Here is an 82,860-nt window from a genome sequence, read left to right on the forward strand (position 1 = left end):
CTTGGAGCAAATTATGGCAGATAAAAAACTTATTGATGCAAACCTATCTGTTGGCTTTGTCGCAAAACGCAGTGGCGTAAAAGTTTCAACCTTGCATTTTTATGAGTCGAAGGGGCTTATTCGCAGCTGGCGAAATAATGGTAATCAGCGCCGCTATAAACCCGATGTATTGCGCCGAATTGCTGTAATTAAAGCTGCACAAACTATGGGCATAACCCTTGAAAACATTAAACAAACATTAAGCACCCTACCTGATCAGCGTACACCCACTAAACAAGATTGGGCAGCTCTTTCAAAGGTATGGCAAACTCAACTAGATGAACGAATTCAATACATGCAGCGTTTACGCGAGCGCGTTAACGGTTGTATTGGCTGCGGCTGTTTATCAATGGCAAAATGCCCTATCTACAACAAAGACGACTATTTAGGTGAAGAGCACAGCGGCGCTGTGCTTTTAGAAAGAGATTAAAGTTTATAAATTAAACAGCTGTGAAATACTAAGTAAAAATAATAAAAGGAATTTAATAATGGATATAGGAAATAAAAATACCCCAAAGATAACCACCGCATTTAAAACCGTTGATAATAAAGAGCTAAAAAGTATTGGCTTTTGGCTAAACCAATTATTCCTCGTTTTTTCAACTATTTTTGGGGTTTATCTTGCAGCCCAAAGTGGTTTAGAGCAAGCTTTAAAATTCGACTCATTCAGTAAAATGGAAGATAATTATTATCTTAGAACCTCTCTATATGATGAAGTTAAAGATAATGCTGAACATCTCAAAAAATTTGCTAACTTACTAGCAAAAAGCCCGCCTAAGTCCGAACTTGAATATAACAAGCCAACAATCGAAAAGTATATTTGGCAGACCATGCAATATTCCCCCACAACTTTAGAAACGCCTAGTGAGTTCTTAACTGAAATTCGTCGTTTTTATAACAAAAGTCAATTTATAATTGATGCAGCAATCAGTAGAAAAATGTCGGCTAAACATGCTTCAGAGCTGTTAAATGAAGAGGTCGATATCATAAATAACAAGACGCTACCAAACTTAAAAAGCAGTGCATTAAAGCTACAAAATGAGCTGAATAAGAATGGAATACAAATAAGCTCATTAAAAGAAAACTAAAAATAACAAAGTGGGCATGCTATTCAGCATGCCCACTTTGTTATTAATCTAAGCCATTTAAGCCGTCTTTTGCGGCGCGATAAAGAGCACCAAGAGTCGAGTCAAAAGCCCACTTAATAACACTGTATGTTAGTTCTACGGCTTTGCTAACAACTTTGCCAGCAAAGACCAACATATGACCAATGAGGCCTAGTGTTTGTGCAGCAAATGATGCTGATGCTTTCGCTATTTTATCTAAAGTTCGAGCAAGCATGTCGTAAAATGTCAGGCCTGTTCCAATCGCTGCTTGTGCTGCAACAGCACTGTAATAACCAGCGTCTTTTAATAAGGTAACAAGCGCCGCACCTAATTTATCTGCCCAATGTGAATTGAATGATGCTTGATTACGATCTTCAAAATTTAAACGCACAGGTGTATTTAGATAATGATTCGCACGAATAGTCAGGTTACCCCAATCATTACTATTTGCGGTATTGATGTAGCCAGGTGTACCACTGAGTTTGTGGGCAGCACCTTTTAAACCTTGCCCGCTGTCTAAACGAATTTCTTGGCCCTTATAAGGAGCATGAGAAAATGGCCATAACGGCACTTTAGTGACAGGATCGGCACCATGAGTACAACGATAAATCTTATCGATTCTGCCTGTTGCGGCTCTTGAGAAGTTATCTAGACCAACACGAGGAGAACCAAATGTATACAGCTTTACAGGTAACGAATATTCAGCTTTGATCCAATCTGCCGCTAACGTTGCAAGTGCACCACCTAAGCTATGGCCAACTAAATGTACGCATCCTGTTATTTTGTCACGTATATTTGCTGTTACAAACTCTTGCAGGCCCGGCTTCATGGTGTAAAACGTTTTATTAAACCCCGCATGAACCATACTACCGTTTGAACCACCACTTAAACCGAAGTTTGCATCTGTTAAACCATCTCTTAAAGAGGCTGTGCCGCGAATTGTGATAACAGAATCACCTTGAAACTCATTTTTTCCGTGTGCAACTAAACCAAAGCCTGTGCTTAAGCCAAATAAATGAGAGAAAAACCCACCCGACACACCTTGTACAGCACTTGGGTTAATTGAGAAATTAAAATTATTTCGCAAAGATGCATGCAATGAGTGATTAAGTAAATTTGTTGTTTTAATACTTTTTGCTTTATAAGCAAGCTCAGCGAGTTGCACCGCTTGAGTAGGCGTCAAGGTATTCATATAAGTTCCCTTTGTATGAGTCGTTTTAGGTTAAAGTTTACATGATGTATAAATCGCAAAAGTATGGCTTGTATCTTCTTCGATAGGAATATCGTATGTTTGTGGCTCTTTAGAGATATCGCATTTTAAATCAGCAAGTAATCGTTTGAGGGTTTTACTGTTTTCATGAAGTGAAACAAGTGTATACCACAATACTATTCCCTCTGGCGTGCCATTCTCTAAATAAATGTGCTGTACCAATGAGTCATTATCGAACATGTTAGCTGGCTTACTGGTTTTAATTGTTTTTTCTGAAAACGTAAAATAGCCCTGTTCATCAGTTACTGTTTCGTCGATATATTCATCACCGTAAGTAAGTGAACGCATCACTTTGGTATTTGCAACAGGTTTTCCATCATCAAATAACTGCCCTTTTACAGGAGCAGACAAAATAAAATCACTTTTATTAAAGAAACCAAACATATTCGCAAATACCTGTGTTGTAGTGAATAAAAAAAATAACGTAGCAATTAATATAGCTAAATGACTAATCCTTGATGAAAACACACCAAGCCTCCTTGCAATGCAATTTATGGCAACAAAAACCTTATTATGCTGATTTATACATTATTAATTCACGCAGAATAAAAAAACAAAACAGATACAAATAATAACTGATAAATAAACCTACTTGCAAGGTTAAAAAATCAGACTTGAGTACTAAAAAACACTGCATATATAATTTTCACGATAATAGCTAATCCTATTCCCATTGATAATACATATGCATAGAAGAAAGCAATAGCGCCGCCAGAGGGATCATTTACTTTATCAATTGCTATACACATTGAGCAGAAAATAAAAAATATGGCTATATTTATAAACAAGCCAAGAATAAAACTGCCATCAACGAGTGGAGATATACCTATTAACGCAGCCGCAAGTATCAAGAAAGTACCTGATAATGCTGGCTTTAACTGAAAGCGAAACTCGAGTACTTTAAGTAAAAATGTAAAAACCATTAAACCTAAATAGTAAAATGAAGGCCAAAATAGCTGATAAAATGGCTCAACTAACTGATCAGTATCAGCAATTGTTGTCTGAACTTCTGGTGAGTCTGTAAATAATGAAATTAACCAATATATAACGCCAAAAATAAGCAGCCACGACGTCACAAAACGCAAAGTTAGGATGATATCCAATGGCCTTTTGCCCTTTGACTCTAAAGTTTTAGCGAGTGTTAAACCTAATAGTGTGACGCCACTTAACATCCCAACTGCGAACCAAAACTGCTCCATGTAAAAATAAGCAACACTAGGCGTGATACCCAAAAGACCAAAGTTAAATAGCATGACAGTTGAATCTTGCGAGTCTTCATTAAGATCAACTTCTTTTGCAAATAACGCAAAGTAAATAAACAATGGCTGTAACAGCAGCATAAAAATGCACGCATTCATTAATGACATAAACCTTCCTTGTTCTTTGTTTACCTAAACTCTGACTTTTGTAGATTACTGATTAATTCTTTGAAAATAAGGCTTAAGCTTTAAAAGTCCTGACTCAAGTTCAAACTTTTGAATGTTTGGATTGGTGGATTTTAGGCCATTAACTAAATGACTATGGATCATCGTAGCCATCCCCTCAAAGCCCGCTGGCGCACTGGCTAGCAAGTCTTTTAATAAGGGTTGAATAAGAACCTGATGTTCTTCGATTAAGTCCGGTTTGTTATAAACATCGTTAACTAGTTGAGTGAGTGTTTGTTGATGTTGTTGTTCCATACTGTTTCTATAGCGCATTTAATAGCGTTTATAGCTCCTTGCTGTGAGATTAAACTTCTTGATTTATAATAGGTGAATAAAGCCCATGAGTTTTAAATTAGCGTATATGGGCTTCATACAATATGACCTTGTTTAACTAATTCCAATATAAGGAGATACTTTTACTGCTGCTATTACTAACTGATTGAGTTTCTCTAGCATCCAATAAAGTATTTTCTTCACTTTGGAATAGGTAATATCAACCAAAGTAACGCCAGACTTACCAACAAAGTTAAGTATATGGCCTAGCACCCCTTTACAATCTTCTGCATATTTCGAGGACATTTTTGATATTTCAACCAAGCTACGCGCTAAAGCATCATATATAGTCAAAGTACCAGCAACGACACCTTGCGCTAATATGCTAGTTATTTTGCCACTCTCTCGTAAGAGCGTTAATAGTGCGCTCGTGATTTTATCTGCCCAGTGAGCATTAAATGATGCATGATGGCGATTAACATACTTTAAACGTGTCATCGTCAAATTAGATAATGAGCCTCTTTCCATACTTTTATAGTCTGGGTAACGAGATGCGGTATTAATATAACCTGGTGCATTCCCTGCCATTTTGTGAGCAGCCCCCGTTAAAGAAACACAAGTACTAAGCCTATACTCGCTCCCAGCATGTACAAATGGCCAAACAGGTACCATAGGGACAGGATCACTCCTGTGTACTGCACGGTAAATACCATTTAAATTTGTTTCAGTTTGAATCGCAAATGGGTTGCAACCGACTCTAGGAGCACCAAATGTGTATAACTTTACCGGCACCTTAAATTGCGCCTTAATCCAATTAGCAGCCAATGTTGCAATTGCTCCGCCTAAACTATGACCGACACAATGAACTGGTCTGCTACCTAATTTACTGAGTATTTTTGATAATTGTGGTTTAATAGATTCAAAAGTACGATTAAAACCTGCATGTACGGCTTTATAGTTTGGCCCCACCGTCATTCCGCAATGTAAATCTGTTAGTGTGTCAGCAATGCCTGCAGTACCACGGAAAGTAATGACAATTTCATTTTCATAAATACCACCGTTTCTTCCTTCACCAATATACCCAAAGCCACTACTATGATTTAAAACATGCTCCAAACAGGTTCCAGTAACCCCTTTTAGTGATGACTTACTGTTAAAAAGAAACTGCTTTGCCAGAACTATAGGTACATCTAACTTACCTGTAAGACTTTCATAAGCAAATTCGGCAAGGTTAACTGCCAATGTTGGGCTCAACGTTTTCATATTCATCCTTAAATAGAAAAGTTAACTACTAAAAAATTGTGTTCCATCATCCTCAAGTTCAAAAACTTCAAAATCATTTTCCCACCTGCAAATACTTAACCCATCGAATTCCAAACTCGGGTTTTTCTTATTGGGAAAAGTGAATCGCACTTCTTGTGAACTTAAATCTCCATTCAGGGTAAGTAATTTTTCTTCTATCTCTTTGAATGGTTCAATACCAAGTTGTTTTGTGTTCCATAAAACATACGCTTCTTCATTACTTAAAATTGTAATGCGTTGTAATACAACATCGTGAACAAACATATCACCAGGCTTTTTTGACGTTATTAAAATTTCAGGCATTGAAAAATAGCCATTAGCATCTGTTACCGTTTCATCAATTTCAACAACTGAGTGAGCATAAGTTAACTCACGACGTATCCTTGCTCCATTTACCGGCTCTCCATTATTCAAAATACAACCCTTGACCTCAGAGCACATATGAATGTCGTATTTTTTTATCAACCCAAACATACACTTAAACCTCCCTTTAATTTATGACTGAAAGAATTTGTTACCTTCTCGGTATTATAAGTTTTTAGCTAAGATGCTTTATCCCTGAAAATTATATGGTATTACTTTCGATTCTGATTTCTATTGCGGAACACTTCTTGCTCAATTGCTGAACGAGCCTCTTTTATATCCTTAAAAAAATCAAACTGATATTGAACTAAGTTTTGGTATTTTTCACTTTTAATTATATAAAACGCGAGTAACATCAATACGATATTGATAGCAGAAGCTATTTTATAGGTAGCTCCATCAATTAATATAAAAGCAGGCATACAAATAAGTGCTAAAAATAACGCGTAATACTTTAAAATTTTTGCACACGTATAAGAGCCGTGGCTCACTTTAAAGTTTATTAGACAAAACGCTGTACCAACAGAAAACAAAATACCGATAATCCATTCAGGCTCGGCACTAAAATATTGCGTTAAGAAAGTCATTCCAGAAAAAACAGTTCCCAAAAGTAAAAGCACGGTAACAAATAAAAATGACCGCAATAATTCCCAAGGTGGAAATATCGACACTCTATAGTTTTTTGACACTATTTACTAAACTCCTCATAAATTCCAACAGCAAGAGAGTTTACACCCCCTGATAATGCACTTCCGCTAAAGCTAATAGATGCACCTACAGCATCTTTGATTTGCAGCTTTAAAGCTTGTGTAATCTGTAGTCCACTATACCTTTTAGGAAATTGCCCTGTTCTGACCATTCTTTTCAAAATATTATTAGACACTCCAGGATGATTCATCCTAATTATATCCTGCGTTAAACGCTTCCTTTCACTACGAGTAAGCCCTTTTAGTAATACATCTGTACTCTTGTTTGTATTTGCTTTTAATAATTTCACAGCTTTTAATGTTGCAGCCCCCGCAGCTGCTGCACCTGCTAATGAAATCACATCTAACGCCATGGTTACATTTTGATACCATTCTTTAGAGTCGTACAAATCATTTAACTCTGGATTTACGCTTTCGTTATAAGTTCGTACCCCTCCGTTAATACATTGAAGTGAGCTTGCCGTACTTGCTGCTACAGCCAAATAAGTAACTGCTGAACTTGTCCCTCCAGAGAGTGGAATTGCAGCAGCACTTCCAAATACAACGATCCATCCTAACACTGCAGCGCTACAGCTTAAGACTGTGCCAGCAATTTCACCGACTAAACGAGATTCTCGTACATTGTTTTGACTATTTTTAAGATGGCCTGCAAACTCAGCCTGATTCATATTTCTAGGCTGTTCACGAAGTACTACTTTGGTGGGGGCTAAAGACGTGCCACTATAAGGTCTTAACTCTACGACAGTAAAACTTGAATCTATATATACAACCCCGGCACCTGCCAAGCCAGGTATCTTATCGATACTTTTAAAAAGCCGCTCTTGATCCATTTCAAAACTAAGGCGTGCTCTTAACCCCCTTTCTTTGTATCGATGATAGTCACTATTGAACATTATTGAATCCTTTCTTTTCATTTAACTTCTATTAATTCACCCAAATCATTCTACAAATTTTATTTGAAGTATATTCAAGCCTTCTGCTCTAATGGGTATAGTATGGTATTAATTTACTAAAGTATCCCAAGCTTTCATTTTATGGTTAATTCTGAACCAAATGGTACTTTAAGAGTTTCTCGTACATATACATCTTTAGTCACAGGAGTAATTCCAGATAACAAAAAGAAAGTATTTAAATCTAAATAAACGGTCAACTCTCCTTCAACAGCCTCAAATGGGTTATTATATAAATCGCCCGAATTTTTAAAGCCCAATATATCAAAGCAACCTTCGATATCATTTAAATCTAAGTTTAAGTTTCGTAGAAACCCAAAGTGTTCATCACCATCATCACTTGAGGGTAGATGAAATAAGAAAACCCCTTGTTTTGGTACATTATATTTCTCAATACAGTCCTTACATAACCATGAGCAAGTATAATAGTCATCAGTAATTCCTATAACGTAAGGTACTGGCTCAATTTCCATCCTTCTATCAGCCTTCTTTTTTAAATGCCGACACACTTTTATAGGCTTGTTAAAGGGGTCAGGAGCATTGTCATAGCGACTCATTTAATTTTCCTGCTTTTAGATTCAATATTCTAGAATTCAGTTTATAGATTATTAATTTTTAACCCAATTGCATTCCATATGCTAATACCAAACTGCGCTGAAAATTAACCAAACAAGCATAAATATTAACACTGGAGCAACCTTGAAAATGACTTGTGGCAGATAAGTAGATTGATTCCAAGTAACTAGAACCCTATCCTTTTTAGGTAATTCTGACACCACCCTTAGATAAGCAACCATATACACTACAGAAGCGATTAGCCAAAGTAATATACCGGCACTTTTGGCTAACTCAGCAGCGTATAACGAAATAGGGAAAGGTATAAGAAATACGGCAACATATATGAGCGCATAAAGTTCAACTTTACACTTTTGTTCATCATTAAAAAACAAATCATTCCCCTGCATAAGTTAACACTCTTAAAATAGTGAATTTTATCACTATTTTAGCCACATGCCTTTCATCACCTCACGGCAAGCCAAAAAAACAAGCCAATAACTCCCCTCTCAAAAATAAGCGAATTAAAATAAATTTTAAATATGCGACTTTACATATTATTTACAAAACACAAAGACAATAAAAATAAATTAAAATACTTTTCAGCTTTCTCTATAATATTCCACACACTTTTTGATTCCAATTAACTTACTCAATACAAAAATACCAAAATGCAATCAATAATTAGTAAAAAAGTTCAGGAATATTTAGCAGCTATTTTTTTCATCTCTTCTAACAATCCACCTTTTAACATGTAATTAGGTATATCCCACCTTTGAGGTGCTATGTTAGAAATATAGCTTTTCCTATTTCCGTTCCAAATATTCAACCCAGGTAGGTTTTCAGCACAACAATGAATCATTGCATTAATACCAATCGTCTCTCCATCAAACTCAGCCGATATGCTTCGCTCAAAGTTTGAAAACCCCCCTTCACTTTTCTTTTTAAAAAAGCCATTTTCTATTTTATCAATTATCCAAGGCAATGCAGTTAACGGGTATTCAGACTGCGTATATCTTCTTATTTTTTTCATTTTAGAATAGAAGTTAGAGGACACGATTAAATAATCCCCTTTTTTAATAAGTAAGTTTCTTTCATCTTGAAACATCTCATAATTAAGAGCCAAAAGTACTACTTCATCACTCTGCAAATTTTTATGATCAATTAGCCCTAAAGGAGACTTTATTATATCCTTCACTGTATTTATCCTTTAATAGGTGTTAAATGGATTGTCGTTACATTTTTCATTTCTGCAATTGTAGGGGGGTCATTTTCCAATGTTAATGTTTCTACCACACCATGGTCGTTTCCGGCATGTCTGCACTGCGTCATCCCATCACCAGTAAATTCACTATTCGCGCCAAACTCTGTCCTAAGGGCATGCCGTGCTGCAAATTTATCTTCTTTCACCTTATCATCTAGAGATTCTATAAACTCATCTTGATCCTTCGGATTAAACTCATTTAAACCATTTTCCCAATATTCTCTCATATGAGCAGCATACTGCTTTTGATAATCAGAATTTAGAACACTACCTAAAGCATCATGGTGTTTTGGTTCAAGATGTTTCCTCGCTGGTTTTTCTAATTCACTCCACGTGGGCACAAAGGTATTTTCACCAAAACTATTCAAATCTTCACCGCGATCAACTATATGAAGCACATACTCCTTAGATGGGTCACAACCGGTTGCCAATAAATCTGCAATTATCTGTGGGTCGCTGTCAGCATTCTCAAGCATATCAAAACTAGTTGCCCACATTGCGACTAAACCATTTGGTTTTTGGAAGGCTAATTTTGCATCAGCATTATTATTCACTGGTTGAAAACTTACTAGGAATCGTGACTTCCCAACAGAACCATCTTTTGATTTTTTCACTAACTCAGCGTCAGTATATTTTGCTTTGTAGCCATCTTTAATAATATTCTTACGAGCAATATCTAACCTTTCCAAGCACTCTTCGAGAGATTTTGGTTCTGGATTTGAATCGACTTTTTCCTCTTGAACTAACTTTTCAGCAGTACCAAGGTTAATATGGTTAACCATTTCATCTGCTGTATAAGGAGATGCATCTTCTGGGAGTTGGGATAGTTTAATGATTTTTACTTTTAGTTCAGGTGAAATAGCTGAATTAGCATCAAGTGCTGCTTTTACTTTTGCCTGTCCTTCTTTACATAACAACCCAAACGGATCTACCCAATTAACCGGATTCGGCGCATATTGGTAGTGGTTTATGCCGCCTACTAAGCCTATCGGGTCTTGGTTTATAAAGCGTTGTTGTTTGGGGCTGTAATAGCGGTAGCGGTTGTAGTGTAGGCCGCTTTCATCATCAAAATATTGTCCTTGAAAACGTATTGGCTGAGTGAAGCTGTTTTCTTTATTAAAGTCAGTATCGGCTTTTGGTTCTTCATAGCCGTACACATCGGCGTGGTTTTGCCATACAACTTCTGCATTGTTGTTTGTAACAAAACGTGGGGTATTTAGTTGGTCTAGGTGATAGTAGTACAGCTCACCTTGTTTAATCAGTGCGACCGGGTGAAATTGATTGGGTAAGTTGATGTACCAGGTATACTCGCCGTGCTGGTATTCACCTATTAGCTGGTCGTTATCCCAAATATAATCAATCTTGCCATGCTCAGTCTGCTTAGCAATGCGACGACCCAGTGGGTCGTAGTCGTAATGTGTTAGCGTGCCGTTGTTGTTAAAGCTGCTTAATTGGTTGAACGCATTGTATTCACGGTGCGTTTTTATACCTTTGCCCGTTTCGCGTACTTGGTTACCACAGTCATCGTATTCAAAATCGCTATCGCCAAAATGGGTTAACCTGTCAGCATCGACTTGGCTATGTGTAACAGCATCATTAGCTTCTTGTTTATTGACTGCTTCATCATGCTGCACTTGAGTTTGGCTAATCGGGTTACCAAAGCTGTCCCACTGAAATTGCTTGGCTTTTTCTGGCGCTTGTGTACCCGAATTTGCACCAGCTAGATTTTGCTGAACTAATTGGCCAAGGCTATTGTATTCAAACTGTGTATTTTGGCAGCTAATGCCTTGTTCTTCACGCGCAATGAGTTGATTAACCGCATCATATTGATAATCACAGCTATCAAATAATGTGCGCTCTGGATGTGATAGTTGCTGCTGCGTTAAACGCCCAAAAACATCAAACGCCTGATTAAGGGTAACCTGATTACCGAAACCCTGAGTTTTGATATTATTTTGGCTGTCGTAGCCAAGCTCAACGAGTTTTGCTAACTCACCATCCGCTCGCTTTACCTTTATAGCACTTAACTGGCCAAAAATATTGTAGTTATAATAAAGGGTTGTTGAGTCTGGCAAGGTAAGAGACTGTCGTCTGCCATAGTCATCGTAGCTGTATGCAAGTTTATGAGTTTGAGACTGGTTGTGGATTTGCTCAACACTGAGTAGCCGTCCGCCTTTATCAAACGACTGTTTAATCGTTGATTGCTCATTATGAGCACGCGCTATTTTACCCTCTGGCGTATAACTGTAATGGTTAGCGTTATTAACTATGTGTTTATTTGTGGCTAGACTTGCGTGCTGCGAAATAACGCGGCCTAGCTTATCACGCTTAATATTTACATGGCGTTTGTCGCTTTGCGTGACAGCCACTAAACGATTACATGCGTCGTACTTAAATTGCTGCTCAGTACCATCAAAACCCGTGATTTGTGTTGGGTTTTCATTTGCATCGTAATTGATACGATAAATATGGCCGTCACTACGCTCGATTGCGGTTAAATTTCGCTCTTTATCATACGTTAAATGCAGTGCACTGCCATCTGGCTGGATCACGCAGTGGGGCTGGCTTAGTCCCTCAAAATGCTGCTCTGTGGTATCACCATTACCGTTTTGCGAACTAACTAATCGACCAGCATCATCATAAGTAAAAAGCTGCTGTTGTTTGTTATCAGGGTTACTTTGCTCAAACGCGGTTGTTTCAACTAGTTGCCCTTGCTCATTATATTTATATTGAGTAAGCAGACCGGCTTGGTTAATGGTTGCGTTAACACGACCGAGGTTATCGTAGCTGTAACGAATGAGCTCATCATTATGCTGCTTTGCAAGTAGCTCACCTTGTTCATTCCATGTGTATTTTAATACATGACCATTTGGCGTGACATGCTGGGTCAAATTACCTTGTTTGTCGTAACTGTAAAGTGCTATTCGCCCATCTGCTTGGGTTTCACTTTGTAATAACCCTGAGGCACTGTATTGGCGTTTAATCTTCTCGCCATTTGGCAAAATAACAACGACTTGTTGACCAAGTTGGTTATAGCCAAATTGAGTGCGGTTACCATCAGCTTGGGTGACTGATTCAAGTTGGCCGTATTCAGTATAGGTATAAAGCGTTTGATAGCCTAGAGCATCAGTTTGCGCTACTTTTTGTCCAAGCGAATTGTAATCATAGCGTGTGATATTACCATTGGCATCAGTGTGCTCAATCAGCTTACCTTGCTCATTGTGAACAAAGTGCTCTTGGTTGCCGCGTGAATCTATACTGGTTGTTTTATTGCCTTGATACTCGAACTGATAGCAATAGGTATTGTCATCACCCCACTGTTTAATACATTTGGCATCATAACCATATGAGTCCCACTCAAAGTGATGACTAAAACCGCTTGCTCTAGTTCGCTTTATTAGTAAATTTGCAGCGTTATACTCATAACGCTCTTGTTCAGCAAATTGGTTTGTTGCCACCACTAAGTTTGACTGTTCATCATACTCATAACTGGCTAACGGCTGATCTAAAAGAACTAATTTTCCTTGTTCATTAGTACGATAAGCGTGCACCGTTTTGAGCAAACCGTGCTTATTATATTTCAGTACACAACCGCGAACTTTGTTTACTTCAATACGGTGTAAACGCTCCATCGAATCATAATAAAAACGGGTGCTTTGACCTTTTTCATTGATGATTTTTTCGAGCAACCATGCTGATCCACCCGGCATAAACGTCAAGTGTTTATCATCTGGTGTTACTAATACTTGCTTGCCATTTTCTTTATAATGAAGCACCAAGTTACTACTTAACTGATAACTCGATTGCCCCGGCTTCACTTTTTCAAACTTATGAGTCGCACCATGTTCGTCGTGATACTCAAGCCAGTAGGTGCCCTTTTTCTTTGGGCCCACTTTCGGCGGTGGTAGGTAATGCTCGGTTAATTGCACTAAATAATCGTGTCGCCAGCCATTTCCCAGTATTGTTTTTTGATTACAGTGAGACGAACGATACAACCGACGCCACGTTAAAGGCCTATTTGCGGCTAATGAGAAGTCAGTTAAAGGAAGAATTTCTTCGCCTGTTAGCATCGAAACCGGGTCTGAACGGCATTCTTGTTCTGTTATAGGCGTTTCACTTGCGGTTGTGTTACTGGCACTGCCCTTATTGCTAGCAGGAGCTTGTGTTGCTTTTTTGGCATTACCATTACTTGGCACAGCCGAAGATGATGAGCTGCTACTCTGTGATGAGCGAGTATTATCACTGACTTGAATGGTGCTTTTTACTTGCTGCTGGAAGCAAGTAATAGCACCTGAGGTTAAGGCTTTTATCAAAGCCGATGCAGTTTCACGCGCTGTTGCTTGCCTTGGACAATTAATACCAGCAACATTTAACAATTGAATAAGATCTAATCGTTTAGCAGCATCGCCACTTAATACCGCGCCAACCTCTGCTACAAATTTGTAGGCACTATCCGGCGTATTCGTTGCGACAGCAATAAATCCACTGGGGGCTGGCTGTTTAGCTAACACGAGGCAGATGGGATAACGTGTTCCCTGTAACACAACTGCTTTACTATCCATTAGTTGCACATTTCCTTACTTATCCATAAGTATGACGCGACGGCTTGGTACTTGTTGTACTCTTGCGAAATTATTAACGCCTGCCCAAAACGCTCAGCATAAAGTGAGCTATTTGTCAGGCTTGCGAGGTTTACAACCCCTTCTATTGCTCCCATTTTGCCTAATTTATAATTAGGAAGTTGGAACATCGTTTGTTCATTAATTTTTTTACTTAAAACAGGTAAATAACTTACCCAATCATCACTTTCTAGGCCATTACCTGGGGCAAATACTAAATCTATTTTTTGTTCATTTAGCGATAAAATACGTTCAAGCTCTGCATGTATAGGCTGATGTTTTGCTATATCCACAGAAGAACACATGCTCGTAGATTGCAACGCCCAGCCTACCTGAGTAAATTCAACACATGCCTTACAAGCCGCTATACCTAAATATTCAAAGCCGTTATGCTTTGAGGCTTTAAACACACCATCAATTGCTACCACATCAAAAGCACTAAAATTTTGCTCTTTAGCTATTGCAATCGCACTGTGCATACCGTTTGCGCCTTCAAAAATCATCTGTTCGACAGCAATGCCGTAACGCTGCTGAAGGCTATTTATAAATAGTGTTTTATGATCAGTTTGAAAAGGCAGTGCCGGTAATAACCAAATTAACGGTTGCTGCACGTCTGACTCTTTCAATACTGACTTTGCTTTTACAATACAGTCATAAATAAAGGCATCAAATGAATGCCAGTTTTGCACTTGCTCATGACCTGAGCTCCCCTCTAGTACTAATACTTCTGGGGCTACTTCATAAGGTGTATCAAACTGCTGTATTGAAATTTTAAATGCACTCAATGCTAACTCGCTTGACTATTTTGACAGTCATATTTAAGCGCATTTAAAATTGTAATCACCTGCCAACTAAAAAAATCAACACCTTGCAGGCTTGCTACACTGACAGGCCTATTCATCGCAAAGCCATAAACCAGAGTTTGATCATTAAAGTTGATCTTTTGCTCTGGCCAACTCAATGCAAATTGGCGCTGAAAATCAACAGCGGCTTGCTTACAATCGCCAGCCTGAACTTGAGTATCAAATGCAACTAATTCATCGAGCTGACTACCTAAGCAGCGTTTAATACCAGCAACAAGATTCTTGGCCGACCTCACTTCGGTCAACAGTGCAACAGCCATGGGGACATATTTTGTTGCCCCAGTTTGCAATAGCACCGCAATAGCTTGCTCTCGAGTAAACTGCTGGCTCACATAGTTGCAAACAAAATTCATCCTTTGTGGGTCTAGCAATAATAGGTACACAGACATTAACGGTGAATTAATCATCGCAGCCTTTTCAAATGCGTTTACTGTTTCTTGCATTTCAGGCATATCTGGGAGTTGTTTTACAGCACGTTTTATTGCTTTATAAATAATCGCCTTTGTATCTGAATTACCGTACACATTTGCCCAATTCAAAAAGTCGCTATTGGCGGACCCACTTATTGTTAAGCTTTTCTCCAAAAGCTTATTTTTTAAAAGCGTAAACTCATGTCGGTTTAATAACCCCAATAACCTCTGCTTTTGAGAGTTCGACATTAATAGCAGCGCAACCAAGCACGCTTCAGCAATGTCATCTAATAACGTTTCTTGCTGCTTTAACGTCTCAATTTCTTCAATAATGCGTTGCACCATTTCAAACTGTACATTGCTAGCACCCTGATATGCTTGTACTTTTAAAGCTAATTGCTGACGAACTTGGTCGATAAACCCAATGCTATAAAACGCACTTTGCTGCATCACATTTAAATTTGAAAGAGCTGCTTTATGCTCATTTAAAATGAGTGATAACACCTTATCCACCAATTAAAACTGTTGGGTTACCTAAAACAATTTTACCGCCATGAGAAGTACTGTCTCCCATTCGAGCAGCGGGTTTTCCGTTTATTTTGACTGTACCCGAACCGCTATTAATACTATCTGGCGGGCCTATACAAACAAGCATGTCACCTTGTCTTGCTGCAGGCATATTGCCAATCAACACATTAGCCGAACCCACTACAATTGGCCCTCCAACATGAGGAACTGTACCTGTTACTTTTGGACAAACATGCATATGCCCTAACGTTGAAGCGGGTTTTCCCATAATGCCTTCCTTGTTTTTGGCTATTCGTTTAAAGGAATAACTTGTAACTTATTTGTGCACACGAGTTTTGCTAACTCCTGCGCTATTTCGTCGTACGAAAGATCATTTATTATTGAGCTTGTTTGTGTAGCGTATTGGTAAATATGCGACAACACATTGCTACTATTGAGTACAGGGTGAAGGTTTATAAAAAATTGCTCAGCAAAATAACCATCTAGGCCCTTAAAATAATCTATTGGCAAGTTCAAAAACGGATCATCGTGGCGGTTGACACAAAGACATACCAAATGAGGTAAGCCATAACGGCAATAAACGGTAAAGCCATTGCTTGCTGCACCATGAACGAAACCTGATTGAAACGTATTTTGTAATTCCATGCTAGTTCAACTTTATCATGCCAGCAGAAAGGGTTATTGCACTTCCATCAACCTTCACGTTACTGCCTTTAATATTGATATTTGTGCCTTCTATAGAAATATTACCGCTACTACTCATAGTAATTTTTGCCGAACCGGTCTTAATAACAATTTCTTTTCCAGCTTCAATATTAAGTGATTTACCCACTTTCAGCGTGTCATTTTCACCAATATCAACGGTGCGATTCACTTTTACTTTTGCATCATCGTTGTTGCCAACTTCGAGGAAACGATCATTATCAATTTTTTCTTTTTGATCATTTTTTACATACAGCTGCTTATCTTTTTCAGCTTGCATGTAAACAAGTTCACTGCCTTTTTTATCTTCAAAACGAAGTTCATTAAAATTATCTGCTCCACCCTCTTTTGTTGAGCGTGTTTTGATACCGCTTTGTGTTTTATCTGCAGGCAATGCATAAGGAGGCATTAAATCAGCGTTGTATACTGCACCGCTAATGATTGGCTGATCAGGATCGCCATTAATAAAGTCAACTAACACCTCTTGCCCTACACGAGGAAAGAAAAATGCGCCCCATTTTTTACCTGCCCAATTTTGCGCAACCCTGATCCAGCATGAACTTTGCGAGTCTTTTTTACCTTCTCGGTCCCAATCAAACTGCACTTTCACACGCCCGTATTGGTCAACCATAATTTCATCTGCGCTGTCGCCCGTCACTATGGCTGTTTGCACACCATGAATAACAGGCTTTCGCATGCTGTGCGCTGCACGATATGGCACATCTTTTGGCACACATTCAAAGTGGTTGGTAAATACTTCTTGTGCACCAGATTGCTGAGATCCTGACTGATTTGGCACCGTAATAGAGGTTAATAACGAGGTGATAGCAAACGTTTTACCTTCTAGGCGCGGGTCTTCATGCTTTTTAAAGCTAAATAATTTACCCACAGAGAAAGAGCGACAATCACTTCTACCGCTACTTAACTTCATATTACGCTGTAGTGATTCTAGCTGTACGGCTGCTAAACCTGCAGCTCTTGGATGGGTTTCGGCTTCGGCTGTGTATTCGAAAATTTCAGCGACTGACTGAGTCGGTAAATCTGCTTTTTTGTGATCGCCATCAGGGTATCTTGGTGGTTGTTTAAAATCATAGCCAATACGCTTGTAGCTGCCAGGCGCAATACTTAAACCACCTTGCCATTTATTAATGTGTGACTCACTGAGATGACCTGACGTAAACACAACTTTTGCTTCTGCGCACTCTTCGTAGGCCGTTATATCATCTGCGAGCACTAGGGTATGTGCACTGTTACTATGCTCGAAAAAATAAAAAATACCTTCTTGCTGAAATAAGCGTTGAATAAAGTCAAAATCTGACTCTTGGTACTGAACACAATACTCGTACTTTGGATACGTTTTAGTTGTATTATCCTTAAAAGCGACACTATGTTGACCAAACAAATCGGCAAAAATATCTTTTATTGTTTTCTTTTGAAAGATCCGACTGTTTTTGCGGTTTCGCATTGATGCTGCGAAAGGCACAATAGTGGCGTGGTAATCTATATAATTTTTTTGTTCATCAATATCAGCAGTGCGGCTACCATTAGATACTAATTGGCTTACTATGCCATGAAAATAACGCTCACCTGCGCTATCGGCATTTTTTACTTTAATAGAAACAGGTTTTCCCACCAGATCTTCATGCGCTATTTGTGTGCCTATAGTGAACATATTTACTGACATCACAAACAAATCAGACATAGACTCTTGCACCACCAGCCGAGTTAAGTAAAGCGTATCTTTACCTGCAGGGGTGTTAATCTGAATTACATTGTTATCTTGTGTTGCTTTTTGCATTCCATGCTTCCTATTCCTAAAGATCAAAAAAGCTCTGAGTAAAACTCAGAGCTATTAGGTACTGCAAAAAATTACATTTGCTGGCCTTTAACACCGCTGTAACCATAAACAAGTGGTGCAGTGATGTTATTTTTGTCGTCAGTAGGAGTAACAGTCATCATCATTTCTGTGTAGCTGATAGTGATTGTTTCAACTGGACGGTCATTTTGAACAGATACAGAGTAGCTAGAAATCATTGCATCTGTAAGTTCGATTTTCATGATTTCTTCAACTTTATCACCTTGCTTAGTGATGTGGAAAACAGCCGGTAGGCCTTTACCAATTGTCGCTTCTTTGAAAAGGTCTGGAGACGCTTTATCTTGAAGTTTAGTGATAGTTACATCACCTAAGCGAGTTGAGCTAGATTCACGGTCCATTGCTGTACCAGTGTGTGCTGAAATTTCACGACTAACGTTCCAATCTAATGATAAAACTGTGATTAAATCTTTAAAAGACTCAGCAGTAGTTTCGCCTTTAATTGAACCGTATTTTAAATATGTATTTGATTGCATTTGATAATGCTCCTTTTAATTTATAAATAACATCCATTACATTGGATCATTTACTTTTGGTTTCCCAAAATTCCTTTGAAATCATTATCTCTAACTGCGCAACGAAAAGGTCTTCAATATCCTTTCCCTAGACGAAGACAATGTCTCAATGTTCCATCAACTAATGAAGACGGACAAATTATAATCCGACTCCAAAAAAGAAACAAGAAACTAATTTAAATATATTAATTTATATTAACAACAAATGAATCATCATTTAAATCTAATAATATACTATTGATTTCACTACCAGTAACAAGGCTTTCAAGTAAAGATTCAGATAATAACGGCAGGACATTATTTTGCAATAATGCATGAATATTCCTTGCACCCGAACCAGAGTCATTACAATTGTTAACTATATAATCTACAACAAAATCTGAATATAAAAAATCAGATTTGTAATTTTTGTTAACTCTATCTTTTATTTTACTTAATTGAAGTTTTGCAATTTCCGCAAGAGTTTCTTTATTAAGTGGCAAATAAGGAATCACATTAATGCGACCAAGGAATGCAGCTTTAAATACTTCCAGTAAATCACTTTGAATAGCCTTTTGCAGACCCTGAACGCTTGGCGCTGTTTCTTCGTCTTCAAATAAGCTCATTGTTGTATCAGTACCCACATTCGAGGTCATGATGATAATCGTGTTTTTGAAGTCGATATCTCTACCTTCTCCATCTTTTATTGTGCCTTTGTCAAACACTTGGTAAAAGATGTCATGTACGCCTGGGTGCGCTTTTTCAATTTCATCTAGCAAAATAACACTGTATGGCTTACGTCTGATCGCCTCTGTTAATACGCCACCCTCGCCATAGCCTACATAACCAGGAGGTGATCCAAGTAGTAACGATACTTTATGCTCTTCTTTGTATTCTGACATGTTGATGATTGTGATGTTTTCTTCACTGCCATACACTTCATTCGCTAATGCAAGTGCCGTCTCCGTTTTACCAACACCACTAGGACCCGCTAGCATAAAAATTCCATTCGGGCGGCTTTCGTCAGCTAATTGCGCTTTAGATGTCTGTACAACTTTTGCAATTAACTCCAACGCATGATCTTGGCCAACAACACGCTCTTTCATTGTGCTTGCTAAATTAAGAACACTCTTCACATCATCTTCATGCATCTTGCCAACAGGGATACCAGTCCAGTCAGAAATAACTTGCGCAATTAACTCATCATCAACCTGCCAATGCACCATGTTAGAATCATATTTGGCCAAGCTTTCTTTGCATTGTTGAAGCTTTTCAATTTCTGCACTTGGCTGTTCTGTTTCATCATTCAGGCCTGAGATGACTTCTTTTACATCTTTAATAAGTGACATTTCATTTTCGAATTGCGACTTCAATGGTGAAAGCTGCTCTGTAATTTGCTGGCACTTATTTGTTAAACTCTCAAGCACCTCACTGTGATTTAACCCTGTGCGTTGCTCACGAGTTAACATATTGATTTGCGACTCTATTTCTGAGCGTTCATTTTCAAGAGTTTCGATAGAATTAGGAGTTGATGCTTGGCTCATTGCAACGCGAGCGCAGGCTGTATCAAGTAAACCCACCGCTTTATCAGGAAGTTGTCTGCCGGTGATGTAGCGGTGTGATAAATGTACTGCGCTTTCTAGTGCTTGCTCGGAAATGAACACATTATGATGTTTTTCCATAACAGGCACTAAACCACGTAACATCGCAATTGCTTTTTCTGGTGTAGGCTCTTCCACTTTAACGACTTGGAATCGACGAGCGAGTGCAGCGTCTTTTTCAAAGAACTTCTTATATTCAGCCCATGTAGTGGCTGCAATTGTTCTGAGTTCGCCGCGCGCTAGCGCCGGTTTTAATAGGTTTGCAGCATCATTTTGACCGGCTTGACCACCACTACCGATCATTGTGTGTGCTTCATCGATAAATAAAATAACCGGAGTTGGGGTGTTTTTAATTTCCGATATTAAAGACTTTAGCCTATTTTCGAATTCACCTTTCATACCGGCGCCGGCCTGTAATAAAGCGAGATCTAGGGTGTGAATTTTTACATTTTTTAAAACATCAGGAACACTGCCTTGAGCAATTCTTAGCGCTAATCCTTCAACAACAGCGGTTTTACCAACTCCTGCCTCACCAGTTAGAATTGGGTTGTTTTGTCTACGTCGAGTAAGAATATCGACCATTTGTCTAATTTCAAAATCACGCCCCAAAATTGGATCTATTTTTCCTGCTTTTGCTTGGGCTGTTAAATCAACTGTAAATTGATCTAAACTAGGCGTTTTAGAACTTTTAGATACCGATTTTTCAGCTTGGCTCTTTGCCACAGGGCTTTGCTCCTGTGACTTAGCGACCATTTCAGGCCAAGCATGCAATAATTGCCCTGCTTCTACCTTATTAAACTCTTTACTACAACGACTCACTAAACTTGCTAAGGTGTCATCTTTTACCAGCGTGTAAATTAAGTAAGCACTACGAATTTGTGTATCTGTAAAATCAATGCTCGTACTAAGCCACGTTTGCTTGAGCAAACTGGTAACATGCATCGATAAGCTCGGTGATGAGTTACAACCCGTTTTGTGCATTTCTAAAGACTTATTTAAATCATTTTTTAACGAGTCTCTATCAATATCGTAAGCGCTCAAAATAACTCTAAAGTCATCAAGTTGTTGCTCAAGCATCGCTAGTAACCAATGCTCTAATTCAACAGTAAAGTGGCTTCGGCTATTACAAATTGCAACAGCCTGTTCAAGACTCTTTTTGCACTCTGGGCTTAGTTTTTCTACGAGTGTATTTAGCGTCATTGTAGACATAATATTTCCTTGTATTTATTTATCCTTTGAACGAAAGTTCAGAGACTTTGCCATTTTGAGCTGCGTTTTCAGATAGCAGAAAACTATTACAGCCTAATTGACATTGTTCTTTTAATAATTGCTTTGCACCAAGCTTATAAAAGTTTGCTTTTACTATCAGTGAATGCTGGATTTGATTACCAACAAAATCACCCACAATTTGATGGGCTAAATTCCAAAGATCTTGCTTTGGTAGAAGACGGGCTGTTTGGTGCTCATTTTTGGGCTCGATAATAACTTCGATCTTTGTCGAGATATCCCAGATTTGCTTACCTGCTATTGCATCAATACCAAGCCTTGCATGTTGGCCTGCAAACCCTCCACTATTTATGCGTGTTTGCTCAGATTGTTTTAGCGGCAGCCACTGGCCTACAAATTGGTTTATGCTGACATCACAGTCTAAATAGAAAGTTAAAATATTGCGCAAATCTGCCATATTTCGCGTCTTTCGACTGAAAAGACCACTGAAATAAAGCTGATGAGGGGCATTCCCCCCACTCAGAAGTGCCAAAATTTTTGTGTGGTTATCTTGATTACTATTAGCAAAGTTAAGCGCGGGTTTATACTTTTTCCAAGCTCGGTAGTACAACGAAATCAAACGATGATTAAACATATCGTAGAAATCTCTCATTGTACTGTCTTTATAGCGCAATCGTTGCATCACCAGTTCACTATAAAAATGTGGCAATGCTCCTGAACAGCCAGTCATTCCCATAAATGATACTTCCATATCAAATTGGGTAATTCCTTCAACGTTTTTAGCGGGCTTTAAATTAGTAATTGCATTACCCGCAAAGCCAAACTTTTGTGTTGAACTAAACTTAATCAGCTCTAGTTTTGGCTGACAATCATAGCCAACTTTACGATATTGCTGGGCCGCACTCGACAACTGAGACTCGATCACAAACACGGCTTTGTAAAAATCTATTTCTGTCGCGTGCTCGAGCAATTGTGCAATCATAGTAGCACTCCGGAACCTACTCTAGCTGGCCACTGATGATAAACTCGATCTTGTTCTTTTAACTTTAGACTTAAGCGTGTAAAGCTATTAATTGATGCAAATTGCGAGAAGAAACAATCAAGAACTGAAGCAAAAAAGAACACCCCACTACCAGCGTAATCATCATTTGCAAATGTAATTTCAATGTCAGTTCCTGCTGCAAAAGCGACTCGACCGTTTTGCACGACACGCGCGGTTGCAGGTTCAATTTTGACGCTATAGATGTTATCTATCATCCCTTTTGATTGGGGTGTTGCTTTAAAATCATATAGCCTCAATGTTTCTTTTAATTTCTCTGCACTTTGCTCACCACTAAATGAATCAAGAGTCAGATGATTGATCAATTGCCAGCGAGTATTACTGCCAAGCACAGGTCTTACCGCATGAGTTGGTGCAACTAAACACCTGATTTTTTTTATTACATCGCCACGCTTTGGCAATGTAAAACCAAGTTCATCATCACCAAAAGGTAAACTAGCTGGTAGATTACGATTACTGCATTGAGCGCGTGCTGTTACCACCGTATTTCCCTCACTGAGAGCTTGCGCACTATTTTCGAAGCCACCATTTACTAATGATAAATAGGTTTCGGTTCCCGCCTCAGCATAGCCACCAGCCCAAAGTGCTGTTTCTCGTCGAGTATGCCAATAGAGATCTTTATGCTCTTGATATTTAGGGTGTGTTTGCGCATAAAAAGGCGTCACTATCTGTTTATTCCCCTTGTGGTCAAATGCAACCACCTCTTCAAGGCTAATAACTTCAGATATTTCAGAGTCGATATAGCGTGGTGCGAGCTTATACTCATATTCGCTTAGCTCTGGGCGGATCGGTTCAAGTTCTTGTTCATATAAATTTATGATTGGCGTGCAGCCCATCAAGAACATGTCTTTATCTACTTGCTTCTCCAACTCGCTAGACTCAACATCTAAATAAAAATAAAGTGTTGTTGTACTGGCATTGCGAGGGAGTACCGAGCGAATATTTTGTAACTCAAAGAACTTGAACTTTTCAGGGAAAATAAAGTTTTCGACTAATAGCCTATATGCTGATGATGAGCGCATTGAGTAAGGAACAACAGCTTCATGCTCCTCAAATCCAACTGATTTTAAATGAGTTTTCGAAAGGTAATGCACTCCCTCATCGCCATTATCTACAGCTATTCCGATGCAATGTTTAAACAATAGTTCGTATACTTTGAGCGCATAATGCCATTGTCCATGAATATAAATTTTTAGATCATTTAGCTCTGTTTCATGTAATGAAACGCCATCATACTCACCTGTCAGTTGTAACTTAAATATCGCTTTAGCAGGTTCATTAAACTTTGGTTTAGGCGCAATAAAAGGACTGTTATCAAACTGAGCAGCTGTTATCTCTACGGGCCACAAATTGGTATCAAAACAGCTTTGAAATTTACACTGTTTCATTCCTTCTACATTGGTTTCAAGCTCACTCCCGCGAGGAATAATGACTCCTGTCGTTGATAGGTTTTCTGACTCTAACTTTACAATTGATAATGAAGGGATAGGCGCTTGGTAGTCTGGATAGAGCTGGCCTAAAAGCGCATCCGTTAACTCAGGAAAGCTATCATCAAGTTTTTGCCTAATGTTGGCAGTTAAAAATGCAAATGATTCGACTAACCTTGAAACATGAGGATCTTCTATCACTTCGTCTGTAAGTTTTAACCTGCCTGCCACTTTTGGGTATTTTTCTGCAAAGTCTTTCCCAAGGTGGCGCACATACGCTAATTCACGATTGTAATATTTTAATAATTCATCATTCATAGTGAAGACTCATAGATTTTCATACCTAAACTAACTGGCTCAACTTCAGAGTTAAAACTGATATATTCAGGCTCTGGATCGGCATATAACAAGGCATTAATTCTTAGGTTTAATACTCGGTTAAGGGGGAGTTCTTCATCAACTAACACTTCAACTTCAATAAACCTAGGCTCAAATCGTAAAATCGCATCTCGAACTTTTTCACATAACGCTGCTCGCCCCTCATGCGAACTTACAACCATGCTCGAAAAATCAGGCAATCCGTATGATAAACACGATGTTGCAAGCTCACTGTATTGACTTGGCCATGTATGCCACTGGATCCGAGCATTTAGTAACGCCTCGATATCTCGTCTTACGTAACTTTTTAAAAGTGATAAGCTGATACCATCCGTTCGCTGTGGCGAGTCCTGTTCATCTGGCTCGTCATCTATCAAACGATCTAAAATTGATGCTTTGAGCGGCTGTTTGCTTGCAATCATGAAAATTTCACACTCAATTGATGAAAGAACCAAGTTCAGACAATAAGACTGCTTCATCATTTATAAACAGCATTTTCATTCCGCGTCCTAAGTACATTTCTTCACTTAATTCTTGCCATTCAGTCACTTGGCCTAGTTTTTCTATTTCACTCTTTGAGTGTGGGTAAACAACTGGGATATGAGCTGTACCTACAGGTCCATCTTTAATAGTGACCTCAACACGAAGCCAAATTTGCTCAACGATTGACTCTATTGGTTGAACTTCAAATTTTTCGATTTCATCAAAGCGAGCTAAATAAAACTCACCGTTGGTCCCCAAAATTTCCAGAAATGGGTTTAATGAATCATCAATATCTCTGATTGCAGTAAGTTGCTCATTTGCTGAATTAGTTCTGAAAGACTCAACTTTGGCTGCTTTTTCTGTCGCTTCTTTTAAATCTTCTTCACGTAAAGCAATATGCATCTGTAGAAATATCTCATCGAGTTCATCTGCTTCATGAAATAGCTTTGGAGCCGCTTTACCTTCATAAAAATCTTGTCGTGCTTGCTCGGCCCTGATTAAGTGTCTTAAATTAACAGCACCAACTGCTAACTCAGGTGATTTAGTCACCATAAAATCTAATTGTTTATCCGCTTTTTCAAGTTCACCATTAACACACAACAATTCCGTATAAGCGCTGCGGATATCAAAATTCAGTGGATCATCTTTTAGTTTTTGTGCGCAGTACTCTAATGCATCTGCTAATTTTCCATTGCGGATACACTCATGGATCTTTTTCATTTTTATTCCTTTATTTGATGATGAGGACTTAGTTCAGTCACTAATTTGATACTTGATACCATTTGATCAAGCTGAAAATGAGGTTGTAGTTGTAAGACAGAAAAGTAGTGGCCTGGCTTCGATTTATTTTCGGTCACTTTCACTTTCGCATTTGCCAAAGGATACTTACTTCTTATTTGCTCTGAGGCAGAATCCGATGCTGTCGTGTAGTTATTAACCCATGCTTGCAAGCCTTGTTCACAAGCTTGAGCTGTACTATAAGAACCAACCCGATCACGCGCTAGCAGCTTTAAATAGTGAGCAAAACGTGACACACATAAAATATATTGCAGCATAGACGATAAGCGGGCATTTACTGTCGATGCTTCACTATCGTAGTGCTTGGCTTGCTGAGCCGAAGCGTTACTATAAAAAACCAGATGCTCAGTATTAGTCACGGATGAGGCAGGTATAAACCCAAGTTCAGAAAATTGCTTTTCTAATTTACTGGTCACAATCAAATCTATTGGTGGCTTAGCTTCTTTTCTATATACATCGGTTGAAAAGTAATTTTTTGTCAACCCGGTAACGATACCTTTAGATATTTTACCTGGCTCAATGCCTCTGATTTGACCAAACCAACCACTTTCAGCATAAGCACGCACTAAAGTCGACACAAATTGGTACGCGGCGTTTCCCCATAACATATCTGTTTCTGGTGCTGTTATTTTTTCTGTATATAAAAAGTCTAAGTGACGGGTACCGTCGTTTTTATAAGGTGCTCTGACTAAAACATGCGGCAATACAAGACCAACAAAACGCGCATCTTCCATGGCTCTAAAGCTACGCCACTTGGTATATTCGACCTGTTCAAATTGATTATATAAATCGAATTGGTAGCCAAGATCAGTAAAACTGTTTGTACCAAATAAGCTTGCTGACACAGCAGTAATAAATGGCGAAAAGGAGGCTGCGGCTACTTTCGAAATTTCTTTTAAGGTGTCTATATCGTTGTAAATTGTACCCGGTGCATTCCCGTTGGTAATTTCGTAATCACCAATCAATACACCAAAAGGCTCTCCACCTGGACGGTCGAACTCATTTTGATAAATTAATTGAAAGAGGCTACTTTGATCGAAATCGATAGCCTTATTAACATCTCTCGATAATGTATTCCAATCACAATCTAACAGGCGTAACTTTACTTTTTTTTCTTTATCACTGAGTTCTGTTTGTAAAGTTAACCACCACAAATTGCGCCAGCTAGCTTCTAATTGTTGTAACTTTGGGTGGTGTAAAATCTGATCTAATTGCTTTGAAATAAGCGAGTCTATTTTAACAATGGTCAGTTGCAAATATGAACTGATTGACTCTTTATCCCACTGCAGTGGCGAATCAGAAGAGCCTTCAAGCCATAATAACAGTGCTTTAAATGTCTCTTTCTCATTTAGAAAGCGTTCCAATAAAGCACTATTTTCGAAGATATCAGACGCTGTATTATGAGAAAATACAGCGTCAGCTCCTATGAATGAAAACTCTTCACAATTCATTTTGCATCATCCTTAATGCAGGAAGGGTTAACCAATCTCAGGGATTTTGGCAACCAATCTAAGTGATGACGTTAACTCTTCCATTTGTAACCATGGTCTTAACCACGCGACAGCATTATAAGCACCAGGCTGACCAGGAATTTCTTTAACTGAAACTTTTGCATCTGCTAAAGGATAACGTGCTCTGATATCTTGACCACCACCCTCTGTCGCATTTACGTAAGATAAGATCCAACGATTTAACCAAGATTCAACGTCTTCTGCTTCCATAAAGCTACCAATTTTATCACGTGCCATTACTTTTAAATAATGAGCAAAGCGAGAAGTAGCCATAAGGTAAGGCAAGCGTGCTGAAATAGCGGCATTGGCAGTTGCATCAGGCGTTGAGTAAACTTGCGGCTTTTGGCACGATTGTCCACCAAAGAACACAGCGTAATCTGTATTTTTATAATGACACAGTGGTAAGAAACCAAGCTTACTTAACTCAGCTTCACGTCGATCAGTAATACCAATCTCTGTTGGGCATTTAAGATCAGGATCACCATCATCACTCGTGAATATATGGGTAGGTAAACCTTCTACTTTACCGCCGCCTTCAGCACCACGAATAGCAGTACAAAAACCATATTGAGAGAATGCTTTTGTCATGTTCGTCGCCATCGCATAGGCAGCATTACTCCAACAATAATCACCGTTATCAGTACTTACAGAGCGACCGGCAAGCTCATCAACTTCAAACTCTTCATAGTTGAATTCTTCAACAAGTTTAGATGCTGCACCGTAAGGTAAACGAGATAAAAATCTTGGCATCGTGAGTGAAACAAAGCGTGAATCATCGCTGTCTCTAAATGAGCGCCACTTAGTATATTCAAGTGATTCAAATACTTTTTCAAGATCTCTTGGTTTAGTGAGCTCTTCCCAACTATCAAAACCAAAGAGTGAAGGTGATGATGCCGAAATGAACGGACAGAAACCAGCAGCAGCAACATTTGACATTAAGCTGAGTGTTTCAACATCTTCTGGGTGATTAGTAAACTCAAAATCACCAACAATAGTGCCGTAAGGTTCACCGCCTGGTGTACCAAACTCTGACTCATAGATTTTTTTGAATGTTTGACTTTGATCAAACTCAACCGCTTTACTTAAATCTTTATGAAGCTCTTTCTTTTTCATATTTAGTACACGGATTTTTAATGTTGAGCCTGTATCTGAATTCATCACCAAATGATTAAGACCACGCCAAGAACCTTCTAATTTTTGAAAGTCTTCATTGTGCATAATCACACTAAGCTGTTTCGAAATTTTTTGATCGATCAATTGAATAGCTTCATTGAAAGTCACCGTCATGTTTTTATTCCATTGAACAGTGCCTTTTAAAGCTTCTTCAGTTAAAGTTCGAAGTAGCTCTTCAGCACGACTTGCATCGGTTTGTTTCGTTGCGCCAATCGCTTGGGTTAATAACGACGCCGATTCTGTCGTTGCTGCTGTGTCTAATTCTTGTGCTAGTGTTTCGGTGCTCATTTTTCAGACTCCTCTAACTTTAGCTCTTTTGCAATTGAATCTAGACTCGCTGTGTTACTTAACACTTCTTCTAAAACATTTTCTAGTTCTTCTGAGCGGTCAATCTTAGTCATGAGGTCACGAAGTTTATTGCGTGTCTCCATAAGGTTACGCAGTGGTTCAACTTGATTTACTACAGCCGCTGGCTCAAAGTCGTCGATACTTTTGAAGTTAAGATTTACACTAAATTTAGTACCATCATCAGTTAAAGTATTATCAACATCTAACTTAAGAGACGGGCTCATTTTTTTTAAAACATCATTAAAGTTTTCTCTATCGATTTGAATAAAACGACGGTCTTTTAAAGGTTTTAATACTTCTTTATTATGACCCGAAAAATCCCCCATTACCCCAACAACAAAAGGAAGCTCTTTTTTTACAATTGCACCTTCAGTTTCAACATCATAGGTAATGTGTACTCTAGGTTTACGTACACGTTTTAATTTGTCATGGATACTCATTCAAAACTCCTTTTACTCGGTTTCTGTTTCGCTAACTTTGATGCCAGACAGCTTAAAGTATCCGGTCCTAGCATCACTATCGGTTATTAATTCATTTAATAATTCTGGTAGCGATAATTCGCTCCATCGAATAACTTGTTCAATGGTGTAAGACATAGGTGAATGCGGTTCTGTCTTTCTGAAAAACTGTGCTATTTCTTGCAACTTATTTATCGCACTTTCTCGGCTGTTGATTACCGCATCATTGCGATCAGTATTCTCAGCTATAGATGCATCATCATCCACTCGCTCATTGTCTTGTGGTTCTTTTATTGATTTGACTTCAAGAGATTTGAGCTTATCTTTGCCTAAATGCAAAACTGCATTTAAGCATTCCTCGAGTGCTTGCTTAATATTAGAAGTGGGTTGTGACTGTTCAGTAGCAGCATCAAGTGCAATGCTTAATGCACTAAATTCTGTGAGAGCCTCTTCAATGCCGTTTTTTAAATCGAGGAAAAACTCAGCAGGAGTTTCTTGGGCACTTTTTTCTATTAACTCAAAATCAATAGCGCCTTGCGCTATTTTCTTTTCTCTTTTCTCATCATTGAGCCTAGATATGTCGTAAGCTTGCTGATATTCCCAGTAAGTAAATGGTTCATAATTTTGGCTATCTGTTAGAGCGATACTTTTAATAGGGATGATAAGCGCGCCATCACCCGCTACGCCATTTAAACCAACAAGAGCAGAAACTTTATCAGATATTTCATCGCCTTCATCAAGTGATGGATAGAGTAACTCAAAATGATTACTTATAAGCTCATGTGCAACTCGAAAGCCAAATGCCAAACCTTTAAAACCATATACACGACATAATGCTTCAATAAACCAGGCTAAATATTCAATATCTTTACTTTCTGATTTTAATGCTGCGCTGCATTGTTCTAACAATGGCTGCCAGTCACGAGCAAGAGAAGCTATGCCCTCATCATCAACGAGTGCAAGGCGCTCGGCAGCACGTAGCTGATTACGCATATCTTTTAAGGAATAATACGTTGAGGTAGGAGATACATCTGATCTAGGCTCAATGCCCGCGAATGCATCTTCGCTAATTGGAGCTATATATTCATCAAATACAAACATTCCATTGCCTTACAAATTCCTTTTACACCCAAAATAGAGACGACGTAAAATAATACATCTCTTATTTTTAATTTCAAGCCACAAAACCATTAATTAAAATAAAATTACAAAAAATAAAATAATAAAACAAAGCATCATCCATATTATTTTAATAATAGGCTATTTGCTCAATAATAAGGGCACAGTCAAATCATCATTAACTAGTTTTTTATTATTAGATTTATCCGATTCTTCATTTTTCACTAAAATAAAAGTAACATTATCTCTTGCACCACGCACAAGAGTGGAGTGAATTAAAGCCATACCAGAATCAATTATATTTTTAGGACCTAAAGCAATACTAATTTCTGAGTCACTTAACTCACCAGTTAATCCATCAGAACAAAGTAGGAAAATATCATCAGTTAATAAATCACCTTCAACACAATCGACTGATAATTCATTTTGTACCCCTACTGCGCGTGTAATTACATTCGCTAATGGGTGATTTATTGCTTCTTGCTCTGTGAGTAAGCCCTCGTCAATTAAATCATTAATTTGACTGTGGTCTCGAGATAACTGTAACAACCCATTCGCTCTGTAAAGGTATATTCTGCTATCACCTACCCAAATTGCTGAATACTTATTATCTTTGAAAAACAATACGGTAACTGTTGTACCGGCCGTTTTGTTAGCTAAAAAATCACTGCTATATTCAAGCAGTTTTGTATTGGCACTTTTTATTGCCTTGATCAACATCTCGGTTGAAATTGATGACGCAGGTAACTCTTCGACTTCAGCCTTGATAACATCTACCACTAGCTGACTTGCAAAATCGCCAGCTTCATGTCCTCCCATACCGTCTGCAACAACCCAAATGTTATACTTATTAAGTTCAATATAAGCATCTTCGTTAAGTTCTCGAACGACTCCGCGATGAGACACGGCATAACTAATAAAATTTTTATTCACACTTACTTACCTGGGTATAATTCCATTCCCAATGCTGCCAACGTCCATCTAGCATTGCAGCCACCTGATTTACCGGTGGTAAACCTGCCGTCACAAAAACAACAGGTTTAATATTGATAGAGCCGTGAGTCCACCAAACGCTGTAATCACCATACTTATTAAGTAAAAGTGAATGCAATACATCATCTATAGTCCCATCAGCTAATTCATCTCCTTGAAACTCAAATACAACAGCAGATTTATTTTCATCTGGCGAAAGACTTTTACTGAACTTTTTAGCGGGTGAATGACGAACTTTAAGCGTATTCAGTACCTTTTTCTGCCAAACACTCAAGTCCACACTGTCATCAAGTACAGATAACACAGCGTCTTCATAATCAAGCGATAGCTGTTTCGAATTTAACGCCGAAATGGGTGTGCTATCGCTATCGATGAGAACTGTAAAGGGATAATGGCGCCCAACAGCATCAACACTTGGTAAAAGTGTCCCCACTTTTGCGCTTTCTGTGATTAAGTTTTCAGACAATGCAAAGTGCCATACTGGACTTGTTAAATAACGTTCTTGCCACTGAGCACCTAACTGTTCTTTACTTACTGCTATAGCAGCCTGTAACCAATGCTCCCAATACTCTGAAAACTGTTGGCTGATCCCTTCTTGCACAAAGTCCCCCAAAAATGGAACCTTGCCCAAATAGCCAATACCTATAGCCTTGTCGGACATGAAAAACTCTCTATACTTGCGTTCCAAAATGGGTGTCTAATTGAATTTGGTAATAATTCAACGGTTGCATTATTACCTTGCAGCGAAAAGTGCAGCTCTAAGTCACTCTGGGTTTCTGCTCGCTGAGCTTTAAGATCATCCAGCATTCGATAGAGAGACCATTCACCACTGTAGCTGGTATTGATGGTTCTCCCCCCATAAGGTGGTGTAAACACAATTCTAGTTTTGCTTTGAGCAACTTCCCCAGGCCAAACAATACTTTTTACTTTCGGTGGGCCATGTCGATAAATCATTGACTGACCATCAATTTCGATCATGAAGCTGGAAATTGTTTGGTCCAGTTTAATCGGTTTTAAACCAAACTCTATTCGTGGCGTATTACTGTTGCCATCAAAAAACACCTCTCGAATTCTGGCAGCTTGTTCAAACATTCTGAGTGCTGACTCACTAACACCTATGTTCTTTTCAAATCGCCAAGGGCTCTTACTGGTATCAACACTAGGCGCAATATACGTAGTGAAAAAGTTATCTATCGTGCCCTTAGGACCAAAAAAGTCTGAAAAATCTTTAAGATTGATCTCCTTATCTGAATTAGGAACCAACGGATAACGCCCAACGATTGCAGCATTGTACTCACGTAAAACACTGCTTCTCCAAATTTCGTTTAAGTGCTGATTGGCACTTTTTCGAGTAATATTCGACGTATCTTGGCTAATGTCTAATAGCCACTTATTGGCTGGGTAAGGTAGTCCTTTACTTTGAAACTCAAGCTGACTGAGGAATTCCGGTTTATTCTTGCCACTTAACTGATTCTTTACTGATGACTTAAGTAACCCACCTCGATCAAGTTGGTTTAAATATATATTCAACTCTCTTAGATTGGCTTGTATTGTTTCAAGTTGTTCTGGTTCAATATCTAAAATATCACTGAATGCTTCCTCTACTTGGTAGCCTGGAAGTTTAACTTCAAATTTCGGTGTTTCATTAGGCAAGTAACGTTTAAGTCTATTAGCTTTAGTATGCATAGCGACTTCAGCAGCGTTTGCAGCCACTTTACCGGCTGCCTTTTGATTTTCCGAAATAGGCAGTTTAGTTAACTGAACATTTTTTTGAACGGTGATAATTATATTTTTTATCGGCGCTTCAGGTCCTGCCAAAACATTAGTTACTCGAACACCTTCTGTAGGTGAATTGAACTCTTTTAGAGTCAGCTCATTAACAAACGAACGCCAATAATAGATATAATCTTGAAAGTACTTTTGCTCTAATTTCTTTTCAATTTCCGCTTTAGAAATATCGTATGTATTAGCCGCCTCTTCACCGTAAACCCAACTACTTGCCATCAAATTACCAAGCATCTTGCTTTTCTCAACATTGAAAATGCCATGATAGCCATTGTAAGTATAAAGACCTGGGATACTTTTCATTGTGGCTTCAGGGTTTTGAAAGGTAAATTCTCTTGCGCTTTCGTAACTTATAATATCTGTTAATTTTATTGGTGGAATGCTGCTTTCCATAAAATCAGCTTGCAGCCTTTGATAAGCTCTTTCTGCAATTGGTAGTTTTGTTAATTCGGCCCGAGCAAAACGAACAGCTTGATGATCAATTTCTTGCCCAGAAAAACCATGATCCAGTAATGCTCGCGTATGAGCCATAAGATCACTGCGATTAGTTACGTTCACATCCCCAGGAAGAGCTCTTTCGTAATAGGCACTAAACCATGCAAGTAAATCATCTTGGTTGTAATGCTCCGGTTCAAATAGCATCAAATAGCTTCGTAAAGTCTCATATAAATAACTCAAATAATCCGCTTGTTGCTCCATCTCAGATGTTAGCGCATTGAGTAAATATGGTTCTAGGTACGTTTTTAGTGAACGCAAGTAGGCGCTCTTTGAGGCCTCTGTTAGCTCTTCTACTTTACTAAAACCATAAGCCTCAAAATCTTCAGCATTAATTTCATTAACAGGGAAATTCTTTAACTTATTAAAGCGCTGATTCAAAACAAGCAGATTACTTTTATCTACTGTATTTTGATCTAGCACTTGATATTCAGCTAATGCTTGATTTGTTTCATCTATCAAATCACTATTCCATGAAAAGCTCACGTACCAAGAAATACTTAATGCTATTAAAGTGATACATGTCACAGCTAAGCATGACACGCGTAACCACTTACTTTGCTTTTCATGATGTTTGTTGGTACTTGCTAGGTTTTGTTCAGGAAAAATAACGCTCTCTAACAAACGCTTTATAAAGAAGCTTCTAGTTTGGTTTATATAATCTTTTTTCGTTGAATTTTGTTCAGTCAACAAATTAGAAGGAGTCCCTTCTTGCGTTGCACTAGTAAGGTATACACCACGAAATATTGGCAGACTTTCATACGCATTTGGTGTAAATATTTCTTTTAAAAAAGAATAACCTACACTTTGAAGTGCACGAAGTTGCTTTGGAAACTCAAATACCTTAGAGCGGTTTGCTAAATCATGCTCATTAATTAAACGTCGATTTAATAACGAGGTTAAATTTGAAATTAGCCCATGAAATTCCCTGTTAAACACTTCAATTTGATTGTCAGATTCAGCATCAAGCTCAAAAGTAACCCCCCAAACTTGTTCGGTTTCTTCATCACTCAGCTCACTAAAAAACTCTCTAAACCCTTCAATTAAGTCAACTTTTGAAAAAATAACATAAACAGGAAAGGTCATGCCCAGCTGCCCTTGAAGCTCCTGTAGTCGTTGTTTAATCGCGCGAGCATGCAAATTACGCTCAGTTTTAGTTTGATTCATCAGTTCAGAGATACCCATACTGATGATCACCCCATTTACAGGTCGTTTTGGCCTGTATTTTCTAAGTAGTCCTAAAAAACCTTGCCATGCTTTAGAATCATGCAAAGCATGACTGTTTTGCGTGGTGTAACGTCCTGCGGTATCAATAATCACTGCTTTGTTGGTAAACCACCAATCACAATTCCGCGTACCACCCACACCGTGAATTAAGTCTGTGCCTAGCTTCTCCTTTAAAGGAAAATCAAGGCCTGAGTTATTGATAAAGTTTGTCTTACCTGAACCAGGAGGGCCAATCATGATATACCAAGGAAGCTGATAGATATTACGGCCGTTAAAGAGCTTGGCATCCTTCAATAACTCGATCGCCTCAACCATACGAGTCTTTAAGGTTTTAATTTCTTCTTGGACTTCATCTGCAGAATTAGCATCAACCTCTATCAGCTCTTCTGTCATGCTAGTATTTCGCTTGCTTTGATTTCTAAATTCAATCAGTTTAACTACGGTATAAACCAGTAAAATTGCTAAAATAGTGATGGCACGAGCTGCGACACTTTCAAACGGTTTATAATCGGCGATCGCAATCAGTGGACCACCAAACCAAATAAGTAGGAAGAGAGCTATAAAGCCAATTACAATCATTACCTTACGAGAAGTAGCAGCGTACATAGCGCGCTTGCACTTTTGAATAAAACTCATCACAACTCCATTAAAAAAGTAAGTCGATTTCAATTCGGCGGTTTAATGCCTTATCTGAATTCGTATTGCTCACTAAAGGCTCTGCAGAACCTTTTCCTTCTGGCCATAACCTTCCCATTAAGCCAGTATTCTTAGCCATTGAATTTGCTACTTGTGTAGCTCTAGCTAATGATAAATGCCAATTAGAAGGAAACTGACTGGTACTTATTGGGCTATCGTCGGTGTGACCTGTGATTAAGATTTTGCCTTTTGTTCCTTCAAGGCTTAGTGCTAACTTCTCTAAAATGGGTTGGAAAGAGGGCAATAGTGTTGCTTCACCAGAGTTAAACAAACTCTCATTATTAATTGTTATTCTGATTCTGTCTGCTTGCTGCTCAACGCTCACTATACCGCGTTGTATTTCAGTGTGTAATAATTGGGTTAACAAGTCGAGTTGCTTACTTTTGTTACCTTCGACTTGTGAAGATGACAAAGGATGAACTAATTTCAAGTTTTCAGCAGTAGCGTCAACTTGCTCATTGAGACGCATATTGAAAAATAAATAAACCACTAGCGCAATTAAAGCAAGAACCGAAATTACAACCCAAAGAGGAATTTGGTTTCTTAACTCTATCCCTGCTGCAACACGGCTTTTCCAGCTAGGTGTTAAAAATTGACTATGAGGCCCATCAAGCTGATTGAGGATGTGGTAAATTCTATTACGGTAATCTTCTAACTTACTTTCACCGCTTGCAGCAACTCGAAATTTCCCCTTAAAACCTAAATTTAAACAATGGTATTGTAACTCTAGAAAGTTTCGATTCATTTCTGGATGCGCTAGCGCTTCATCCAGCAAAGTAAAAAAGTACTCACCACCAAATGTTTCTTTATGAAAAGTAGATAATAAGCTCTCTTCAGCCCATTCTAACGAACTCCACTTTGCATTTAAGACGGCTTCATCAATAGCTGCACACAAACAATAGCGCGCATTATTAATTACTGTAAGTTCAATTGATTTTGCACGTAGATTCGTCTCAAAGCGCTTGATTGATTCAATAGCACGATGTTTTAAAGCAGCTAAACTGTCAATTTGTGATGACTGATTAATAAAAATGATCAATGAAAAGCTATCATTAGCAGCATCGAGTAATTCATTTTTAAAAATTGATACAGAACTGACACTCGCCTTTTCTGGTGAAGAGTGACTAAACGAGACAACGGTTTTATCACTCGAACCTTTAGATGCTTCTAAATTTGACTTGTCTCGGCTCAAACGTCCTGGACGTGGTTTAATTATTGTTTCATCCATTGAAACGCTTCCTTATTAGCTTCTAATTGCCCAGAGAATTAAGTTTAAATCAGGGTAATTACCTGATAAATGAATAGCGATACCTCCACTGGATTTTAGTTTGCTCCAGTGCTCACTGTTTTTATTTAGCTCAAAATAATGATATCCAGCATGGTAAGGTACTTGACGTGGAGCTGTAGGCAAGCCATTTATTGAGATCCCTGGTAGCTGGTTATTTACTAAATCTCGAATCGACTCTACGCTACCAATTTTAATTTGCGAAGGTAATAACTTTCTTAACTCTTCATGCGGAATGCTCGCTTTAACAGCTAATACAAATTGAGCAGAATCAAGAATTGACTTATCTCTTAATGAACCAAATGAAATACCAAACTTACTTTGTTCTAGCTTAATTTCTGTGGCTGTTTGTTCAATCACTTGGCTTAATGATTGGTAAAGAAAGTTAACAACTTCTGCAAAAACAAACTGTAAGTTTGCATGATCATATTTTGGAAGTTGCGGCACCCGTTTATTTACGGCACTAAATGTTGCAAGTTCGCCAGCAAGCTCAATTAGCCGCGCGTACAGTTCTCGAGGATGAACACGAGAGTGCGTTAATAAGCTTTGAAAAATAGCATCATATTTATTTAATGTTTGTAGCATCAAAAAATCAGCCACTGATGTGCTACCTGCATACCCTTGACATAGCCTGACTGCAATACTTTCTGCACGTTGCTTTATTAAACCTGAGACTTCTCTAACAAGAGCGGTTAACGCCTTATTACTGATAACAAATAAGCTAGGAGGAACATACTTAGAATCAAGTTTAATTGCTCCCTCATTCGTTACTTCCGTGATTCTTGCCAGCGGCAGCAATACATACCCGGATGTATCATCTGACATTAACATCAATTTACTGTGAAGTTTTGCCACTTGGATGACTTCTTGAGCCTGAGAACCTAAGCTATCATCACTTACTGATAAATCTGCAACCCTGTAACGCGTAACTAACTCGTCGTCACTAGCGGAGATATTTATTCCACTTCCTTTTAGGGCTGGAATCGCTAGACACACAATTTCATCATAAGCACTTTTCGCTAACACTAAGGGGTCAGGAAGAAACTCATCACCTGGCATCTGAACTGGGCATAAATCAGGCGAGATAGCCGTCAATTTATCAATAGCAAATTGACCAGTTACAAGTAGCTCACTATCAATTTCAAGCTCTATTACTCCCCACGAATCAGGAACAGTTCCCTCTACAACCCTTCTTATTACACTAGAAAAATGCTTATCTGCTTGCTGAAAGTGCTGAGGTCTTAAGAACATTCCTTCTGTCCATGCGACCCGCGTGTAATCACTCATGTTTATTCCTTTAATCTTTCATATATACAGCTAACGACTCAACATTTACGTCAATGTCATCGTAGCCTGTCGGATCAACCTCTATAACAGCTCGCCAACGGGCCTTTTCAATATCTCTATAAGCGACTACCACACCAACAAAGCGAGTATTTCTGTTTAAATTCATTTTGTATTCAATGCTTGACGAAGGTTGTAATTCAAGTTCATCTTTTTTAAGAAGATCAGGCCCAAGTACCGCTTCTGGATTTTCATATAAACTAAAAAAATCTTGCGTATCGAAAATAGTTCGGGAGCTTAGTTCAAACACTTTATAAACGACAGGTGAAGGACGGCCAGAGATATCTGGATTCACATCAGAGGCCACTGAAATGTTTAAATCAGTAGATGGGGGCACAAACTTGTTTACCGTTGTACAGGCTGTTAAAAATACCCACATAACACCTACAAAAGTAAGCTTGAACTTCAACATTGCATTATTCCTTTATTGTAATACAACTAATTACCACTATTGTATGCCTTCAGAAAATCATCAGAAAATGCTAAAACCCCTTTAGCTTTAACATCATCTGCAATGTCAGCATACAATTCGTTATATATACGCCAGCTAGAAGCACCGCCATATGCAGGCAAAGAGCTAAATAGACCACCTTTATTACTTTGCGCTTTTATATCACGCGGTGATAATTGCTCTAAAAGGCCATTAAGCGCCCCTGTTGCTCCTGCTAGTAACCCTTGCTCATGAAGTTTTATATCAACAAAACTTTCTTTTACAGCTTCATTCGCTTGCAAAAAACTTGCGCTATTACGAACAAAAAGATTCTGCATAACATCATCAATGGTTGCTGAAAACTTAAGAGGGTTATTTTGCTCAACTTTAAAAGTTGTGTGATTCAATTTAAGTTGATTCTTAATATTTGTTCGCTGACGAATCAAATCCATCGAGCCTTCAAGAAAAAGCTTAAAGCACTCGCCCATATGCTGCCATGTGTCTTCATTTTGCAGCTCTGCAGCTAATTTTTCATTAACACTTAAACCATTCAAAAAAGAAATAACTAATTTCGAAGAGTTTGAAATTTGATTATCTTTTATAGGTGCACTAACTGGGGCGTTATTTGCAGCCATTGCACTATTGCCATTATTGAACGGCTTACTATCATTAACAGCTGGAGTGCTAATTACAGGCTCTTCTACCGGTAATACAGGCACGCTATTTTCTTTTTCTTTAACTGTAGCTGATAGTTGTGCGAGTTCATCCCAGTCCTCTGGAATGGGTTGACTGAGGTTTTGTTGTGAAAATATGTCAATGTTTTCACTCGGTGCTTTCTGAAAAGTAGGCGCAAGCATTGCCTCTTCAAGTTCACTAGAACTGTCGTAAGCCAATTGCTGCTCAGAAGAAGCATTAAAATTACCGCTTAAATTTGTTGGTAGTTCTGTAGGCGGGGTATTGAAAGAGTTGACATGTGGCTCAAAATTTTGAGCTTGTTCATCTTGCTGTAAAGTTGATTCAATTTGAAAATCACCAATAGTGAGAATGTCACCATCATTTAGTCGGTGTTTATTTTCTTTACCAAGCGGTGAAACTGAAAAGTTTATAAACAATCCATTTGTCGAGTAGTCATAAACATAGAAGCCATCTGTTTCTTTTACAATTTTACCATGGCGACCTGATATTACTTTTTCCGGATCAGGTAAATACCAATCACAATCTTCTGACCGACCAAAAGTCAACTCATTTTTTACTACTTTTTTCGCATCTATCTCAGGAGAAAGCCTGTGATAACTGGTAACATTTAGAATCACTTCCATTTGATTGTTAGTCCCATAAATACAAACATTCTAATAGGATAAAATACTTCGCAGAATAAAGTCAACGCGGAAAAATACCCAAAAACAGAATTTAAATAATTTTAAAAAACAAAATAAAATACAAAAACAAATAACCAATCTAAGAACTAAACCTTAAGTACCAGTTCATTAATATAAACTGAATGATTGCTTATTGTTGTATTTTTTGTAAAATATGTCCCCAGTCAAAAGGATATTGATTTTTATAAAAGGAATTATAATGACTGCTGAGAATGATAAAACACGTATTGCCTCAATAAAAAATAAAAATGCGGTATCTAAAGGAAGCAAGCTTCATTTAATTGGTAAAACACTCTCAAACCGCTACTTAATTGAAGAATTAATTGGTGAAGGTGGCATGGGTTATATTTATCGAGCACGAGACACCTACCTAAATACTCAATTAAATCAAGATAATATAGTTGCAATTAAAGTATTACACCCTGAGTTAGCTGACTCAGAGGATGCTTTATTATTGTTAAAAGATGAAACAATAAAAACTCGCACTCTTTCTCACCCCAACATTGTCAAAGTTTTTTCAGCGTCTTCAAGTGACACCTATCATTTCGTCGTAATGGAATGGATTGAAGGTGAAACTCTTGAGCAATTAATCAAAAGAAGTAAACCAAATGGTTTATCTCAAAAACGAGCTAAACCTATTTTAAATCAGCTTATTGACGCCCTAACTTACGCTCACTCTAAGGGAATTGTACACAGCGACCTAAAGCCTTCAAACATAATTCTTGATTCGCAAGGAAACTTAAAGATCTTAGATTTTGGTATTGCAAAAACAAACCTTCAAGAAGATAAATATGCAGCCCCTGCTAACAATGAGCAACCAAACAGCAATGGTTATACCCCCACATATGCTAGTCCTGAGCAACTAAATGGAGACAAATCTTCAGCTAAAGACGATATATTTGCATTTGGTTGTATTGCATTTGAGCTATTAACGAGCAAACATCCATACAATAGAGTCGCTGCAAATCAAGTAGCAAAAGATACAAGTGTAAAAAAACCCAGCAACAGTTCATTAAGTGTTTGGCTTAAAATCAAAAAGTGTATTTCACTTGATGCTGCTCATCGCCCTAAATCATTGTCTGAAGTTAAATATGAACTAAACAATAATAGAACTTCATTATTAATCCATGCAGCTTGCTACGCATTACTTATTGGTGGTGCTGGGTATCAGTTTTTATCCCAAAGCGATAAACAGCAATTGATTGAAGCAAACTATCAAAACTCGCTCGCAAAAGTTGAACAGCTTGAAACATGGATGAATTGGCCTAGTGATGGTTTACCGCAACGATTAAATGAAATTCCACCACAATACAAAGTATTAAAAGAAGGGCTTTTAGCTGTTCATCAAAATAAAGTCGTAGAAAAGTTTACTAAACAAGTCGATGATTTACCAAGAACCGCCATAAATACAAGAGCCTACGATGAAGCTATTGCTATTTATGACGAAGCAAAAAATTTCTATCCTGATTCAGAGACATTAAATAATAAACTCGAAAGCTTGCTTACTGAAAGACAGTCAATCCTATCTGATCTAAGTTACCGTTTAGATGTACTGTTATCGCAATCTAGATACGATGAAAGTGGTGACAACAACATTCACGGTCTTGTATCTCAAATAAAAATTATCGACTCTAGTTATACCTATGTACCCAACCAAGAGCATATAAATAATTTCAAACTGGCAGTTTTAGCGTCTATTGAAAATGAAGATTTTGTTACACAAAAAACACTACTTGATGTAGGTGAATTAGTTTTTTCCAATACTTCAGAACTTGAGCCACTCGTTACTGCATTGCGAAAAAAAGAGTCAGCCATGGTCGCATTAGCTGAATATAAGAGAAAAACGAGTGAAGGGATGACTGTGAGTTACCCTGACGACGATGCCAAAATATTTTATCAAGAAAAATTAGAAAGATTTAACACTCAACTTGCAAATGTTTCGGACTATAAACAGCTTATCGAGTTTGATGAGTCATTTAGTAAAGAAGCTGAAATCTTCCCTGAATCATTTGAGCCCATTTTATTAATCAAAGATCAAATAGCAACGACTTATATTTCTATGGCCAGTAGTTTAATGAAACAAAAAATGTATAGAACAGCCGAAAGACTTGTAGAACGGAGCGAAGAAATTAGAAAGAGTCTAGAAAATACAATCTAAATCAGAAGATTAAATAATCAAACGTCAGGGAAGAGCGAATTTGCACAAATAAATTTTTGAACGCCATTCTTTTTCTTTAACGTCTAATAAATAGTGTAATTTAATGGAGTAATTATGAAAAAATTAAGTCTTGCCTGTGCACTGATGATACTAGCAGGCTGTTCATCAACCACAGAAGTTTCGCCAGAACCAGAGACTATTGTAGAACCTGTAGCTGAAGCGATAGAGGAAGTGCCTGTAACTTCATTAACGGTCGTTACTACACCTAACGATGCGCGTGTTCGTATTATGAATATTAAACCTGTCTACAAAGATGGTATTGAACTTAATGATGGTAAATACGATATTGAAGTAACCAAGCCTGGTTATTTAACCTATCGCAAGTGGATTGTTGTAGATAAAAAAACAATATTGACTGTAGATCTTAAAAGCATAGAGTCTAATCAAGCTACTCAATAATATGAAATTACTTCCCACCAAAGGAAAGCAGCGGCTTTCCTTTTTTGATCTTCTTTTAAATTAACTGCAAATAGTACAGTGACGACAGTGCACTGCCATTAACAATAATTGTTAACCAAAGCACGGCAATAAAACTGCGTTTTTTGGATTTGTGTCTTAACCATTGCTGTGCAATTAATGAACCTGGCCAACCACCGATTAACCCTAAAATATGCAGTGTTCGCTCAGGTACTCTTATTGTATGCTCGCCATGTTGCATCGCTAAACGTTTATCCCAGCCGTATACCAAAAAGCTTATTAAGCTCGCTACGCTGTAAGTGCCTGCAATAAAGTAGGTAATATTAAGTTGCCACGATACCAGCCATAACAGCGCTAAAAACAACAATGAAAATGTAATTAATGTTTTCTTAATCAACGAATTATCACCTATACTTTGCAAAACAAATTAATTTTATCAGGACGCTATTATGGCATACCTAAAATCACTTTTACTATCAATCTGCCTGTGTTCACTTTCTGTTTTGGCGGCGGAGCAACAACTTGATGACAAGCTAAAAGTGTTTGAGCCTTACTTAGGCACGTGGCAGTCAGACTTTAATGTCGCAGCAGGTAAACCTGCGGTGCAAGATGTGAGTACCTGGCAACGCGCGCTCAATGGCACGGCTATTAAAACCATTCATTCTATCAATGAAGGTGAATATGGTGGTGAATCGATGATTTTTTGGGATAATAAAAAGCAATCTTTAGTGTTTTATTACTTCACTACGGCAGGTTTTTATACCCAAGGCACAATGAATGTACTTAGCCCTACTCAGTTTGTTGCTTATGAGAATGTGACAGGCAGCAAAGAGGGGATCACTAAGGTAAAATCGACAAGCGAGTTTAAAAACAACAGCTTTGTGGTGTCGACCTCTTACCTTAAAAAAGGTCAATGGACAAAACCAGATACCCGAACTTACATCCGCAGCGAAAAAGCAGTTAAGTTTAAATAACAGCTTTTAAAAAGGGTAAGGCGTTTATCACCTTACCCTTTTTTATCAATGCCTAAAGTCAGCCATTAATGCTGGGATCCCTGGCAGCATACCCACCAGAGCCATCACGCTTGTTAAAATTACAAACATTATTAATGGAATGATCCAACGGCTCATTGGTGATAGTTCGGAGCTTCGCTCTTTACAACCAATTAAGCCCAGGTTGTCGAGCAACATAGTTAACGACCAACCAAATGCAGGATTCACCAAAGTCGATGAAAACACCACAATAGCAGCCGATTGGGTGGTTTTACCTTCGCGGGTCATTTCCATGCCAGCTTCAAGAAGTGGGATAAACACACCTACAATCAAGGCGACACATAACACGGGTTGCCAAATAGCTAAATCCATTGGGTAGCCCCAAATACTGGCAATGATACAAAATAATGCTGTTAACACCGCACCTGCAGGAATGGGTCGCTTAGCGATGGCTGCTGGCACAATGTAAGTTCCCCATGATGAGGTAAAGTTAGAGCCGCCTAACAAAGAACCAAATGTCTGGCGGATTGAAGCGCTAAACATGGTATCGTCAATGTTCATTTGCACTTTTTCTGTGCGTTCTGGGTAACTAATTTTTTGGAATACTTGGTGCCCTAAAAAGTCAGGTGACCACATAGCAACCGCAAGCACTGCAAACGGCAATACCACTACAAAGCTCTCTAGGGTTGGTAAGCCCAGCATCCAACCGGTGTTTTCACCCCACCAATACATTGGGTTCATATTTGGTAAACCCGGTGCTGTTTTAAACTCAAACGGCGCACCCAGTAAAAATGCGATTAAACCGCCAAGTAAGCAACTTAATGGCACAGCTAACCAACGTTTTTTGTAGTGCTCAAGTAAGGCATACAACACGATAGTCGATAAAATCACAATAAAAGCGATATGGGCCATATCAATGCCTTCAGCCCATGCAAACAGCTTTTTAACCTGCGAAATCGTGCCGATAAAACCAAGGTAGAGCAGTAAACCGCCACACACTCCTCGGCTGGTTAAGCCCGCCAGTAAACTCCCCCCTTTACTAAGCGCGAGTAACAGACCAAACGCCCCTATCAGTAAACCAAAGGCCATTGGGTGACCACCCGCTGCAACCACGATCGGGATCAAAGGAATAAGCGGCCCATGCGTACCCGCCAGATTTGCCGTTGGTAAAAAGAAGCCCGAAAATAATAAAATGAAGATCGATACAATTAATAGCTCATAGCGCACGTTTTCTAGAATAAAACCTTCACCTAGGCCCAGTGGCGCTGCAAACGTTGCAGCAATTGCACCGACCATGACCACCTTGCCTATGGTTCCTGCCATTGCAGGGATAGAGTCTTCTAATTCAAACCGGTAATCACGAAATGGTAAATTAGGACGCCATCGCTTAGGCTGCATAATTTGTAATTCGTGTTCAAGGTATTCATCGCGACTCGAAAATTCACTGCTGGGTTTATGAAGAGCTTGATAGCTTTGCTGGTCGGTATGAGTATCCGATCCTTGCTCAGCAGGCGCTGTTGACGCTGATTGCTGCCTCGTATTCATGAGTTCTCCTACTGCCTATCTTGAAAAATTATGTGAGTTTTTATTATGCAGTTAGGGTAAAGCAGTCAGATACAAAACACGATTAGGCAAAAGGTCGGGTATGAATTTATAAAATAGGTGTTTTTAATAAGTTGAGAGTATCAGAAAAAAAACTTAATGCATTGATATTTATAACTTTACTTATATTAAACGCTTTTAAAGAGTAAGCTAAAGATTGTTTTTTAAGCACATTAACTATTAGTCTAATAAATTGTATGAATAGCAGGCAATGAAGTTATTTGCTCGAAGAAAGCAAGCGTCACGCTTGCTTGGCGCGCGAAACAAGATATTAGATACGAGTTACGAGAGTAAAGTTACGAGGAACGAGATGCGAGGCACGAGTCTGTAGCAGCTATTTTACGTCGCGTTTTATCGCGTACCTCCCTTCCCCAAACAATGTCGCGGCATAAAGCCGCTGCTACCTGTAGGCTTCACGCTTGCTTGGCGCGCGAAACAAGGTATTAGATACGAGTTACGAGAGTAAAGATACGAGGGGCGAGCATGTAGCAGCGATTTCACATCGCGTTTTATCTCGCACCTAGCACCTCGTAACTAGCCCCTTTACTCTTGCAACTAGCAGCTTAAAGCTATTTCGTCTTTAATTTATTCAGCTCATCATCTTGCTGTGCAACAAGGGCATTAAGCGTTTGACTACCGTCTCCAGCCTGCGTTGATAACTCTGCTAATTGCGATGCAGCATCTGAGATTAAAGTAAGATTCCTATTAATCTCTTCGGTTACAGAGCTTTGCTCTTCAGCGGCTGTTGCAATATGGGTAATTTGTTGCGTAATTTCGTCTACCTTAACAACCACCTCATGAAGCGCATCAAAGGCAACGGAGGTTTCATCTACCGCGGTTTGTGCACGCACAACACCTTGTTCAATCACTTTAGAAGCGTTGCCTACTTCAAGCTGTAAGCTGTCGATTAGACCGCTGATGTCATCTGTTGATGAACGTGTTTTTGAAGCAAGCGCACGAACTTCGTCGGCGACCACGGCAAATCCACGTCCTTGCTCACCAGCTCTTGCAGCTTCTATAGCAGCATTGAGGGCAAGCAAATTGGTTTGCTCTGCTATCGTTCTGATCACATCTAATATCTGAGTTATGTCATTACTGCGCGCTGCAACCTTTTCGACCGCTTTGTTTGCTTCTTTTATTTCATCTGACATAGTCTTAACTTGTGTTACAGCTGAAGACAAACTTTTTTCACTACTAACCACTAAACTATTTATTTCGTCAGCTTGTTGCGCCGATTGTTCAGAAGCCCTTGCAACCTCAAGTGCTGTTGCACTCATTTCGTTCATTGCGGTCACAACGCTTTCAATTTCTTGAAATTGCGCTTGTACATTATGTTTAGTATCAACAGCAACACTGGTTGCTATGTGGGCTTGCTCCTTGGTTTGCGTCGATACATTTTTAAGCTCACCAATTAAGTCACGCAATTTAGCAAGAAACGCATTAAAACCTGTTGCTAGTGCTATTAATTCAGCATGGGTATCAACATGCAGGGTTTGAGTTAGGTCGCCTTCAGCACTAGCAAGGTTATCAACACGCTGTTGAATTTGTTGTAATGGTGCCACGATGGTGCGGATCACTAAGGTCATGATAACAAAGGCTGCACCAGCAATAATAATACCCGTCACCAAGATTAAGCCGCCTAACGTATTGGCGTTTTCACTCATGCTATTTGCCAGCGCATGAGGGCCCTCAAGAGCAAGCTCAGCTGGTACTTGAATCAATAAGTTCCACTGGGTTTTAGCAAGCTTAATGGTGATTGGGTAATTAACTAAATATTCATCACCGACTTTAAATACACCACTTTGATTTTTAGCTTTAACGTAATTGTCTAAAGTGCTTTTAGCCACTGCCTCTTTTAGCGGTCTGCCTAGCTTATCTTTGTAATGGCTGCTACCAACCACTAAATCAAGTGAGCTTAATAAGGTGACTCGAGCTTTACCGTTATATAGCTCTTTTGACAATTTTTCGGTCATGCTTTGAAATACAGGCAAAGTTAAATCAACACCAGCAACACCAATAAATTCATTATCACGAAGAATTGGCACAGTTAAAGAGGTCATCATTTCTGAATACCCTGGGGTGATTTCGTATAGGTAAGGTTCCATTATGCAGGGTACTTTGGTGTCTTTTACACACAGGTACCACTCAGCTTCTCGCTGACCAAATTCATTAAGTGTATCGACATATTTTTCAGCCGCATCATCTACGACTTGTTGCTCAATGGCGCCATCTCGATTGCGTGTGAAATAGATTTCTAAAGTACCAACACCCGCCACAGAGTGATCATAACCACTAATAAAATTAGCATCACGGCCATCAAACGCATTTGCTTCAAACTGCGAATAAATAGATGAAAGAATGGTATTTTTTTTAAGTAGTGAGCGATTCAACTCAACCACCGCATCGCGAGTTAAAGTACTTGCTGCATCATGATCACCTAAGATTGCGGCAAATGAATAAGGCACTCGATATGCTTCGTTAATAAATCCAGCAACTTGTTCACCATATGCGGCAGCATTGGAGGCTAGTTTGTCTTCAACTTCAGCAACAATCAGCTTTTCTGATTGTGCAGCTAACTGCTGGTTGCTGTTTGACAACTGCCACCATAAAACACTCGATAAAACAAACACAGTAATAAAAATACTGCCTACTGTGAGCCATAATAACTTTTTCGCTAATGCTAACTGCCGCATCGAAATGTCCTGTTTTTATTGTAGGTTTGCTAATAGTTTAGACTATTTAACTAATTTTACAGCCCAAAAAAGGAGTAAAGCATTATTTTTAAGTAATTTATTGAAAATGCTCTGTTCGACAACAGAATTTTGCTAGCATGCAATTGAAATTTATAGCTTTGTTATGATTCGGTTTATTTAGATTAACGGCGTACAAAGCATGACAAACTATTTAATTAAATGGCTTAACATATAGCGAGTAAGCGCTGCTGAGCACTAAAAAGTTGATAAATTGCGTTTCTTTATTACTTGTTCTAAGACAAACAACCGACAAGCTTCTATATTACTAATATGTACATCCCAAATCACAACAGATAAGCAGCTAATTTACAGCGTATTTTGTAACGAGTTAATTATAATAATAAATATCAACAAGCGATGACCATGCAGCAAGACACATTTGATTTTGACCAAATAATTATAGGCTCTGGGTTTGGTGGCTCAGTGAGTGCGCTACGCCTAAGCGAAAAAGGTAACCGGGTTTTAGTACTTGAAAAAGGCCTTCGCCGCGACGATAAAGAATTTCCAAAGACCAACCTAGATATCAAAAATTATATGTGGCAACCAGAAATTGGCTTAAAAGGCTGCATTCAATTTTCGTTTACCAGCAAAGTCACTGTGCTGCATGGTGTGGGTGTTGGCGGTGGCTCACAAATTTATGCCAATGTGCACCTTATTCCTGATGATGAGGTGTTTCAATCTCCAGCTTGGACACGCATAAAATCAGACTGGAAAGAAAGCCTAATGCCCTACTATGGCCTTGCACAGCGCATGTTAGGCAGTGCCAAAAATACCTATACCAATGTTGCCGATCACACCCTTAAAGAGATTGCTGAGCAGATGGGTCAAGGTGACTCGTTCAAAACCGTGAACACCGGGGTGCTTTTTGCAAAGCCCGGCGAAGCCTATAACAAAGAGCTACCCGACCCTTACTTTAACGGCGATGGCCCAAGGCGAAATACCTGCCATTACTGCGGTAGCTGCATGATTGGTTGTCGCCATAATGCCAAAAACACCTTGATGAAAAACTATTTGTACTTTGCCGAGCGCAATGGCGTAGAGATAAGACCAAGCTCTGAAGTAATCAAAATCACCCCGCTTAATGCAGATGGCAGCGCCGGATACAAAATTAAGATTAAAGATACCAGTCATCGCAATAGCCATATTTATACGCTAACAACACGTGGTGTTGTGCTAAGCGCGGGGGTAATGGGCACCGTGCCTTTGCTTTTAAAAATGCGCGATAAAGACAAAACACTACCTAATATTTCAGCTTGGCTGGGTCAGCAAATTCGTACAAATTCAGAAACCCTCACCACCGCGAACAATACCACTAAAAAAGTTGATGATGGCGTTGCGATCAGCTCATTTATTTCGGTCGATAAAGACACCAACATTGAAATTTGCCGGTTTAAGGAAGGTGCCGATGGCACATGGCTATATTTACCTTACGTTCCTATGGTGACTGGAAAAGGCCTCAAGCGTATCGCTAAGTTTTTAGTGAATACACTGCGCCATCCAATAAAAACAGCCAAAGTATTGCGGCCAAAAGGCAAAGCACGCAGCTCGATTCTATTTTTGGTGATGCAAAAATCCGAGGCGTTTATTCACCTTGAATGGCGACGCAAATGGTATCGGTTATTTAAAAGCGGCATTACTGCGGTGCAAAAAGACAATGATGCACCGCTTAGCGTTAGTTTTCCAAAAGCAGAAGAAGCAACCAAACTCTACGCCGAAAAACTCGGTGGTGTGCCAGGCTCTGCTTTAACTGAAGTGCTCTTTGGTGCCCCGATGACGGCGCATATAATGAGTGGAGTCGCCATGGGGACTGATGCCTCTAACGGCGTAGTTGATAGCTCAGGAGAAGTGTTCGGCTATCAAAACCTGCGTGTTATTGACGGCTCAATCATACCGGGTAATTTAGGGGTAAACCCATCATTAACCATTACCGCATTGTCTGAATACGCAATGAGCCAAATACCGGTATTCGATGCAGTCCGAGCCAGTAAGATAAAGCCAATCGAGTTCAGTGAGCCGCGCGAAGGCTCAGTGTCAGCGCTTACTGGCTCAGGCGATTTAGCAAAGTCGATTGCTGAAAAACAAAAAAGCCGTGCATAAAGCACGGCCTAATTTGATCAATAGCAATTAGATAACTGATAGCTCTACAGCAATGTTACCGCGCGTTGCGTTTGAGTAAGGGCATACTTCGTGCGCTTTATTAACAAGTTCAAGAGCGGTGTCTTTATCAAGATCACCCACCGATACCGCAAGCTTAACAGCAATACCAAAACCACCTTCGATAGGACCAATTGATACTTCAGAGTTAATGTGAGTATCTGCTGGTAATTTAATTTTTGCTTGGCCAGCCACTAACTTTAATGCGCCGATAAAACAAGCTGCGTAACCTGCTGCAAATAATTGCTCAGGGTTTGTACCTTGACCATCATCACCACCTAACCCCTTAGGAGTTGATAGTGCCACATCTAAGCGGCCATCATCTGATTTTGCTGTTCCTTCACGGCCGCCTGTTGCTGTTGCTTTTGCTGTGTATGCGACGCTTTGTAGTTCTTTCATGATTACTCTCCTAATTGAGTGAAAATATACTTTGCATGCAAAATATATTAGATCAGCTTTTTCGGGATTGCAAATACTTTGTATGCAAATTAAAATGGTCGTATTGAATTTTGAGGATCGAGTATGAAATACCCACAGCTAAAATTAGATAACCAGCTATGCCATCGCTTATATATGGCATCGAATGGGATTGCCCGTGCGTATCGAGATTCTCTTAATCAATTAGATTTAACCTACCCGCAATACGTCGTGATGATGGCGCTGTGGGAAAAAGATCAGATCAGCATTGCTGAATTACTTGAAAAAACCGCTATTGATGGCGGTGCGATGACGCAAATTTTAAAAAAAATGAGCGACAAAGCATTGCTGTCGATCACCAAAGATAACCAAGATAAACGCAAACGACTCGTACAGCTCGAAGCCAAAGGCAAAGCCATGCAAGATCAAGCCGCCGATGTACCGTCGCAAATTCGTTGTCGCTTCCCAAGCATTAACGAACAACAAGCACTGCAACTGATCGAGTTACTCGATTTAGTAAATAGTGACCTTAATTAACAAAAATTATTTGAAAGTGAATTTGGATTACACCTCTTTTTAATATAATTCTATACGCTATAGTGTTCAAAACTCATCAATACGGACACCATCATGAAAGCATTTGGATACACTACAGCAACCCCAACGTTATCGGACTCATCACTACAAGCGATTGAATTACCTGATCCCGTTGCCACAGGTCACGACATTCTTGTAGCCGTAGAAGCAATTTCAGTAAACCCCGTTGATACTAAAATTCGCGCTAATGTATCACCAGACAATGGCTATAAGGTTATTGGTTGGGACGCTGTGGGAACCGTTAAAGCTGTTGGCGACAAAGTGTCGTTATTTAATGTCGGTGACCGTGTGTTTTATGCTGGCGACTTAACGCGCCAAGGTAGTAATGCTGAGCTGCAACTTGTTGATGAACGCATTGTTGGTCTTGCACCAACAAGCCTAAGTAATAGTGAAGCAGCCGCCCTGCCATTAACCAGTATTACGGCATGGGAGTTACTGTTTGACCGCTTACAGATTGAAAAATCTAAGGACAATAAGCCAGCCTCTGTATTAGTAATAGGTGCCGCAGGTGGTGTAGGCTCAATTTTAGTGCAACTTGCCAAACAGCTTACCAATTTAACAGTAGTTGGTACCGCCGCACGAGAAGAAAGCGCCAACTGGCTTAAAGACTTAGGTGTTGATCATGTGCTTGATCATAGCAAAAACCTTAACGAGCAGCGTCTTGCGGCCGACTTGAATGAATTTGATTACGTAGTGAGCTTAACGCACACCGACCAACATCTAGATAGCATTATGGAAGTGATCAAGCCACAAGGTAAATTGGCACTGATCGACGACCCTGCAAGCTTTGATATTTTAAAGTTAAAGCGTAAAAGTATTTCGTTGCATTGGGAATTTATGTATACCCGCTCAATGTTCCAAACCGATGATATGATTGCCCAGCATCAGCTTCTTTCTGAGCTCTCAACCTTAGTTGATAACGGCACAATCAAAACAACATTGGGTGAGCATTTAGGTAAGATAAACGTAGCAAACCTTATTAAAGCCCATGGGATTTTAGAATCTCATAAAGCTCGCGGAAAACTTGTGTTGGAAGGGTTTGAGTAACGAGGAATAAGTTGCGAGGTGCGAGATACGAGAGTAAAGAAGCGAGGTGCGAGGCACGCGCATGTAGCAGATGTATGGACTCCTCCCCATTAACGGGAGAGTACGGTATAAAGAAATTGCAAAACAACTTTTACCAATTAAGGAGTCCATACATGACACAGTCTAATTTAATTGCTATTGATTTAGCAAAAAATATTTTCCAAGTTGCGCAGTTTCAAGGCAGTAAACTTAAATCTAATAAACAAGCTAGCCGCAAAGCATTGCTTGAGTTCTTAGTTAAAGCTAAACCGTCCGTTGTTGCTATGGAAGCATGCGCAAGCGCTCAATATTTTGCACGCACAGCACAATCTTTTGGTCATAAAGTTATGTTGCTTGACCCGTTATTTGTTAAAGCATTTAGGCAAGGCCAAAAAACAGATGCAAACGATGCTATTGCGATAGCCATTGCTAGTAAATTTCCTAATGTCCGTCCCTTTAAAATTCTCTCTATCGAAGAGCAAGCATTGCAATCTCTTAGTAAGGTTCGGGCGCTAGCAGATAAGCAAAAGATTCAATTATCAAACCAAATACGTGGGTTACTCCTTGAGTTTGGTATTGTGATTAACCAAAGTGAGGCCGCATTTAAAGCAGCCATACCCGATATTTTAGAAGATGCAGAAAACACGCTGCCATTAGAACTAAAACATGCGCTTGCGCTGACTTACGCTCTTTATCAACAGCAGTGTGACAACAAGGTAGAGCTGCAAAAACAAATCGAGCGCATTGTAAAACAAAATGATAGCTGTCAACGCTTAATGGCACTCGAAGGAGTCGGCCCAATCACTGCTATCGAGCTTTTGTCTTTTTTAGGTGACACAACACAGTTTAGCAATGGAAGGAGTGCAGCTGCGTGTGCAGGAGTGACACCGCTGCAGCATTCGACAGGCGGTAAAGCAAAGATAGGCCGTATACCTAAAAGACGAGGTGGAGCATTAAGGCGAAATCTATTTTTAGGCGCTCGCTCGATAGTGAGTAAATTAAAAAACAGAGAGCCCTCGACTGAAAAAGAACGATGGATAAAAAACCTTCTAGTAAGAAAAGGGGTTAAGTGCGCGGCGATTGCATTAGCAAACAAAACAATGAGAACCGCCTATGCCTTACTAAAAAATGGAACGAATTATGAGCCAACAGCACTGATAGTATAGAGTAAAAAAATAAAAGAGCAGTAAGCAGAAGAATTGAACAAGCCAAGATAGAGCATTAAGAGGTGAGACCGACCCTTGATAGCCTGAAAAATCGCTAGCGTACTAAGATACCGTGTAGCAGATAAGGCACAAGGGCGCGAAAACATCGAAGTGGCCGAGGTAGCGCCTCATCAGAGCCCGTATATAAGTACGCAATCACATCAGCTTAATGTAAAAAAGGCTTGTGCAATCGGAGGAGTCCATATAAGCGATTTTACATCGCGTTTTATTCTCGTATCCTCCTACCTCAACCATGTCGCGGCATAAAGCCGCTGCTCCCCGTAGGCGTCACGCTTGCTTGGCGCGCGAAACAAAAAGTTAAGATTCAAGTTACGAGATACGGAGGTGCGAGCATGTAGCAGCGATTTCACATCGCGTTTTTCCTCACTCAACAATAATAACACGCATCATTAAAGTGCATTACAGTACTTACCTTTCACTATTTTAGTGCCTAATATCAGGAACGCCCTTACCGCCGAATATTAACCAATTGATTTTTAATACATTTAAATTTAATGACGGTTTGGCACAGATCTTCCAATAGTGAGTATGAACTGGCACTAACAAGGAGACTAACGTGACTAACTTCTTTCACACTCTTTATCTACTTTGGCGATTAGACATCAGCACATGGCAAATGCATGAAGCAAACGATCCGCATAATACTGCAGATTTGGAGCGTCGCTATGTTAAATAATGATCCCGCATTTATTGAAGCGCTTAAAAAAATTTCGGTTCATCAACTAACAATTACCGAAGCGTCGGCGCAGTACGACATTCCTAAGCGTGTGTTATACAAAGCTGCACGACAGCAACAAGTTAAACAGAACAAGCAAAAGGCGTATTTAATTGCTACCCAGAAGCGTTTGCAGCAAAGCTTACGCAATGTAGAAATGGAGTTAGCTAGCTTCAGCTAAATAATTTCTGTATGGTTAAAATTTACGCACAACAATGATGGAATAAGTATGCACGCAGTAGAAGTAAACTTTGATGGCTTAGTGGGGCCTACTCACAATTACGCGGGATTATCGTATGGCAATGTCGCTTCACTAAGTCACGCCTCTTCGCATTCAAACCCCAAAGAGGCCGTGCTACAAGGCCTTGAAAAAATGAAGGCGATGCACGAATTAGGTCTAGAGCAAGGTATTTTTGCTCCTCATGCTCGCCCCGACATTAATGTGCTAAAACGCCTAGGCTTTACAGGCAGCGATAAGCAAATTATCGAAAAAGCATTTAAGGCAGATCCGGTACTATTAAGAGCATGTTACAGTGCATCAGCAATGTGGACAGCCAATGCAGGAACAATTTCACCTTCTGCCGATACTCTTGATGGCAAAGTGCACTTTACGGCTGCTAACTTAAATAACAAATTTCACCGCTCACTAGAGCCCGTGACAACTACGGCATTGTTAAAAGCCATGTTTAACGACGAGCGTTATTTTAGCCATCATACTCACTTACCAGATCAAGGCTTTTTTGGTGATGAAGGCGCAGCAAACCATAATCGCCTATGCGACAGTCATGCTGATACAGGGCTTGAGCTTTTTATATATGGTGCAAGTAGTTTTAATAGTGCCTTACCAAAGCCTGTTAAATTTCCTGCAAGACAATCTCTTGAAGCTTCGCAAGCAATTGCCCGCTTACATCAACTAAAACCAGAAAATCAGTTATTTATTCAACAGAACCCTGATGTAATAGACCAAGGTGTATTCCATAACGATGTAATTGCGGTGGCTAATGGCAATGTACTTTTGTGTCATGAACAAGCATTTTTGAACCAGCCCAGTGCGCTTAAGCAAATTAAACAGGCTTACCTTGGCAATAAACCACTGCATATTATTGAGGTGCCAACCAATAAAGTAAGTATCACAGATGCCGTGAGCAGCTATTTGTTTAATAGTCAGTTGATCACTTTGGCTGATGGCAATATGTTACTTGTTGCACCAAAAGAATGTCAGCGTAATCAAGCGGTACACGACTATATTCAAGAAATGGTTTTAGCGGATAATCCAGTTCAACAAGTACGCTTTTTTGATTTACGCCAAAGTATGCAAAATGGCGGTGGCCCTGCTTGTTTACGCTTGCGTGTTGCACTCAATACTGACGAACTAGCCGCGGTCAATCCGGGTGTACGATTCAGCGAAGAAAAATATACCCAATTAGTAAGTTGGGCGAATAAGCATTACCGCGACTCTTTAAGTAGTGATGACTTTGCTGATCCACTACTTTTAACCGAAAGCTATCAGGCACTTGATGAGTTAACCAGCTTACTTAACTTAGGCTCTGTGTATCCATTCCAACAAGAATAATTAATGAAAATTAAAGCAGTTCACTCTATTAAAGGGGTGTCTAAATCACTCAATAGTTTACTGATTGATAGCGTTGCCAGTGGCGCATCAATTGGCTTTCTTGCCCCTTTATCATTAAAGTCAGCCCAAGACTATTGGCAAGGGGTCGATGCCGATTTAACGACCCCTTTCCGTAGGCTTTACCTTGCCCTTGATGGTGATACGGTGATTGGCTCAGTGCAGCTTTCTTTGTGTGCCAAAACCAATGGTGCTCATCGTGGCGAAGTAGAAAAGCTAATGGTACATAGCGAACATCAAGGTAAAGGCATCGCAAAGCAGCTAATCTCCAATCTAGAAAGCGATGCCTATACTCTAGGCATTAAGTTACTGGTACTTGATACTCGCCAGGGTGATACCGCCTCTTATCTCTATCGTAAACTTAATTATTTAGAGGCAGGCACAATCCCAGACTTTGCGAAAAGCTCAACAGGCGAGCTTGATGCTACCGTGTACTTTTATAAGCAGCTTACGTAAATCGCATAATAGACCTTTTCATATAACCATAAAGTCGACTAATAAAATTTTTTAATACCACTAAAATAGTATTGCGAATTTCTATTAGGAGCGATAAATGGCGCTATCAATAAAGGAACGGGTACTTTTTTTAGCCTTACTTCCCCCTTTGCTCATTGCGATTATGCTGACACTCTACAATTATGTGCAATCAAAACAAAGTGGCGCACAAACAGTAGAAAGTTTTGCTACACAAATGGAAAGCGATCGTAAATCTGAAGTCAGCAATTACCAAAAAATTGCCATGAGTTCAATTGCTCATCTAATAGCTCAAGATAATGGCTCTAATACTGAGGAGCTACAAGATAAGGCAAAAAGCATTTTACGTAACTTACGCTTTGATGATGCTGGTGATACAGGTTATGTATTTGTCTATGACGTTGAAGGCGTCAACGTTGCTCATGGCGTTAACGCCTCACTTGAGGGCAAAAACCTTTATGATTTTAAAGATCCTAATGGGGTTTATTTGATACGAGAGCTCATTAATGCCGCAAAAAGAGACGGTGGCTATGTACAGTATTCTTGGAAAAATACCAATGGTAGTGTGAACCCTAAACTCGGTTATGCCGCTTTAGTACCTAAATGGAATTGGGTACTAGGAACGGGTTTTTGGATCAGTGGCCTTGAACAACAAGTTGCAATGACAGAACAACGAGTTAATGAAGGTATCGATAATGCCTTTATAAACACAGTTATCGCTTCAGTATTCGCAGTAGCAATTACCGCAGCTATTGCAATGGTGGTATCGCGCAGTATTACCAACCCTCTTCACACAACCGTGCTAGCAATGAACGATATATCACAAGGTGATGGTGATTTAACCCAACGATTAATGGTTAAACGAGACGATGAGCTCGGCAAACTTGGCAGTTCATTTAACCGCTTTGCTGATGACGTGGGTAAAATGGTTATTGATATTCGCCAATCATCGCAATCGATGAATCAAGCGTCACATAAACTCAACGAGCTTCTTGCCAATATGCATGCTGGTATTAATCGTCAACATGAAGAAAGTGAGCAAGTTGCAACGGCAATAAACGAAATGTCGGCGGCGTCAATGGAAGTCGCACGAAGCGCTCAAGAAGCATCAACTGCAGCAGAACATGCCGATCACCTAGTAAAACAGGCTAATAACCAGTTACTTATCGCTATCAAAGTAATTAACGGCCTTGCTAAGCAAGTTGATGAAGGTGCCAATGCCGTTGATCAGCTAAATCAGCAATCTAGCCAAATTGGCAGTGTACTTGATGTGATCCGAAACATTGCAGAGCAAACTAATTTACTGGCACTTAATGCAGCAATTGAATCGGCACGTGCTGGCGAAGCTGGCCGAGGCTTTGCGGTGGTGGCTGATGAAGTGCGTACCCTTGCCAAGCGAACTCAAGATAGTACCCACGAAATAGAGGCAATGATTGAGCAGGTTCAACAAGGAACAACAACTGTAAACAGCATTATGCAATCAATAAAATCAGGAAGTGCAACCAGTGTGAACGAAGCAAGCGAAGTCGAAAAAGCGCTCAATGAAGTACTGCTTTCGGTTAATACCATCACCTCGCAGAATGCACAAATTGCCACTGCCGCTGAAGAGCAAACTTCAGTTTCAGAAGCGATTAATCAAAACATGACCACTATTGTTGATATTGCCAACAAGACTGCTAATGATACCGATGTTGCGACCTCATATATGGATGAATTAAATAACACCGCAACGCAGTTAGAACAGAATGTAAGTCGATATAAAACTTAAATATTTAACGATTGTTAAGCAGGTAAAATAACCTGCTTAACAAAAATCATTGGTTTTTTGTAACGTTTTTAGCCAGTCAAATAAGTCGTTATCATAGCGTTTTAGTCGCTGTTGGTGCTTATCATTTAGACTATAAAAAGGTGCAATACATATACGCTTCTCAGCCATAACTATCACAGTACGAATGCCTAACACTGAATAGTGATGAATCGACTGTACTTTTTTTGCATCCATTTGACGGCATTGTCCTAGTAAATTACGGTAATGCACACCATGGCGGCACACAGTAAAATTACGTTTAGAATTAACAACTAACAAACCTAATAACAGCGAAATGCCGCAAACTAAAAAACTAAAAATAAAACTACTCACTTCTGCTTTGCTATTAATAAAACCCACCAATAAAAGCATGTTAAGTGCACTTAACAGTGCAAAGCTCCTAGATTCATAGCGTTTCTCTAAATCGATGACTGTCATTCTTGTTCCTAAGATTTTATTTTTTGCCATGTTGACAACAAAATGTGGAAGAAAAATGGATTTGTTCATTATTGAGATTTTATTTGCCAGTTTTTATTAAACCGCCTTTCACTAGCTTTTAAAAAGGTACAAACGCGCGAATCTTAACTCAGTTAAAGCAATTCAACTTACATTAAGTTTTGGTGACTAGACTATTAATAAATTTTTAGAACACAAGGGAAGAAACAATGAACTTCAAAACTACATTACTTAGCAGCGCCGTTTTATTTGCACTTGTTGGTTGTGGCTCAGACAACGACAAAAAAGAAACTGTAGATCCGCAGCCACAAACTGCGCAATTCACGCTTGGAGTTTCTGACGCACCAGTAACAGGCTTAAAAGCTGTGAATGTTGTGTTCGATTCAATCACGCTTAAAAGCCAAGGTGGTGAAGAGTTCACTTTCGAAACTCGTGAGCAAGATGATGAAACCATGCCTGAAATGGTTAACTTACTAGATTACACAGGTGATGACATTTTCTCATTATTAGAAGATGAAGAAGTGCCAGCGGGTGATTATCAATGGATCCGTGCCGATGTTATTAATGGCGATACAAACGATTTAACTATGACATCGCATGTTGTGTATGAGGATGACAGCATTGCACCACTTGTTGTTAAACGTAAAGGCAACGATGGTATTGGTGAAATCCAACTTGATGGCTTCACACTTAACCAAGCTGGTAATGATTTTGTTCTTGAGTTTGACCTTAAAAAGTCATTAGTTGACCCACAAAATAGCGACGAGATCTTCTTAAAACCTCGCGGTGTGAGATTAGAAAACTTAGCTGAATCGCAAGACATTGAAGGCACGGTAAGCGAAGAGCTAATCGCATTTTGTGAAACAGATAACATAGACATTGCAATGACTGATGGCTCGTTTGGTCACGCTGTTTATCTATACAACAGCGATATAGAAATGCCAATGGACAACTACGAAGTAAGCGAAGACGACACGCCCGCTGATGCACCACTTGCAACCGCTAACGTTGTTTTCGATAACGAAGATAACCAATACGAATTTGAACTTGCGTTTGTAAAACCAGGTGACTACCAACTAGCTTACACCTGTGCAGCACATATTGATGATGCCGAAACTCAAGACGAAGCATTTAATCTTTATCAAGTTAAACCAATTACAGTCACAGCAGGTGAAGATTTAGACGTATCTTTTACTGTTTCTGAATAAAGTTATTATAACTTTCTTACCAGCATAGCCTCCCCTTGAAGCTATGCTGGTTTTCTCGTTGTTACTATATGAATATGTTAATATTATAAGCCTTACCTAAACAGCCTAGGCTTTGTTATGACATCGCGTATTCTAAAATCGATTTTTTACTCATCTTTTCTATTAGGTTCTGCCGTATTTTTGCAAGGCTGCCAAGAACAACCTCAATCTGATCATATCGCCGTCACTGGTGGGCTTATTCAAGGGCAGCATCAAGGGCGATTTATTGCGTATAAAGGCATTCCCTATGCAGCAGCTCCAGTGGGAGAGTTACGCTGGCGAGCACCGCAACCTGTGCCAAAGTGGCAAGATGTAAAGGTACTGAGCGATTACGCCCCAGACTGCATGCAAAAGCCGTTTGCAGCAGATGCTGCACCGCTTACAACAACTCCTTCGGAAGACTGCCTTTATCTAAATGTATTTAAACCGACTAAACACAGCGATACACCTTACCCTGTAGTCTTCTGGATACACGGCGGTGGCTTTGTAAATGGCGGCGCATCACCCGCTGTTTACTCAGGTGAAAGCTTTGCTAAACAAGGGATTATTTTTGTTAGCTTTAATTATCGATTAGGCCGATTTGGCTTTTTTGCTCACCCTGCACTTGCTCGTTTTGAAAACGATGCATTGGGTAACTACGCATTAATGGATCAAATTGCGGCTCTTGAGTGGGTGAAACAGAATATTGCTCAATTTGGTGGTGATGCTTCAAAAGTGACACTGATGGGAGAATCTGCTGGCGGTGCATCGGTACACGCGATGATGCAAACTCCTGCAGCAAATAACTTATTTCAACAAGCGATTATTATGTCTGCTGGCGGGCGAGAGTTATTTAACGAGTTGCCACTTTATAGCAATGACGACTCAGCATTAAGCGCCGAAAAAATTGGTGAAAACTTTGCCAAGCAACACACTATCTTAGGTAGTGATAAGAATGCGCTGGCGGCACTACGTGAATTATCTGCTGAAGAAGTCGTTGGAAACCTCAACCTAAGTACATTAAACAAACAAAGTACTAATGAGTCTACTTACGTAGGTGGGCCAATCATTGATGGCATCATCATAAATGCTTCAACTGAAGCACGCTTGAGTAAAGGCACATTTAGCCATGTTGCTACCATGGTCGGCACAACTGATATGGATTTAGGCTTTGCAAACTTTTCTTCAAAAGAGGCGCTATTTGAAAGCTTTGCTCCTCACTCGATACAAGCCAAAATGGCTTACGATGCACAAGGCGACACCCCACTGCCAATAATTAATTACCAAGTCGGACAGGATGCTTTAATGCAAGAGCCAGCAAGGTTCGTTGCAAAGCGTGTGACAGATATGGGTAATGATGCCTTCTTGTATCGTTTTGGTTATGTAGCGCAAACCTTAGATAAACCCGGTGCTGAACACGCCAGCGAGATTCCGTATTTTTTTAATACTGTGGCAGCGAAATATGGCCATGTTACCACTGAGCAGGATAAGCAAGCTGCTAAAATAATGCACCGTTATGTGACTAATTTTATTAAATTAGGCACCCCCAATGGCCCCGGCCTACCAACATGGCAAGCTTATAAAAATGATGAGTCTTTTATTCTGCAAATGAGTAAATCAGGGACTGCAGAATTTTTACCAGACCCCTTACAAGCGCGGTTAAACATCACAGCAATAAAAGCTGAACAGCAATAATGAAATAAGGCGCTAAATTAAGCGCCTTATTTTTACCCCTGCTGCTGGATATATTCAAGCGCAGTCATTTTTTGGTATGTCACATTAGGATGAAATACATGGGTAGGTTCGGGGTCAACTACTTCAATGGGTATGCCCTGGCTGCGTGCTATATCGAGTGCCATTTGCGTAATATTGACGCTAAAAGAGGTGCCTATAAACACAATTTTATCGGCATCGAGCATACGCTGTTGCGCCTCAGAAATTCGATAAAGTTCAGTGTAGTACTCATCAAATAACAACACGTAAGGCTTAAACGATTCGTTTAGCTTGGGGCTTTCATTATTGATATTGAACACCTCAAGCAATGAGTTGTGTAGGTTGTCTTCGTTAACTTTATCCCACGGCGCATTGAAGGCCATCACATCATCACCTTGATGGTGAAACAGTGTCATTTGATCCAAACGACCATGAATAGCAATATAATCCGTGTTACCGGCTTTGCCATCGAGGCCATCAATATTTTGTGTAATAAGGTTTTTATCGCTCAACCAATGATGCACCTCATTGGGCCCATGGTGTCGATACGTTGCAAAGCGATGATAATACCAAGCTAAAAATTCTCGCGGATTGTTTTCGTACATGGCGCGGGTTGCCATTTCCATCGGCGTATAATTTTTACTGCCTATGGTCCAAAATCCATCTTCGCCACGAAAGGTCGGTATACCGCTTGCGGCACTGACTCCGGCACCTGTGATATAAAGTGTATTCATAGTGATAATTCGACCTTATAGCCAAGTGCATCGGCAGTCACTTGTTGATTATTGTCCATACCACCAATACGGTACAAACTACCTTGATGCTCTAATAAACCACGATGATCCATACTTGCAGTTTTAGCTTTTGGCATCATTTGCCAATTGTTTTTATCAATATCAAAACGCCAAACATGATTACTCGCCGGTGCTGGCTTCCCGTTGTATCCGATGCCATTGTAATTATATGGGTTTGCAGAACCGCCCAACATATAGATATCACCATTAAAACTAGTTGCAGCCATACGATAGTGGGCAACACCTGTTGGATGTGGCACGGTACGCCAATCTATTTTTAATGGATTATTAGCATCAATAGTGCCTTTTAAACACTGTGCAACCGCAGCAAAAGAACGACGTTTATCTGCATTGGCCTGCGTTTTTACACCATCACACACTAAAATTGTGTTGCCACTAATTGCCGCTGCTTGGCCAAATACTGGCTGGCCTAAAAATGGCGAAGCCTGTTGCCAAGTATCTGTTTTGGTGTCATAAACTTGTACTAAGTTAACATTACCATCGTTATGCCAACCACTGACTAAATAGATGTAACGTTGTTGGTATGAAAGCGCCACACTGTCATCAACAGGCACGGGCATATTGGCGAGTTGCGTGTAAGAATTCGTAAGTACATCGTAGCGATATACATCAGGGGTAGAAATTTCTTGATGATCCGCACTTACAGTATAGCCACCAAATACATAGGCGTGTTTACCAACACCCACTGCGGTGCTCGCTAAACGTCCAACAAGAGGCTGGCTACTCGGTACCGCTTTTGCTGTTCGCCATGCCGACTCACCAACTTTGAGTACCCATACTTTATTGTGAATATCATGGTGTGCTTTCCCTTTTCCTATTCCCATAAAACTTAAGAAATAAGCTTGTTCATTTACAACAACTTTAGCGACAGCATTATTTGCAACTGCTTCGGGTAAGGCAGGAATTGTTGCAAGCGCAACAGAAAATAATAGGCTCATATCATGATAAAATCAGCTAAAAAACATCGCATAAGAATACCATTTTATGAGCCTGAGAAAAGTATCAATAAGCGATACTTATACGTTGATTTAAATGCGCTGCAGACTGCGCTTCATCAAGCATTGCTTTCGCATAATCGGTTACTGATATTTTGCTTTCGCCGTTGGCATCAGTAAAGAAGCTATCACCACCAACGCGGTACGGGCCTTCTGACTCACCGGGATAAATAACCGCAGCTGGTGATACAAACGTCCATGGCGTATCTGTTGTTGACGCTTTAAATACTTCAAGCGCTTCGCCTTGAGCGATTGCTTCTGCTTTGTATTCAGCAGGAAAATCAGGGCTTGATACAAGCGTTACACCCGGTGCAACTTCTAAGCTACCTGCACCACCCACCCATAAAATACGCGTGCCAGTACCGGCAAATGCATTCAGCAATTGCTGTGCTGTGTTTGCAACAATTTCATGGTTACCTAAAGCACGCCCACCAATTGCCGCAATAACAACATCACTACCTGCAGCAGCACTTGCAATATCGTCTTTTGTTAAATCAAATTCAGTCACAGTAACATTATCTTGCGTTACTTTACTTACGTCTCTTACTAGCGCATTAACTTGATGACCACGTGCTAATGCTTCTGATGTAATGTGGCTGCCAATCCAACCTGTTGCGCCAATAACTGCTAATTTCATGAGGAATTCTCCGTTGTTTGTTTCAATGATGGCAGTTTACTTGTTCACTATTTACTGATAAATACACTATATAGATACACATTGTTTCACTTTAAGATACCAATGGATAAACTCAACTCAATTACTAGCTTTGTCGAAGTTGCCCGCACAGGCAGCTTTACTCAGGCCGCTGAGCACTTAGGTTTAAGCAGATTACAAGTTTCTAGGCATATTCAAGATATTGAAAAGTGGCTAAATTTAAGGTTATTTCATCGCACAACACGAAAAGTCAGTTTAACTCTTCAAGGTGAAGAGGCCCTTAGCTATTGCCAGCAAATACTCAATCAAGTGTCTGACTTACAAAGCCGAGCACACAGCCACAACAACGAATTGGTGGGTACCATTCGAGTTGCCTCTCCGATTGGGCTTGGCCAACATAAACTATTTGATGCCATTGAAGAGTTCACCAAACGCCATCCACAGACGCGATTTGAACTGTTACTCTCAGATAGTTTATCGCAGCTGGTTGATGACCGCGTTGATATCGCTTTGCGTTATATCCACCAGCCCGATGAAGGACTCATTGCCCGTAAGCTAATGTATATCGCAACCGCAGTGTGTGCATCAAACGACTATTTAGCTGCGAGCCTACCGATTAATGAGCCAAATGACTTAACTGCACATAATTGCCTTATTCATAACAAACACAATATTTGGCAATTTCAACGCGACGACAACACTCAAAAAGTGACTGTTAAGGGCAACATTGTTGCCAATGATATGGGTGTGCTTTTAAAAGCAGTAAAACAAGGAATGGGGGTGGCTCATTTACCCTGCGATCTCGCCAATGACTATTTAGCATCAGGTGAGCTTATTAAAGTGCTACCAGAGCATACAACTATAGGCTCTCATTTATGGGCGGTGTACTTATCGCGTAACTTCCAACAAAATGTGGTCAGAGCGTTCATCGACTTTTTAGCCGAGCACTGGCAACACGATATCTTATAATCCAAATCTGCTGCATGTACGTATAAGCAAACAAAAAGGAGTCGTAATGCAGCACTTAGATCATGAAATATCACGCATCATAGAGATGGCGTGGGAAGACAGAACCCCGTTTGAAGCAATAAACCAGCAATTTGGTTTAAATGAAAAAAGCGTTATCGCGTTAATGCGTGAACAATTAACAAGCTCGAGCTTTAAACTTTGGCGAAAACGCGCAGCAGGTAGGCAAACTAAACACTTAAAACTACGAAACCCTGATATCACTCGCGGCTACTGTAAAACCCAGTACAAACATCGATAACGCTACTTGAGTTGTTCAGCAAACTGCCCAACAGCATCAACAACTTTTTGAGCGCCATTTTGTATATCGGCCATCACTTTTCCTGACTCAGTAGCAAGGCTGTAACTTTGTTCTGCCTTGCTTTTACCTAATTGAATGACTCCAACTGTATTTTGTGTAAGCACACGGTTTTGTTGCACCACATCAACAATCTCAATGGTTGCGTTTGAAGTTCTGCGGGCAAGTTGCCTTACTTCATCAGCAACTACAGCAAACCCTCTTCCTTGTTCGCCTGCACGAGCAGCCTCAATTGCAGCATTTAATGCTAATAGATTGGTTTGGTCGGCTATACTTCCTATGCTTTGCACAAGTGAAGCTATTTGTTGCGATTGCTTATCAAGGGCAGCCATTTCTTGCGCTGCTTGTTCCATTTGTTTTGCTAGCGCATCCATAACTTGCACCATGTTATGCAATACTTCAGCACCTTGCTGAGCAATCTTGTCGGTTTCTGTGGAAGTGCTATAGGCTATATCTGCGGCCTGAGAAATAGCCATTTCAAGCTTAACTTGTTCTGTAATGACAGTGGCAAACTTTACAACCTTATAAAGTTCACCTTGCTCATTAAAGATCGGATTATAAGTTGCCTCAAGCCACACAGGATCACCTTGCTTATCGACACGTTTAAAGCGTGAAGCAATAAATTCACCTTGTTGTAGCTTTTGCCAAAAGTCGGCATATTGATCAGAGCCAACTTCATCAGATTCACAAAACATACTATGATGCTTACCAATAATTTCTTGTGCTGTGTAACCAACCCCCGCTAAAAATTGCTCATTTGCTTTAAGCACATAACCATTTAAATCAAATTCAATCACAGCCATTGAGCGATGGATTGCCTTCACTAAATCCTGATTTTCACGGGAAGTTTCAATGGTCCGCGTCAATACGCTTGCATGCAGAGTAATTTTTTGAAATTGCTTATCTTTGTTAACAACACGGTGTAAAAAAACACGCAACCATACTGGGCTATTTTTTGCGTTTATAAGCTGTACAGCTCCCACCCAAACGGTTTGTTCATATAGCGCTTGCTTAAAAAGTTCAAAGTGGGGTGTTTTTCGGGCAGTATCAGGGACAAAATCAAGTAAAGATTTGCCAAGCAATTGTTTTTCAGAATACCCAAGCTCAGTTAATACGTGCTCATTAACCGAGAGGATATAGCCATCTTCATCAAGCTCTAAAGTAAACATACTCTGGTCTAAAGTATCTTTTACTTGCATAACACTAAATAATTCATTCTCTAAATCGGCAATTCTATTCTTCAATGGCTGAGTAAAAAACATGGCTCTTCTCACCTTAAAATCATATGAAAACAACACAGAGCAGTACTCTAAGAACTACATGAGCTGTAACTTTTAATGATTTTAGCCGAATTGAATGAATAAAAACTCAGCTTTTACGACAATAAGAAGTTTCTCGGGTGAAAATAAGAAATAATTTAATTTTTTGAAATAATAAAAAACCTAGTAAAACTAGGCTAAGCATATAAGACTATTTAAGTTTGTTTACAAACTGACCAATTGTATCAACCACCTGTTGAGCGCCATGCTGAATATCTTCCATCACCTTACCCGAGTCATTTGACAACGAGAGCCCTTGCTCAGCTTGTATCTTACCTTCTTCTATCACTTTTACGGTGTTTTTGGTTAGTGACTGGTTGTGTTGTACTACATCAACAATTTCTTCAGTTGCTTTTGAGGTTCTTGAAGCTAACTGCCTTACTTCATCAGCAACCACAGCAAACCCTCGCCCTTGGTCACCTGCTCTAGCTGCTTCAATTGCAGCATTAAGCGCTAGTAAATTGGTTTGTTCAGCAATACTACTAATACTTTCTACGATATTTGAAATTTGCTGTGACTGCTTATCGAGCGCCGTTATTTCCTCTGCAGCTTGCTCCATTTGCTGAGCAAGATCTGCCATCACCTTCATCGTGTTACGCAAAACATCAGCTCCTTGCTGAGCCAGTTTGTCCGTCTCAACCGATGTGCTGTAAGCTATTTCTGCAGCTTGCGTGGTTGCCAGTTCACGGTTTACTTGTTCAGTAATAACCGTTGCAAACTTCATAACTTTATATTGCTCACCAAAATCATTAAAAATAGGATTGTATGACGCTTCAAGCCACACGGTGTTACCGTATCGGTCAACACGCTTGAAACGATCAGCAATAAATTCTCCTCGCCTTAATTGCTGCCAAAACTGCGCATATTCAGATGACTCCACAACCTCTGATTCACAAAAAATACGGTGATGCTTGCCAACAATCTCTTCTTTCTTATAACCCATAGAATCTAAGAACAGCTGGTTTGCATTAATGACTTTTCCTTCAAGATCAAATTCAATAACAGCCATTGAGCGGTTTATCGCATTAATAACATCACTATTTTCACGAGATGTGGCAATTACATCCGTACATACAGAACCATAAATAGCATAATAATTAAATTCACCATGCTCATTTAAAACTGGTTGAACAATAATACACAGCCACTCAACCTGCCCATCATAACGAGCAACCTGCATTTGCCCTACCCAGTGTCGTTGATTTGCAAGTGCATTATTTAAGTCTGAAAACTGATAAGTATTGCGTGATTGAGGGGTTATAATCGTTTGAAAAGGAGCATCAATTAACTTTTCATGTGGATAACCAAACTCATTTAAAAAGTTTTGATTCATGTAAGAAATCGTACGATCTTTACGAAGTTTCAATACCAGCATTTCTTCATCAATGCCTGAAATAAGGCCCTTGAGTGGATGGAGCTCAGCATTTAATGCTGCTATTTCATTTTGTAATGCTTTATTGAACCACATATAACGCCCTAGATTAAATCACTAACATATTGTTGTTAATGTGATTGTAGAACATTCAGTATGAGATGCTAGTTTTGGGCACTTATATCGATAAGGATTAGCAAGCCTGTGAGGTTAATTTGACATACTTGTCGGCTAATTCATCTAGTGACTCTCGGTGATTTGGGTCTGGCTTAATGCAGTCAATTGGACACACACTCACACAGGTAGGATTATCATAATGCCCAACACATTCAGTGCATTTGTTAGGGTCAATTTGATATATCTTCGCCCCCATATAAATAGCCTCATTCGGGCACTCAGGATCACACATGTCGCAGTTAATACATTTGTTATTGATGAGTAATGCCATGACACACCTTTAAGCACGATGATGGAGTATTGCCTTTAAAAGCTAATCTAGAATTCAAAAAGCAGCGAAAATTGCAGCCGCGTAATATAGATGGCTGCGAATGAAGTTTCTTTGATCTAGATCAAACGACAAGCCACTCTGGAAAAGTAATTACTTTGGCCGACAATTCACTTAACCATAAACAATTGCAAACTCCTTAAGTACACTTTAACAGAAGTAAGTTTGCTTATTTAAAACCCTAAAAAGAGCCAACTCATTTTTACTATCCGGTATTTAAAAACACTGTATTTCGTATAGTTACCATCTTGACTTTACTTTTTAACTGCCTGAACTAAAAACAATTTTTAAATATTTCGTTGCGATTTAAGCTGTCAAAACCGTCCCATTCCTCGTTTAATTTTTACACATCTTTTTTAACAATTTATTGATATAGCTGTTGACGTAAACTGTAAATCACACTACCCTTTTCTGGAAGCGCTTTCATAAGGGCGATTTTCAACCTCTTTATGGTAGCGCTTCCAGATGCATTTAATAATCTATTTTCGACAACAATATCATGCCCTAATTGCATGAATAACAATGATAAAAATGAGGGAAACCTGATGCCAAGCCATAACTTCAAAAGAACAAAGTTAGCTTCTAGCTTATCTTTGCTTTTAGGTGCTAGCACCTGCTTTTCTGCCTATGCAGAGCAGTCTGAACACAACGATGACATTGAAGTCATTCAAGTAACAGGATTTAAAGGAAGTATTAAAGAATCAACCCAATTAAAGCGCTACTCTTCAGGTGTTGTTGATGCTATTTCATCAGAAGATATAGGTAAATTCCCAGATACTAACCTAGCAGAATCTTTGCAACGTATTACAGGTGTATCGATAGACCGTAGTAATGGTGAAGGCTCAAAAGTAACAGTACGTGGTTTTGGTCCAGACTATAATATGGTGACTTTAAATGGGCGTACTATGCCAGCAGCCTCACTTCCTGCTGGCGGTGGCTCTCCAAATTCTCGTGCATATGATTTTGCTAATTTGGCATCAGAAAGTGTTAAGTCAGTTGAAGTCTATAAAACCGGAAAAGCAAATATTGCATCAGGTGGTATTGGGGCCACAATAAACATTAATACTGCCCGCCCTCTAGACAATCCAGGTTTAATTACCAATGTTGGTGTAAAAGCTATGCACGATACAACTAATCGTGTCGGCGATGATATTACACCAGAAATCTCAGGTATCTTTAGTTGGACTGACGAAGAAGCAAAGTTTGGTGTATCACTTACTGCAAGCGTTCAAAAACGTGATAGTTCGGCAGCAGGTGCTTTTGTTAACGAATGGAGAACGACTGCATACGACGGCACAATTCCTCAATCTGCAGATGACATCATCATCGAAAATGCACCTGCAATGGGGCAATATTATTCAATGCCTTCCGATCTTCGTTACACAATCGCCGATCGTGAACGCACTCGAACAAACGCGCAGCTAACACTGCAATATAGTCCTGTAGAGTCACTTACCGCAACACTTGATTACACCTACTCTCAACAAGAGTTATTCGAGTCACGTGCTGAGCAGTCAATCTGGATGGATAACTATAAAACGCACTTAATCTTTGATGACAATGCGGTTAAAACACCAATCTACTATAAAGAAGAACGCCGCGATCTATCAACGCGTGATCTAGGCTTAGCGTTACAAGAGCTCAATCAACTTAATAAAAATGACTCTATTGGTCTTAATCTTGAATACTTTGTAAATGACCAACTCAGTTTTGTATTTGATGCGCATAGTTCAAAAGCAACGAGTGAGCCCGATGCGCCTTATGGCAGCTGGGTAAATGCAGGGTTAGGAGCGAATATTGTCGCTTCTCAAGAAGTCGATTTTAGTCGTGATTTACCCTCTATGGTGATTGATTTTGATGATTGTAGTCGTACTAATTTAAACTGTAATGGAGTGTTAGACCAAGATGACGTTGGTACTTCTATACTTGATTCTAACTTTGCACGCCAAGAATCAACGGTTGATGAATTCCGATTACTTGGTAAATATGAAATTGAGTCAGGGGTAATAGACTTTGGTATTGAGTCACGCTCAATGGAAAGTCACTCATTGCAGTCACTTACTCGTAATACGATGGGTAACTGGGGTATCGAAAACCCTGGTGAGTTACCTGATGGCTACCTTGACCCGACAAATTTCTTAAGTGAATTAGATGGCTACAATACCTCAGGTTCATTTGATCAAGGTTTCACTGGCAGCGCGTCAGAAATTGGTTATTGGGCAGCAAGCCAATACGGGTTTAATTTTGCTGCAGATGGCGCATTTGCAACAAACCGTACTATTAAAGAAGATATTCAAGCTGCATTTGTACAATATAAGCATCAAGGTGAAATTGGTGATATGCCATTTAACCTCTTAGTTGGTGCTCGTTACGAAACCACAGATATCACATCAACAGCAAATATTGACTTACCAAATGCAGTCGCTTGGGAAGGTAATAACGATTTTAATGTGCGATATGGCACTGACAAACAAGATTACTCTCTAAGCTCTGATTATAATCACTTTCTACCTAGTATCGATTTTGATATTAACGTGGTTGATGATGTAAAAATTCGTGCTTCATATAGCACCACAATCGCACGACCTACTTATGATAATTTAAGCTCTGCAGCAACGGTTGGAGTACCAACGGGGCCAAGTTTAATTCCAGGTACCACTAATGCACCAGCTTCAACGGGTAACCCAGGCTTAGTACCGCTTGAATCAGATAATATCGATGTTTCAGCTGAGTGGTACTACAGCGATGTTAGTTATGTTTCTGTCGGTTATTACAATAAAAAAGTTGATAATTTTATTGGTTTAACACCAATGACTCAAAATTACTATGACTTACGAGATGTTTCAGCAGGTCCCCGCGCTCAAGCAGCAAAAGCTGAACTAGAGGCTAGAGGTCTTGCCGTAACTGACTCAAACCTATTCCAAATGGTTGCAGCCATGGAAAATGGAGTTGCTTTTGATTCAATGACTTATGAAGAGTTTGAAGCAGCCTACGATATCTTGCCTAACAGCGATGATCCACTAATGGAATTTACAGCTCAAGTTCCTACTAACAATAAAGATGCAAAAATTGACGGATATGAATTTGCTATCCAACATTTCTTTGGTGATTCGGGCTTTGGTATTCAAGCAAACTACACGATTGTAAATGGCGATGTTGACTTTAATGTCGCAGCAGATCCTACGACAACGCAGTTTGCATTAGTAGGTTTAAGTGACACAGCTAACTTAATTGCAATGTACGAAAATGATAAATTTCAAGCTCGTATAGCCTATAACTGGCGTGATAAATTCTTAAACAATGCGGCTCGCTATGTAAATGAACCTGCATTTACTGAAGAGTATTACCAAGTCGATTTTAATGTAGCTTATAACTATAGTGAGAAACTCTCTTTCTTTTTAGAGGGAATTAACATTACAGAGCAAGACAACCGCCAACATGGACGATACAAAGCGCAGTTATGGAATTTAGACAAAAATGGTGCTCGCTACAATTTAGGTGTACGTTATAACTTCTAAGCTATTGCTGAAGCAAGAGTATACGGTCTAATAGCAATTTACATAATATGTGGGCTCTTGGGGATAGAAAGGCGTTATTATTTAGTTTTTCTTAATTAGATATTTTTAACGCTAATAGCGTCAATTTAGATCCCCAAAAGTTCACGATTAGCGTGAATTGATAAAAAGCCGCTCCTATTGAAGCGGCTTTATATTTAAAGTAAGCATATGAGCAAAATAATTAATAATATTGTGATCATTGGCGGTGGCGCTGCGGGGTGGCTTACAGCCGGATTACTAGCAAAAGAACATCCACATCTTCATATCACTCTCATTGAATCTGCTGATATTGGTATTTCTGGTGTTGGTGAAGGCACATGGCCGTCAATGCGAAATACTTTACAGCGAATTGGGGTCAAAGAAACTGACTTTTTACGTCAATGTGATGCGTCCTTTAAACAAGGTTCAAAGTTCATCAATTGGCGAGGGGAACAGCAAGGAGATAACTATTATCACCCTTTTATGATTCCTGAAGGCTACTATGAATATGATGTTCATGCTGCTTGGAAGCAATTATTTTCTCAGCAAAAATATGCTGATGCTATGAATATGCAAAGCTTTATTTGCCAAGCAGCACTAGCGCCAAAACAGATTAATACACCACAGTATGCTGGTGTTACAAATTACGGCTATCATTTAGACGCTCATAAATTTGCACGCTTTTTAACACAGCATTGTGTAAATACGCTTAACGTAAAGCATATTGTTGATAATGTGATTTGTGCAAATAACGATGAGCAAGGCTACATTAAAAGTGTCAGCACACAGCATAATGGAGCGATAACAGGTGACTTATTTATTGACTGTTCAGGTAGTCAAGGGCTATTAATCGCCAAGCATTATCAAATCCCGTTTTTAGATCAAAGCCACATTCTATTTAATAACACAGCAGTAGCAGCCCAAATACCATACGAAAGCCAATCTCAAAATATTGCCTCTGCGACATTATCAACTGCACAATCCGCAGGTTGGATTTGGGATATAGGTTTACCAACCAGACGCGGAATTGGCTATACATTTAGCGATAAATATTGTGACGAAGCAAGCGCAATAGAAACACTAAAAAGTTACGCGGCACAAACGATAGGCACTCAACAAGCAGACACAATTGAAACACGAACACTTCGTTTTACCCCGGGTTACAGAGAAATATTTTGGCATAAAAACTGTGTCGCGATTGGCATGTCACAAGGGTTTATAGAACCATTAGAGGCATCTGCGTTAGCCATGGTTGAACTTAGTATCAGTATGCTAAGTGAGCAGATGCCTGTAGACCAAGATCACATGCAGTTATTGAGTACCCGGTTTAATAAACGTTTTAAATACCGCTGGGAGCAAGTCATAAACTTCCTAAAACTTCATTATGTATTGAGTAATCGTGATGATAATGGTTATTGGCATGCTAACCGCAACCCTAATAGTATCCCACTTGAATTACAGAACTTGTTAACACTGTGGCAGTATCAAGCACCCAGCCGATTTGATTTGGTCGAAAATGAAGAAATCTTTTCTTCTGCAAGTTATCAATATGTGCTGTATGGTATGGGGTTTGAAACCAGTCTAACCACAAAACTTGATGGCCAAAAGTGCCACAAAGCAGAACAACTATACCAACTCAATCGCAACAAGATTGCACAATACTTACAAAAATTACCCACTAACCGACTGTTATTAGAACAATTACAAGGGAGTAAGGTGGCAACATGAGACAACAATCAATTAAACAGGTGATCATCGCTGGCGGCGGAACTGCCGGTTGGATGACCGCAGCTGCGTTAGCCAAATTACTAAATAAAGATATTAAAGTCAGCTTAATTGAATCAGACGACATTGGCACCGTAGGTGTTGGCGAAGCAACCATTCCACCTATTCGTACCTTTCATAAATTACTAGGTATTGATGAAAAACTTTTTATGAAAGCTACCCAAGCAACCTTTAAATTGGGGATCAGCTTCGAGAATTGGCACAAGCCACAAAGTGACTATATTCACTCTTTTGGTATGACAGGTAAAGAATGTTGGGCTGGCGAGTTTCATCATTTTTGGTTACATGCAAAAAAAATGGGGAATAAAGACGACTTTGGAGATTACTGCTATGAATTACAGGCAGCTAAACAGGGAAAATTTGGTATTAGCCCTCATAATCCAATTAATTATGCATTTCATATGGATGCTAGCCGTTATGCGGCATTCTTACGAGAGTTTGCAGAAAATCTAGGTGTAAAACGCTTTGAGGGCAAAATTGAACGAGTAAATAAGCATGCTGATAATGGTTTTATAAAGAGTTTATTGCTCGATGACGGCACAGAGATAACGGGTGACTTCTTTATTGATTGCACTGGTTTTAAAGGTTTACTGATAGAGCAAGCCTTACATACTGGTTATGAAGACTGGTCACATCTATTACCTTGCGATAGTGCGGTAGCAGTTCAAACGAAAGGGACACCCGAAATAGCTCCTTACACGCGATCCATTGCTCACCAATCAGGTTGGCAATGGCAAATTCCTTTACAAAATAGAGTTGGCAATGGCTTAGTCTATTGTAGCCGTTATTTATCAGACCATGATGCAACTCAGTTATTATTAAATAATCTAAGCAGTGAAACTCTCACCGAACCAAAAATTATCAAATTTAAAACTGGCCGACGACGCAAGGGTTGGAACAAAAACTGTTTAGCGCTGGGTCTTGCCAGTGGTTTTTTAGAGCCTCTTGAATCAACCAGTATCCACCTCATCATGACTGGGATTATTCGCTTTATGCGATTATTTCCTTTTACAGGCATAACCCAGCACGCTATTGATGAATACAATAAACAATTACAGTCAGAGCTTGAAAGTATTCGTGACTTTATTGTTTTGCATTACAAAGTCACCGATAGGGATGACAGTGAATTTTGGCAGCATTGTAAAACAATGGAAACACCTAAGTCACTTGCTCATAAAGTCGCATTGTTTAAAGAGACTGGACGGGTTTTCTTAGATGATGGTGATATTTTCCGCGTCGACTCTTGGGTGCAAGTCATGCTTGGGCAAGGCATAATGCCAGAGCAATACCATCACGTAGCTTCTTTGATGAATGATAAAGAGCTAAGCCGATTTATGCAGGGGATCAAACAGCAAATAGCGCAACGCTTACAACAATTACCGACACATAGAGCGTTTATTGAACAATACTGCCCTGTTGATACTTAAGTCTAAAAAAGGCATTACTATTGCCAAAATATTTATAATTAAACAAACTGTAAAACCACATCAAAAATGTCGACTTTACCTTAATTGCAAGCTAAATGATGTCTCTTTTGACGATACTTATAAGCGTTAAACTTTCCTAACTATTGAAGAGCTGAGCGTGCTGGCTGTAAAAAGTTAAAGCTAGCAACATAATACAGCACCTAGCTTAGTTACGTCGTTATCAGCTCTTAAATTAGCGCTAAAGTTATAAAAGTAATAAACCATTAACCTATTAATTATTAAAAGATAAAGCAGATTTTCACTGTATATTTAGGGCTAAATAAAATAAACGGTTGACCGTTTGCAGATTAGCCTCTAACCTAAATATGGAAGCGCTACCACAAAACACCAAACATCCTTATGGGGTGTTACGGTAATCTTATGGAAGCGCTACCATAAAATTTTAAATTTAGCCGCAAGATTTACTTGCTCTTGTTTACCAAAGGTTTCATTTCATGACTCAGCTCACGTTACCAAAAAACTCAACAATGCTTAGCAAAGACTTTATCTATGGCGTTGCGACAGCTTCGTTTCAAATAGAAGGAGCTGCCGATAAGCGCCTTCCATGTATTTGGGACACCTTTTGCGCGACTCCAGGAAAAATCGCTGATAACTCAAATGGTAATTTCGCTTGCGAGCATGTTAAAAAATGGAAAGACGATATTGAACTAATCGACTCTTTGGGTGTAGATGCTTACCGTCTTTCTATTTCATGGCCAAGAGTCATAAAATTAGATGGCACTTTAAATCAAGAAGGTATTAACTTTTACATTAATATTTTAGACGAGTTAATGCGTCGAAATATTAAAGCATTCGTCACTTTATATCACTGGGATTTACCACAGCATTTAGAGGATAAAGGCGGCTGGTTAAATCGCGAAACTGCTTACGAATTTGCGCATTATGTAGACCTAGTTAGTCAGGCCTTATCAGGAAAAGTCTATTCATACGCGACCTTGAATGAACCTTTCTGCAGCTCTTATTTAGGCTATGAAATTGGTGTTCATGCCCCTGGGATCAAAGGCCGAGAATTTGGACGTAAAGCTGCCCACCACTTGCTGCTTGCACATGGCTTAGCTATGAAAGTACTAAATAAAAATAGCCCAGAGTCACTTAACGGTATCGTACTTAACTTTACTCCTTGTTATCCTGTATCGTCTAGCGAAGCCGATTTAGCTGCAACAGCTTTTGCTGATGACTACATAAACCAATGGTATATGAAACCTGTAATGCAAGGAGCTTACCCTGACATTATCGAACAGTTGCCAGCCGCTCATAGACCTGACATTCTAGCTGGCGATATGGAGATTATTTGCCAACCATTAGACTTCTTGGGCGTTAACTTTTATACCCGATTACGTTATGAAGCAAGTGACACTGATTATTATCATGAACTGCCTCATCAAGCGCCAATGACAGATATCGGCTGGGAGATATATCCACCAGCATTGACTGAGTTATTAGTCTCTTTACATGAAAAATATGAGTTACCGCCAATCTATATCACTGAAAATGGCGCTGCGATGGCTGACAAAATGGTAGATGGAGAGGTAAACGATCAAGACCGTGTTGACTATTATAATGCACACCTAAATGCTGTGAATGACGCAATATTACAAGGCGTAAACATGGCTGGCTACTTTGCATGGAGCTTAATGGATAATTTCGAGTGGGCAGAAGGTTATTCAAAACGCTTCGGAATTGTTCATGTTGATTACGATACACAAGTACGAACAGTAAAGCTAAGTGGTAAAGCATATAGTCAGTTAATCACGCGCCGATAATAAGACAACAATAATGATAAAACACACTCTTCCCATCTACGAAAAAATAGGCTACGCGATGGGCGATGCCGGCGCTAATTTAGTTTGGCGTGGTGCTTTGGCCTATTTAGCCGTTTTTTATACAGACACATTTGGTATTTCTGCCGCCGCTGCTGCGTTACTTTTTTTAGTTGTGCGCTTATCAGATGGCGTGACAGATATAATAATGGGGATGATTGCAGATAGAACGCAAACACGTTTCGGTAAATTTCGTCCTTGGATATTGTGGTCAACTCCTTTTCTCGCCTTGTTTATGGTGTTGTGCTTCACAACACCTGACATAAGCCCAGCAGCTAAGCTATTTTATGCTTATTTCACTTATATAGGGCTCACTCTAGCTTATACGGTAAGTAACGTGCCCTACTCTGCTTTAATGGGGGTTATGACTGGTGATGACCTAGAGCGAACTAAATTGTCTGGCTTTCGCTTTGCCGGAGCATTTGCAGGTGGCTTATTAGTTATGGGCTTTTTACCTGATTTAGTTGCATACTTTGGGCAAGGAAATAGCGCACAAGGTTACCAATACACTATGTATGTATTTGCGGCCTTACTCACTGTACTCATGTTAATCACGTTTGTAAGTACAAAGGAGCGCGTTCAACCTGCAACAAAAACGCAAGTTTCACTAAAAACTGAGCTAACTGATTTAAGTAAAAGCTTACCTTTTATCATTCTTCCTTTATTGGCGATCACATTATTTTTCTATTATCGCGAGCTCTACTCCGGTTTGTTTTTTGCGGCAACAATGATTTTTATGACTGTCGTAATTCGTCGCTTACTTGCAAGCGATCATAGTAAGCTAAGTGGCACTCAACGAGATATGGTTGATTTACTTACAAATAAACCATGGCTGATCTTATTAGGTATGGGCTTTTTAACAATGATGTTTAATGGCATTAAATATGGTGTCATTGCTTATTATTTTAAATATTACGTAGGTAATGAGCTTTTAACTGGCCAATACTTTATAGCTTTATTAATCGTCTCAATTTTCGGCGCGTTAAGTACAGGAAAATTAGCTGAGATTCTGGGTAAACGTACTTTGTTTATCGCTTCATTATTACTAAGTGCCTTCTTTACCATTTGTTTCTTTTGGCTGCCAAATGATAACCTCAGCCTGATCTTTGTTATGGGTTGTCTGTCTGAATTCTTCGCAGCCATGATGCCTACCCTGTTTTTTACGATGCTTGGGGATAGTGCTGACTATTCTGAGTGGAAAAATAAACGCCGTGCCACTGGCCTCATATACTCAGCAGGAACTTTCGTGCAAAAAACGGGAGGTGGATTTGCCGGAGCCTTAGTGCTTGTTGTACTTGCAAGTTATGGCTATGACGGAATGGACGAAACCACCATTGCACACTCACTCGATGGCATGATACTACTAATGAGTTGGCTACCAGCAGCGTTTGCTCTACTAGCCGCAGCACTGATGGCCTTTTATCCATTAACATCTGAAATGACAGAAAAAATAACAGAAGACTTGGCAATTAGGCGTGCAAGTCTGTAAATTAAACAGTTAAGGTTTATATCAAACAGTAATTATGGCAACTATTTATCAGGTATCAGAGCTCGCTGGCGTTTCTTTATCAACCGTATCTCGGGTGTTAAATGAAAATGATTACGTCAGCAAAAAAACCAAACAAAAAGTCCTCGATGCGATGGAGCAGCTAGGTTACAAACCAAATTCGATAGCGCGCTCTCTTGCTTCAAATTGCACCAATAGTGTGGGGATTTTAGTCTCTGAACTAGACGGTGCATTTTTTGGTGAAATGATGTCTGCTATTGAAGCCCAATTAAGGGCAGCTGGTAAACATGTCATTATTACGCCAGGACACAGTGAAGAAGACAAAGAAAAAAGTGGCTTAGAATTTTTAATTTCTCGTAACTGTGATGCGATCATCGCCCACGTTGAAGCCGTAAGTGATGAATATTTAGTAAAATTAAATAAAGGTAAAACCCCAATCTATCTAATCAGTCGCTATGTAGACCAAATGAAAGAAAACTGCATTAGCCTTGATAACGTAATGGGTGGCTATTTAGCGACTAAGCACTTACTTGAGCAAGGCCATAAACAGATTAATTACATAGCAGGCCCTTTATTCAAGCCAGATGCTTATAACCGACTTGAAGGCCACAAAAAAGCGCTAAAAGAATATGGTATTGCATTCGACGAGCAGTCTCTTTTCGTGGGTGACTTTAAAGAAACTGGCGGATACAAAGGCTTACAGCATTTCTTCAACATCAATAAAGAATTTACAGCTGTTGTATGTGCAAATGATGAAATGGCCTCGGGCGTAATGAAATGTGCAAGAGAGCACAAGCTTGATCTTCCCAAAGATCTGGCAATCATCGGCTTTGATAATGTTCATTTCACAAATTATTTATATCCAACTTTGACGACCGTTGATAACCCTGTCGAAAAAATGGGTATTATGGCCGCGAACTTAGTGTTAAAACAGGTGTATAAACAAAATCGCGCTAATATAGAGCATATATTTACGCCAAACTTGTTGATCCGCGATTCAACAACACGTTTAACCAGATCTTAATAAAAAGCGAATACGATATCGCTTGTTAAAAAGTAACGAACAAAATTGCTATAGAAATGGAGAAGCAGGTGTTTATCGGTGAAGTAGCCAAAAAAACCAATTTATCCGTTAAAACAATTCGCTTTTACGAAGAAAAAGGCCTCATAACAACCCCTCAACGTCAAGGAAAGTACCGTGTTTATACAAATGAACACATAGAGGTTTTAAAGCTAATCTCAGAAGCAAAATTACTGGGGGTTACACTCGCTGAGTTGAAGGGCTTTATAAAGTATGAAAACGGGCAAGCAAACTGGGCCGAGATTAGAGAATTTTTGTTGCATCTTAAGAGTCGTTTGCAAACACAAATTGAGCAGACAAAACAAAAAATCGCCCATATTGATTCATGTGTTGGCCTTATTAACATCAAATAGTTAGTTGACTCTCCCCTTAAGTGGAGAGTTTATAATCGCTGTAGGTTATTGATTTAATCAAGCTAGATAGCATACACAGTGTGCTTTCAATAAAGTCGTTTTTATATTTTCAAAAATTGGGCCTTTAATAACTTCGATTTCATACCAATTCGCTCTATTAGGTAGCAATTTAGACAAATTAAATCTCGTTGATAACGGGGCAAAGATTACTGATTTAGTTGTTCTAAATAAGAAATCATTAATGCAGGTAGCGACAGGCTTAATCCCTGAAAATAATTAAGCGTTCTTACGAATTAATTAAGGAAGATCATGGAAAAGTTAGCAACCGACATTTGGATTTTTGATGGTGAAGCAGTAACGTTCTTTTTTTTACCATTTACAACCCGCATGACTGTTATTAAACTCGCGAATGGCGATCTATGGGTGCACAGTCCTATCCACCTAAGTGATGCCTTAAAGAGCCAAATTGACCAGTTAGGCCCGGTTAAATACCTTATAGCTCCTAATCACTTACATCACTTGTTTTTACCACAATGGATTGCAGCATATCCCGATGCTAAAACTTATGGCACTAGTGAGGTCATCAAAAAGCGCAATGATATCTCTTTTGATGCATCCCTTAATGACGACTTGGACTGGCAGTGGCAGGCAGATATTTCCCAAGAGTTATTTACAGGCTCACCCTTTATGGAAGAGTGTGTGTTTTTCCATAACAACTCTAAAACATTGATTGTGACTGATCTGATTGAGAACTTTTCTGGTGACAACTTTAAGGCTTGGCAAAAATGGCTCGCAAAAGGTGCGGGGATCTTAGCTCCTAACGGAAAAACACCGATAGATTGGCGCCTCAGCTTTATGTTTAAAAAGCCTCAAGCTAGACAGCATTTTGAAAAAATATTGGCTTGGGAGCCGGAAGTTATCGTTATGGCTCATGGAGAAATAATAAAACACCACGCCATGGGGTTTTTACGTGAGTCGTTTAGTTGGCTTAATAAAACCTAACTATATTGCACCTGTTGACCACTTTATAAAAGCGTTTATGTCAGTTTAGTAACTGCAATTACGGAAATTTCGTCGGAACGTTGACTGAGCAAAATTTCAAAATTTTTTCAGATAGTGATTGACTCTCCCGTTAAGGGGAGGCTTTAGAGTAGCAATTATTTCCTAACACAAAGGTCTTGATTGTGAAAAACATACTCATTTTAAACGGAAACCCAAAACCCAATAGCTTTGCTGACTCTTTAGTGGATGCATATGAATGCACAGCTAAAGAAACGGCAAATATACGTACTTTTAGACTGTCTGAAATGGACTTTAACCCAGATCTCAGCTTTGGTTATGATCAGGTACAGCCGTTAGAGTCATGCTTAGAAGCATTTACAAATGCACTCCTTTGGGCCGATCATCTCGTGCTTATTTCGCCGGTTTGGTGGGGTAGCCTACCCGCTAAATTAAAAGGGCTGTTTGATCGCGTTTTTTTGCCTGGGGTTACCTTTACGTTTGAACAAAATAGTTTACTTCCAACACCACTTTTAACCGGCAAAACTGCAAGACTTATCCTAACCATGGACACCCCAAAGGAGCTAATAGATCAATTAGCACAGCCTATTTTAGAGCAGTTGGGTCGACACACGCTTGAGTTTTGCGGTTTTGCACCGCCAAAAGTTAACTTATTTGGTTCAGTTATCTTATCAAGCGACAGGCAAAGATCGGACTGGCAGACTACTGTGGGAGAACTGGGTTCTCAATGTGACTAAAGGCTTATGTTTGTTGTGTAAAATATAATATATTATTATTTCTATTAGGCATTGCTGCAATGATTGAGCAGTGCCTAATTAGAAGTTAGCTGGATAGGACGCATATGGATTATATTAAAGTAAATAGAGATACATGGAATAAAAGAACTGATCTTCATACCCAGTCTAGTTTTTACAATATACCAATGTTTAAAAATGGGAGAAACTCACTCAATCCCATCGAGCTCGCCCTACTCCCAGATGTTAAAGATAAATCGCTATTGCACTTACAGTGTCATTTTGGTCAAGACACGCTCTCTTGGGCAAGGCTTGGCGCGTGTGTAACAGGTGTTGATTTGTCGCCTACTGCAATTGAGTATGCCAATGAGCTCAAACAAAACTTAAATTTAGAAGCCACTTTTATCGAAAGTAATGTTTACGATTTTGACGCTATCAACCAGCAACTTTTTGATATTGTTTACACTTCTTATGGTGTTCTAAATTGGTTACCAGATTTAAATCGATGGGCTAAAGTAATTGCTAACTCTTTACAAGCTGGCGGCACTTTATGTCTGGTTGAATTTCACTCTTTTAATGAGTTATTAAATGGCTACTCTTATTTTCATGACTCTGAACCTACCATTGAAGAAGAAGGAACATACAACGAAAATTGTGATGGTACAAAGTCAAAAACAGTAACCTGGAGTCACCCAATTAGTGACATTATAAACTCACTCATTCAGGCTGGTTTGACGATTGAGTCATTCGACGAATACCCATATAGCCCTTATGACTGCTTTGAAGGCTTAGAGTATGTTCATGATAAAGGCTACCAATTACTTCACAAAGGACATCAAGTTCCTTTAGTGTTTTCGATTAAAGCAAGAAAAGGATGTTAATTTGACCCATTTAATTTTTGAATATGGCAATTCACTTAATTAAGCAATCTACTATGAGGCAATAAAACCTCGCTAATAACACGGCAATAATTTCGTTATTTAGTGGTTCTAAATAAGAAACTTTAACGCAGCTAGCGACACGTTTTATCCCTTAAAATAATTAAGTATTGCAGATTAATGGAATGGACTCTCTCCACTCCCCAACGGCGTCATAATGCGCCATAGTAGTTTGGGGTAAGTTTTAGCTTAA

At 39.4% G+C, this 82,860-nt stretch carries 72 protein-coding genes; 27 read left to right on the forward strand and 45 right to left on the reverse strand.

What is annotated here, in order from left to right:
* Positions 1-13 precede the first annotated feature (13 nt).
* Positions 14-469 carry a redox-sensitive transcriptional activator SoxR gene (gene soxR / locus QL229_RS11705; RefSeq protein ID WP_171040398.1) on the forward strand — a complete coding sequence of 152 codons (456 nt, stop codon included), beginning with the start codon at positions 14-16 and terminating at the stop codon, positions 467-469.
* Positions 470-527: 58 nt separating this feature from the next.
* A complete protein-coding gene (locus tag QL229_RS11710) occupies positions 528-1,127 on the forward strand; it encodes a hypothetical protein (RefSeq protein ID WP_249930191.1) in 600 nt (199 codons plus the stop codon).
* Positions 1,128-1,170: 43 nt separating this feature from the next.
* Here QL229_RS11710 and QL229_RS11715 read toward each other — a convergent pair whose 3' ends face one another.
* The 34 genes from QL229_RS11715 to tagH form a co-directional block, all read right to left on the reverse strand.
* Positions 1,171-2,337 (reverse strand): lipase family protein, encoded by a 1,167-nt coding sequence (locus tag QL229_RS11715; RefSeq protein ID WP_138557118.1) that lies wholly within the window; start codon positions 2,335-2,337, stop codon positions 1,171-1,173.
* Between the two features lie 30 nt (positions 2,338-2,367).
* Entirely contained in the window at positions 2,368-2,883 is a 516-nt protein-coding gene (locus QL229_RS11720; RefSeq protein WP_281546920.1) for a DUF6795 domain-containing protein, read from the reverse strand.
* 140 nt (positions 2,884-3,023) lie between these two features.
* Positions 3,024-3,782: a hypothetical protein gene (locus tag QL229_RS11725; protein WP_138557117.1), complete on the reverse strand. Its 759-nt coding sequence runs from the start codon at positions 3,780-3,782 to the stop codon at positions 3,024-3,026.
* A 45-nt stretch (positions 3,783-3,827) separates the two neighbouring features.
* Positions 3,828-4,094 (reverse strand): hypothetical protein, encoded by a 267-nt coding sequence (locus QL229_RS11730; protein ID WP_135926863.1) that lies wholly within the window; start codon positions 4,092-4,094, stop codon positions 3,828-3,830.
* A gap of 132 nt (positions 4,095-4,226) precedes the next feature.
* On the reverse strand, positions 4,227-5,375 hold the full coding sequence (locus tag QL229_RS11735) for a lipase family protein (protein ID WP_171040396.1): 1,149 nt from the start codon (positions 5,373-5,375) through the stop codon (positions 4,227-4,229).
* Between the two features lie 21 nt (positions 5,376-5,396).
* Positions 5,397-5,888, reverse strand: a complete 492-nt coding sequence (locus QL229_RS11740; protein ID WP_348649193.1) for a DUF6795 domain-containing protein — start codon at positions 5,886-5,888, stop codon at positions 5,397-5,399.
* Between the two features lie 101 nt (positions 5,889-5,989).
* Positions 5,990-6,466 carry a hypothetical protein gene (locus QL229_RS11745; RefSeq protein ID WP_138557114.1) on the reverse strand — a complete coding sequence of 159 codons (477 nt, stop codon included), beginning with the start codon at positions 6,464-6,466 and terminating at the stop codon, positions 5,990-5,992.
* Positions 6,466-7,377 carry a hypothetical protein gene (locus tag QL229_RS11750; RefSeq protein WP_138557113.1) on the reverse strand — a complete coding sequence of 304 codons (912 nt, stop codon included), beginning with the start codon at positions 7,375-7,377 and terminating at the stop codon, positions 6,466-6,468. Before QL229_RS11750 ends, QL229_RS11745 begins: the two co-directional genes overlap by 1 nt.
* 134 nt (positions 7,378-7,511) lie before the next feature.
* Positions 7,512-7,991, reverse strand: a complete 480-nt coding sequence (locus QL229_RS11755; RefSeq protein ID WP_138557112.1) for a hypothetical protein — start codon at positions 7,989-7,991, stop codon at positions 7,512-7,514.
* Positions 7,992-8,072: 81 nt separating this feature from the next.
* A complete protein-coding gene (locus QL229_RS11760; protein ID WP_138557111.1) occupies positions 8,073-8,399 on the reverse strand; it encodes a hypothetical protein in 327 nt (108 codons plus the stop codon).
* Positions 8,400-8,686: 287 nt separating this feature from the next.
* Positions 8,687-9,187 carry a hypothetical protein gene (locus QL229_RS11765; protein ID WP_138557110.1) on the reverse strand — a complete coding sequence of 167 codons (501 nt, stop codon included), beginning with the start codon at positions 9,185-9,187 and terminating at the stop codon, positions 8,687-8,689.
* A gap of 5 nt (positions 9,188-9,192) precedes the next feature.
* Positions 9,193-13,815 (reverse strand): RHS repeat-associated core domain-containing protein, encoded by a 4,623-nt coding sequence (locus tag QL229_RS11770; protein ID WP_138557109.1) that lies wholly within the window; start codon positions 13,813-13,815, stop codon positions 9,193-9,195.
* Complete coding sequence (locus QL229_RS11775) at positions 13,815-14,657, reverse strand: hypothetical protein (protein WP_138557108.1); 843 nt, start codon at positions 14,655-14,657, stop codon at positions 13,815-13,817. Before QL229_RS11775 ends, QL229_RS11770 begins: the two co-directional genes overlap by 1 nt.
* 2 nt (positions 14,658-14,659) lie before the next feature.
* On the reverse strand, positions 14,660-15,649 hold the full coding sequence (locus QL229_RS11780; RefSeq protein ID WP_138557107.1) for a hypothetical protein: 990 nt from the start codon (positions 15,647-15,649) through the stop codon (positions 14,660-14,662).
* Between the two features lies 1 nt (position 15,650).
* The gene (locus QL229_RS11785) at positions 15,651-15,941 is read right to left on the reverse strand and encodes a PAAR domain-containing protein (protein ID WP_138557106.1); all 291 of its coding nucleotides are present in this window, start codon (positions 15,939-15,941) and stop codon (positions 15,651-15,653) included.
* 20 nt (positions 15,942-15,961) lie between these two features.
* Positions 15,962-16,318 (reverse strand): hypothetical protein, encoded by a 357-nt coding sequence (locus QL229_RS11790; RefSeq protein ID WP_138557105.1) that lies wholly within the window; start codon positions 16,316-16,318, stop codon positions 15,962-15,964.
* Position 16,319: 1 nt separating this feature from the next.
* Entirely contained in the window at positions 16,320-18,173 is a 1,854-nt protein-coding gene (tssI, locus tag QL229_RS11795) for a type VI secretion system tip protein TssI/VgrG (RefSeq protein ID WP_138557104.1), read from the reverse strand.
* A 71-nt stretch (positions 18,174-18,244) separates the two neighbouring features.
* Positions 18,245-18,724, reverse strand: a complete 480-nt coding sequence (locus QL229_RS11800) for a type VI secretion system tube protein Hcp (protein ID WP_105181734.1) — start codon at positions 18,722-18,724, stop codon at positions 18,245-18,247.
* Between the two features lie 224 nt (positions 18,725-18,948).
* A complete protein-coding gene (gene tssH / locus QL229_RS11805) occupies positions 18,949-21,552 on the reverse strand; it encodes a type VI secretion system ATPase TssH (RefSeq protein ID WP_281546921.1) in 2,604 nt (867 codons plus the stop codon).
* A 19-nt stretch (positions 21,553-21,571) separates the two neighbouring features.
* The gene (gene tssG, locus QL229_RS11810; protein ID WP_281546922.1) at positions 21,572-22,552 is read right to left on the reverse strand and encodes a type VI secretion system baseplate subunit TssG; all 981 of its coding nucleotides are present in this window, start codon (positions 22,550-22,552) and stop codon (positions 21,572-21,574) included.
* Complete coding sequence (tssF, locus tag QL229_RS11815; protein WP_135926852.1) at positions 22,549-24,375, reverse strand: type VI secretion system baseplate subunit TssF; 1,827 nt, start codon at positions 24,373-24,375, stop codon at positions 22,549-22,551. The genes tssG and tssF overlap by 4 nt, the downstream gene beginning before the upstream one ends.
* Complete coding sequence (gene tssE, locus QL229_RS11820; protein ID WP_138557101.1) at positions 24,372-24,857, reverse strand: type VI secretion system baseplate subunit TssE; 486 nt, start codon at positions 24,855-24,857, stop codon at positions 24,372-24,374. Before tssE ends, tssF begins: the two co-directional genes overlap by 4 nt.
* Before the next feature lie 13 nt (positions 24,858-24,870).
* On the reverse strand, positions 24,871-25,638 hold the full coding sequence (locus QL229_RS11825; RefSeq protein ID WP_138557100.1) for a type VI secretion system accessory protein TagJ: 768 nt from the start codon (positions 25,636-25,638) through the stop codon (positions 24,871-24,873).
* Positions 25,639-25,640: 2 nt separating this feature from the next.
* Positions 25,641-27,167: a type VI secretion system contractile sheath large subunit gene (gene tssC, locus QL229_RS11830; protein ID WP_135926849.1), complete on the reverse strand. Its 1,527-nt coding sequence runs from the start codon at positions 27,165-27,167 to the stop codon at positions 25,641-25,643.
* A 27-nt stretch (positions 27,168-27,194) separates the two neighbouring features.
* A complete protein-coding gene (tssC, locus tag QL229_RS11835; protein WP_138557098.1) occupies positions 27,195-28,688 on the reverse strand; it encodes a type VI secretion system contractile sheath large subunit in 1,494 nt (497 codons plus the stop codon).
* Entirely contained in the window at positions 28,685-29,188 is a 504-nt protein-coding gene (tssB, locus tag QL229_RS11840) for a type VI secretion system contractile sheath small subunit (RefSeq protein ID WP_135926847.1), read from the reverse strand. The genes tssC (QL229_RS11835) and tssB overlap by 4 nt, the downstream gene beginning before the upstream one ends.
* A gap of 12 nt (positions 29,189-29,200) precedes the next feature.
* Entirely contained in the window at positions 29,201-30,307 is a 1,107-nt protein-coding gene (gene tssA, locus QL229_RS11845; protein WP_138557097.1) for a type VI secretion system protein TssA, read from the reverse strand.
* Between the two features lie 159 nt (positions 30,308-30,466).
* Positions 30,467-31,258, reverse strand: coding sequence for a protein phosphatase 2C domain-containing protein (locus QL229_RS11850; RefSeq protein WP_135926845.1), 792 nt, complete (start codon positions 31,256-31,258; stop codon positions 30,467-30,469).
* Complete coding sequence (gene tagF, locus QL229_RS11855; RefSeq protein ID WP_138557096.1) at positions 31,251-31,979, reverse strand: type VI secretion system-associated protein TagF; 729 nt, start codon at positions 31,977-31,979, stop codon at positions 31,251-31,253. The genes QL229_RS11850 and tagF overlap by 8 nt, the downstream gene beginning before the upstream one ends.
* Positions 31,961-35,461, reverse strand: a complete 3,501-nt coding sequence (tssM, locus tag QL229_RS11860; RefSeq protein ID WP_138557095.1) for a type VI secretion system membrane subunit TssM — start codon at positions 35,459-35,461, stop codon at positions 31,961-31,963. The genes tagF and tssM overlap by 19 nt, the downstream gene beginning before the upstream one ends.
* 10 nt (positions 35,462-35,471) lie before the next feature.
* The gene (tssL, locus tag QL229_RS11865; protein WP_138557094.1) at positions 35,472-36,749 is read right to left on the reverse strand and encodes a type VI secretion system protein TssL, long form; all 1,278 of its coding nucleotides are present in this window, start codon (positions 36,747-36,749) and stop codon (positions 35,472-35,474) included.
* Positions 36,750-36,764: 15 nt separating this feature from the next.
* A complete protein-coding gene (gene tssK / locus QL229_RS11870; RefSeq protein WP_138557093.1) occupies positions 36,765-38,093 on the reverse strand; it encodes a type VI secretion system baseplate subunit TssK in 1,329 nt (442 codons plus the stop codon).
* Positions 38,094-38,103: 10 nt separating this feature from the next.
* Positions 38,104-38,562 (reverse strand): type VI secretion system lipoprotein TssJ, encoded by a 459-nt coding sequence (gene tssJ, locus QL229_RS11875; protein ID WP_138557092.1) that lies wholly within the window; start codon positions 38,560-38,562, stop codon positions 38,104-38,106.
* A gap of 26 nt (positions 38,563-38,588) precedes the next feature.
* On the reverse strand, positions 38,589-39,899 hold the full coding sequence (tagH, locus tag QL229_RS11880; RefSeq protein WP_138557091.1) for a type VI secretion system-associated FHA domain protein TagH: 1,311 nt from the start codon (positions 39,897-39,899) through the stop codon (positions 38,589-38,591).
* A 259-nt stretch (positions 39,900-40,158) separates the two neighbouring features.
* Between tagH and QL229_RS11885 the strand changes: the two genes are divergently transcribed.
* Both QL229_RS11885 and QL229_RS11890 read left to right on the forward strand, forming a co-directional pair.
* The gene (locus QL229_RS11885) at positions 40,159-42,117 is read left to right on the forward strand and encodes a serine/threonine-protein kinase (RefSeq protein WP_171040394.1); all 1,959 of its coding nucleotides are present in this window, start codon (positions 40,159-40,161) and stop codon (positions 42,115-42,117) included.
* Positions 42,118-42,231: 114 nt separating this feature from the next.
* A complete protein-coding gene (locus QL229_RS11890; protein WP_138557089.1) occupies positions 42,232-42,576 on the forward strand; it encodes a PEGA domain-containing protein in 345 nt (114 codons plus the stop codon).
* A 55-nt stretch (positions 42,577-42,631) separates the two neighbouring features.
* On the opposite strand, the gene QL229_RS11895 is transcribed toward QL229_RS11890, so the two are convergent.
* Positions 42,632-42,991, reverse strand: coding sequence for a DUF1294 domain-containing protein (locus tag QL229_RS11895; RefSeq protein ID WP_138557088.1), 360 nt, complete (start codon positions 42,989-42,991; stop codon positions 42,632-42,634).
* A gap of 52 nt (positions 42,992-43,043) precedes the next feature.
* On the opposite strand from QL229_RS11895, the gene QL229_RS11900 reads away from it, so the two are divergent.
* A complete protein-coding gene (locus QL229_RS11900) occupies positions 43,044-43,568 on the forward strand; it encodes a hypothetical protein (RefSeq protein WP_138557087.1) in 525 nt (174 codons plus the stop codon).
* Between the two features lie 45 nt (positions 43,569-43,613).
* On the opposite strand, the gene QL229_RS11905 is transcribed toward QL229_RS11900, so the two are convergent.
* Together QL229_RS11905 and QL229_RS11910 are read right to left on the reverse strand one after the other, a co-directional pair.
* On the reverse strand, positions 43,614-45,131 hold the full coding sequence (locus QL229_RS11905; RefSeq protein WP_138557086.1) for a DUF3360 family protein: 1,518 nt from the start codon (positions 45,129-45,131) through the stop codon (positions 43,614-43,616).
* A gap of 626 nt (positions 45,132-45,757) precedes the next feature.
* A complete protein-coding gene (locus QL229_RS11910; protein WP_138558221.1) occupies positions 45,758-47,881 on the reverse strand; it encodes a methyl-accepting chemotaxis protein in 2,124 nt (707 codons plus the stop codon).
* Positions 47,882-48,304: 423 nt separating this feature from the next.
* Here QL229_RS11910 and QL229_RS11915 point away from each other — a divergent pair, with 423 nt between their 5' ends.
* Positions 48,305-50,038 carry a GMC family oxidoreductase gene (locus tag QL229_RS11915; RefSeq protein ID WP_138558222.1) on the forward strand — a complete coding sequence of 578 codons (1,734 nt, stop codon included), beginning with the start codon at positions 48,305-48,307 and terminating at the stop codon, positions 50,036-50,038.
* Positions 50,039-50,065: 27 nt separating this feature from the next.
* On the opposite strand, the gene QL229_RS11920 is transcribed toward QL229_RS11915, so the two are convergent.
* Complete coding sequence (locus QL229_RS11920) at positions 50,066-50,494, reverse strand: organic hydroperoxide resistance protein (RefSeq protein WP_135926832.1); 429 nt, start codon at positions 50,492-50,494, stop codon at positions 50,066-50,068.
* A 123-nt stretch (positions 50,495-50,617) separates the two neighbouring features.
* Here QL229_RS11920 and QL229_RS11925 point away from each other — a divergent pair, with 123 nt between their 5' ends.
* The 7 genes from QL229_RS11925 to QL229_RS11955 all read left to right on the forward strand — a co-directional run bounded on the left by QL229_RS11925 (position 50,618) and on the right by QL229_RS11955 (position 57,987).
* The gene (locus tag QL229_RS11925) at positions 50,618-51,049 is read left to right on the forward strand and encodes a MarR family transcriptional regulator (RefSeq protein ID WP_138558223.1); all 432 of its coding nucleotides are present in this window, start codon (positions 50,618-50,620) and stop codon (positions 51,047-51,049) included.
* 93 nt (positions 51,050-51,142) lie between these two features.
* Positions 51,143-52,156 carry a zinc-binding alcohol dehydrogenase family protein gene (locus QL229_RS11930; RefSeq protein WP_138558224.1) on the forward strand — a complete coding sequence of 338 codons (1,014 nt, stop codon included), beginning with the start codon at positions 51,143-51,145 and terminating at the stop codon, positions 52,154-52,156.
* A 152-nt stretch (positions 52,157-52,308) separates the two neighbouring features.
* Positions 52,309-53,340 carry an IS110 family transposase gene (locus tag QL229_RS11935; protein WP_171040442.1) on the forward strand — a complete coding sequence of 344 codons (1,032 nt, stop codon included), beginning with the start codon at positions 52,309-52,311 and terminating at the stop codon, positions 53,338-53,340.
* 725 nt (positions 53,341-54,065) lie between these two features.
* Positions 54,066-54,296, forward strand: a complete 231-nt coding sequence (locus tag QL229_RS11940; RefSeq protein WP_168246765.1) for a helix-turn-helix domain-containing protein — start codon at positions 54,066-54,068, stop codon at positions 54,294-54,296.
* A gap of 48 nt (positions 54,297-54,344) precedes the next feature.
* Complete coding sequence (gene astB, locus QL229_RS11945; protein WP_138558226.1) at positions 54,345-55,688, forward strand: N-succinylarginine dihydrolase; 1,344 nt, start codon at positions 54,345-54,347, stop codon at positions 55,686-55,688.
* A gap of 3 nt (positions 55,689-55,691) precedes the next feature.
* The gene (locus QL229_RS11950; RefSeq protein ID WP_138558227.1) at positions 55,692-56,201 is read left to right on the forward strand and encodes a GNAT family N-acetyltransferase; all 510 of its coding nucleotides are present in this window, start codon (positions 55,692-55,694) and stop codon (positions 56,199-56,201) included.
* Positions 56,202-56,298: 97 nt separating this feature from the next.
* A complete protein-coding gene (locus QL229_RS11955; RefSeq protein ID WP_138558228.1) occupies positions 56,299-57,987 on the forward strand; it encodes a methyl-accepting chemotaxis protein in 1,689 nt (562 codons plus the stop codon).
* Between the two features lie 36 nt (positions 57,988-58,023).
* Here QL229_RS11955 and QL229_RS11960 read toward each other — a convergent pair whose 3' ends face one another.
* The gene (locus QL229_RS11960) at positions 58,024-58,464 is read right to left on the reverse strand and encodes a hypothetical protein (RefSeq protein ID WP_138558229.1); all 441 of its coding nucleotides are present in this window, start codon (positions 58,462-58,464) and stop codon (positions 58,024-58,026) included.
* A gap of 227 nt (positions 58,465-58,691) precedes the next feature.
* Here QL229_RS11960 and QL229_RS11965 point away from each other — a divergent pair, with 227 nt between their 5' ends.
* On the forward strand, positions 58,692-59,690 hold the full coding sequence (locus QL229_RS11965; RefSeq protein WP_138558230.1) for a DUF4382 domain-containing protein: 999 nt from the start codon (positions 58,692-58,694) through the stop codon (positions 59,688-59,690).
* A 117-nt stretch (positions 59,691-59,807) separates the two neighbouring features.
* Entirely contained in the window at positions 59,808-61,403 is a 1,596-nt protein-coding gene (locus QL229_RS11970) for a carboxylesterase family protein (RefSeq protein ID WP_138558231.1), read from the forward strand.
* Positions 61,404-61,435: 32 nt separating this feature from the next.
* Here the strand turns inward: QL229_RS11970 and QL229_RS11975 are convergent, their stop codons facing one another.
* The 3 genes from QL229_RS11975 to QL229_RS11985 all read right to left on the reverse strand — a co-directional run bounded on the left by QL229_RS11975 (position 61,436) and on the right by QL229_RS11985 (position 63,868).
* Positions 61,436-62,155: a Sir2 family NAD-dependent protein deacetylase gene (locus QL229_RS11975; protein ID WP_135926822.1), complete on the reverse strand. Its 720-nt coding sequence runs from the start codon at positions 62,153-62,155 to the stop codon at positions 61,436-61,438.
* Positions 62,152-63,174, reverse strand: coding sequence for a kelch repeat-containing protein (locus QL229_RS11980; RefSeq protein ID WP_135926821.1), 1,023 nt, complete (start codon positions 63,172-63,174; stop codon positions 62,152-62,154). The genes QL229_RS11975 and QL229_RS11980 overlap by 4 nt, the downstream gene beginning before the upstream one ends.
* Before the next feature lie 64 nt (positions 63,175-63,238).
* Complete coding sequence (locus QL229_RS11985) at positions 63,239-63,868, reverse strand: NAD(P)-dependent oxidoreductase (RefSeq protein ID WP_138558232.1); 630 nt, start codon at positions 63,866-63,868, stop codon at positions 63,239-63,241.
* 102 nt (positions 63,869-63,970) lie between these two features.
* On the opposite strand from QL229_RS11985, the gene QL229_RS11990 reads away from it, so the two are divergent.
* Together QL229_RS11990 and QL229_RS11995 are read left to right on the forward strand one after the other, a co-directional pair.
* Positions 63,971-64,855: a LysR family transcriptional regulator gene (locus tag QL229_RS11990; RefSeq protein ID WP_138558233.1), complete on the forward strand. Its 885-nt coding sequence runs from the start codon at positions 63,971-63,973 to the stop codon at positions 64,853-64,855.
* A 46-nt stretch (positions 64,856-64,901) separates the two neighbouring features.
* Positions 64,902-65,153, forward strand: a complete 252-nt coding sequence (locus QL229_RS11995) for a TIGR03643 family protein (protein WP_135926818.1) — start codon at positions 64,902-64,904, stop codon at positions 65,151-65,153.
* Between the two features lie 2 nt (positions 65,154-65,155).
* Here the strand turns inward: QL229_RS11995 and QL229_RS12000 are convergent, their stop codons facing one another.
* The 3 genes from QL229_RS12000 to QL229_RS12010 all read right to left on the reverse strand — a co-directional run bounded on the left by QL229_RS12000 (position 65,156) and on the right by QL229_RS12010 (position 68,349).
* A complete protein-coding gene (locus QL229_RS12000; protein ID WP_138558234.1) occupies positions 65,156-66,472 on the reverse strand; it encodes a PAS domain-containing methyl-accepting chemotaxis protein in 1,317 nt (438 codons plus the stop codon).
* Between the two features lie 208 nt (positions 66,473-66,680).
* A complete protein-coding gene (locus tag QL229_RS12005; protein ID WP_063529392.1) occupies positions 66,681-67,997 on the reverse strand; it encodes a PAS domain-containing methyl-accepting chemotaxis protein in 1,317 nt (438 codons plus the stop codon).
* Between the two features lie 97 nt (positions 67,998-68,094).
* Positions 68,095-68,349, reverse strand: coding sequence for a YfhL family 4Fe-4S dicluster ferredoxin (locus tag QL229_RS12010; protein ID WP_135926816.1), 255 nt, complete (start codon positions 68,347-68,349; stop codon positions 68,095-68,097).
* Between the two features lie 602 nt (positions 68,350-68,951).
* Between QL229_RS12010 and QL229_RS12015 the strand changes: the two genes are divergently transcribed.
* The 10 genes from QL229_RS12015 (at position 68,952) to QL229_RS12060 (ending at position 82,610) form a co-directional block, all read left to right on the forward strand.
* Positions 68,952-71,924, forward strand: a complete 2,973-nt coding sequence (locus tag QL229_RS12015) for a TonB-dependent receptor (protein WP_063529643.1) — start codon at positions 68,952-68,954, stop codon at positions 71,922-71,924.
* A gap of 207 nt (positions 71,925-72,131) precedes the next feature.
* Entirely contained in the window at positions 72,132-73,670 is a 1,539-nt protein-coding gene (locus tag QL229_RS12020; protein WP_138558235.1) for a tryptophan halogenase family protein, read from the forward strand.
* Positions 73,667-75,154: a tryptophan halogenase family protein gene (locus QL229_RS12025; protein WP_138558236.1), complete on the forward strand. Its 1,488-nt coding sequence runs from the start codon at positions 73,667-73,669 to the stop codon at positions 75,152-75,154. The genes QL229_RS12020 and QL229_RS12025 overlap by 4 nt, the downstream gene beginning before the upstream one ends.
* A 494-nt stretch (positions 75,155-75,648) precedes the next feature.
* Positions 75,649-76,977, forward strand: coding sequence for a GH1 family beta-glucosidase (locus tag QL229_RS12030; protein ID WP_063527689.1), 1,329 nt, complete (start codon positions 75,649-75,651; stop codon positions 76,975-76,977).
* 13 nt (positions 76,978-76,990) lie between these two features.
* A complete protein-coding gene (locus QL229_RS12035) occupies positions 76,991-78,523 on the forward strand; it encodes an MFS transporter (protein ID WP_138558237.1) in 1,533 nt (510 codons plus the stop codon).
* A gap of 34 nt (positions 78,524-78,557) precedes the next feature.
* Complete coding sequence (locus tag QL229_RS12040) at positions 78,558-79,565, forward strand: LacI family DNA-binding transcriptional regulator (RefSeq protein WP_135926811.1); 1,008 nt, start codon at positions 78,558-78,560, stop codon at positions 79,563-79,565.
* A gap of 68 nt (positions 79,566-79,633) precedes the next feature.
* A complete protein-coding gene (locus tag QL229_RS12045; RefSeq protein ID WP_063527686.1) occupies positions 79,634-79,975 on the forward strand; it encodes a MerR family transcriptional regulator in 342 nt (113 codons plus the stop codon).
* Between the two features lie 309 nt (positions 79,976-80,284).
* Positions 80,285-80,977: a DUF4336 domain-containing protein gene (locus tag QL229_RS12050; protein ID WP_138558238.1), complete on the forward strand. Its 693-nt coding sequence runs from the start codon at positions 80,285-80,287 to the stop codon at positions 80,975-80,977.
* A gap of 182 nt (positions 80,978-81,159) precedes the next feature.
* Entirely contained in the window at positions 81,160-81,732 is a 573-nt protein-coding gene (locus QL229_RS12055; RefSeq protein ID WP_138558239.1) for an NAD(P)H-dependent oxidoreductase, read from the forward strand.
* Between the two features lie 104 nt (positions 81,733-81,836).
* Positions 81,837-82,610: a class I SAM-dependent methyltransferase gene (locus QL229_RS12060; protein WP_138558240.1), complete on the forward strand. Its 774-nt coding sequence runs from the start codon at positions 81,837-81,839 to the stop codon at positions 82,608-82,610.
* Positions 82,611-82,860 lie beyond the last annotated feature (250 nt).

The organism is Pseudoalteromonas sp. PAR1 (assembly GCF_947311895.1).
In the GTDB taxonomy this organism is placed as follows: Bacteria; Pseudomonadota; Gammaproteobacteria; order Enterobacterales; family Alteromonadaceae; genus Pseudoalteromonas; species Pseudoalteromonas lipolytica_C.

Bases quoted from the DNA above. Each gene is read 5' to 3' on its own strand.
- QL229_RS12010 (WP_135926816.1), bottom strand. From the start codon at position 68,349: ATGGCATTACTCATCAATAACAAATGTATTAACTGCGACATGTGTGAT.
- tssG (WP_281546922.1), bottom strand. From the start codon at position 22,552: ATGATTGCACAATTGCTCGAGCACGCGACAGAAATAGATTTTTACAAA.
- QL229_RS11960 (WP_138558229.1), bottom strand. From the start codon at position 58,464: ATGACAGTCATCGATTTAGAGAAACGCTATGAATCTAGGAGCTTTGCA.
- QL229_RS11710 (WP_249930191.1), top strand. From the start codon at position 528: ATGGATATAGGAAATAAAAATACCCCAAAGATAACCACCGCATTTAAA.
- QL229_RS11950 (WP_138558227.1), top strand. From the start codon at position 55,692: ATGAAAATTAAAGCAGTTCACTCTATTAAAGGGGTGTCTAAATCACTC.
- QL229_RS12015 (WP_063529643.1), top strand. From the start codon at position 68,952: ATGCCAAGCCATAACTTCAAAAGAACAAAGTTAGCTTCTAGCTTATCT.
- QL229_RS12035 (WP_138558237.1), top strand. From the start codon at position 76,991: ATGATAAAACACACTCTTCCCATCTACGAAAAAATAGGCTACGCGATG.
- tssJ (WP_138557092.1), bottom strand. From the start codon at position 38,562: ATGTTGAAGTTCAAGCTTACTTTTGTAGGTGTTATGTGGGTATTTTTA.
- QL229_RS12030 (WP_063527689.1), top strand. From the start codon at position 75,649: ATGACTCAGCTCACGTTACCAAAAAACTCAACAATGCTTAGCAAAGAC.
- QL229_RS11970 (WP_138558231.1), top strand. From the start codon at position 59,808: ATGACATCGCGTATTCTAAAATCGATTTTTTACTCATCTTTTCTATTA.
- QL229_RS11965 (WP_138558230.1), top strand. From the start codon at position 58,692: ATGAACTTCAAAACTACATTACTTAGCAGCGCCGTTTTATTTGCACTT.
- QL229_RS11760 (WP_138557111.1), bottom strand. From the start codon at position 8,399: ATGCAGGGGAATGATTTGTTTTTTAATGATGAACAAAAGTGTAAAGTT.
- QL229_RS11995 (WP_135926818.1), top strand. From the start codon at position 64,902: ATGCAGCACTTAGATCATGAAATATCACGCATCATAGAGATGGCGTGG.
- astB (WP_138558226.1), top strand. From the start codon at position 54,345: ATGCACGCAGTAGAAGTAAACTTTGATGGCTTAGTGGGGCCTACTCAC.
- QL229_RS11740 (WP_348649193.1), bottom strand. From the start codon at position 5,888: ATGTTTGGGTTGATAAAAAAATACGACATTCATATGTGCTCTGAGGTC.
- tssC (WP_135926849.1), bottom strand. From the start codon at position 27,167: ATGAATTGTGAAGAGTTTTCATTCATAGGAGCTGACGCTGTATTTTCT.
- QL229_RS11980 (WP_135926821.1), bottom strand. From the start codon at position 63,174: ATGAGCCTATTATTTTCTGTTGCGCTTGCAACAATTCCTGCCTTACCC.
- tssH (WP_281546921.1), bottom strand. From the start codon at position 21,552: ATGTCTACAATGACGCTAAATACACTCGTAGAAAAACTAAGCCCAGAG.
- QL229_RS11935 (WP_171040442.1), top strand. From the start codon at position 52,309: ATGACACAGTCTAATTTAATTGCTATTGATTTAGCAAAAAATATTTTC.
- QL229_RS12000 (WP_138558234.1), bottom strand. From the start codon at position 66,472: ATGTTTTTTACTCAGCCATTGAAGAATAGAATTGCCGATTTAGAGAAT.
- QL229_RS11915 (WP_138558222.1), top strand. From the start codon at position 48,305: ATGCAGCAAGACACATTTGATTTTGACCAAATAATTATAGGCTCTGGG.
- tssI (WP_138557104.1), bottom strand. From the start codon at position 18,173: ATGCAAAAAGCAACACAAGATAACAATGTAATTCAGATTAACACCCCT.
- tssF (WP_135926852.1), bottom strand. From the start codon at position 24,375: ATGAATGATGAATTATTAAAATATTACAATCGTGAATTAGCGTATGTG.
- tssL (WP_138557094.1), bottom strand. From the start codon at position 36,749: ATGGATGAAACAATAATTAAACCACGTCCAGGACGTTTGAGCCGAGAC.
- QL229_RS11900 (WP_138557087.1), top strand. From the start codon at position 43,044: ATGGCATACCTAAAATCACTTTTACTATCAATCTGCCTGTGTTCACTT.
- QL229_RS11730 (WP_135926863.1), bottom strand. From the start codon at position 4,094: ATGGAACAACAACATCAACAAACACTCACTCAACTAGTTAACGATGTT.
- tssM (WP_138557095.1), bottom strand. From the start codon at position 35,461: ATGAGTTTTATTCAAAAGTGCAAGCGCGCTATGTACGCTGCTACTTCT.
- tssC (WP_138557098.1), bottom strand. From the start codon at position 28,688: ATGAGCACCGAAACACTAGCACAAGAATTAGACACAGCAGCAACGACA.
- QL229_RS12005 (WP_063529392.1), bottom strand. From the start codon at position 67,997: ATGTGGTTCAATAAAGCATTACAAAATGAAATAGCAGCATTAAATGCT.
- QL229_RS11955 (WP_138558228.1), top strand. From the start codon at position 56,299: ATGGCGCTATCAATAAAGGAACGGGTACTTTTTTTAGCCTTACTTCCC.
- QL229_RS11920 (WP_135926832.1), bottom strand. From the start codon at position 50,494: ATGAAAGAACTACAAAGCGTCGCATACACAGCAAAAGCAACAGCAACA.
- QL229_RS11940 (WP_168246765.1), top strand. From the start codon at position 54,066: ATGTTAAATAATGATCCCGCATTTATTGAAGCGCTTAAAAAAATTTCG.
- QL229_RS12060 (WP_138558240.1), top strand. From the start codon at position 81,837: ATGGATTATATTAAAGTAAATAGAGATACATGGAATAAAAGAACTGAT.
- QL229_RS12040 (WP_135926811.1), top strand. From the start codon at position 78,558: ATGGCAACTATTTATCAGGTATCAGAGCTCGCTGGCGTTTCTTTATCA.
- QL229_RS11770 (WP_138557109.1), bottom strand. From the start codon at position 13,815: ATGGATAGTAAAGCAGTTGTGTTACAGGGAACACGTTATCCCATCTGC.
- tssB (WP_135926847.1), bottom strand. From the start codon at position 29,188: ATGAGTATCCATGACAAATTAAAACGTGTACGTAAACCTAGAGTACAC.
- QL229_RS11715 (WP_138557118.1), bottom strand. From the start codon at position 2,337: ATGAATACCTTGACGCCTACTCAAGCGGTGCAACTCGCTGAGCTTGCT.
- QL229_RS12050 (WP_138558238.1), top strand. From the start codon at position 80,285: ATGGAAAAGTTAGCAACCGACATTTGGATTTTTGATGGTGAAGCAGTA.
- soxR (WP_171040398.1), top strand. From the start codon at position 14: ATGGCAGATAAAAAACTTATTGATGCAAACCTATCTGTTGGCTTTGTC.
- QL229_RS11890 (WP_138557089.1), top strand. From the start codon at position 42,232: ATGAAAAAATTAAGTCTTGCCTGTGCACTGATGATACTAGCAGGCTGT.
- QL229_RS11925 (WP_138558223.1), top strand. From the start codon at position 50,618: ATGAAATACCCACAGCTAAAATTAGATAACCAGCTATGCCATCGCTTA.
- QL229_RS11790 (WP_138557105.1), bottom strand. From the start codon at position 16,318: ATGGAATTACAAAATACGTTTCAATCAGGTTTCGTTCATGGTGCAGCA.
- QL229_RS11990 (WP_138558233.1), top strand. From the start codon at position 63,971: ATGGATAAACTCAACTCAATTACTAGCTTTGTCGAAGTTGCCCGCACA.
- QL229_RS11985 (WP_138558232.1), bottom strand. From the start codon at position 63,868: ATGAAATTAGCAGTTATTGGCGCAACAGGTTGGATTGGCAGCCACATT.
- QL229_RS11930 (WP_138558224.1), top strand. From the start codon at position 51,143: ATGAAAGCATTTGGATACACTACAGCAACCCCAACGTTATCGGACTCA.
- tssE (WP_138557101.1), bottom strand. From the start codon at position 24,857: ATGATTGCAAGCAAACAGCCGCTCAAAGCATCAATTTTAGATCGTTTG.
- tssA (WP_138557097.1), bottom strand. From the start codon at position 30,307: ATGTTTGTATTTGATGAATATATAGCTCCAATTAGCGAAGATGCATTC.
- QL229_RS12025 (WP_138558236.1), top strand. From the start codon at position 73,667: ATGAGACAACAATCAATTAAACAGGTGATCATCGCTGGCGGCGGAACT.
- QL229_RS11750 (WP_138557113.1), bottom strand. From the start codon at position 7,377: ATGTTCAATAGTGACTATCATCGATACAAAGAAAGGGGGTTAAGAGCA.
- QL229_RS11825 (WP_138557100.1), bottom strand. From the start codon at position 25,638: ATGAAAAAGATCCATGAGTGTATCCGCAATGGAAAATTAGCAGATGCA.
- QL229_RS11910 (WP_138558221.1), bottom strand. From the start codon at position 47,881: ATGCGGCAGTTAGCATTAGCGAAAAAGTTATTATGGCTCACAGTAGGC.
- tagF (WP_138557096.1), bottom strand. From the start codon at position 31,979: ATGTCCGACAAGGCTATAGGTATTGGCTATTTGGGCAAGGTTCCATTT.
- QL229_RS11755 (WP_138557112.1), bottom strand. From the start codon at position 7,991: ATGAGTCGCTATGACAATGCTCCTGACCCCTTTAACAAGCCTATAAAA.
- QL229_RS11800 (WP_105181734.1), bottom strand. From the start codon at position 18,724: ATGCAATCAAATACATATTTAAAATACGGTTCAATTAAAGGCGAAACT.
- QL229_RS12020 (WP_138558235.1), top strand. From the start codon at position 72,132: ATGAGCAAAATAATTAATAATATTGTGATCATTGGCGGTGGCGCTGCG.
- QL229_RS11785 (WP_138557106.1), bottom strand. From the start codon at position 15,941: ATGGGAAAACCCGCTTCAACGTTAGGGCATATGCATGTTTGTCCAAAA.
- QL229_RS11725 (WP_138557117.1), bottom strand. From the start codon at position 3,782: ATGTCATTAATGAATGCGTGCATTTTTATGCTGCTGTTACAGCCATTG.
- QL229_RS11905 (WP_138557086.1), bottom strand. From the start codon at position 45,131: ATGAATACGAGGCAGCAATCAGCGTCAACAGCGCCTGCTGAGCAAGGA.
- tssK (WP_138557093.1), bottom strand. From the start codon at position 38,093: ATGAGTGATTACACGCGGGTCGCATGGACAGAAGGAATGTTCTTAAGA.
- QL229_RS11735 (WP_171040396.1), bottom strand. From the start codon at position 5,375: ATGAAAACGTTGAGCCCAACATTGGCAGTTAACCTTGCCGAATTTGCT.
- tagH (WP_138557091.1), bottom strand. From the start codon at position 39,899: ATGGAAGTGATTCTAAATGTTACCAGTTATCACAGGCTTTCTCCTGAG.
- QL229_RS11885 (WP_171040394.1), top strand. From the start codon at position 40,159: ATGACTGCTGAGAATGATAAAACACGTATTGCCTCAATAAAAAATAAA.
- QL229_RS11975 (WP_135926822.1), bottom strand. From the start codon at position 62,155: ATGAATACACTTTATATCACAGGTGCCGGAGTCAGTGCCGCAAGCGGT.